General features: G+C 51.4%; 111 protein-coding genes and 1 pseudogene (1 of these 112 running past the window's edge). 5 read left to right on the top strand and 107 right to left on the bottom strand.

Annotation, left to right across the window (positions count from 1 at the left end):
* Positions 1–494 carry the start of an MDR family MFS transporter gene (locus M0651_RS16070; RefSeq protein ID WP_248552750.1) on the bottom strand. It extends 1,003 nt beyond the left edge of the window, so 494 of the gene's 1,497 nt are visible here — the first part of the coding sequence; it begins with the start codon at positions 492–494; its stop codon lies off the left edge, out of view.
* Positions 495–711: 217 nt separating this feature from the next.
* On the opposite strand from M0651_RS16070, the gene M0651_RS16065 reads away from it, so the two are divergent.
* Complete coding sequence (locus tag M0651_RS16065) at positions 712–1,317, top strand: TetR/AcrR family transcriptional regulator (protein ID WP_248552749.1); 606 nt, start codon at positions 712–714, stop codon at positions 1,315–1,317.
* 143 nt (positions 1,318–1,460) lie between these two features.
* On the opposite strand, the gene M0651_RS16060 is transcribed toward M0651_RS16065, so the two are convergent.
* The 7 genes from M0651_RS16060 to M0651_RS16030 form a co-directional block, all read right to left on the bottom strand.
* A complete protein-coding gene (locus M0651_RS16060) occupies positions 1,461–2,915 on the bottom strand; it encodes a nicotinate phosphoribosyltransferase (protein WP_248552748.1) in 1,455 nt (484 codons plus the stop codon).
* 6 nt (positions 2,916–2,921) lie between these two features.
* The gene (locus M0651_RS16055; RefSeq protein WP_248552747.1) at positions 2,922–3,470 is read right to left on the bottom strand and encodes a cysteine hydrolase family protein; all 549 of its coding nucleotides are present in this window, start codon (positions 3,468–3,470) and stop codon (positions 2,922–2,924) included.
* A 67-nt stretch (positions 3,471–3,537) separates the two neighbouring features.
* On the bottom strand, positions 3,538–4,311 hold the full coding sequence (locus tag M0651_RS16050) for an NUDIX domain-containing protein (RefSeq protein WP_248552746.1): 774 nt from the start codon (positions 4,309–4,311) through the stop codon (positions 3,538–3,540).
* Positions 4,312–4,405: 94 nt separating this feature from the next.
* Positions 4,406–4,798 carry a PaaI family thioesterase gene (locus tag M0651_RS16045; protein ID WP_248552745.1) on the bottom strand — a complete coding sequence of 131 codons (393 nt, stop codon included), beginning with the start codon at positions 4,796–4,798 and terminating at the stop codon, positions 4,406–4,408.
* 117 nt (positions 4,799–4,915) lie between these two features.
* Positions 4,916–5,368 (bottom strand): YlbF/YmcA family competence regulator, encoded by a 453-nt coding sequence (locus M0651_RS16040; RefSeq protein ID WP_248552744.1) that lies wholly within the window; start codon positions 5,366–5,368, stop codon positions 4,916–4,918.
* Between the two features lie 20 nt (positions 5,369–5,388).
* Positions 5,389–6,939, bottom strand: coding sequence for a tRNA (N6-isopentenyl adenosine(37)-C2)-methylthiotransferase MiaB (gene miaB, locus M0651_RS16035; protein WP_248552743.1), 1,551 nt, complete (start codon positions 6,937–6,939; stop codon positions 5,389–5,391).
* 186 nt (positions 6,940–7,125) lie between these two features.
* A complete protein-coding gene (locus M0651_RS16030; RefSeq protein WP_155607982.1) occupies positions 7,126–7,332 on the bottom strand; it encodes a DUF1657 domain-containing protein in 207 nt (68 codons plus the stop codon).
* A gap of 172 nt (positions 7,333–7,504) precedes the next feature.
* Here M0651_RS16030 and M0651_RS16025 point away from each other — a divergent pair, with 172 nt between their 5' ends.
* Genes M0651_RS16025 through spoVAD form a run of 3 tightly spaced genes read left to right on the top strand, consistent with a single transcriptional unit; the run spans position 7,505 to position 9,873 of the window.
* Positions 7,505–8,365, top strand: a complete 861-nt coding sequence (locus M0651_RS16025; RefSeq protein WP_248552742.1) for a DUF421 domain-containing protein — start codon at positions 7,505–7,507, stop codon at positions 8,363–8,365.
* Between the two features lie 13 nt (positions 8,366–8,378).
* Positions 8,379–8,867 carry a stage V sporulation protein AC gene (spoVAC, locus tag M0651_RS16020; RefSeq protein WP_248552741.1) on the top strand — a complete coding sequence of 163 codons (489 nt, stop codon included), beginning with the start codon at positions 8,379–8,381 and terminating at the stop codon, positions 8,865–8,867.
* A gap of 1 nt (position 8,868) precedes the next feature.
* The gene (gene spoVAD, locus M0651_RS16015; RefSeq protein ID WP_248552740.1) at positions 8,869–9,873 is read left to right on the top strand and encodes a stage V sporulation protein AD; all 1,005 of its coding nucleotides are present in this window, start codon (positions 8,869–8,871) and stop codon (positions 9,871–9,873) included.
* 82 nt (positions 9,874–9,955) lie between these two features.
* On the opposite strand, the gene pduL is transcribed toward spoVAD, so the two are convergent.
* The 96 genes from pduL to sucC all read right to left on the bottom strand — a co-directional run bounded on the left by pduL (position 9,956) and on the right by sucC (position 111,707).
* Positions 9,956–10,528, bottom strand: a complete 573-nt coding sequence (gene pduL, locus M0651_RS16010) for a phosphate propanoyltransferase (RefSeq protein ID WP_248552739.1) — start codon at positions 10,526–10,528, stop codon at positions 9,956–9,958.
* A 120-nt stretch (positions 10,529–10,648) separates the two neighbouring features.
* The gene (locus tag M0651_RS16005; protein ID WP_248552738.1) at positions 10,649–11,515 is read right to left on the bottom strand and encodes a 2-oxoacid:ferredoxin oxidoreductase subunit beta; all 867 of its coding nucleotides are present in this window, start codon (positions 11,513–11,515) and stop codon (positions 10,649–10,651) included.
* On the bottom strand, positions 11,502–13,277 hold the full coding sequence (locus M0651_RS16000) for a 2-oxoacid:acceptor oxidoreductase subunit alpha (protein WP_248552737.1): 1,776 nt from the start codon (positions 13,275–13,277) through the stop codon (positions 11,502–11,504). The genes M0651_RS16005 and M0651_RS16000 overlap by 14 nt, the downstream gene beginning before the upstream one ends.
* A 226-nt stretch (positions 13,278–13,503) precedes the next feature.
* Positions 13,504–14,457, bottom strand: a complete 954-nt coding sequence (locus M0651_RS15995) for a dipeptidase (protein WP_248552736.1) — start codon at positions 14,455–14,457, stop codon at positions 13,504–13,506.
* A 92-nt stretch (positions 14,458–14,549) separates the two neighbouring features.
* Positions 14,550–14,810: a stage V sporulation protein S gene (locus M0651_RS15990; RefSeq protein WP_006286829.1), complete on the bottom strand. Its 261-nt coding sequence runs from the start codon at positions 14,808–14,810 to the stop codon at positions 14,550–14,552.
* Positions 14,811–14,975: 165 nt separating this feature from the next.
* Positions 14,976–15,770 carry a TIGR00282 family metallophosphoesterase gene (locus M0651_RS15985; protein WP_248552765.1) on the bottom strand — a complete coding sequence of 265 codons (795 nt, stop codon included), beginning with the start codon at positions 15,768–15,770 and terminating at the stop codon, positions 14,976–14,978.
* A 102-nt stretch (positions 15,771–15,872) separates the two neighbouring features.
* Positions 15,873–17,414 carry a ribonuclease Y gene (gene rny / locus M0651_RS15980; protein ID WP_240269296.1) on the bottom strand — a complete coding sequence of 514 codons (1,542 nt, stop codon included), beginning with the start codon at positions 17,412–17,414 and terminating at the stop codon, positions 15,873–15,875.
* Positions 17,415–17,732: 318 nt separating this feature from the next.
* Positions 17,733–18,587: a regulatory protein RecX gene (locus tag M0651_RS15975; protein WP_248552735.1), complete on the bottom strand. Its 855-nt coding sequence runs from the start codon at positions 18,585–18,587 to the stop codon at positions 17,733–17,735.
* 116 nt (positions 18,588–18,703) lie between these two features.
* Positions 18,704–19,765 (bottom strand): recombinase RecA, encoded by a 1,062-nt coding sequence (gene recA / locus M0651_RS15970; RefSeq protein WP_282577940.1) that lies wholly within the window; start codon positions 19,763–19,765, stop codon positions 18,704–18,706.
* Positions 19,766–20,857: 1,092 nt separating this feature from the next.
* On the bottom strand, positions 20,858–22,111 hold the full coding sequence (locus M0651_RS15965; RefSeq protein WP_248552734.1) for a competence/damage-inducible protein A: 1,254 nt from the start codon (positions 22,109–22,111) through the stop codon (positions 20,858–20,860).
* A gap of 46 nt (positions 22,112–22,157) precedes the next feature.
* Positions 22,158–22,745 carry a CDP-diacylglycerol--glycerol-3-phosphate 3-phosphatidyltransferase gene (pgsA, locus tag M0651_RS15960; RefSeq protein WP_248552733.1) on the bottom strand — a complete coding sequence of 196 codons (588 nt, stop codon included), beginning with the start codon at positions 22,743–22,745 and terminating at the stop codon, positions 22,158–22,160.
* Positions 22,742–24,070 (bottom strand): 30S ribosomal protein S12 methylthiotransferase RimO, encoded by a 1,329-nt coding sequence (gene rimO / locus M0651_RS15955; protein WP_248552732.1) that lies wholly within the window; start codon positions 24,068–24,070, stop codon positions 22,742–22,744. The genes pgsA and rimO overlap by 4 nt, the downstream gene beginning before the upstream one ends.
* Before the next feature lie 337 nt (positions 24,071–24,407).
* Positions 24,408–24,899, bottom strand: coding sequence for a YajQ family cyclic di-GMP-binding protein (locus M0651_RS15950; RefSeq protein ID WP_248552731.1), 492 nt, complete (start codon positions 24,897–24,899; stop codon positions 24,408–24,410).
* A 184-nt stretch (positions 24,900–25,083) separates the two neighbouring features.
* Entirely contained in the window at positions 25,084–26,121 is a 1,038-nt protein-coding gene (locus tag M0651_RS15945) for a RodZ domain-containing protein (protein ID WP_248552730.1), read from the bottom strand.
* Positions 26,122–26,160: 39 nt separating this feature from the next.
* Complete coding sequence (locus M0651_RS15940) at positions 26,161–26,928, bottom strand: DUF3388 domain-containing protein (RefSeq protein WP_193415246.1); 768 nt, start codon at positions 26,926–26,928, stop codon at positions 26,161–26,163.
* A 212-nt stretch (positions 26,929–27,140) separates the two neighbouring features.
* On the bottom strand, positions 27,141–27,395 hold the full coding sequence (locus tag M0651_RS15935) for a DUF3243 domain-containing protein (protein ID WP_155607997.1): 255 nt from the start codon (positions 27,393–27,395) through the stop codon (positions 27,141–27,143).
* A gap of 121 nt (positions 27,396–27,516) precedes the next feature.
* Positions 27,517–28,284 carry an elongation factor P 5-aminopentanone reductase gene (gene ymfI / locus M0651_RS15930; RefSeq protein ID WP_372490971.1) on the bottom strand — a complete coding sequence of 256 codons (768 nt, stop codon included), beginning with the start codon at positions 28,282–28,284 and terminating at the stop codon, positions 27,517–27,519.
* The gene (gene yfmH / locus M0651_RS15925; RefSeq protein ID WP_248552729.1) at positions 28,285–29,565 is read right to left on the bottom strand and encodes an EF-P 5-aminopentanol modification-associated protein YfmH; all 1,281 of its coding nucleotides are present in this window, start codon (positions 29,563–29,565) and stop codon (positions 28,285–28,287) included. It abuts the gene before it with no gap.
* A 4-nt stretch (positions 29,566–29,569) separates the two neighbouring features.
* Positions 29,570–30,850, bottom strand: a complete 1,281-nt coding sequence (yfmF, locus tag M0651_RS15920; RefSeq protein ID WP_248552728.1) for an EF-P 5-aminopentanol modification-associated protein YfmF — start codon at positions 30,848–30,850, stop codon at positions 29,570–29,572.
* 100 nt (positions 30,851–30,950) lie between these two features.
* Complete coding sequence (sleB, locus tag M0651_RS15915) at positions 30,951–31,805, bottom strand: spore cortex-lytic enzyme (RefSeq protein WP_248552727.1); 855 nt, start codon at positions 31,803–31,805, stop codon at positions 30,951–30,953.
* Positions 31,806–31,948: 143 nt separating this feature from the next.
* Positions 31,949–34,561, bottom strand: a complete 2,613-nt coding sequence (locus tag M0651_RS15910; RefSeq protein ID WP_372490972.1) for an FtsK/SpoIIIE family DNA translocase — start codon at positions 34,559–34,561, stop codon at positions 31,949–31,951.
* A gap of 122 nt (positions 34,562–34,683) precedes the next feature.
* Positions 34,684–34,908, bottom strand: a complete 225-nt coding sequence (locus M0651_RS15905; protein ID WP_248552725.1) for a YlzJ-like family protein — start codon at positions 34,906–34,908, stop codon at positions 34,684–34,686.
* Positions 34,905–35,654, bottom strand: a complete 750-nt coding sequence (locus tag M0651_RS15900; RefSeq protein ID WP_248552724.1) for a ClpP family protease — start codon at positions 35,652–35,654, stop codon at positions 34,905–34,907. The genes M0651_RS15905 and M0651_RS15900 overlap by 4 nt, the downstream gene beginning before the upstream one ends.
* A 185-nt stretch (positions 35,655–35,839) precedes the next feature.
* Positions 35,840–37,519, bottom strand: coding sequence for a ribonuclease J (locus tag M0651_RS15895; protein ID WP_248552723.1), 1,680 nt, complete (start codon positions 37,517–37,519; stop codon positions 35,840–35,842).
* 468 nt (positions 37,520–37,987) lie between these two features.
* Positions 37,988–38,851, bottom strand: coding sequence for a 4-hydroxy-tetrahydrodipicolinate synthase (dapA, locus tag M0651_RS15890; protein ID WP_248552722.1), 864 nt, complete (start codon positions 38,849–38,851; stop codon positions 37,988–37,990).
* A 95-nt stretch (positions 38,852–38,946) separates the two neighbouring features.
* Complete coding sequence (gene dapG, locus M0651_RS15885; RefSeq protein ID WP_248552721.1) at positions 38,947–40,167, bottom strand: aspartate kinase; 1,221 nt, start codon at positions 40,165–40,167, stop codon at positions 38,947–38,949.
* Positions 40,168–40,401: 234 nt separating this feature from the next.
* Positions 40,402–40,995 carry a dipicolinate synthase subunit B gene (locus M0651_RS15880; protein ID WP_248552720.1) on the bottom strand — a complete coding sequence of 198 codons (594 nt, stop codon included), beginning with the start codon at positions 40,993–40,995 and terminating at the stop codon, positions 40,402–40,404.
* Complete coding sequence (dpsA, locus tag M0651_RS15875) at positions 40,992–41,891, bottom strand: dipicolinate synthase subunit DpsA (RefSeq protein ID WP_248552719.1); 900 nt, start codon at positions 41,889–41,891, stop codon at positions 40,992–40,994. Before dpsA ends, M0651_RS15880 begins: the two co-directional genes overlap by 4 nt.
* A gap of 343 nt (positions 41,892–42,234) precedes the next feature.
* Complete coding sequence (gene dut / locus M0651_RS15870) at positions 42,235–42,690, bottom strand: dUTP diphosphatase (RefSeq protein WP_372490969.1); 456 nt, start codon at positions 42,688–42,690, stop codon at positions 42,235–42,237.
* Positions 42,674–43,927: a M16 family metallopeptidase gene (locus tag M0651_RS15865; RefSeq protein ID WP_248552718.1), complete on the bottom strand. Its 1,254-nt coding sequence runs from the start codon at positions 43,925–43,927 to the stop codon at positions 42,674–42,676. The genes dut and M0651_RS15865 overlap by 17 nt, the downstream gene beginning before the upstream one ends.
* 84 nt (positions 43,928–44,011) lie before the next feature.
* A complete protein-coding gene (locus M0651_RS15860; RefSeq protein ID WP_248552717.1) occupies positions 44,012–45,058 on the bottom strand; it encodes a polysaccharide deacetylase family protein in 1,047 nt (348 codons plus the stop codon).
* A gap of 154 nt (positions 45,059–45,212) precedes the next feature.
* A complete protein-coding gene (gene pnp, locus M0651_RS15855) occupies positions 45,213–47,321 on the bottom strand; it encodes a polyribonucleotide nucleotidyltransferase (RefSeq protein ID WP_248552716.1) in 2,109 nt (702 codons plus the stop codon).
* A 245-nt stretch (positions 47,322–47,566) separates the two neighbouring features.
* The gene (gene rpsO / locus M0651_RS15850) at positions 47,567–47,836 is read right to left on the bottom strand and encodes a 30S ribosomal protein S15 (RefSeq protein ID WP_018752384.1); all 270 of its coding nucleotides are present in this window, start codon (positions 47,834–47,836) and stop codon (positions 47,567–47,569) included.
* A gap of 170 nt (positions 47,837–48,006) precedes the next feature.
* Complete coding sequence (locus M0651_RS15845; RefSeq protein WP_248552715.1) at positions 48,007–48,954, bottom strand: bifunctional riboflavin kinase/FAD synthetase; 948 nt, start codon at positions 48,952–48,954, stop codon at positions 48,007–48,009.
* Positions 48,955–49,005: 51 nt separating this feature from the next.
* Positions 49,006–49,923, bottom strand: coding sequence for a tRNA pseudouridine(55) synthase TruB (truB, locus tag M0651_RS15840; protein WP_248552714.1), 918 nt, complete (start codon positions 49,921–49,923; stop codon positions 49,006–49,008).
* Positions 49,920–50,900: a DHH family phosphoesterase gene (locus M0651_RS15835; RefSeq protein WP_248552713.1), complete on the bottom strand. Its 981-nt coding sequence runs from the start codon at positions 50,898–50,900 to the stop codon at positions 49,920–49,922. The genes truB and M0651_RS15835 overlap by 4 nt, the downstream gene beginning before the upstream one ends.
* A gap of 30 nt (positions 50,901–50,930) precedes the next feature.
* Positions 50,931–51,284, bottom strand: a complete 354-nt coding sequence (rbfA, locus tag M0651_RS15830) for a 30S ribosome-binding factor RbfA (RefSeq protein WP_248552712.1) — start codon at positions 51,282–51,284, stop codon at positions 50,931–50,933.
* 14 nt (positions 51,285–51,298) lie between these two features.
* On the bottom strand, positions 51,299–53,938 hold the full coding sequence (infB, locus tag M0651_RS15825; RefSeq protein ID WP_248552711.1) for a translation initiation factor IF-2: 2,640 nt from the start codon (positions 53,936–53,938) through the stop codon (positions 51,299–51,301).
* Positions 53,931–54,260, bottom strand: a complete 330-nt coding sequence (locus tag M0651_RS15820; RefSeq protein ID WP_248552710.1) for a L7Ae/L30e/S12e/Gadd45 family ribosomal protein — start codon at positions 54,258–54,260, stop codon at positions 53,931–53,933. The genes infB and M0651_RS15820 overlap by 8 nt, the downstream gene beginning before the upstream one ends.
* On the bottom strand, positions 54,253–54,573 hold the full coding sequence (rnpM, locus tag M0651_RS15815) for an RNase P modulator RnpM (protein WP_248552709.1): 321 nt from the start codon (positions 54,571–54,573) through the stop codon (positions 54,253–54,255). Before rnpM ends, M0651_RS15820 begins: the two co-directional genes overlap by 8 nt.
* 15 nt (positions 54,574–54,588) lie before the next feature.
* On the bottom strand, positions 54,589–55,686 hold the full coding sequence (nusA, locus tag M0651_RS15810) for a transcription termination factor NusA (RefSeq protein WP_248552708.1): 1,098 nt from the start codon (positions 55,684–55,686) through the stop codon (positions 54,589–54,591).
* Positions 55,687–55,910: 224 nt separating this feature from the next.
* Positions 55,911–56,372, bottom strand: coding sequence for a ribosome maturation factor RimP (rimP, locus tag M0651_RS15805; RefSeq protein WP_248552707.1), 462 nt, complete (start codon positions 56,370–56,372; stop codon positions 55,911–55,913).
* Positions 56,373–56,934: 562 nt separating this feature from the next.
* Positions 56,935–61,251: a PolC-type DNA polymerase III gene (locus M0651_RS15800; protein ID WP_248552706.1), complete on the bottom strand. Its 4,317-nt coding sequence runs from the start codon at positions 61,249–61,251 to the stop codon at positions 56,935–56,937.
* A 183-nt stretch (positions 61,252–61,434) separates the two neighbouring features.
* Positions 61,435–62,886, bottom strand: a complete 1,452-nt coding sequence (proS, locus tag M0651_RS15795; RefSeq protein ID WP_248552705.1) for a proline--tRNA ligase — start codon at positions 62,884–62,886, stop codon at positions 61,435–61,437.
* A 75-nt stretch (positions 62,887–62,961) separates the two neighbouring features.
* Positions 62,962–64,236: an RIP metalloprotease RseP gene (gene rseP, locus M0651_RS15790; RefSeq protein ID WP_248552704.1), complete on the bottom strand. Its 1,275-nt coding sequence runs from the start codon at positions 64,234–64,236 to the stop codon at positions 62,962–62,964.
* A gap of 106 nt (positions 64,237–64,342) precedes the next feature.
* The gene (locus tag M0651_RS15785) at positions 64,343–65,482 is read right to left on the bottom strand and encodes a 1-deoxy-D-xylulose-5-phosphate reductoisomerase (RefSeq protein WP_248552703.1); all 1,140 of its coding nucleotides are present in this window, start codon (positions 65,480–65,482) and stop codon (positions 64,343–64,345) included.
* A gap of 169 nt (positions 65,483–65,651) precedes the next feature.
* Positions 65,652–66,449, bottom strand: coding sequence for a phosphatidate cytidylyltransferase (locus M0651_RS15780; RefSeq protein WP_248552702.1), 798 nt, complete (start codon positions 66,447–66,449; stop codon positions 65,652–65,654).
* Positions 66,450–66,468: 19 nt separating this feature from the next.
* The gene (gene uppS / locus M0651_RS15775; RefSeq protein WP_248552701.1) at positions 66,469–67,236 is read right to left on the bottom strand and encodes an undecaprenyl pyrophosphate synthase; all 768 of its coding nucleotides are present in this window, start codon (positions 67,234–67,236) and stop codon (positions 66,469–66,471) included.
* Positions 67,237–67,307: 71 nt separating this feature from the next.
* Positions 67,308–67,862, bottom strand: coding sequence for a ribosome recycling factor (gene frr, locus M0651_RS15770; RefSeq protein WP_248552700.1), 555 nt, complete (start codon positions 67,860–67,862; stop codon positions 67,308–67,310).
* On the bottom strand, positions 67,862–68,590 hold the full coding sequence (pyrH, locus tag M0651_RS15765) for a UMP kinase (RefSeq protein WP_248552699.1): 729 nt from the start codon (positions 68,588–68,590) through the stop codon (positions 67,862–67,864). Before pyrH ends, frr begins: the two co-directional genes overlap by 1 nt.
* Positions 68,591–68,683: 93 nt before the next feature.
* Positions 68,684–69,334, bottom strand: a complete 651-nt coding sequence (tsf, locus tag M0651_RS15760; protein WP_248552698.1) for a translation elongation factor Ts — start codon at positions 69,332–69,334, stop codon at positions 68,684–68,686.
* Between the two features lie 201 nt (positions 69,335–69,535).
* A complete protein-coding gene (gene rpsB / locus M0651_RS15755) occupies positions 69,536–70,234 on the bottom strand; it encodes a 30S ribosomal protein S2 (RefSeq protein WP_248552697.1) in 699 nt (232 codons plus the stop codon).
* A gap of 225 nt (positions 70,235–70,459) precedes the next feature.
* Entirely contained in the window at positions 70,460–71,077 is a 618-nt protein-coding gene (locus M0651_RS15750) for an MltG/YceG/YrrL family protein (protein WP_248552696.1), read from the bottom strand.
* Entirely contained in the window at positions 71,074–71,694 is a 621-nt protein-coding gene (locus tag M0651_RS15745; protein ID WP_248552695.1) for a hypothetical protein, read from the bottom strand. Before M0651_RS15745 ends, M0651_RS15750 begins: the two co-directional genes overlap by 4 nt.
* A gap of 35 nt (positions 71,695–71,729) precedes the next feature.
* Entirely contained in the window at positions 71,730–72,053 is a 324-nt protein-coding gene (locus M0651_RS15740) for a hypothetical protein (protein WP_248552694.1), read from the bottom strand.
* Between the two features lie 65 nt (positions 72,054–72,118).
* On the bottom strand, positions 72,119–73,528 hold the full coding sequence (locus tag M0651_RS15735; RefSeq protein ID WP_248552693.1) for a FapA family protein: 1,410 nt from the start codon (positions 73,526–73,528) through the stop codon (positions 72,119–72,121).
* Between the two features lie 45 nt (positions 73,529–73,573).
* Positions 73,574–74,362, bottom strand: coding sequence for a FliA/WhiG family RNA polymerase sigma factor (locus tag M0651_RS15730; RefSeq protein ID WP_248552692.1), 789 nt, complete (start codon positions 74,360–74,362; stop codon positions 73,574–73,576).
* A 15-nt stretch (positions 74,363–74,377) separates the two neighbouring features.
* Positions 74,378–74,797 (bottom strand): hypothetical protein, encoded by a 420-nt coding sequence (locus tag M0651_RS15725; RefSeq protein ID WP_248552691.1) that lies wholly within the window; start codon positions 74,795–74,797, stop codon positions 74,378–74,380.
* A 2-nt stretch (positions 74,798–74,799) separates the two neighbouring features.
* Positions 74,800–75,297, bottom strand: coding sequence for a chemotaxis protein CheD (locus M0651_RS15720; protein ID WP_248552690.1), 498 nt, complete (start codon positions 75,295–75,297; stop codon positions 74,800–74,802).
* A complete protein-coding gene (locus M0651_RS15715) occupies positions 75,287–75,883 on the bottom strand; it encodes a chemotaxis protein CheC (RefSeq protein ID WP_282577943.1) in 597 nt (198 codons plus the stop codon). The genes M0651_RS15720 and M0651_RS15715 overlap by 11 nt, the downstream gene beginning before the upstream one ends.
* 36 nt (positions 75,884–75,919) lie before the next feature.
* A complete protein-coding gene (locus tag M0651_RS15710) occupies positions 75,920–76,381 on the bottom strand; it encodes a chemotaxis protein CheW (RefSeq protein ID WP_248552688.1) in 462 nt (153 codons plus the stop codon).
* A gap of 32 nt (positions 76,382–76,413) precedes the next feature.
* A complete protein-coding gene (locus M0651_RS15705; RefSeq protein WP_248552687.1) occupies positions 76,414–78,486 on the bottom strand; it encodes a chemotaxis protein CheA in 2,073 nt (690 codons plus the stop codon).
* Between the two features lie 28 nt (positions 78,487–78,514).
* Positions 78,515–79,957, bottom strand: coding sequence for a protein-glutamate methylesterase/protein-glutamine glutaminase (locus tag M0651_RS15700; protein ID WP_372490968.1), 1,443 nt, complete (start codon positions 79,955–79,957; stop codon positions 78,515–78,517).
* Positions 79,958–79,988: 31 nt separating this feature from the next.
* Positions 79,989–80,876 carry a MinD/ParA family protein gene (locus M0651_RS15695; RefSeq protein ID WP_248552685.1) on the bottom strand — a complete coding sequence of 296 codons (888 nt, stop codon included), beginning with the start codon at positions 80,874–80,876 and terminating at the stop codon, positions 79,989–79,991.
* The gene (flhF, locus tag M0651_RS15690; RefSeq protein WP_248552684.1) at positions 80,873–82,291 is read right to left on the bottom strand and encodes a flagellar biosynthesis GTPase FlhF; all 1,419 of its coding nucleotides are present in this window, start codon (positions 82,289–82,291) and stop codon (positions 80,873–80,875) included. The genes M0651_RS15695 and flhF overlap by 4 nt, the downstream gene beginning before the upstream one ends.
* Complete coding sequence (gene flhA, locus M0651_RS15685) at positions 82,288–84,324, bottom strand: flagellar biosynthesis protein FlhA (RefSeq protein ID WP_308195522.1); 2,037 nt, start codon at positions 84,322–84,324, stop codon at positions 82,288–82,290. The genes flhF and flhA overlap by 4 nt, the downstream gene beginning before the upstream one ends.
* A gap of 21 nt (positions 84,325–84,345) precedes the next feature.
* Complete coding sequence (gene flhB / locus M0651_RS15680; RefSeq protein ID WP_248552683.1) at positions 84,346–85,437, bottom strand: flagellar biosynthesis protein FlhB; 1,092 nt, start codon at positions 85,435–85,437, stop codon at positions 84,346–84,348.
* 14 nt (positions 85,438–85,451) lie between these two features.
* On the bottom strand, positions 85,452–86,240 hold the full coding sequence (gene fliR / locus M0651_RS15675) for a flagellar biosynthetic protein FliR (RefSeq protein WP_248552682.1): 789 nt from the start codon (positions 86,238–86,240) through the stop codon (positions 85,452–85,454).
* Positions 86,241–86,252: 12 nt separating this feature from the next.
* Positions 86,253–86,522, bottom strand: a complete 270-nt coding sequence (fliQ, locus tag M0651_RS15670; RefSeq protein ID WP_059045330.1) for a flagellar biosynthesis protein FliQ — start codon at positions 86,520–86,522, stop codon at positions 86,253–86,255.
* A gap of 44 nt (positions 86,523–86,566) precedes the next feature.
* Positions 86,567–87,334, bottom strand: coding sequence for a flagellar type III secretion system pore protein FliP (fliP, locus tag M0651_RS15665; protein WP_248552681.1), 768 nt, complete (start codon positions 87,332–87,334; stop codon positions 86,567–86,569).
* Positions 87,331–87,861, bottom strand: a complete 531-nt coding sequence (locus M0651_RS15660; RefSeq protein ID WP_248552680.1) for a FliO/MopB family protein — start codon at positions 87,859–87,861, stop codon at positions 87,331–87,333. The genes fliP and M0651_RS15660 overlap by 4 nt, the downstream gene beginning before the upstream one ends.
* A gap of 8 nt (positions 87,862–87,869) precedes the next feature.
* The gene (locus tag M0651_RS15655; RefSeq protein ID WP_248552679.1) at positions 87,870–88,235 is read right to left on the bottom strand and encodes a response regulator; all 366 of its coding nucleotides are present in this window, start codon (positions 88,233–88,235) and stop codon (positions 87,870–87,872) included.
* A gap of 27 nt (positions 88,236–88,262) precedes the next feature.
* Complete coding sequence (fliY, locus tag M0651_RS15650; protein ID WP_248552678.1) at positions 88,263–89,498, bottom strand: flagellar motor switch phosphatase FliY; 1,236 nt, start codon at positions 89,496–89,498, stop codon at positions 88,263–88,265.
* On the bottom strand, positions 89,485–90,486 hold the full coding sequence (fliM, locus tag M0651_RS15645) for a flagellar motor switch protein FliM (RefSeq protein WP_248552677.1): 1,002 nt from the start codon (positions 90,484–90,486) through the stop codon (positions 89,485–89,487). The genes fliY and fliM overlap by 14 nt, the downstream gene beginning before the upstream one ends.
* Positions 90,487–90,529: 43 nt before the next feature.
* Positions 90,530–91,003 (bottom strand): flagellar basal body-associated FliL family protein, encoded by a 474-nt coding sequence (locus tag M0651_RS15640; RefSeq protein WP_248552676.1) that lies wholly within the window; start codon positions 91,001–91,003, stop codon positions 90,530–90,532.
* Positions 91,000–91,224, bottom strand: a complete 225-nt coding sequence (locus M0651_RS15635) for a flagellar FlbD family protein (RefSeq protein WP_068786047.1) — start codon at positions 91,222–91,224, stop codon at positions 91,000–91,002. The genes M0651_RS15640 and M0651_RS15635 overlap by 4 nt, the downstream gene beginning before the upstream one ends.
* A gap of 76 nt (positions 91,225–91,300) precedes the next feature.
* Positions 91,301–92,125 carry a flagellar basal body rod protein FlgG gene (gene flgG, locus M0651_RS15630; protein WP_248552675.1) on the bottom strand — a complete coding sequence of 275 codons (825 nt, stop codon included), beginning with the start codon at positions 92,123–92,125 and terminating at the stop codon, positions 91,301–91,303.
* A gap of 90 nt (positions 92,126–92,215) precedes the next feature.
* On the bottom strand, positions 92,216–92,596 hold the full coding sequence (locus tag M0651_RS15625; protein WP_248552674.1) for a TIGR02530 family flagellar biosynthesis protein: 381 nt from the start codon (positions 92,594–92,596) through the stop codon (positions 92,216–92,218).
* Positions 92,593–93,096, bottom strand: a complete 504-nt coding sequence (locus tag M0651_RS15620) for a flagellar hook assembly protein FlgD (protein WP_248552673.1) — start codon at positions 93,094–93,096, stop codon at positions 92,593–92,595. The genes M0651_RS15625 and M0651_RS15620 overlap by 4 nt, the downstream gene beginning before the upstream one ends.
* 22 nt (positions 93,097–93,118) lie before the next feature.
* Positions 93,119–94,549 carry a flagellar hook-length control protein FliK gene (locus tag M0651_RS15615; protein ID WP_248552672.1) on the bottom strand — a complete coding sequence of 477 codons (1,431 nt, stop codon included), beginning with the start codon at positions 94,547–94,549 and terminating at the stop codon, positions 93,119–93,121.
* Positions 94,550–94,590: 41 nt separating this feature from the next.
* Positions 94,591–95,529: a MotE family protein gene (locus M0651_RS15610; RefSeq protein ID WP_248552671.1), complete on the bottom strand. Its 939-nt coding sequence runs from the start codon at positions 95,527–95,529 to the stop codon at positions 94,591–94,593.
* Positions 95,530–95,571: 42 nt separating this feature from the next.
* A complete protein-coding gene (fliJ, locus tag M0651_RS15605) occupies positions 95,572–96,015 on the bottom strand; it encodes a flagellar export protein FliJ (RefSeq protein WP_248552670.1) in 444 nt (147 codons plus the stop codon).
* 10 nt (positions 96,016–96,025) lie between these two features.
* Positions 96,026–97,345 carry a flagellar protein export ATPase FliI gene (gene fliI / locus M0651_RS15600; RefSeq protein WP_248552669.1) on the bottom strand — a complete coding sequence of 440 codons (1,320 nt, stop codon included), beginning with the start codon at positions 97,343–97,345 and terminating at the stop codon, positions 96,026–96,028.
* Positions 97,326–98,180: a FliH/SctL family protein gene (locus M0651_RS15595; RefSeq protein ID WP_248552668.1), complete on the bottom strand. Its 855-nt coding sequence runs from the start codon at positions 98,178–98,180 to the stop codon at positions 97,326–97,328. Before M0651_RS15595 ends, fliI begins: the two co-directional genes overlap by 20 nt.
* The gene (gene fliG / locus M0651_RS15590) at positions 98,173–99,189 is read right to left on the bottom strand and encodes a flagellar motor switch protein FliG (RefSeq protein ID WP_248552667.1); all 1,017 of its coding nucleotides are present in this window, start codon (positions 99,187–99,189) and stop codon (positions 98,173–98,175) included. The genes M0651_RS15595 and fliG overlap by 8 nt, the downstream gene beginning before the upstream one ends.
* A gap of 11 nt (positions 99,190–99,200) precedes the next feature.
* Entirely contained in the window at positions 99,201–100,784 is a 1,584-nt protein-coding gene (gene fliF, locus M0651_RS15585) for a flagellar basal-body MS-ring/collar protein FliF (protein ID WP_248552666.1), read from the bottom strand.
* Between the two features lie 30 nt (positions 100,785–100,814).
* Positions 100,815–101,123, bottom strand: a complete 309-nt coding sequence (gene fliE, locus M0651_RS15580) for a flagellar hook-basal body complex protein FliE (RefSeq protein ID WP_372490967.1) — start codon at positions 101,121–101,123, stop codon at positions 100,815–100,817.
* Between the two features lie 43 nt (positions 101,124–101,166).
* On the bottom strand, positions 101,167–101,616 hold the full coding sequence (gene flgC / locus M0651_RS15575; protein WP_248552665.1) for a flagellar basal body rod protein FlgC: 450 nt from the start codon (positions 101,614–101,616) through the stop codon (positions 101,167–101,169).
* A 6-nt stretch (positions 101,617–101,622) separates the two neighbouring features.
* A complete protein-coding gene (gene flgB, locus M0651_RS15570; RefSeq protein ID WP_248552664.1) occupies positions 101,623–102,030 on the bottom strand; it encodes a flagellar basal body rod protein FlgB in 408 nt (135 codons plus the stop codon).
* Between the two features lie 395 nt (positions 102,031–102,425).
* Positions 102,426–103,829, bottom strand: coding sequence for an ATP-dependent protease ATPase subunit HslU (hslU, locus tag M0651_RS15565; protein WP_248552663.1), 1,404 nt, complete (start codon positions 103,827–103,829; stop codon positions 102,426–102,428).
* A 38-nt stretch (positions 103,830–103,867) separates the two neighbouring features.
* Entirely contained in the window at positions 103,868–104,410 is a 543-nt protein-coding gene (hslV, locus tag M0651_RS15560; RefSeq protein WP_059045370.1) for an ATP-dependent protease subunit HslV, read from the bottom strand.
* Between the two features lie 293 nt (positions 104,411–104,703).
* Positions 104,704–106,020: a methylenetetrahydrofolate--tRNA-(uracil(54)-C(5))-methyltransferase (FADH(2)-oxidizing) TrmFO gene (gene trmFO, locus M0651_RS15555; protein ID WP_248552662.1), complete on the bottom strand. Its 1,317-nt coding sequence runs from the start codon at positions 106,018–106,020 to the stop codon at positions 104,704–104,706.
* A 73-nt stretch (positions 106,021–106,093) separates the two neighbouring features.
* Complete coding sequence (gene topA / locus M0651_RS15550) at positions 106,094–108,196, bottom strand: type I DNA topoisomerase (protein WP_248552661.1); 2,103 nt, start codon at positions 108,194–108,196, stop codon at positions 106,094–106,096.
* Positions 108,197–108,377: 181 nt separating this feature from the next.
* Entirely contained in the window at positions 108,378–109,469 is a 1,092-nt protein-coding gene (gene dprA / locus M0651_RS15545; RefSeq protein ID WP_248552660.1) for a DNA-processing protein DprA, read from the bottom strand.
* Between the two features lie 98 nt (positions 109,470–109,567).
* On the bottom strand, positions 109,568–110,497 hold the full coding sequence (sucD, locus tag M0651_RS15540; RefSeq protein WP_248552659.1) for a succinate--CoA ligase subunit alpha: 930 nt from the start codon (positions 110,495–110,497) through the stop codon (positions 109,568–109,570).
* Positions 110,498–110,546: 49 nt separating this feature from the next.
* Complete coding sequence (gene sucC, locus M0651_RS15535; protein WP_248552658.1) at positions 110,547–111,707, bottom strand: ADP-forming succinate--CoA ligase subunit beta; 1,161 nt, start codon at positions 111,705–111,707, stop codon at positions 110,547–110,549.
* Between the two features lie 570 nt (positions 111,708–112,277).
* Here sucC and M0651_RS15530 point away from each other — a divergent pair.
* Complete coding sequence (locus M0651_RS15530; protein ID WP_248552657.1) at positions 112,278–113,897, top strand: YifB family Mg chelatase-like AAA ATPase; 1,620 nt, start codon at positions 112,278–112,280, stop codon at positions 113,895–113,897.
* A gap of 27 nt (positions 113,898–113,924) precedes the next feature.
* Here M0651_RS15530 and M0651_RS15525 read toward each other — a convergent pair whose 3' ends face one another.
* From M0651_RS15525 to M0651_RS15515, 3 genes and pseudogenes are all read right to left on the bottom strand, one after another.
* The gene (locus M0651_RS15525; protein ID WP_248552656.1) at positions 113,925–114,317 is read right to left on the bottom strand and encodes a YraN family protein; all 393 of its coding nucleotides are present in this window, start codon (positions 114,315–114,317) and stop codon (positions 113,925–113,927) included.
* Positions 114,310–114,615 (bottom strand): EscU/YscU/HrcU family type III secretion system export apparatus switch protein, encoded by a 306-nt coding sequence (locus M0651_RS15520; RefSeq protein ID WP_248552655.1) that lies wholly within the window; start codon positions 114,613–114,615, stop codon positions 114,310–114,312. The genes M0651_RS15525 and M0651_RS15520 overlap by 8 nt, the downstream gene beginning before the upstream one ends.
* Positions 114,612–115,343 (bottom strand): annotated as a pseudogene (locus M0651_RS15515) (flagellar hook-length control protein FliK); the annotation flags it as partial. The pseudogene M0651_RS15515 and the gene M0651_RS15520, both read right to left, overlap by 4 nt.

Raw genomic sequence — 115,343 nt, 5'->3', positions numbered from 1 at the left:
GACAATACCGGCCCCAACGCAGGTGCCAGCAGCATCGGAACGCCCAGCGCCCCCATCACCGCGCCACGCTTCTCGGGCGGCGCCAGCTTGAACACCATCGCAAACCCAATCGGCGATACCATCCCGCCTCCTAACCCTTGGATGATGCGAAATACGATTAATTGCTCCGGCGTTTGCGCCACGGCACATAATACCGAGCCAATCGTAAACAACGCGATTGTCATTAGAAAGATTCGTTTCTCCCCAAATTTATCGGTCAACCAGCCGGCCAACGGAATCACAGCGGATAATGCCAGCGTGTACCCGGTGATCGTCCATTGCACCGTCTTCAGATCGGTAGCAAAGAAGTCGACCAGTTTCGGTACGGCCACATTAACCACCGTGCTATCCAAGATCACCATAATCATCCCGACGATTACGGCCATCAGCGGCGCGATAATCGATCGAATGGAAAATTCCTTGGTTTCGAGCGAACCTTCCACAGTTTTCGACATCCTCTCACTCAGCTTTCTCTTTGATTTAAACACCGTTTAAAACAATGTTTAAATCAAATTTAAATGGATGCCCTGCTTTTGTCAAGGCATATGTCACGGTTGCTCATCATCAGCAGGTTAAAGTTCCCATTGCCAGTCCTTGACACCTTGAGTGAAAGCGTATTATGTTATTTGTTATACTGGGTAGAAAGAATGGATGGCATAAAGGAGCGGTATTATGAGCAATTGTGCGGAGGGGCTATCAACCAAACAGAATATTATTCAAGCTACTCTGGAGCTCATTAAGACCGAAGGGGCCGATCAGGTCACCTTGCGGAAAATTACCGCAGCCGCCAAAGTGAATCTCGCCCTGGTGAATTATTACTTCGGCTCGAAAGACAATTTAATCAACGAAGCTTTAAAAATGTTGCTGACTTCCTTTCAAGCGAACTTTTCCGTTCTGGACGACACCTCGCTTGATCCCAAAGAACGATTAAAGGCGTTTCTTCTACAATATGTGGATTCGGTGCTTCTCTATCCCGGAATGCTACATGAGGTCCTGGGCAAAGGCCGGATTACTTTCGAATCCCGGCAGGATTTCACCAGTTTTATGAAAACGACCGGATTCGGCAAGATCAGCGGCACTCTGGAGGAAATTACAGGCGAAACCGATACGGAAATTCTATATATCATGATGATGCAAATCAATGCGGCCGTGTTGTTCCCTCTCGTGTTGTCGAAGCAGATTAAACACTTGGAGAACCGTCCGGACAAAGAGGCCGTTGAGCGGCAAATCGATATTTTGTTTGAGCATTATTTTGCGAAATACGAGCCCCTTCGTTAACTTGTCGAATCCGGCGGCCCACCCGCCGATTTATAGCGCTTTTTGCGCTTTCCCGAGAAATAATTTCCTAACAACTAAGAAGATCGCTCCGCCGATAACGGCGAGTAGCGATCTTCTTTGTCTAGCGGGTTGTTTATAGCGAGCTATTCCTCTTGATGCCCCAGATAATCCTCGATCATCTTTTGCTTTAATTCCCATGCTTCCTGGCTTAAACTGATGCGGTAAAACTCCGGATTCAGCTTACGCAGGTATTCCGGCCAGAACAAATCCAACTGCTCTCGGTGATACTGACGGATTTGGTCCAGTGTCGGCAGCTCATACACGAGTTGACCATCCACGAAGATCGGTTGCAGCATGGATACAACTTCGTAGTTTTTTACCGACTTCTTGATGTAAGGATGTACCGGGTCAAACAGCCGAAGGCTGCCGCCCGTCCGTGCTTGCTGCTCATGCGGAAAACAGATGTAATCCGCAATCGCCTTACCGCTGTCTTTACTGACGATACGCAGCACGTCCTTCTTACCTGGGGTCGTGACTTTCTCCGGATTGCCCGAGATTTTGATCGTTGGCTCCATCCGTCTGTCCTTCTCCCGTTCTACAAGCTTATAGACCCCGCCCAGTGCCGGTTGGTCCGCCGCCGTAATCAACTGAGTCCCCACGCCCCATATATCGATCTTCGCCCCTTGTGCCTTCAGGTTAAAAATCGTATTCTCGTCCAGGTCATTGGACGCGACGATTTTGACATAAGGCAGGCCGGCGTCATCCAGCATTTTGCGAGCCTGGATGGACAGGTAGGCTAAATCGCCGCTGTCCAGACGAATGCTGCCGAGCCGCTTACCGGCGGCTTCCAGCATTTTGCCGGTATGTATCGCATGCGGGACGCCGCTTTTCAATGTATCAAACGTATCGACCAGCAGAGAAACTTGATCCGGCAACGCCTTCGCGTACAACTCGAAGGCTTCCTGCTCCGAATCGAAAATCTGCACCCACGAATGAGCGTGCGTCCCTTTGGTTGGAATGCCGAAATTTTCACCAGCCAGCAAATTGGACGTTGCGTCAAAACCCGCAACATAAGCAGCTCGTGCGCCCCAAATGGCGGCATCTGCCTCCTGCGCCCGTCGGGTGCCAAACTCCAGCAGGACGTCGTTCTCGGCGACCCGTTTCACCCGCGACGCTTTTGTCGCGATTAAGGTTTGGAAGTTCATGAAGTTCAGCAGCGCTGTCTCGACCAGTTGAGTCTCCATGATCGTCCCTTCCACGCGAATCAACGGCTCATTCGGGAAGCAAAGCGCGCCTTCCTTCATCGACATCAACGTGCCCTTAAATTGGAATCCGCGCAGCAGATCCAAAAATTCTCGTTTATAGTTCTCTTCTTGTTTCGCTAAATACGCTAAATCTTCTTCTGTAAACTGGAGCTGCCGAATATAGTCCACGATCCGCTCCAAGCCTGCAAACACCGCATACCCGTTGCCAAACGGTAGCTTCCGGAAGTAAGCCTCAAACACCGTCTTCCGTAAATGCGTCCCATTCATCCAATGTGCGTAGATCATATTAATTTGATATTTATCAGTATGCAGCGCTAAACCCGTGGTTGGCATCCCTGTTCATCCTCTCTGGGTGTTCGTTACGGTGGCTCCCAAACTGCTGCGGAAATGCCCCAAAGCCCAGGTATGCCCTTCCGGGTTGAAGCTGGCAACCGCATCCTCGTAAACCGTGATGGCAAACCCTTTGTTATAGGCGTCAACCGCCGTATGCAGTACGCAAATGTCGGTACACACGCCGATCAGATGTACTTCCGTAATCCCGCGCTCGCGCAGCTTCAGTTCCAGGTCCGTTCCGCAAAACGCGCTATATCTTGTTTTGTCCATCCAATAGATTCGGTCTTGATTCTTCTCATATACCTCAGCCAGTCGACCGTATAACGCTCGTCCTTCGGACCCCCTCAAATTATGGGGCGGAAACAGCTTCGTTTCCGGATGCCACCTATCTTCCCGCTCATGCAGGTCCACCGCCATTACGACATAATCCCCTTGCGCCGCATAGGATTCCGTCAACCGGCAAATCACAGGTTCGATATCCATCGCGGGCTGACCAACCGGAAGGTTGCCATCCACAAAATCATTCGTATAATCAATGACGATCAGAGCTTTCATGATCTCACTCTCCCTTAGTACTATCCCATTCGCCGACAGCCGCGAGTTATGTAGTTCTTGCTTGTGTTTACGTATAGATGGACAGCTGCGGTGTGAAATCGGTAAACCGGTACAACTGGGCTGGACGCTGCGAATACTGATTGGATAACATCGGTTTGCCGTGTTCGTCATGAACTTCCTCCAGTATCCCCTGACGGCTGCGTGTCGATGTAATTTTGCGTATAAAATTGAGCTCCGCGAAGTCCGGAACGACAGTTTGGATAACCTGATACAATTCGCCCAGCGTAAAATGCGGAGGCAGAAACTGCTTGGCGATCGTCGTATGGAGCATTTGCTGCTGGATGCGTTTGTAGGCGTCCTGCAAAATTTCGCGATGGTCGAAGGCGAGCTGCAGATCCTCCAACGCTTCGTGAACCGTAAAGAGACCCACCTCCTGGGCATCATCCGCCGATTGCCGTTTCTCCAATACCCATTCCTCCACCAGTGCGAAGAAGGCATGCGAGATAATCCAACCGCGAGGATCCCGGCCGGGTTTGCTGTACACACCCAGGTATTCGAGATGGGAGCCGTCAACGCCGGTCTCTTCCTTCAGTTCGCGTCGAGCGGTTTCGTACAGAGATTCGTCCTCCTGTGAGAAACCACCCGGCAAAGCCCAAGCTCCGGCAAACGGCCAGCTCCGCCGGCGGATCAGCATGACCTTCAGATCAAAGTGCGGCAGCGATTTGGTCGATGCCTTGCGTTCCTGCCTCGTCAACGTAAACATGACGATATCGGCCGGGATTCCGTCCGGCGTACGATATTTTTTAACCTCATTAACTACCTGCTCTTGTTCTTCGTTCATCACGTATCACCACATCGTCTAGGATAACGCCGGCCGATCCGATAAGCCCGGCATTGCGATTTCATGTGTTATTAGTTGCCGACAGTTCTTTCGCTCACTTCGGCAAACGGAATGTTGCCGTCGAGATGCAGCCGAGGGTCCCCTCTTCGTTGCGAACCTCGGAGCGGAGTGTCATGGTCCGATGCGTTTCGTGCAACGGAAAAGCCGACACCACAAGTTCCCCTGTGCGCATCGGACTCAGAAAGTTGACGTTCAAATGGGTGGTCACCCCGAGTTTGCCCTTAATCGTTGCCACCAACGTGCCCATCGCTTGATCCATCATGGACGACAGTACGCCGCCATGCACGATGCCCATGGAGTTGAGATGGGACGCCTCTGCCGTCAAGCCGAGCTCTACAAGGGATTTATCGGCTGAAATGAGGCGCAGCCCCAAGAGCCCCCAGAATGATTGCTCGTCGCGACGTTGTACTTCTTCGCTCCAATTCACGTGTTGTCCCCCTATCCTTACTTCTCTCTCTATATAATATTCCGAAGAGACGGCGCTTCAATCAACCACCTTACATCAAAAAGGCGGAGGGGTTGCCTCCGCACCGACTGCTTCGCTTTACTCTCCGTAACCGGAGGAGACGGCCGGCTCGCTGCCCGACTCGACATTCACTTTGTTGGCTACTGTATCGCGAATCACAGAGACCACTAACTGGAGCAGATAGTTGATATCGCTTTGGCTCTGCTGGAATTCCGTTACGATCGGAATCCCATCCAATTCGTCCTGCAACTCCTCGATCTCGCGTTCGATTTTTTGGACCATCGCTTGATTCTGGAACGTTTCGAATGCGACGATCTCCTTCTGCTTCTTCTTGATCGTACTGATTAACGTTTGGATGCGTTCATGCTGTTGGATCAGCTTCTCCGCTTTTTGAAACTGCTGGACTTCCTCACTGGTGCCGATCAATTCGGCTAATTCCTTGGCCTTACTCATAATATCCTCGCGAATCACTAGATCCCGCGAATCGAATTTCGGTATTCCGCAATCGGTTTGATCTTTATGTTGTTCCACTTATATAACCTCCCCTGCATTTACGCCAATTTAGCGGTTTGCTCCACGAGATTGCCTTTGATATACCAAGTCATCGGATCGGTGATCTCGACATGAACCAACGTTCCGATCAAATCAGTTGCGCCCTCAAAATGAACCAGCTTGTTGCTGCGGGTACGGCCGGACAACACATTTGCGTTGTTTTTACTCTCACCCTCGACCAACACTTCAACAATCTGTCCACGCTGCTCCTCGTTGCTGACGCGGCTGAATTCGTTTATGGTATCATTCAACCGAGCAAGCCGGGCTTTCTTCTCTTCCATTGGAACATTGTCTTCCATCACAGCCGCCGGCGTGCCTTCCCGCGGTGAGTAAACGAACGTATACGCCGAATCAAATCCAACCTCGCGTACGAGGGACAACGTATCTTCGAACTGCTCCTCGGTTTCGCCCGGGAATCCCACGATGATGTCCGTCGTCAAAACGGCATTCGGAATTTTCGCCTTGATTTTGCGCACGAGTTCAAGATAATGCTCGCGAGAATATTTCCGGCTCATCTTCTTCAGCACTTCGCTGCTGCCCGATTGCACCGGTAAGTGGATATGCTCCACCAAATTACCGCCCTTGGCCAAAACGTCGATCAACGAATCGTCAAAATCGCGCGGATGCGACGTCATAAACCGAACGCGAGGAATATCGATTTGGCGGATATCATCCATCAGATGAGCGAATGTATAGTTGATGTCGGTAAAGTCCTTGCCGTAAGCATTGACATTTTGACCGAGCAATGTAATTTCTTTATAACCTTGACGCGCCAGTTCTTGCACTTCGGCGATAACGTCCTCCGGTCGACGGCTGCGTTCCTTGCCGCGGGTAAACGGCACGATGCAATATGTACAGAACTTGTCGCACCCGTACATGATGTTCACCCACGCCCGCATGCCTTCGCGTTTCTTCGGCAAGTTCTCGATGATGTCGCCTTCCTTGGACCAAACTTCGACGACCATCTCTTTACTGAACAATGCCTCCTGAATCAAATACGGCAAACGGTGAATATTATGCGTTCCAAAGATCAGATCCACGAACCCGTGCTTCTGCAGGATGCGCTTGACCACGCCTTCCTCCTGCGACATGCAACCGCAAACGCCCAGAAGCAGATCCGGCTTCTCCGTCTTCAAGCCCTTGAGATGCCCCAATTCGCCAAACACCTTATCCTCGGCATTCTCCCGAATGGCGCAAGTATTCAGCAAAATAATATCCGCTATCTTACGATCTTCAGTCGCACGGTAACCCATGAGCTCCAGCAGACCTTTAATCGTTTCGGTGTCATGTTCGTTCATCTGGCACCCAAACGTATATACGATATAATGCTTGCCGTTACCGATCCCTTTCAGTTCGTCGGGAACCGCGTTCTCGTACAGAACCTGCACGTCTTCTTTCCCGCGCTGCTTCTCCATACGGTGGTTCGGCTCGGACAAAATTTGAATATCCCGGCCACGGATTCGGATCTTCTTCCCGTTCTCATCCTCCGAAATGACCCGGGCGTCCGAGAAGTCAAAATATTTGGAATAATCTTTAGTTTCCTTAGCCATGTTGCCCGTTCACTCCTTTACCAGATCTATCTTCGTTCCTTATGGGCATCATCATAATACTTAAAAATGCATTACACTAAATTATAACATGACCGGGCCTCGATATCCAGATAAAGGCCTCCTCGCCCGCCAACGTAAAAAGGCCCGTTCGATAGAACGGACCAGGTTGATTTATTCATGGATACCTTAGAATCCCTTGTATTGAGGTTCTTCGCTTTCCAACTGGGACACGCGGCTTTCCACTTGGGTCACGATTTGTTGTGTTTGCTCCGCACATTGCGTAAACAGGTCTTTCGCTTGTTGGTTTTGCGTATTTAACGCGAATTGCTCCAGGTTCGCTTGCGCACTTTTTAAGGAAGCTAAGGTCGTCTTGACTTGTGCTGCTACTGTCATTATTTCACCACCTTTATTTTTGCATGGGACTTTGAACAAAACATAATTTCACCTTTCAAATACGGATTCATACACGTCTTCTCCCTTCCACATATTGTCTTACTAAATTTACGTACTCCCGCGCATAATTGGGTTATCTCGCCTTGGATGGTCTACGAAAGGAGTATTCTCCATGCCCATGTGGTTGGAAGTCATCGTCCGAACGCTGGTGGCCGTCGTTGTTTTGTTTATCCTCACCCGGCTGCTCGGAAAAAGGCAAATCTCTCAGCTTTCCTTCTTCGAATATATCACCGGGATTACGATCGGGAGTATCACCGCTTACATTTCCTTAGATATCAACACAGACTGGTATCTCGGGCTGATCGCCGTCACCGTTTGGTTTCTCGTATCCATCGGGATCGAATACCTGCAGATTAAGAGCAAGAAAGCCCGCGATTGGATCGACAGCAGCAGCACGGTGCTGATCAAGGACGGTAAGGTTTTGGAGGATAATCTGAAGAAGGAGAAGCTGACCAATGAGGAACTGATGGAGCAACTGCGGAAGAAAAGTATTTTCAAAGTAGCGGAAGTTGAATTTGCAGTTATCGAGCCCGACGGACAAATCAACGCGATGCTGAAGAACGAATATCAGCCCCTCACGCCATCGCAATTAGGGATCAAGGTTGCTCCGGAGCCTGAACCGCAAACGGTGATTATCGATGGAAAAATCATGGACGAGCCGCTCGCGACGTTGGGACTCAACCGGAAGTGGCTGAATACCGAGCTGGAGAAGCTTGGCGTCTCGCTGGATAACGTCAATTTGGGGCAAGTCGATGCCTATGGCCAGTTTTACGTTGACTTGTATGACGATCAAATCACCGTACCGCAACCTCAGGAGAAGGCGGTCCTGTTGGCCCAATTGAAGAAGTGCGAAGCCGATCTGGAGATGTTTGCCCTATCGACGGACGAGAAAGCCGCGAAGAAGCTCTATGGGGATTGCTCGGCCAACCTGCAGCAGGTCATCGATCAAGTCAAACCGTTATTAATCCAATAGGAGGATGGGGAGCATGGCCAAGAAAAAAAACAAGCAGTTGACCCCGACGCAGCAGCAATATCAAAGGCTGGCAAATGCTCATGAGCCGAAGCGTCCGGTGGGCGTCAATTGCCTGCGGGCCTTTATGGTCGGCGGACTGATTTGCCTGATTGGAGAATGTATCCGACAGGCCTTTATCCATTTTGCCGGCATGAGTGAGAAAGAGGCCTCAAATCCGACGGTCGCCATCCTCGTGATCCTTTCCGTCCTGCTCACGAGCTTTGGCGTGTATGACAAAATCGCGCAATGGGCCGGGGCCGGCACGGCCGTACCTGTGACGGGATTTGCAAACTCGATGGCCTCGACGGCGATCGAACATCGTCCCGAAGGATTGGTGCTTGGCGTTGGTGCGGGGATGTTCCAATTAGCCGGCTCTGTGATCGTTTTTGGGACGGTAGCCGCTTTTATTATCGGGTTAATTTATGCCGTTTTTGTCCCAGGGTATGCCGGAGGAGGACACTAAGATGCTAAAAGGCCATCAAAGCTGGGTATTTGAGAACAAACCTAAAATTATCAGTACGGCTACCGTTGTCGGACCGTTTGAAGGGCAAGGGCCGCTAGCTGAAGATTTCGACATTATCCATGCTGACCTCTATATGGGCCAAGACAGCTGGGAAAAAGCCGAAAAGACGCTGCTGGAGGAGTCCGCGCAGCTGGCTATTAGACATGCTGGCTTGACCAAGGAGGAAATCCAGTTCTATTTCGGCGGTGATCTGATGAACCAGATTATCAGCAACAGTTTTGCGGCGCGGACGCTCAGCATTCCTTACATCGGCATGTTCGGCGCCTGCTCGACTTCCATGGAGACGTTGGCGATGGCTGCTTATGTCGTCAATTCGGGCGGCGCGAAATACGTCGTCGCCGGAACGTGCAGCCATAACGCCAGTGTGGAGAAGCAGTTCCGTTACCCGACGGAATACGGTTCGCAGAAGCCGCCAACCGCCCAGTTCACGGTGACCGGTTCGGGATCGGCGGTGGTGTCTCCCGAAGGGGACGGGCCATCGATCACATCGGCCACGATTGGCAAAGTCATCGATATGGGGATCACCGACCCGTTTAATATGGGCGCGGCGATGGCTCCCGCGGCCGTGGATACGATTCAAGCCCATTTTCGCGATTTGCAAATCGAACCCTCCTACTACGACTTGATCGTCACCGGAGATTTGTCCAAGGTGGGTTATGCCATCGCCAATGATTTGTTCGTCCGACACAACATTCCGATCAAGCAAACCACCTATCAGGATTGCGGAATGATGATCTATGATTACGAGAAGCAGCAAGTCCAGGCCGGTGCCAGCGGCTGCGCCTGCTCGGCGGTCGTCACCTACGGCCATCTGCTGAACCGGATCAAGCGCGGTGAGTTAAAACGAATCCTCGTTGTGGCTACCGGAGCGTTGCTCTCTCCCCTCTCCTTCCAACAAGGGGAGAGCATCCCCTGTATCGCCCACGCGGTATCCATTGAAGCGTAGGAGACTCCATGCCAAAAAGGGCTTGACCCCGGCATCTAAAGCCGTTGGTCAAGCCCTTGGTTTATTCGATCGCTGTTACAGATTAGTCAATGATCTCAGCCGTATCGCCTGTTTTAGCGCCAGCCGCATTCGCTTCGTCCGTATCGATGTGCATATCGAGTGCAAAGTTGTCGGACACGCGGGCGATGACGTTTTCAAGCACCAAGCCGCGTTCTCCGCCCAAGCGGACTTTCAGCAGCTGCTTGTCCTTGATGCCCCATTTCTCCGCATCGGAAGTGTGAAAGTGAATATGACGTGCAGCGACGATTACGCCTTGCTCCAGTTCAATTTCACCAGCAGGACCAACGACTTTAATGCCTGGTGTGCCTTCAATGTTACCGGATTCGCGTACCGGTGCTTTGACGCCGATGGTGAAGGAATCCGTACGGGAAATTTCCAGTTGGGAAGCCGGTCGAGCCGGGCCCAAGATACGGACTTTGTCGAACTGGCCCTTCGATCCGATGACAGCCACTTGTTCATTTGCGGCAAATTGTCCCGGTTGCGACAACGGCTTGAATTCAGTTAATTGATAGCCTTGTCCAAACAAAATTTCAATATGCTCCTGCGTCAAGTGAATATGACGCGCGGATACGCCGACTGGTACAGTTTTACTCATGTCTACAAACACTCCTCGTAAATTCTCTATATCGATGACGATTCACATCGCTACTCATTATACACCTAATGACGAAAAAAAGGAAAAGACGTCCATCGGAAATGGACGCCTTTAACTGCATTATTTAAATTCTGCTACAAGATTGTCAAACTCGCTTTCGGACAACGCCAGCGATTGATAAGCCAACGGTTCTTTCTTGAAGCCGTGTACGAGATCCTCGTAGCTCTTCTTCGCTTTGTTCTGATAGATCAATCCGGTAATCATACTGTTCGTCTCCATCAGCTTCGCCATGGCCATCGCCCGGTTGCTTGGATCATAATCCGGAATCGACTCTAGATTGATGATATTCTCTTTGAACCAATCGTACGTATTCACCTTGTTAAAGGTGACGCATGGGCTGAACACGTTGATCAAGGAGAAACCTTCGTGTTGGATCCCTTGTTCGATCAAGGACGTGAGCTGCTTCAGATCGCTGGAGAACGACTGAGCCACGAAGGTGGCGCCGGACGCCAACGCGATTTCGAGCGGCGACAAGGTTGATTCCACCGAGCCTTCAGGCGTACTCTTCGTCTTGAAACCTTCGCCGCTGCGCGGAGAGGTTTGCCCTTTGGTTAATCCATAAATCTGGTTATCCATCACGATGTAGGTGATGTTAACGTTACGGCGAATCGCGTGTACCGTATGGCCCATCCCAATCGCGAAGCCGTCGCCGTCTCCGCCGGATGCGATTACCGTCAAGTCGCGGTTGGCCAACTTCACGCCTTGAGCGATTGGCAATGCGCGACCATGAATTCCGTGCAGACCGAAGGCATTAATATATCCGGAAATCCGACCGGAGCAACCGATCCCGGAAATGACGGCGAGGTTCTCGGGTTCAAGACCCACATTCGCCGCGGCGCGTTGGATGGCGGCTTGAATGGAGAAATCGCCGCAGCCCGGACACCAGTTAGGTTTAACGTTGTTACGGAACTCTTTAAACGTTGCCATTTTTCACCAACTCCTCCTGCGCTTTATTCCCGGATGCCTTCTTGCATTCTTCGTAGACTTCCGAAGGAAGGAACGGATTGCCGTTATATTTCAGCACGTTCACGATCTTGTCATGATAGCCGACGTTTTGTTTAATCAAATTCGCCAATTGGCCAGTCGCATTGTTCTCGAGAACGACCACTTTCTTCGCCTTCGCGATTTCCGGCAGCACTTGCTCCGTTGGGAATGGATGCATCAACCGTACCGTCATGTGATTCGTCTTCACGCCATCCTCGGACAAGTGCACACGAGCTTGATCAATCGTACCGCCCGTAGAGCCCATGCCGATGATCAGCAGATCCGGTTCGGCATGCGGGGCTTGCAGGTGAATCGGATTGGTTACTTCCAGTTGGGCCAGCTTCCGCATCCGCTTATCCATCATTTTCTTCCGGTTCACCGTACTTTCCGACGGCCGGCCGGATTCGTCATGCTCAACCCCGGTCACATGGTGAATGCCGTTCTTCTCACCTGGCAATACGCGAGGGGAAATGCCATTCTCCGTGAAGGCGTAACGGTTAAACATGCTCGAATCATCACGATCTGGAATATCCTTCACAAGATAACCCCGATCAATCGAAACCTTACTGTAATCCAGCATTTCGCAAGACTGCTTGCCAAGGGATAATTGCAAATCCGTGGCCACGATTACAGGCACTTGGTATTTCTCAGCCAGGTTGAAGGCCTCCACGGTATCGTAGAAACATTCTTCAATGGAGCTTGGTGCAATTACGATCTTCGGAATTTCCCCGTGTGTACCGTAGATCAACGCATTGATGTCGCTTTGCTCCTGCTTTGTTGGCAAACCTGTACTCGGACCGCCGCGTTGGGTATCGATGATAACAACCGGCGTTTCGGTCATCCCGGCCAAACCGATTGCTTCCATCATCAGAGACAAGCCGGGCCCAGCCGATGCCGTCATCGTACGAACACCTGCATAACTCGATCCGATCGCCATCGTAATCGCAGCGATTTCATCCTCGGTTTGTACGACGGTACCGCCAAATTTCGGTAATTTCTTTATCAAATATTCCATAATTTCAGAAGCCGGTGTAATCGGGTATGCACTCATAATCCGGCAACCTGCGACTACGGCACCAAGGCCAATCGCGTCGTTACCGATCATGAAGAGCTTTTGCTTGCCGTCAGCCGGTTCTAGCTTGAATTCGTCCAGAGGTCCTCCGGCGAGTTCCAGCACGAAATCCGCACCCCGCTTAACCGCTTCGATATTCTTCTCAACAATCGCTGGACCTTTACGGCCAAATTCCTCTTCCACCGCTTGATTGAACACTTCTAGCGGAAGTCCGAGCAGCGCCCAGGACGCACCGGAAGCAACCATGTTCTTCATCAGCGAAGTACCAAGCTCTTCGGCAATACTGGTAATCGGCACCGGGAACAAACGGGCATCCACGCCCTCCGGCACCGTCGGGTTAAACTTGGCATCCGCCACGATAACCCCGCCGCCGCGCAGCTCCTGCGCATTCAAATCGATACTTTCTTGGTCAAAAGCGACTAAAATGTCCAAGTCGTCGGAAATCGCGCGAATCGGCTTGGTGCTTATCCGGATTTTGTTATTCGTATGACCGCCTTTAATACGGGAGGAGAAATGCCGATACCCGTACAAGTAATATCCCAGCCGGTTCAAAGCCGTCGAAAAAATCCGGTCCGTACTTTCAACGCCCTCGCCCTGCTGACCACCGATCTTCCAAGACAATTGACTAATCAAGATCGCCCACCCCTTTAATCGTATCGCAATGGAAAAAATAGAATAATAATGAAGTTCGAATGTTAACGTGCAAGAGGTCACATTCCAGCCCGATGTTTGTGAACATTCTGTTTCAGAGTCATGTCAATTTTATGTCTCAACCTGGTAAAAAGCAAGCGTTTTCTAGCCTTTTTTCATATAGTAGTTTTCGATCAATTCGTTCTCACAATTGGATGAATTAAAGCGCTTACTTGTGAGAGGGCAACCAAGCGCGCAGGAACGCGGCTGCATTGTCGTACAACCATCCGCGTACAAGCTCTTCCGGATAATATTTCAGCAAGGATTCCTGCCAATTTGCGTAATGTCCCGAATGGCGTAAATCAGTTAAATGAGTTTCGATCCCGTCGAAGTCAGACCCGAACATCAGATTTGCCCCTCCCCCTAATGAGCAGATTCGCTCGATATGCGGCAGCAAATCTTTGCTTGATGCGCTCCGGCCCTCTTTGACGAACCACGGTACGAAGGTCACTCCAATTCGCCCTCCTAGCTTGATGATCGCCTGGATCTGATCGTCGCGAAGATTCCGGGCATGCGGGCAGACCTCATACGCGTTTGAATGTGAAGCGATAAATGGCTTACCGGCTTCTTCTGCGAGCTGTTGAAGCTCCCAAAATCCTTTAACCGATAAATGCGAGACATCCAAAATGATTCCAAGCTCGTGGCATAATCGGACCAACTCCAGCCCGGCCGGCGTAAAACCGCCGTTTCGCGGCTCCATGATCCCGTCGGCGGCCCAGTTGGCATAATTCCAGGTTAGTCCGAGAAGCCGTACGCCTTTCTCATAACATACGCGGACATAATGTAAGTTGCCCTCCAGCCCGTCCGCTCCCTCCAGCGACAATAGCCCACCAACGGCCTCCCCTTGCTCCAGGGCATCCAGATCCTCCACAGATTGCACGGGAAGCACACCTAGAGGTTGAACACGCTCTTGGTAGACATCGATTTGTCCCAGGATATGTTCCATTTTCGGGGGACCAAGCCGCTGGGACAGAAAAATCGCGAACGTTTGCAGCTTCACCCCGCCCTTCTTCAAGCGACGTAAATTTACATCCAGGCGACGATCCTTCGAAAAATCCAACTTGGGGTCTAGCAGCAGTTTGCTTAAGGCGTCGCAATGAAAGTCGATGATCGGTCTTGTCATGATCCTTCCTCCTTCTTCGTTACGCATAGTTTGCCAAGAAAAACAAAAAAGCCTGTCTACGGATGTAAACAGGCGTCATCTCTATTAAAACGTTATCTCGGTTCTACGATCAGTTTGATAGCGGTACGATCCTCACCATCGATCACGATGTCGGTAAAGGCTGGAATGCAAATCAAGTCCACGCCGCTTGGCGCGACGAATCCCCGGGCGATCGCTACGGCTTTGATGGCTTGGTTTAGAGCCCCCGCCCCAATGGCCTGAAGTTCAGCAGCGCCACGTTCTCTGAGTACGCCGGCCAACGCGCCGGCAACGGAGTTGGGGTTGGATTTTGCTGAAACCTTTAATACTTCCATGGTTAGTACCTCCCTGGGAATATTCGTTGGATTCCACTACTTAGAAGATATTCGTGAGAATCCGGGATATTCCTTCTTTTTCTCGGAGGAGAAGTTTCGAGAGGCCTTGATCCTAGGGACTTCCGGGCGTTTCGCCGCATCAGGTGCAATCGCTTTAACGGTTTCCTAATCCATCAACCATTCGTCTTCGAGCAATCGAATTTTTTGAATTTTCTGCGCTTTCCCTGTGGATTCATCGATATCGACGAGCACGGCGTGGAAATGCCATTTCCCCTCGCAGACTTGAAACCGGACGGGGAGCTGAGTTGTGAACTTGCGCAGAACCGCCGTGCGTTCCATGCCCAAGATGCCTTCACGCGAGCCGACCATGCCGGCATCGGTCAAGTAAGCCGTTCCTTGCGGCAGGATCGTGTCATCGTTGCTTTGCACATGGGTATGCGTCCCGACCACGATTGAGGCGCGTCCGTCGAGGTGCCAACCCATGGCGATTTTCTCAGAAGTCGCTTCAGCATGGAAATCCACCAGAATACACTTGTGTTTCTTGGACAACTGACCGACGATATCATCGGCTGCCCGGAAGGGATCGTCGATCGCCGGCAGGAAAGTACGGCCCATCAAATTGATTACGGCCAGCTCCTTACCGCCTGCTTTGATCACGGTAAACCCCTGACCCGGCGTTCCCGGCGGAAAGTTAGCCGGCCGGACCATCCGCGGCTCGTCATCGATGAAGTCGAAGATCTCTTTATTGTCCCACGTGTGGTTACCCATCGTTAAGCCGTGTACGCCTTGGTCGAAAAACTCTTTGGCGATGTTGACGTTAATCCCCCGCCCTGCTGCTGCGTTCTCCCCGTTGGCGATGATGATATGAGGATTGTATTTGGATTTTAAATGGGGCAACGTTGCTTTCAGTGCTCTGCGCCCCGTATTTCCGACGATGTCTCCGATAAACAGAACTTTAATGCTGGTTCCCTCCTCTGCATCTGACCCTAAGCTCCTTAAGAGCTTGGGGACGCCCAGGCAATGAAAAAGCGGCCCGCGAGGGGCCACTTTTCAGCATAACCTTTACTTGGCGTATTCAACCGCCCGCGTCTCGCGGATGACGGTAACTTTGATATGACCCGGATAATCCAGTTCACTTTCAATCGTCTTGGTAATGTCACGCGCCAAGCGGAATGCTTCCGCATCGTCGATCTTATCCGGTTGCACCATCACGCGCACCTCGCGGCCCGCCTGAATGGCGAACGATTTCTCGACGCCTTCGAACGATTCGGAAATTTCCTCGAGCTTCTCCAACCGACGAATGTAGGTTTCGAGTGTTTCCCGACGCGCGCCCGGTCTTGCCGCCGACAGAGCATCGGCTGCGCCAACCAGCATGGCAATGACAGAGGTGGCTTCGCAATCGCCGTGGTGAGAGGCAATGCTGTTAATAACCACCGGATGTTCTTTATACTTCTTCGCCAGTTCCACACCGATTTCGACATGAGACCCTTCCACTTCATGATCAAGCGCTTTACCGATATCGTGCAGCAAGCCTGCCCGTTTGGCAAGAGCGATGTCTTCGCCTAGCTCTCCAGCCATCAAACCGGCCAGATAAGCGACTTCCATCGAGTGCTTCAGTACGTTTTGTCCGTAGCTTGTCCGGAACTTGAGACGTCCCAAAATCTTGATCAAATCCGGATGCAGGGCATGCACGCCCACTTCGAACGTAGCTTGTTCGCCGTATTCGCGGATGCGTTCGTCCACTTCCCGACGAGATTTCTCGACCATTTCCTCGATTCGTGCCGGATGAATCCGTCCGTCCGCCACCAACTTCTCTAGCGCGGTCCGGGCAATTTCGCGGCGAATCGGGTCAAAGCCCGACAGAATCACCGCTTCCGGCGTATCGTCGATAATGAGATCGATCCCGGTCAAAGTTTCAAGCGCTCGGATATTCCGGCCTTCGCGGCCGATGATCCGCCCTTTCATCTCTTCGTTCGGCAGCGTTACAACGGAAACCGTCGTCTCCGCCACATGATCGGCAGCGCAACGTTGAATGGCCAGCGTAATGATCTCACGGGATTTCTTGTCCGCTTCTTCCTTCGCTTGCTGTTCAATGTCTTTAATCATCTGCGCGGTTTCATGGCGTACTTCCTGCTCCACGTTGTTCAAAATGATCGAACGAGCATCTTCCATCGTAAGGTTGGAAATTCGCTCCAGTTCCTGAACCTGACTCTTGTAAATCAAGTCGATTTGCTGTTGTGTTTCTTCGATTCGTTTCTCTTTGCTGACCACTTGCTCTTCTTTACGTTCAAGCGATTCTAATTTTTTATCCAGCGACTCTTCTTTTTGCAACAATCGTCTTTCTTGTCGTTGTATTTCATTCCGACGTTCACGAATGTCTTTATCAGCTTCGGCTCTAAGCTTATGGACTTCGTCCTTAGCTTCCAGAACCGTTTCCTTTTTCAGTGCTTCCGCGTCCTTCTTGGCATTCTCCAAGATTTGACTGGCCGCGTGCTCTGCACTGGAAATTTTAGCTTCGGCAAGAGACTTGCGAATAAAATACCCGATCACGAACCCAAAGAATAAAGCGGCTGCAACGAGAACGATCCAGATTACTGGTTCCATCTGTTCACCTCCCCGTTGTTTCCTCCAAGGCATTCCTTGGGATGTTTGCAATTGTAGTTACTTTTCGTTTCTAGGTTCATCATTCATACAAAAAATTCATGACTTGCCCATTCAGTTCAGCAGTTCATGCTGCAATGCATGACCCTACCGCTATCCAAGCGGAGGCACTTTGCCTTCATGATTGGAGAACATAAATCCTATCGCTGACCCATAATTTTGGAAGGAAAAAAAGGGCTTCTGACGATATGGATACATGTTCATTTTATTATTTGACAAAAGATATTGTCAAGCTAATGACAGGAGTTCCCTCCCGTCCTCTTATTCTTCGTCCCATTCGTCCATTCCATGCATTTGTTCCCGGTTGCCGAGTTCGCGCATGACCCTGGACACAACGCCTCCGCTAAACCCGCGGCGCTGCAGGAAAGCCCCCGTTTTGCGTTTGCGGTCGAGCGGTTCTCCCGTGGTTCCCTGCCACTTCTTTAACCCTAGCTGAAGGGCACTTTCAAACTCGTCATCTTCACTGACTTCACCGAGCGCCTCCTCGATATGCGACTTGGACACGCCTTTCTGGCGTAGTTCATGCTTGACCCACAGCTTTCCCTTTCCGCGAAGCTTCACGCGTTGAGAAGCCCATTCCTGGGCGTATGCGGCGTCATCCACGTACCCTTCCGACTGGAGGCGGACAAGAACGTCCTGAATCGTCTCCTCGCCCCAACCCTTTTCCCCTAGACGTTGCGTGATTTCATACGTCGTTCTTGGCTTCAAGCTCAAGTACTTCAATGCGTCAGCATATCCCTGCTGGCGTCCGTCAGCCGCTACGATTTCCTCTAGCTCTACTTTTGTGAATACCGCGCCTTTCATCATGCGGTATTTGATCATCACGTCCTCGTGGATCTCCAACGAATATTTGCCAAAAGAGATCCGATAACGATGCTTCGGTCGCTTCAGCATCATCACCGACGTAATCACCAGCTCGATGTCCTCAGGGAATGCGTCCAAACCAGCGGTTTCTTCTGCACCCTCCCCGTCCGAATCGCGGTCGACATCCCGAGGCCGCGGCTCCCAGAACGACTCGTCAGAGATATCTACGATTTCTTCTTCTCTACATTGGCCAGAGGAAGATCCGCCTCCTCTTCCCGCGGCTTTGCCGCGCGACTGTCCCCACGTGCTCACATCAAATCCCTCCGGTTCTGCCTAAGCTATCCATTCAATACCCCAGTACTGCAAAAGCGCCCTGCCCCGGCGATTACCGGCGGTCAGAGCGCTTGATCATTACAGCTTAAACGAGCTTATTCTTCTCCCAGCAGCGCTTGCTCTTCCTCAAGCTCCGCTTCCACTTCGCTAGCCGAAGCTGGAGCTACCGCCGTAGTCAAATTACTGGATTCGCGAATCTTCTGCTCAATCGTATTCGCGATCTCCGGATGTTCCTTCAAGAACTGCTTTGCGTTCTCACGGCCTTGTCCAAGTCGTTCGCCGGAATAGGAGTACCAGGCACCGCTCTTGTCCACGATATCCAGCTCCGTCCCGATGTCGATGAGACTTCCCTCTTTGGAAATACCTTCCCCGTACATGATATCGATCTCGGCCTGTTTGAAAGGAGGAGCCACTTTGTTCTTCACGACTTTGATCCGCGTCCGGTTCCCCACCATGTCGTTGCCCATCTTGATTGTCTCAATACGGCGCACATCCAAACGAACCGTGGAGTAGAATTTCAATGCGCGTCCGCCCGGCGTCGTCTCCGGGTTACCAAACATCACGCCGACCTTCTCGCGCAACTGGTTAATGAAGATCGCGATCGTCTTCGACTTACTGATCGCCCCCGACAGCTTCCGCAGCGCCTGCGACATCAGGCGGGCCTGCAAACCTACGTGCGAGTCCCCCATTTCGCCTTCGATCTCCGCTTTAGGGACCAGTGCCGCTACGGAGTCGATGACGATAACATCAACCGCGCCGCTGCGTACGAGCGCCTCGGCGATCTCCAACGCTTGTTCGCCTGTATCCGGCTGGGACAACAGGAGTTCGTCGATATTCACGCCCAGCTTGCTGGCGTAAGACGGATCCAACGCATGCTCGGCGTCGATGAAGGCAGCTTGTCCGCCGATCTTCTGAACCTCAGCGATCGCGTGCAGCGCTACCGTCGTTTTACCGGAAGACTCCGGCCCGTAGACTTCGATAATCCGTCCGCGCGGAAGTCCTCCGGTCCCCAGCGCAATATCCAGGGCGATCGATCCGCTTGGAACGATCTCTACCTGCATATGCGTGGATTCTCCCAACTTCATAATCGAACCTTTACCGAATTGCTTTTCTATTTGGCGAAGCGCCATCTCCAGCGCTGCTTTACGATCTGACAATCAGCTCACATCCTTAAATTAGATATAAATCATCGGATTCTTAGATTACATAAATTCATGATCATTCATGGCCATTTGTAACTTCTCACGTATATCATTGTACCTTGTTTTGGTATGTTTGCCAAGCATTTTTTCGAACATACATTCGTAATTTATTCTCAACCCTCCCAAACCCTCCCTTACCGCAAGGGAGGGCCCCCAAGGGCCCGCTGCCCTTAGGGATCCCGCAAACTGGACAAACGTCGGAGTAACTGAGAAGCTCCTTTGACGCTCTCCCCTGCAGGGATTTGCTAACTTCGGCGCATGGATCGCTTTTCCCCTTCGGGTACGTCTTACTTTGTGCGCTCCTTGGGGACCTGCCTCTCTGGAAGGGTGCCGGCCTCCTTCGGTCGTTGGATTCCATCGATGCTGGAAGAACATGGGATCGACGGAGGCGCTCCCTAGGCGCTCTACCCTGCGGGGACTCGCTGGCTTTGGCGCGTGTCTTACTTTCACAGCTCCCTACCCGCTGTTTCCTTCGGAAATGCGCTCACCACGGCGGAAGATTGATGTTACATCTGAATATGTATGAAATTTCCATATAGATTTCGTCGAAATTGGCGGTAAACGCGGATTGTATTCGATTTTTCATACATATCAGGCAAATTAGTTCTCAGGCGCACCATTATATATGATTTTTCGAACAAAATTCGTTGTCCCCTCCTATCACACTCACTCCACAACTAGTCTAGCGTTATCCCGGCTCTTACCTACTTACTTACCTACTTGCGTGCTGCCCCCATCCCCCTCCCCCTGGTTACTCCAACAACAAAAAAGAACCGCAGCACAACTGAATCAGTTTGCTACGGTTCTTCCGTGACTTGATTATAGGTCATAGACCCCGAAAGCGCAAGAACAAGCTGAAGGAAATCTACAACAACCTCCAAGCGCTGATGGGATTCATACTTTGCACAAATGGAAAGAGGATAATGAATCGGAGGGAGTTTACGTCCGCATTTGGGAGCCGCTGGTCATCCTTCTATCCAATCCACAGACAAGCGGCGGACAAGAGCGGCCCGAGATCATTATTCACTTCCCTACCATTGCAAAGGGTCAGCCTCCCTGCAGCGCCCGCCACAACCGGTACAACAGCGTCTTCGCGGCGCGCATCCGGATCGTCTCGCGGTTGCCCTTGAGGTTCAGCTCAAAGACGGCGGTGTCCGAACCCCGGCGCGAGATCGCGATGTACACCAAGCCCACGGGCTTGCGCTCGGAGTGGGCCGGACCGGCCACGCCGGTGATCGACAAGCCGATGTCGGTGCCCACGGTCAGGCGCACCTGCTCCGCCAACACCTTGGCGGTTTCGGCGCTGACCGCACCGGGGGCGCCGTCGCCTTCCAGCAGGTCATGCGGCACGTTCAGCAGCTTCTCCTTCATCTCATTGGAGTAGCAAACGATCCCGCCGGCGAAGACGGCCGAGCTACCGGGCAACGCGGTGAACATCTCCATGAGCAGCCCGCCGGTGCAGCTTTCGGCCGCGCTCAGCGTAAGTCCGCGCGAAGCCATCAAATCGAGAATGGTCTTCTCGATTGGCTCATCCACGTTGGCGTACAGATACTCCGGCAACCGCGCGGCAATCTCCCGCTCCATCGCATCCAGCTTTACCGCCGCGTCCAATTCACTTGCCGCCTTGGTGGAAACGCGAATGGTCACTTCGCCTTCTTTCGCATAAGGTGCAACCGTCGGGTCGCTTTGAGCCTCAATCAGATCAAGAAGCTTCGTCTCCAGCGCCGATTCTCCAATCCCGGCGAATTTCAGCATCCGCGAATAAATCGGCATCTCGCCGGTCAACACATGCTCCAGAATCCAAGGTTTCGCCTGGTGCTCGAACATCGGTTTCATTTCCTTCGGCGGTCCAGGCAACACAACGTAAAACTTGCCGTCTACGAAAAGCGCATTGCCCACGGCTAATCCCGTTTCATTTGGAAGAGGGGTGCCCCCTTCAATAGCCAGCGCCTGGCGACGATTGTTCTCCGTCATGGGAACCCCGCGGCCTTGGAAGAATCGGTCGACGTTCGCCATCGCTTCCGAATCGATATAAAGCGTCCGGCCCAACACCTCGGCCAGCACCTCCTTGGTCAGATCATCCTGCGTCGGACCAATCCCGCCTGTAAAGATCAGCACATCCGCCCGTCCCGAAGCCGTCCTCACGGCCTCCGCCAGACGATTCATATTATCGCCAACCACAGTTTGAAAATACACGTCAATCCCCAACGCTGCCAGTTCTTGCGATAGATATTGCGCATTGGTATTCACAATTTGGCCGAGCAGCAGCTCCGTCCCAACCGCGATAATTTCCGCTTTCACCTTCGCATGCCTCCTTCACATTTCCGGTCAACCAACCCACATCAGTTTATGCTTTGGAAAAAGAAAGCACGCTCTTATTTTTCACGAAATAATCGATGCCCGAATACAACGTGATGACAGCCGCCAACCACATTGCGATATCATCAAACGGGAACGAAATCCACTCAAATGGAAAATTGTTCAGCAGCAACGCCGAAATGGCGATGATCTGCGTAATGGTCTTCGCCTTGCCCCACTTGCTGGCTGCGATCACGGAGCCCTCCAAGAGTGCAACTTCACGAAGGCCGGTCACAGCGAACTCGCGGCTGATGATGACGACCGCGATCCAGGTGTCACACTTGCCCATCGCTACAAGACCAATCAGGACGGTCCCAACAAGCAGCTTATCGGCTAGAGGATCAAGGAGCTTACCTAAGTTGGTGACAAGATTATATTTGCGAGCGATATAGCCGTCGATCCCATCCGTGCTGGCTGCCACGATAAACAGAATCGCCGCGATCAGCTGATTGACCGGCAGCGAATAATCCCCGAACGTAAGCTCATGAGACAGCCACCCGGCGTCAACCAGTAAGAAGACCAGCATCACCGGAATCATAAATATACGGGTTAATGTGATACGGTTGGGCAAATTCACAGGACGGCCTCCCCGGATAAGTCATAATCAAAAGCATGCGTAATCCGCACCTTGGTCAATTCCCCGAGCCTGACGGGACAATTCGAAACGAATACTTCGCCGTCAATTTCCGGTGCATCGTATTGCGAGCGGCCTACGTAAACGTCGCTGCGTCCGTCGTAACGTTCAATCAAGACGTCCAGCACCTGACCGACAAACTTGCCGCTGTTCACATTAGCAACCTCCCGCTGAATCTCCATCAGCGTGTTGGCCCGCCACTCCTTCACAGCCTCGTCAACCTGATCCGGTAAACGCGACGCCGGCGTATCCTCTTCCTTGGAATAGGTAAAAACGCCAAGCCGATCGAACTTCACCTCGCGCACAAACTCACATAACCGCTCGAAATCCTCCTCGGTTTCCCCCGGGAACCCGACGATCAAGGAAGTACGGAGCGAAACGTTCGGAATCCGTGCACGAATCTTAGCAACTAGCTCACGGATATCACGGTTACGTCCAGGGCGGCGCATACGCTTCAGAATTGCATCTTCGCTGTGTTGCAACGGCATATCTACATATTTGCAAATTTTCGGATTCGTCGCCATCATCTCGATCAGCTCGTCCGTAAAAAAGCCGGGGTAAGCGTAATGCAGACGCACCCATTCAATCCCCTCCACCTGAGTCACCCGGTCCATCAGCTCAGCCAGTTTAAACTCCCCATACAAATCGGTACCATAATTGGTCGAGTCCTGCGCGATCAGGCTAATTTCCTTCACGCCTTGGGCGGCCATGCTTCGCACTTCCTCAAGGACGGATTCCATCGAGCGGCTGCGAAACTTCCCGCGCATGATCGGAATGCTGCAAAACGTACAATTGTTGTCACAGCCTTCAGCGATTTTCACGTAGGTCGTGTACCGGGCCGTGGATAGCTTACGCGGCAGCGCCTGCTCATAATTAAAGACAGGGTTACCGACCAGCGCCGGCTTCTTACCCTTAAGCGCTTCGTCGACGATCCGGTTAATATGGTGAAAATCCCCCGTACCCACGATCCCGTCGATCTCCGGCATTTCATCCATTAATGCTTGCTTATATCGCTGCGTTAAACATCCGGAAACGATCAGCGCCTTGAGCCGTCCGCTTTCCTTCAGATCGGCGAGCTCCAGAATCGTGTTGACCGACTCTTCCTTGGCTGCATCGATAAACCCGCAAGTGTTGACGATAATGACGGTTGCGTCCTCGCGATTATCCACCAAAGAATAGCCGCGCTGATCAATCAGGCCTGACATAATTTCCGAGTCAACCAGATTTTTCTCACAGCCAAGCGTCACGATTTTTACCTTTTCTGTCATGAACCATTTCCCCCATCGTTGAAAGCCAAAATTCCCGTGAGACTAACGATTAAACAACCTCTACAAGTATAATATTCCAGTACCGATGCTGTCAAAAATATGAAAATGGCCTCCGCAGCTCAAAACCGGCGCCGCAAGAGACCTTTACGAGGTTGTTCAAAAAGTCATCTTTCCATGACGAAGCAGAGCTTGTGAAGTGGCCTCGACATCGAATCTTGAATTCAGCTGGGCTCTCCGTTGCTCACGTACCAAAAACGTACGCTCCGCTACTCAACCCCTAGCTTCATCCAACCTTCTCGGTCCTGAAAACCTGAATTTTGAACTCGCACTTTACGCTCTATTTAAAGTTGGTGAACTGCAAATCCACCGTCAAATCGGCTTTGCGCAGCATCTGCATAATCTCCTGCAGATCGTCTCTGCTTTTCCCGGTGACGCGAATTTGATCGCCTTGGATCTGGCTCTTAACCTTCAGCTTGGAATCACGGATCAACACGTTGATCTTCTTAGAATTCTCCTGGTCGATTCCTTGTTTCAAATTAATCCGCTGCCGCACCGAGCCCAGTGAGGCCGGCTCAACCTTGCCATAATCCAAATTCTTGATCGGCAAACCGCGTTTGATCATCTTGGATTGCAGGATGTCGATAACGGCGCCCAGCTTATAATCATCGTCGGAAACGATCACGAGCACGTCCTTCTCCAGCTTAAGCTCGCTTTTGCTCCCTTTAAAATCAAACCGGTTTGCGATTTCACGTTCCGTTTGATCGATCGCGTTGGTCAATTCCTGCATGTCCATCTTTGAAACGATATCGAAAGAACTTTCCGAAGCCATAAGTCACATTCCTTTCTTGATTTCCAATCTTTTCATAATTAAATTATATGTAAAAAAATTCGCAAAGTCGAGTATCCCCATCACGATGGATCCCATGACAGCCCAAAAAGCGCCGTTTGACCGGACCGGTCCCACCTGCGCTCTTGGTCATAGAACAAGCAACTGGCTAGCTTGCCGCCTTTACTTATTCGCCGTTTGTCGTCGTTTCGTTGTTGGTACCCGTACCGTCGGTCCCGGTTCCCGTATTACCTGCCGTACCATCGCCAGTACCGTCATCCAAACTCAAGAAGAATCGAGAGGTCGTCTTGCCATCCTCGATTGGTTGCTCAGCCACTGTTATCGCCGTTTTCGCTGAATTCCCCGACAAAATGTACAAGCCTTCCGGTACAATATCGTAGGTCAGCACTTCGCTGTCCTTGGTTTTGCCAAAATACAGCTTTTCTCCGCTCTTGCTACCTTTACGTACCTCTACCCAGCTTTCGCCGCTCGCCGTAATGACGACCTGTACCGGCTGCGTTCCGGGATTTTGGATCTTGAATTTCGTCGTGCTGCCTTCTGTTCCATCCGCGACGACGGTAACCGCTTGATTGCCGGGTTCATTCCCCGGGGTTTCATTGCCCGTATTTCCTGTATTCCCTGTATTGGTGCCGTTATTCGTCCCTGGATCCGTAACCGTATCGGTCCCGTTTCCGGCTCCTTTGTTCCCACCAACGGCATCACCGCCAGTTCCGTTCCCCGCATTCGTGCCATTTTGATTCGCATCTGTTGGCGTTTTCCCTTGGGTCACCGGCGTAGGATCCGGCTCCTTATTCCCCTCAGCTTCATCCTTGTTGTTACCCCAGACCGAGAAATACATATAAATCACAATTAAAATCAACACGGCAAACGACCACATCAACGTGGTGGACAACCATTTCGAGTTGCGCTCGTTGTGCTGCCTGCTGCGTCGTTTCTGTATAACCGGTTCCATCGTAGGTTCCGGAGCCGAAGAAGGCACGTTTTGCCGATGTTCGGCAAGCAGTTCGTCCGCATCTAAGCCAACGGTTTCCGCATACGTCTTAATAAAAGCCCGAACATAGAAGCTTCCAGGCAGAACCTTGTAATCCCCCATTTCGATGGCTTCCAAATATCGTTTGCGTATCTTCGTCATTTCCTGTACATCATCCAGCGACAAACCTCTGGCTAGGCGGGCTTCCCTTAACTGCTGGCCCAAATCCGACACGACCATCACCTCCTGCTATGATTAATTATGCGGCAAACCCTACAGATCGTCCGTATAAATTGTCGTGAACGTATCGTAAACGATTTGCTCCTCCGGATTGTTACGCAATTCTATAATAATGTCAAAATTGTCATAACTGTATTCAGACTCTTTGACGAATACGTCCGGATGCTCTATGACTTTGGTCGAAGGCATGGACATCAACTCCTGCAGGAGTTGATGATGCTTTTCATTGGAACGTAGCGTACTGATGATACCGTCGATGATAAATACATTGTGGGGATCCATCTCGTTCTCGGACAATTGGCTTCGTACCGTTTGCCGTAAGAGCGTTGACGACACAAACGTCCATCGCTTCATCGCGCAGACGCTGCCAGCGATAATGGATTCCGTCTTACCAACGCGGGGCATTCCCCGAAGTCCAATCACTTGGTGTCCTTCCCGCTTAAACACTTCGCCGAGGAAATCAACCAGTATCCCCAGCTCATCCCGGGTAAACCGAAACGTCTTGCGATCGTCCGAATCTCGGTCAATATAGCGACCATGACGTACGGCCAGCAGATCGACAAGCCGTGGATTTCGCAAAGCGGTCACCGTAATGCTGTCCACCTTATTTAACAGCTGGCTGACCTGATCGATTTTGCCGTCATCGTCCGTTTCCAGCAGTAGTCCTCGAGTCTTCCCCTCAACGCCGTTGATCGTTAAAATATTGATCTCCAGCATCCCCAACATGGAAGCAATATCCCCCAAAAGTCCTGGACGATTCTTATGTATTTTGTATTCCAGATACCATTGTTTCTCTACCATCCCAGACACCTTCTCCATATCCTCATGCATCTTTCGACAAAATAGGTCTTAATTCCTGCTATTTTGCAAAAACAATATACAAAAACATTTCTTACCAATATTGAAATTACATGTTCATATGTGTTTTATGATATATAAAATGAAAATGAAAGGCAAGCAGGCGGAGAAAATGGGGGAAAAGCTCCCGCAACGGGAGCTTTTCCAGTGCCAAACTATGCGTTTTTCTTTGCCAACTTCACCATCAAACGGGCGATGGTTTTCCGCTCTTCTTCACTGCCGACGTCCCAAATTTCTTTGAGGGCGCGGTTAGATTCGTTTTGCGGATCGACTTTGTCGTCCAGAAAACCGCCGATTTCATAAGCAAGGTTGGCTATCGCCTCTTCGCTGAAACCGGCTTTTTCCGCATGCTCGACGCGTTCACCCAGGAATTTCTTCCATGTATCAAAATTTTTGAGTACTGTTGACATGATTAAATCCTCCTTCGCTTGGCGATTTAAGATCAACAGTCGTAATATGCGAATATCCCGTGGGTTTTATACGCGGGCCGCGGACTCAAGCGGATAGCAAAACCTGCAAATCAAGGGGCGATCAGGTAATCCAGCCGCCATTCGGGCTAATGATCTGTCCCGTGATATAACCTGATTCCGGCAACGCCAAAAAATAAACAAGTGACGAAATCTCCTGTGGTGAACCCAGCCGCCCCGCGGGAATATCCTCCTCCAGCTGGCGAAGTTCTTCCGCATCAAAACGATCCATCATCTCGGTCTTGACCGCGCCTGGAGCCACCGCATTCACGGTGACGCCGGAGGGGGCCAACTCCTTAGCCAATGCTTTGGTAAAAGCGTTCACCCCGCCTTTAGCCGCCGAATACACCGCTTCACAGGAACCGCCAGATATTCCCCAGACGGAAGAAACGTTAATGATACGTCCAAATCGTTGACTGATCATATACGGCATAAACATCTGGCTGCACAGAAACACACTTTTTAAATTGACGTTCATGACGTCGTCCCAATCCTCTTCACTTACATCGGACAGCAGCGCATAATGCGAGATACCCGCATTATTTACCAGGATGTCGGGATACAGCCCGTAATTCTCGAGCCTTTCCTTCATCCGCAGAATTTGCTCCTTGCTGCGCAGATCGGCAGAGACCGTATACGCCTTGGCTCCAAGCTCCAAGCATTTGCGAGCCACTTCATTTGCCGCCTCATGCGAGTTCATATAGTGAATGACCACGTTCATGCCGACCGAAGCAAACCGCAACGCCACCTCGGCGCCGATCCCCCGACTTGCCCCGGTGATTAATACGGTCATGTCCGCGATGTTCTTTCCTATCCCATGATCCATCGCCATTTACGGACTCACCACAATCGATACGGACAGCTGCTCCCAATCGATATGCTCGCGCAGGCGCGTATTGATGTCCTCCAGCGTCAGCGACTCGTATATCGATAATACCGCGAACAGGTCGCCGCCGCGGAAGTTGTATCGGGTGAACTCGTGGGCGATGTTCTCCGGCGAATTCAACATGCGTAAATACCCGCCGATCTTCTTCTTACGCGCCCGCTCGAAATCCTCCTGACGGAATCCGGAAGCCAGCAGCGCTTCAGATTCTTCTTTGATCACGGCCAGCATCCGGTCCGGATCCTTCGTGTCCCCGCCGATCGCCGAGAAAGCGTAATTGGGATTGCTGTTGTACTCATGGCCAAAGCTATCGGAGATCAGGTCCATGTCATACAGCTTCTGGTACAGCTTCGTGCTGGCACCAAACAGCAGATCGAGAGCAAGCTTCGTGGCGAGGTCCCGTTTCAGCAAGTCTTGACCCGTCAAGCCAAGGCGCGTCTCCTTATAGCCGAACAGGCATTTCGGCTGCGATACCGGCAAGCGGGACTCCCGCCGCTTCTCGGATACTTCCTGCGGCTCCGTCTCAAATAAACGATCAATTGTGCCTTGCGGCTTATAATCCTTTTTCGCCTGATTGTCTCGAACCAGCTTGAACACTTCCTCTGGATCGACACCCCCCACAACGAACAGCAGCATATTGCTAGGGTGATAAAAGGCATTGTAGCACGTATAAAGCGTTTCCTTCGTAATCGTTCCAATTGACTCCACCGTACCAGCGATGTCGATATGAACAGGATGTACTTTGTACATCGCTTCAATCAGACCGAAATACACCCGCCAATCCGGGTTATCCCGATACATCCCGATCTCTTGACCGATGATGCCCTTTTCCTTCTCCACATTCTGGTCGGTAAAGTAAGGGTGCTGTACGAAATTGACCAACGTTTCCAGGTTAGCTGGAATGTTCTCCGTGGCAGAGAACAGGTAAACCGTTTGGTCGAAGCTGGTAAAGGCATTGGCGGAAGCGCCTTGAGAAGCAAAGGTGGCAAAGATATCCCCCTCTGGTTCCTCGAACATTTTATGCTCCAGAAAATGGGCAATGCCGTCCGGAACCGAAATGTCCTCCTGTCCTTCTACCTTGAAATGATTATCGATCGATCCGTATTTGGTCGAGAACGTGGCGTAGGTTTTCTGGAAGCCCGGTTTGGGCAGCACGTAGACCTGCAGACCGTTCTCCATCGTTTCGCGATACAGCGTTTCCTGCAAAGCGTCGTAACGTATCGTTTCCATCCGCCTACCCCTCCTTCTGGCCTGTCAAAAAGTATATCGTATCGAGCTGGACGGTTTCTGCGGCCGCCACAACATCCTGTGGCTGAACCTGTTCGACCTGACGAAGCAACTCCTCCGCGGGCCGGTCTTTGCCAGACAAAACACGATTAAAGTCATAAGCGATCATCTCAAAAGCGGAATCCTGCATCTCCAACAAGCTGTTGCGGATCATCGCCTTTGTCTGTGACATCTCGAGCTCACTGATTTCTCCGACGCGCATACTCGCCAACTGGGCTTCGATAATGCGAAGCGCCTTCTCGTAATTGGCGATTTCGATCCCCGATTGAATACCAACGATGCCCTTATGCCCGTCGTAACGGGAGGCTGCGTAATAGGCCAAGCTTTCTTTTTCCCGGACATTGATAAACAGCTTGGAATGCGGGTAGCTACCGAGAATCCCGTTATACAGCAACAAAGATGCGTAGCGATCGTCCCCGTAAGTGATCGGGGTGCGAAGCCCCAGATTTAACTTCCCTTGATTTACGTCGAGCGCTTCCTTGATCGTCCGGACCTCGCCCCCGCGGATATTCACCTGCTCCGGCTTATATTCCGGCGAAGTCGATCGGATCAGACTGAAATGCTTCTCAACCAGCTCCTCCACTTCGGCCAGCGTCGTATCCCCAACCACATACAAATCAAGATGAGCCTGCTGCAGCCAGCTCAGGTAGGAAGCGTACAAGGACTCGGGGGTAATTCCGTCTAATTCGCTTCGCTCCCCAAGCGGGTGAAGACGGTACGGATCGTCCTTAAACATCTCTTCCGTACAGCGCTCGGCGGCATAACGAATCTTATCGTTGATAATCCCCTCCAGCTTCTTACGAACGGACTCTCTTTCCGAATTCACGTAAGCCGTGCGGAACGCGCCGTTCTCCTTAGCCGGTTTGGTGACGACTTCACCAAGGAAAGCAAAGCTTTGGCCGAGGAGTGAATCGGCGCTCTTCACGAAAGAATCGTTGATGGTGTCCATACGGAATTGGACCATTTGGTAATTACCTCGTTTATATACATCAAAGCCGAAGCCCGCCCCGTACATATGTTCCAGCTGCTCGCGGAACTGCGTGGTTTCCGGATAGGATTCCGTACCCCGACGCAACACGAACGGAGTGAGGCCCGTTGCGGTTACCGTTTGTTCTTGCAACGGCGATCCCGCATAGAGGGAAATGGCAAATGTTTTGAATCGGTTCGTCGGCAAGACGTGCAGGCGGATATGGCCTACGGTGCCGCGCTCAAATCGCGTTTTGTTCAAACCCAAAACCCCTTTACAAGAAAGTCAGTTCCATTCTATACCAATTCAAAGGAAAGAAGCAACCTGACGACCAGCGGCTGCTCCTTCGAAAATCAGCTATTTACATACAGAAAATATGCTCTCCGATCGTCTTGACCTGCGGGCGCGACCAGATCCATTTCGACGTTGCCGTGTTTGGGTTAAAGTAGTACAAGCATCCCCCGCTCGGATCCCACCCGTTTAGCGCCTGCTGCACGGCTTTGCGGGCTTGTTCGTTAGGCTCCAGCCAGATTTGACCGTCAGCGACCGCCGTAAATGCGCCTGGCTGAAAGATGACGCCGGATACGGTGTTGGGAAAACTCGGTGACTTCACCCGATTTAAGATGACCGCCGCTACGGCCACTTGGCCCTCAAACGGCTCGCCACGTGATTCTCCGTAAACAGCGTTAGCCATGATCCGTAAGTCATTCTCTGATAACCCCATAGCATTGGAGGCGGACAGATCCGCGGATTCCGCTTTTACTTTACCAGCCGCACCTCCGCCGCTCTCTCCTCCGGATTTATTCGTCGTTCCGGTTTGAGGTTTCGTATTCCCGCCGGCGTTCGCATATTCCATTCCCGGCTTCCAGTTTTTTGTGGCGTTATAAAGCTTTAACTTCGTTTTGGGACCGGCTAGGCCGTCGGCCTCCATCCCGAACTCCGATTGGAACCACTTCAGGGCATCTCGGGTCTTGGGACCAAAGTAACTGTCCAGCTTGCCGTGGTAAAAACCAAGGTAAGCGAGGCGGCCTTGCAACTCATACACGTCCTTGCCGAATGCCCCGTAATCGATAACCTGCTCACTGAATGCAGGCTGCGCTTTATAAGTATTGACTTTGCCTTCGTCAAGCGTATGCCGGAGCACATTCGCTCCATATCCGATTCCGAACAATAGCAACACTAAACCGAAGGCAAACCAGATCTTTGCTTTCTTCATACGTTTAGCTCTACCTCTCTTTTTAGAAGTTGTTCAACAAGGATGGGTGACTTTAGTATGACAAGCGCCGTCCCTTCCTATGCACCCTAAGTTATGAGTACTCCTAAAAAAGAAAGGGGAAGGATCCCCCTGATAAGACGAGATCAGGAGGAGATCCTTCCCATTTTGTATTGCTCGATCGACATTAACACTTCCCGCGGCTTACTGCCTTCATACGGCCCAACGATCCCTCGGGCTTCCATGGAATCGATCAGACGCGCAGCCCGGGTATATCCGACGCGCATGCGACGCTGCAACAGCGAGACGGAGGCCTGTTTCGCTTCCAACACGATTTGAACGGCTTGGTCATAAAGCTCGTCCAACACCTCTTCCGTCTCCTGTACTTCGTCGTCTATTTCGGGAACCAAACTTTCGTCGTATTCAGCCTGCCCTTGTCCACGCACAAAACCGACGATCGTCTCGACTTCCTGGTCGCTCATGAAAGCGCCCTGCACCCGTATCGGCTTGGAGGCACCCATCGGCATATAGAGCATATCCCCGCGACCCAACAGCTTCTCGGCCCCGGCCATGTCGAGGATCGTCCGCGAATCGACCTGAGAGGATACGCCAAACGCGATCCGTGACGGGATGTTGGCTTTGATGACGCCGGTAATGACGTCGACCGAAGGACGCTGCGTGGCAATAATCAGGTGGATGCCTGCGGCACGGGCCATCTGGGCCAGCCGCGCAATCGCATCTTCAACGTCGTTGGCCGCGACCATCATCAAATCTGCCAACTCGTCCACAATGACGACAATGTACGGCAGAATGGCATCTGGATTTTCCGCCATCATGTGGTTATACCCCTCGATGTTCCGCGCCCCCGATTTCGAAAACAGCTCATACCGTTTCTCCATCTCAACAACGATCTTCTTAAGAGCCAACGAAGCTCGCCTTGGATCCGTGACAACGGGAGTCAACAGATGTGGAATCCCGTTATAGACATTGAGTTCGACCATCTTAGGGTCAACCATCATAAACTTAACCTCATCCGGCTTCGCTTTGAACAGGATGCTGGTGATGATGCCGTTAATACACACTGATTTCCCTGAGCCCGTCGCCCCGGCAACCAGAAGGTGAGGCATTTTCGCCAGGTTACCGACGATCGTCTGTCCGGAAATATCGCGTCCGAAAGCAATGCTCAGCTTGGATTCTGCGTCCATGAACGTGGGCGTCTCCATTACCTCGCGCATCGTGACCAACGAGACCTCGTTGTTCGGCACCTCGATGCCGATCGCGGATTTGCCTGGAATCGGCGCCTCCATCCGGATATCCTTGGCAGCCAGGGCCAAGGCAATATCATCCGTCAAGTTGACGATGCGGCTAACCTTCACGCCGATATCCGGCTGAATTTCGTACCGCGTTACCGCCGGTCCGCGTACAACCTCCAGCACCCGAGCCCGAACGCCAAAGCTTTCGAGCGTGGCTTCCAGCTTGCGGGCAGTCTGCATATAATCGGCTTGGTCACCGGATTTTCCCGCTCCGGCCGGTTTTGAGAGAAGCCGGAATGAAGGCATTTTATACGGTTTAGGTGCCGGTTTGGGCGGAGGTGGAGGTACTATGTCATCACTCTGGCCAACAGATCCGTCATCGAGTCCTAACTCGCCAGAGTTCGCAGTATCCGGGATTCCAACTGAGGCGGCATCATACGCTTCATCAGCCAGCCCTCCTCCTGCGGTCATATCCTCATGGAGGACTGTGGCACCATGCTCGGCGTCGTCTCCCTCCTCATCCTGGTGCAGACCTTCCCGCTGAATATGGTCGAAGAAATCGCGGATGATCGGGCCGGTGTCACTGCTTCGATGATCATCCAAGCCACTTCTATCCGTCCCTTCCTCCTTACCCATGTAATTCAGCTCATTCCAATTGATTCCCGCTTCAGCGGCATGTTCGGCTGCCTCGACGTCTCCCGGTTCATCCGGGTGAACGGGCGCTTCTCCTTCCGGTTCATCCGGTCTTCCCTTAAAGTTTAGAAGCTGGAAGAACACCGGCTTCTTCCGAGTTGAAGCGGTTGGAGCCTCGTTAGTCTCGTAAAGCTCCTCCTCCGGATCATCGTAAGAGGATACCGCCGGGGCCGGCTTCTCCACCCGCTTGGCCTTACCGCGGACCGGTACCGGACGCAGCATGCGCATTTTCTTCCCAAGACTTTCACCTAAAACAGCCAATTTGGAACGCAAGATGCGGAAGAGATCCACGTACGATAGTCCAGTGACCAGCATAAAGCTGATGGCCAGCAGTACAATCATGATCAGCTTAGCGCCTGCCATGCCAAACAGCGAGTAAAGCAAGGCAAATTCCAGCGCGCCGACATAACCTCCGCTGATGTCCAGCCCCAGCAGGCTCATCCCGGAATCGCTCACCGCGGGCTGAAACAGCGCTCCTTGCAAATCGCGATGAATCTGGCCCAACACGTTCCCTGCGGACAAAGGTACCGCCGGAGCCAGTTTATGCTGCATGGCCGAAATCGTACTCATTAACGTCAGCGACATGACTGCCAATAACACACCGCTGCGACGGGCGTTCCAGCGATTAGGCCATTTCCGGGTAATCATGACAGCTAGTCCTATGTAAATGCCGATCACAGGGATTACAAAATAAAATTTGCCGAGGATCAACGCGGCCATTTTCGATAACGTTCTTCCAACGGCAGCCTCCCCGGACAAGGCGATAATGGATAAGGTAATCAGGATGATTCCGTATATTTCGTATTTGAGCATGCTGCCAATGGCAGCTTTCTTCTTCTTCCGTTTCCGTGGCAAACGAAAACACCCCCTAGATGAATATTATACCATAATCACCGAGGGGGGACCTAGAGAAGATACCGTCACATGCAGTTATCTCATTTTAATAAAGTTGGAAAAAAAGCGATTTGCCGCCCGGGCGCCAACTCCGGGTTCAAATAATCCTCCAGTTGGCAGCGCAGCAACCGTACGATCGTCGCCCGGTTTCCGGCTTCCATCCTCACCTGCATCAGTACGCCGTTCAGTTCAATCTCTCCGTACGCCTCTACATTCTCTGCATTTTCCCAATAGACTTCTTCCGGAAGAATGGTGTAATGGGTCATTGTGTGATCCCTCCCGCTTGTCTCCGAGATTCGATCAACGAATTCAACTGGGTCAATCCCTCGCCGATCCCTCCGATCCCATCGATGAGCCCATACTTCACGGCATCATTGCCGCCAACTGCGGTTCCGATGTCCCGGTTTAACTCTCCGGTTTTGAACATCAGCTCCTTAAACATCTCCTCTGTGATATGCGAGTGCGCCGTGACGAAGCGAACGACCCGCTCCTGCATTTTCTCGATATATTCAAAGGTCTGGGGTACCCCGATAACAAGGCCTGTCATGCGAATTGGATGAATAGTCATCGTTGCGCTTTCGGCAATCAACGAATAGTCGGAAGCTACCGCAATCGGAACCCCAATACTATGTCCCCCGCCGATGACTACGGTAACCGTTGGTTTGGATAAAGAAGCGATCATTTCCGCGATTGCAAGTCCTGCCTCCACATCGCCGCCAACGGTATTCAAAATAATTAACAGTCCTTCAATTCGCGGATTTTGTTCCGCCGCCACAAGCTGAGGGATGAGATGCTCGTATTTGGTCGTTTTATTTTGCGGCGGCAATACCAAATGGCCTTCGATCTGACCGATGATCGTCAAGCAATAGACATTGGATTCACCAGGGGTAGGTACCGCTGTTTGTCCCAACTGCTGAATCATTTCCGGTACGGTAGCTTCTTTCTTCTCCACCTCGTCTGGCGGCAGCTCGGATTCGCTGCGAACGGTCGATTGGCTCAGGTCCTTATTCATGGTTAAAGCCTTCCTTTCGTGTGTCGGCATATCCGACGAAGTCTCGTTGCTCTACGCAGCCCTTAGTATGCCGACAACCTTCTTCAATCTATACAAAGCCCCCTTTGGACATAAAAAAGCCTCCTCTCCTGCAAGGAACCGTCCAATTACCGGCAGGAAAAGAGGCGACTGTGTGCTATATCTTTTTAGACTTCCATAATGATCGGCAAAATCATCGGTCTACGGCGCGTTTGTTCATACAAGAAACGGCCGAGCGCATCCTTCACATTCGTTTTCAGTGAAGCCCATTCGTTTACGTTCTCGCTCATCAGCTTCTCGAGCGTGCTGGATACAATCCGATTCGCTTCATCCAGAAGCCCTTCCGATTCACGAACATAAACGAAGCCGCGGGAGATGATATCCGGACCGGATACAATCGTACCGTCCTGCTTGCTGAGCGTAACGACGACAACCAAGATGCCGTCTTGAGACAACAGCTTGCGGTCGCGCAAGACGATATTACCAACATCGCCAACGCCTAGTCCGTCGATCAATACGTTGCCGGCCGGTACTTTCCCAGCCTTACGAGCTACGCCGTTCTGAATCTCGATAGTATCCCCGATATCGACCAGGAAAATATTTTCCGACTCCACGCCAACCGACTCGCCGAGCAGCGCGTGTCTCCGCAGCATGCGGTATTCCCCGTGGATCGGAATGAAATATTTAGGCCGCATCAGGTTCAGCATCAGCTTCAATTCTTCTTGGCTGCCATGGCCCGATACGTGCACGCCGGAGTTCGAGCCGCTGTAAATAACTTCCGCGCCAAGGCGGAATAGCTCGTCGATCGTCCGACCCACATATTTCTCGTTGCCCGGGACTGGAGTCGCCGCAATGATGACCGTATCCCCAGGAAGGATATCGACCTTCCGGTGTGTCGAGCGGGCCATCCGTGTCAAAGCGGACATCGGTTCCCCTTGGCTGCCCGTGCACAGAATGACTACGCGGTCCGCAGCCATTTTGTTAACTTCCTCCGGCTCAATGATGATGCCGTCCGGTACGTTCAAATAACCTAGTTCTTCTGCAATCGTTACAACGTTCACCATGCTGCGTCCGATAATGGTCAATTTCCGGTTCGTTGCGTACGCCGCATCGATCACCTGCTGAATCCGGTGTACGTTAGAAGCAAAGGTAGCCACGACCACACGTTGCTTCGCTTTATGGAAAATATCGCTGAGCACGATCCCCACATTCTTCTCCGAAGGAGTGAAGCCCGGTCTCTCCGCATTGGTGCTATCCGATAAAAGTGCTAAAACGCCATTTTTCCCGATTTCGCCCATCCGATGCAAATCCGCATATTGATCATTGACTGGGGTATGATCAAATTTGAAGTCACCGGTATGAACCACGTTGCCTTCCGGGGTTTCGATGCATACGCCAACCGAATCCGGAATACTATGATTTGTCCGGAAGAACGAAGCTTTCATCGTTGTTCCGAGCTCGATTACGGAATCGGCGTTGATCAGCACGCGTTTCGTTTCGCCGAGCAGCCCCGCTTCCTTCAGCTTGTTCTCGACAAGCCCTAAAGTCAGTTTTGTCCCGTAAACCGGAACGTTTAAGTTCTTCAGTACGTAAGGCAAACCGCCGATATGGTCTTCGTGTCCGTGCGTCAGCACGATGCCTCTTACTTTATCGCGGTTCTCCGTCAAGTAAGTGATATCGGGAATGACGATGTCGATGCCAAGCATGTCCTCTTCCGGAAACTTAAGTCCGGAGTCGATGACCACGATGTCATTGGCATATTGAACGACATACATGTTCTTCCCAATCTCTGCGACGCCGCCCAATGCGAAAATCGTCAATTTTTCGTTATTCATTTTTTTAGACAAGTGAATCTAACCCTCCTAATTATTTTGGACGTTGTATCGAAAATTCCTATGGAAATGGCTCCGACCGCTGCATTTGATATCTAAAACTCATTCATTGCAGGAATAAACAACCGCCTCGATCAAGACGGTCTGGCCGTGTCTCCAAGTCATCATCCTAAAATGGTTGTTCAATTAAGTTATGGTAAGCCACAACGCTCCATCCAGCCCACAGCGATTTAGCATAACGAACTCCGCCTTCGCTTGCTGAGGTAAGCCTCTATTCTTGAACGATCCATTTCATTTAAAAATTCACCGCACCCAGTCACTTGAAATCATTATACATGATTAAATTGGCAAAAAACAAGTCAGACGCTTTACCTACGTTTAACGTTACCTTGCACCATGACAAAAAAACCGATGCCTATGATGAAGGCATCGGTTTATGGAAATACAGCACATATCTGGTTATTGAGCAAAGTGAACAACGGGTTAGAGGAAACTGCGAATCCGCAGCGCTTCTTGTTCATTCGGCGGAACCAGCGGCAGCCGCACAGAACCTACGGGATGTCCGGTCTCATTTAACGCGTACTTCACCGCTACCGGATTCGGGCATTCGAATAATACCTTGAATAACGGTAATAACTCACGATGCAGACGGCTTGCTTCATCAACCCGTCCGTTAAAGAACTGCACCACCATCTCTTTAATCGAACGGCCCGCAATATGGCTGGCCACGCTGATGACGCCATAGGCTCCCACCGCCATTGCCGGCAATGCCGAAGCATCATCCCCTGAGTAAACTCTAAAATGCTCTGGCGCTTGAGATACAATCGCGGCAATTTGATCGAGCGGCGCACATTCCTTGGTAGCCACGATGTTCGGGATCTTCGCCAGCCGCAGCGTTGTTTCGACGCTTAAGCTGACCACCGTACGGCTAGGTACGTTATACAGAATGATCGGCAGGCTTGTGACGGCCGCGATGGCTTCAAAATGGCGGAAAAGGCCTTCTTGATTCGGCTTATTGTAGTACGGGGCGACCAACAAGATTCCGTCAACGCCGCATTTTTCAGCCTCGCGCGTTAAATTTACGGAGTGAGCAGTATCATTGCTACCCGTGCCAGCGATGATTTTGCAGCGCCCGGCCACATGTTTCACCGCAAAGGCAAATAATTCAAGCTTTTCTTCATCCGTTAGCGTAGGGGACTCCCCTGTTGTTCCGCTTACGACAAGGCTGTCGGACTGTTGCTCCTCCACCAAATAGTCGATCAGGCTTGCGGTCTGGTCCCAGTCAATTTTCCCTTGATCATTAAAAGGCGTTACCATGGCTGTAATCACTCTTCCGAAATTAATCACGCCATTTCCTCCTCCCGTCTCCCGCTTCGCTTTTTTAGTACTGCCCTATCAGCATTCCCTGCCTTTTCCCTATGCGATCCAACGATTTCGAAGGGTTAACGCCCCAGTTCGAATTTGGCATGCAACGCCCGCAGCGCTTGCACCATATCGTCCTTATGCACCAACACCCAAATCGTGGTATTCGAATCTGCCGATTGCAGAATTTGAATTCCATGTTCAGTTAACGCTTCAACAATCTTGGCCATAATCCCAGGTACCCCGTTGATCCCGCCGCCAATGACCGACACCTTGGCACAACCAGTGCAGATTTGCGGAGAGAGTTCCAACGACTTCAGTACCGTTTCGGCCTTGGTCGAATCTTTGTCAAATACGGTATAAACGACGCCTGTTGGGGTCACATTAATAAAATCAACGCTGATGTCATTCTCTGCCATCGACTTAAACACTTGCAATTGCAGGTTGTCAGGACCTTTGCCAGCCGATTCCACCCGGATTTGCGTCACATTCGCCACATAAGCAATCCCAGTCACGTAACGGTCCACGATCCCGATCTGGACATCCTTAAATCCTTCGGGATTCGCTACCAACGTTCCTTCTCCCTGCGAGAAAGTCGAGCGAACGCGCACGGGAATCCCCGCTTGCATCGCAATTTCCACCGCACGGGGATGGATGACCTTCGCGCCCTGATGCGCCATGTTGCAGATTTCCGCGTAGCTAACGTATTCGAGCGGCTTCGCATCCTCGACAATCCGTGGATCCGCAGTTAATATTCCATTCACGTCCGTGTAAATATCAACCATCTCCGCATGTAGTGCAGCCCCCAGCGCCGTAGCTGAAGTATCGCTGCCTCCACGACCCAGTGTTGTGAAATCGCCGCCCTGATTTTGCCCTTGAAATCCCGTTACGATCACAACGTCTTTCTGCTGCAGCTCTTCCAGCACCCTTGTCGGGACGATATCCAGAATTCTCGCGTTGCCAAACTGGCTGTCCGTTCGAAAGCCGGCTTGAGCACCGGTTAACACGACCGAGGAGATATTGCGCTCGGCCAGCAGGCTGCACAGCTTGGCTGCAGAAATAATTTCACCGCAAGCCATCAATAAATCTTGTTCGCGGGGCGGTAAATAGCTATCCCCCTCAGCAACCAAATCCAGCAAGGTATCAGTCGCGTAAGGATCGCCTTTGCGGCCCATGGCCGAAACCACCACGACGAGCCGGAAACCGTTATCCAGTTCCCGGCGTACGTGTGAGATGACATGTTCTCTTGCTTCCATCGTCGAAAGAGACGTGCCACCGAATTTTTGCACCAAAATGCGCATGGATATTCCTCCAGTTAATAAGTGCGGAGTAAAGCGATGACTTCATTCCGTAAGATTAGTAAGATTAACGAACCCAGAGCTTCGAAAACATACCCCTTCGCCGCAATGATCTCCGCGATTGTATACGGTATTCCATGCTGCGCCTTTGAGCAAATTGTTCCGATTCTTCCTACCTTTGTTGTTGAGTCCGTCTTGTAAAGATCGCGGCGTATAACGACCTGCATCGGTTACCATTTACCCATGAAAACGTTCGATAATCAGCGGTTGCAGCTGCTTGCCTTCAAGCGCAGCATAACAAGCCTCAGGTACCAGTTCCATGTTCGCTACGAGCGAATTCGGTTTACCGGTCGGATTATCTTGGCCGAATGGAACGAAATACACATTTTTAGCCACGATTAATTTCGCAATGTTCGCCAAATTAAAACCTAAACCGTCATTAGTCGACACCGCGATGACAAGCGGGCGCCCGTTTCGCAGCTGGGCTTTCGCCGCCATCAGAACGGGACTGTCCGTTACGGCGTTGGCCAACTTGCTCGTGGTCGTTCCCGTGCAGGGAGCGATGACCAACACGTCGAGCAACTTGCTTGGACCCAGCGGTTCAGCTTCGACAATTGAAGAAATAATATCATTCCCTGTAATATCTTTCAACTGTTTGCGCCAATCTTCCGATTTACCGAAACGGGTGTCGGTCGTAAGCACCGACTGGGATATGATCGGCACAACCTTCGCCCCTCCGTCGACAAAACGCTGAATCTGAGGCATTACCTCAGCAAACGTACAATGCGAGCCCGTAATGGCGTAACCTACCGTTTTTCCCTGCCAATTCACTGTTCATCCCCCCGTAATTGAAACTCATCCAAAATCGACTGACAAATCGTGTTTGCCATAATAATTCCAGCCGTTTTGGGAGCGACGATACCGGGGATGCCAGGGGCTAAAATCGCCTTCACTCCGCGTTTCTCAGCGAAACGGAAATCCGTCCCGCCAGGCGCCGAAGCAAGGTCGATAATCACCGCCGTGCGGGGCAGCTTCGAGATGATTTGCGCTGTGACTATCATAGTCGGAATCGTATTAAAAATCAAGTCAACATCCCCTACGTTAGCGGCCAAATCCCTTGTCGCAAAAGGCTTCCAGCCCATTTGCACCGCTCTGGCCACGTCGTCTTCCCGGCGTACCCCTACCCTTACATTCGCTCCCAAACCTTGCAGCGTTGCAGCCAGTGTAAAACCTGTTCGCCCAATCCCGAGCACGATGCACGTCGAACCATGAATGGTAATGTCCGTATTCTGGATCGCCATCATCACTGCGCCCTCCGCCGTCGGAATCGAGTTATAAATGGCGACATCATCTCGGTCAAGCACCTCGATGATCTGAAATCCGTGCTCGTTGCCCATTTGCTTCAAGAAGCTTTTGGCAATCCCGGTATAAACCAGTGTGCTTTTTCGAATAGCTGCGAACCATTCCTGTTTGATGACCAGTTGTTCCGCAGAGAACGGCGCCGGGATGACACCATGATCATCGCAACCGATTACCGGAAGGATGATGACGTCGGCACCGGTAAGCAAACCTGGACTTAACGTCTCCTGCGATACTCCCTTCAGCGGGGTCTCCAACCGATCGAAGCCAACAACCCGAACCGTCGCGTCTAGTTCCAGACATTTGTTGATGACCTCCACCTGCCGGGCGTCACCACCGAGGAATACAATCGTTATTCCGGTCAGCATTCTTAGACGGCACTCCTTCCAAGCAACACAGTATAGAGCATCTTATGCCGCTGCCTACAAAGTGGTGAAAAGGGAGTAACGTCTAGGCCAATACAAAAAAGACCGTCCGACGGGGGACGGTCATTCTCGAGCGATGGTTCACGGTGTAATAAGGGACAGTTAGGGTGTTATTTCAAGCTGAACCCGTCATATCCGCCACTTTTAGGAACGATAAATGAAAGTAAGGGTAAAAAAGTCCTTTATTTCGGCCATAACCCTTGCCTAACCGAAAATAAGAACCTTTTTTACCCTTCTTCATTAGAACCTGAGTAAGATACGCAGGTTTACTCGCTCGCTCCGCACCTTACTTCGTCCCCGTATGTCCAAACCCGCCGGCGCCGCGAACGGTCTCCGACAGCTCGTCTACCTGCACGAGGTTTACTTCAGGGACGATCTGGAACACCATCTGCGCAATCCGTTCATTCCGCTGAATGACAAACGGTTCCTGCCCAAGGTTGATCAGCAGCACCTTGATTTCGCCGCGGTAATCGGCGTCGATCGTCCCGGGCGTATTCAAGCACGTGATTCCGTGCTTATAAGCCAGGCCGCTGCGCGGGCGGATCTGCGCCTCTAAGCCCCCTGGCATCGCGATAGCGATCCCGGTCGGCACGAGGGCACGTTGTCCCGGCTGGAGCGTTAGCTCCTCCGTGACGGCTGCGTAGAGGTCAAAGCCGGAGGCCAGCTCCGACATTTTGCGAGGCAGCTCAATATCTTCATTTCCTGCTAATCGATTGATTTGTACTTCAAACGACAAGTTCATCTCTCCTTACTCCCGAAATCACGCGATCTGACGAGCCTACCATAGCCAGGGAAAACGGTTGGCTAAACATAACCTTCAGCACTGTATTCACATCGTCCATCGTCACCGACTCGATCCGGGCAATCATTTCATCCAAGGTATAATGTTTGCCCAGCATCAGCTCGTTCTTGCCGAGTCGGTTCATGCGGCTACCGGTGCTCTCCAGGCTCAAAATCAAACTTCCCTTCAATTGTTCCTTCCCTTTACTCAACTCGCTGGTGGTAATCCCGTTGACCGATACGTCGTGCAGGATTTCCTTGGTCAAGTCCAGCACTTCTTTTGTCTGGCGCGGCGCAGTACCCGCGTACACCGTAAATAAGCCGCTGTCCGCATGCGAGCTATGATAGGAGTACACCGAGTACGCCAAGCCACGTTTCTCGCGAATTTCCTGGAAGAGGCGCGAGCTCATGCCACCTCCGATCGCATTGTTAAGCAGGACCATGGCATACTGTTTCTCTTCTCCAACCGGTAAACCCGGAAAGGACAAGCAGATATGATTTTGTTCTGTTTTCTTGCGATGGAATTGGAGACCGCCCAAGAAGTCAGGCGCAACTAACGGACTGGAGTTCCCCCGTTTCGAAAAATCGCCGAAATATTTCTCCAGCAGATCGATGACTTGATCGTCAATATTGCCGGCTACGCTGATGACCGTGTTCTCGATCGTGTAGTGCTCGCGCATATATTCCCGAAGATGCTCGGATTCCATGGCGCGGAGCTGCTCCTCGGTCCCTAATATCGGCAGTGCCAGCGGATGTTCCCCGTAGGCCGCCTGCGATACAAGATCATGCACCATATCATCCGGCGTGTCTTCGTACATGGAGATTTCCTCGACGATCACGTTCTTCTCTTTCCGCAGCTCTTCGGCATCGAACAAGGAACGGAAGAACATGTCTGACAATACGTCGACCGCAATCGGTAAATGCTCATCAAGCACTTTAGCATAATAACAAGTATACTCCTTGGACGTAAACGCGTTTACATTCCCGCCGATCGCATCAAATTGCTCTGCGATATCTTTGGCACTGTATCGCTCCGTACCTTTAAACAGCATGTGTTCGATAAAATGTGATATTCCGCCCCGTTCGGGGCTCTCATTGCGGGAGCCGGTTTTGACCCAAATACCAAACGAGACCGAACGGCAAGTCGGTATTTTCTCCATAACCACCCGAAGGCCGTTTTTTAATTGCGTTTTCTTCACGAAAGGCCCTCCTAAATGTTTTGCGAAGCATTTCTGCGCATTGTAATAAATGCACCCCTATCCTACCAAAAAAAGGCGGCAAGCTCAACTCTGCGGAACCTCGGCTTCGACCCGATCGGGCGACAACGTCTGCTCCACCGTACCTAACATCAATCCTTTGCTGCGGATGGCTTGTATCATCCCCTCAAGCGCATCCCGGCTGGAGGCCGTGGGGTGCATCAGAATGAGCGTGCCCGGCTCCACCTTGCTGGAAATTTTGCTGACAATACGGGATGCCGGCGGGTTTCTCCAATCCACCGTATCCAAGGTCCACAAGACCGTCTTAAGTCCTTGCTCTGCTGCCAGCTTCACGGTTTGCATATTATAATCACCCGAAGGCGGGGCAAACCAGCGATTCTCCACGCCCAACTTCTCCTTCAACAGCTCTTTCGTCTTGGAGATTTCAAGGCGTGCCCGGGTTATTTCCAGCTGGCTCATATTCGGATGCGAGTAGGCATGATTTTCAATTTGATGGCCACGACGCTTGATTTCTGCAGCCATTTCTTCATTCTTCTTTAACCAGCTGCCATCCAGGAAGAAGGTAGCTTTCACCTTCGTCTTATCCAACGTATCAAGCATAGGAGTAAGATATTCATTCCCCCAGGCAACATTAATCATCAGCGCGGCCATTGGCTTATTGGGATTCCCCCGGTAAATCGGCTGGGCACCCAAATCATCCAGGTTCACCTTCGGTTTCAGCTCGCGGTATACGTATTCGATTTCAGCACCTTCCGGTTGCTGTTTCGCCTTAGCGTAGGTGCGCTCAACATCCACTTCACGGCCGTTATAGCCGGGAATGGCTTTCCAGACCCGGTCAACAACGGCGTCCACCGGCTCGATCCGCCGCTTTACAGCTTCATCGACGATTTGGGTCAGAAGAGGATCTGTACCCTTCGTCGTCCCGCCGCTTTCAAGGTCCTGTAAGCCTATAGCGCCGGGCCCTCCTGCCAGGTCGTTAATTAGGCGGAAAGCGAAGCTGCCACCCTCTCCCTCCGAGCTTTCCACGACAAAAGCCCGAATGCCGGCAAACTGCCCCAGTATCATGACAAAGGCAATGCATATCGCGATGACCGCAAACTTGTTCCGACCCATGCTGAAGCTCATCCCCTCAAACGGTTTTTGTCCCCATCATATGTTGACAAGCCCGTAGATATGCTTCCTTTCCGGAAGCATTAAAAAAGAGCCAGAATTGATTCATTCTGTCTCTTTTCCCGCAAGGATGACCTGCGTTGTCAAACTGATTTATTTAGTTGGAAGGGGATTTTTCCGTTTCTGCGGTTAACACCGCTTTGCGGGAAAGATTGATCCGTCCTTGGTTGTCGATCTCGGTTACCTTAACGGTTACCGTATCACCGATCGCCACAACATCCTCCACTTTAGCTACACGTTCCGTGGACAACTGGGAAATATGCACCAAACCGTCTTTACCCGGCAAAATTTCGACGAAAGCGCCGAATTTCTCAATCCGTTTGACGGTACCTACATAAATTTCACCGACCACGACTTCCTTGACGATTCCTTCGATAATCGAACGCGCTTTGCTGTTCATCTCTTCGTTCGTAGAAGCGATAAATACGCGGCCGTCTTGTTCGATATCGATTTTCACGCCGGTTTCCTCGATGATCTTGTTGATGATCTTGCCACCTGCGCCAATGACATCGCGGATCTTGTCCGGATTGATGTGCATGATGACGATCTTCGGCGCGTATGGAGACAAATGCTCCTTCGGCTTTTGGATGCGCTCCATCATTTTGGACAGGATAAACATCCGGCCTTCACGGGCTTGTTTCAAAGCATCCGTTAAAATCTGCCGGTCGATCCCGTCGATCTTGATGTCCATCTGAATGGCTGTAACGCCTTCCGAGGTGCCAGCCACTTTGAAGTCCATATCTCCGAGATGATCTTCCATCCCTTGAATGTCCGTCAAGATAGACACATGCTCACCGTCTTTAATCAGTCCCATCGCCACCCCGGCAACTGGAGCTTTGATCGGAACGCCGGCATCCATCATCGCCAGCGTGCTGGCGCATATGCTCGCTTGAGACGTCGAACCGTTGGATTCCAAAACTTCCGATACAAGACGAATCGTATACGGGAATTCAGTTTCCGGCGGAATTACCTTCGACAACGCGCGTTCGCCTAGAGCACCGTGACCGATTTCGCGGCGGCCCGGAGCCCGAAGTGGACGAGCTTCACCTACGCTGAACGGCGGGAAGTTATAATGGTGCATAAAGCGCTTGGATTCTTCCAGATCGATGCCGTCAAGAATTTGAACGTCACCCAGCGCCCCCAATGTACATACACTAAGCGCCTGCGTTTGTCCACGCGTAAACAGACCGGAGCCGTGCGTACGTGGCAGCAGATTGATATCGCATTCGATCGGACGAATTTCTTCCAATTTACGACCGTCAGGGCGCACTTTATCATGGGTAATCAACCGGCGCACTTCATCCTTGACGATGTCATGCAAGACTTCCTTCACATCGGCAAGCAGTTCCGGCGATTCTATGTATTTCTCTTCGAACTGAGCCACCGTTTCGTCGTTGATAGCATCAATCGCATCCTGACGTGCATGCTTCTCGGCGATCTTCACAGCTTCAACCAGACGATCCTGGGCAAAAGCGCGAACTTCCCGGTCCACATCTTCATTTACCTTATGGAGCTTGACTTGCATTTTCTCTTTACCGGCTACTTTCACAAGCTCTTCGATGACGGCAACGATATTCTTAATTTCATCATGGCCGAACATGATTGCCTCGAGCATGACCTCTTCAGGTACTTCGTTGGCTTCCGCCTCCACCATCATAATGGCGTCTTTGGTACCGGCTACAACCACGTAAATGTCACTGGCTTCCTGTTGCGCTACGTCTGGATTAATCACGAATTGTCCGTTAACCCGCCCAACCGCTACGCCGCCGATCGGCCCGTTAAACGGAACGTCGGAAATGCTAAGCGCCGCTGAAGTCCCGATCATCGCCGCAATTTCTGGCTCGCAGTCTTGATCCACGCTCATGACCAGGTTCACGATTTGCACGTCGTTACGGAAGCCTTCCGGGAACAGCGGGCGAATCGGACGGTCGGTCAAGCGGCTAGCCAAAATAGCCTTTTCACTCGGACGACCTTCCCGTTTAATGAAGCCGCCGGGAATTTTACCGACTGCATAAAGTTTCTCTTCATAATTGACCGTCAACGGGAAAAAGTCCAAGTCCTTGGGCTCCGAAGACGCTGTAACCGTACATAACACCGCCGTATCGCCGTAGCGGACCATAACAGCCGCGTTGGCTTGCTTGGCCAATCGGCCGGTTTCCAGGATGAGAGGTCTCCCCCCCAAATCCATTTTCACTTGATTCTGCATGAAATCCCTCCTTATCACCAATACAAGTTCGGTACTGAGTTCATTATTTCCTGCTTTTCGGCAATTCATAAGATGAATGGCTGTCCCAGCTATAGAAAGATGTCCTCATAACAAAAGCTCCTGAAGGAGCTGATCGTGGAAGCTTATCGTAACAAGCCCTAAATGGGTAAAAAGCAACCCGGCCGCATACGTACGCTTCGCCAGCGTCCGCCATGCAACTAGGCTGCTTTTATCAAACATTCGAATTAACGACGCAATCCAAGTTTCTCGATCAAAGCGGAGTAACGTCTCACGTCTTTGTTCTTCAAGTAAGCCAACAACTTACGACGTTGACCAACCATCTTCAGAAGACCGCGACGGGAATGATGGTCCTTCTTGTGCGTGCGCAAGTGGTCCGTCAAATTCACGATATTCTCCGTAAGGATAGCAATTTGCACCTCAGGGGATCCGGTATCGGACTCATGAGTTTTGTGCTCTTGGATCAATTGTTGTTTACGTTCTTGAGTCAATGCCATCCTGTTCACCTCCTTTATCTCAAATCGCCGTTAGCCTCGTCGCCGGCGGTGAAACCGTGCAACCAAGCCAAGGTTCTTGCTGCCGCTTGGAAAAAACATGTTCTTCCTCATGACAACGTTACATAGTATACCATAGCCGATAGGTAAAGTAAATGCCATGTCCAGCTTGATTATGGGGAAGTTTTCAGCAACCGTTTAGCGGTGTCCGCATCCCGCCCGATTTGCGCGATCAATTCATCCAGCGAACTGAACTTACGCTCCTCGCGGATATAATGAACCAATTCCACGGACAAGCTCTCATCATAAATCTCACCGGTAAACTCAAATAAATGAGCTTCGAGCCAAAAGATCTTCCCATCCTCATGAAAGGTTGGCTTTACCCCAACATTCATCACACCGGAGTAGGTGGTGCCGTTGTGGGTCACCCGTACGGCGTATACCCCGCTGGCCGGTACGACATAGTGTTCCGCCAGTTTAAGGTTTGCTGTCGGAAAACCGAGCTGGCGCCCGCGCTTTTCACCGTGCATGACCGTCCCTTTCAACGAGTACGTCCGGCCAAACCAGCGATTGGCAAGCTCGATCTCGCCTTCCTGCAGTGCTTTACGGATACCCGAGCTGCTCACTTTTTCTCCATCGATCAGGAACGGCGGCACCGTGTTTACATCCAGGACGTTGCCGCTCAATTCGCGGAGCATTCCCGCGTCTCCTTCGCCCCGGTACCCATAACGGAAGTCAAATCCAACAACGGCTGTATGCACCTTAAGCGGCACCAGGATGCCGGATACGAAATTTTGCGGGCTCACCCGAGAGAAGGCATCGTTAAATTCAACGATATATACGAAATCCACGCCCATTTCACGTAAAATTCGCTCCTTCTCCTCGGGAGGCGTTAAATAGCCGTCATAATCGCCTTTCTTCATGACTTCCTTCGGATGCGGATGGAACGTCATGACGGAGGCGGGAAGGCCTAGTTCGCCGGCGAGCCTTACAGCAGAATCAATCACGCTGGCATGTCCCAGGTGAAGCCCGTCAAATTGACCGATCGCCAGCACTTGCGGGCAAGCATTTTGTTCAATAAATCGTTCGGTTAGTGGATATGATAATTTTATCGTTTCCATGATCATGTCACCTGCAATTTTCCTCGGAATGCGCATTTCATGAGGCCTATTCTATTCGGGTAAAAATACTTTGACTGCCTTCACAGCCATCGTCTCCTCTTCCACCCGGAAAACGCCTAAAAATTGATGTTCTGGGCTGTAAAGCCGCACGGTTTCACCGCGTTTGACCGCCGGAGATACCACGGTAGAAGACAGCCTTTGACCTTGTAATGCCGCTTTAACTTTATCGGATGAAACCATGTGAGCCGGCAAATGCTCCACCGCTCTGTCAACCGGCAATAAATGCTCTTGCAGCGTTCCGTCCGCGACGTGCCTCGCAACCTCATCCAGCGTCAGACAATGCGACTCCGTGATGCCGGCTGACATCGTTCGCTTCAGCTCGGTCATCGCCGCAGGCACGCCAAGCGCTCGCCCAATATCGACGCATAGTGTTCGGATATAAGTCCCTTTGGAGCATAACGCCCGGAAAGAGATCCGGGGATGAGGTCCTTCCGGATGGAAAGCAAGCAACTCCAATTCATAGATCGTCACTTCGCGGGGCTTACGCTCCACGGTTTTACCTTCCCGTGCCAGCTCATACAATCGCTTGCCGTCTTGCTTCAGCGCGGAATACATCGGCGGAATCTGCGAGATCGTTCCTATGAAACGGGACAATACCTGCCGAACTTCCTCTTCCGTGACCCGAACCTCTTCCACCTGTTCGATGACTTCACCCGTCATGTCCTCTGTATCCGTAGCAACTCCAAGTACTAAAGTCGCCTCGTATTCCTTCGGCAACTCTTGCAAATATTCAACCATTCGCGTTGCGCGCCCAAGACATAATGGCAACACGCCTGTGACTGCCGGGTCTAGCGTGCCCGTATGACCGATTCGCTTCATCTTCAGGATGCCTCGGCATTTGGCGACCACATCGTGTGAAGTAAACCCAGCCGGCTTGTGGATAGGCAAAATGCCTTCGAATGCATTCATAACTGCAGCCTCACTTGTTCCAGCACTCTAGGGATGATCGTTTCCAAGGTACCCTCAATTCGAGCCCCCGCTGCCCGGACATGTCCGCCGCCGCCAAAATGTTGGGCGACCCTTGCTACATCAACAGTTCCAGCGGACCGCATACTCACCTTAACGGCTTGTTCGTTAATGACTTTAAACAGCAGCCCCACTTCGACCCCTTGAATATTTCGCGGATAATTGACGATGCCTTCCATGTCCTCGTGCACCGCACCGGTCGCTTTTAAATCTTCGTCATCTACGGATACCCAGCCAATCTTCCCGTCTTCCGTGAGCTCAAGACCGTTTAAAGCCCGAGTCAGTAAGCGCAGCTGCGGCAACGTCATTTGTTCCAGCAGCAACTCGGATAAGCCGGGACCATCCACGCCGTATTCCAACAGTTTGGATGCAGCCGCCATGACCTTCGGCGATGTATTGGAATACCGGAAGCCGCCGGTATCCGTCAACAGTCCCGTATACAGCGCTGTTGCGGCCGACTCGTCCAAATCGAGCCCCATATAAGTAAGAAGGTCGAATAAGATCTCAGCGGTGGCTGCCGCACTTGGTACGACGAGATTGACCGTACCGTAGAGGTCATTGGTCGGATGATGATCGATATTGAGCAGTTGCGCGCCTTCGGCAAACCATTCGTGCGTCATGCCTACCCGTTTGAAATCAGCACAGTCCACGCAAATCACATGGTCAAACTTGCGGTCAAGCGGCGTGACCGACAAATCGAGAATTTCTTCCGCACGCCAAAGGTAACGCATCCGCTTCGGGATCGGCCCTTCGTTGACCATTACGAATTTTTTGCCCAGACATGACAGAAGCCAGCCCACCACAAGGGTGGAACTGACTGCGTCACCGTCCGGCTGAACATGCGAAACGATCAGGAAATGATTATGCTGAGTCAAAAAATCTCTGGTCTGACTCAGCTCCCGTTCATAGGTCGTCTGCATAGCCGTCTCCTTCTAATTCCATTTGAAATATCATTCTTCGTGCTCATGTGTGATTTCACCGAGAATCTTCTCAATCCGGCTGCCGTATGCGATGGATTCATCGATCTTAAAAATCAACTCCGGCGTGTGACGCAGCCGAATTCGTTTTCCGACTTCGGTACGTAAGAAGCCGGTCGCTTTCTCGATCGCTTTTAAGGATTCATTTTTCTTCTCCTCGTCGCCAAACACACTGAGATAAACTTTGGCCTGCGACAAATCGCTCGTCACATCGACCCCGGTCACCGTGACAAAACCGATGCGCGGATCTTTCAGTTCACTCTGGATGAGCACGCTAAGTTCTTTCTTAATCTGTTCGCCTACGCGGCCGGTACGATTTTTGGCCATTTTAGACACCCACCTTACTTCGGTTCAACCGTTTCCATGATGAACGCCTCAATGACGTCGCCTTCTTTAAGGTCATTGTAATTGTCCAGGGTAATCCCGCACTCGTAACCTTGGGCGACTTCCTTAGCGTCGTCCTTGAAACGTTTCAGAGAATCAATCTTGCCTTCGTATACCACGATCCCGTCGCGAACCAAACGCATTTCCGCGGAACGGGTAATTTTACCGGAAGTCACCATACAGCCCGCGATCGTTCCGACCTTGCTGATCTTGAACGTATTACGTACTTCAGCGTGGCCGATAACGGTTTCCTTGTAAACCGGATCAAGCATCCCTTTCATCGCTTGCTCGATCTCTTCGATTGCGTTGTAAATGACGCGATGTAATCGAATATCGACCTTCTCTTGCTCCGCTGTCGCTTTGGTTTGGTTGTCCGGACGAACGTTGAAGCCGATCACAATCGCGTTCGAAGCCGCAGCCAAAATAATATCGGATTCGGTAATGGCACCGGCCCCGCTGTGAATGATCTTGACGCGAACCCCTTCGACTTCGATTTTCTCAAGCGCGCCTTTGAGCGCTTCAACCGAACCCTGTACGTCCGCTTTAATGATCACGTTCAGATCTTTAATCTCGCCTTCCTTGATATGGCGGAACAGATCATCCAGTGTGACGCGCGTATTCGAGCCCAGATCGGACTGACGCTGCGTAATTGCGCGTTTATCGGCGATCGAACGAGCCTTACGTTCGTCTTCGAATACCATAAACGGATCACCGGCTTGCGGCACTTCGTTCAGACCAGTAATTTCCACCGGCGTCGATGGTCCTGCTTCCTTCAAACGGCGTCCGCGGTCATTAACCATCGCACGGACACGGCCGAAGCAATTCCCTGCGACGAAGGCGTCGCCAACCTTCAACGTCCCGTGCTGAACCAACACGCGGGCTACCGGACCGCGGGATTTATCGAGCTCAGCTTCAATGACTGCACCCCGAGCGCGTTTGTCCGGATTGGCTTTATACTCGTTGACTTCCGCTACCAGCAGAATCATTTCAAGCAAGCCTTCTAAACCGAGCTTTTGCTTCGCAGAGACGTTGACGAAAATCGTATCGCCGCCCCATTCTTCCGGTACAAGCTCATATTCTGTCAATTCTTGCTTCACTTTATCCGGATTGGCGTCAGGTTTGTCGATTTTGTTGACAGCTACGATGATTGGCAATCCTGCTGCCTTCGCATGGTTCACTGCCTCAACCGTCTGCGGCATGACACCGTCATCTGCGGCAACCACGATGATCGTAATATCTGTCAGCTGCGCTCCGCGAGCACGCATCGCCGTAAACGCTTCGTGACCCGGAGTATCCAGGAACGTGATCTTCTTGTTGTTGATCTCAACTTGGTAAGCCCCGATGTGCTGCGTGATCCCGCCGGCTTCGCCGCCGGTCACGTTCGTCGAACGAATCGCGTCAAGCAAAGTTGTTTTACCATGGTCGACGTGACCCATGATCGTTACGACAGGCGGACGATCCTTCAGATCCGCTTCGTCGTCAACCTCTTCCATCGTTTCAAAACGATCATCTTCAACCGGAATTTTCACTTCAACTTCAACGCCGAAGTCCCCTGCGAGCAGTAGGATCGTATCGATGTCGAGCTCTTGGTTGATCGTCGCCATCACACCCAGCAAGATCAGCTTCTTGATGACCTCGGAAGCGTCCTTATGCAGCAATTTGGCGGTTTCGCCAACCGTCATCGTACCGCGAACAATAATCTTCTTCGGTGTATTGTCGATCTTCTCACGTGGTGGTTGCTGTGGACCTCTTCCGCGTCCGCCCTTGCCGCCTCGGTTATTTCTAAAATTGGCGCCATTTCGGTTATCATCGAAACCTCTTTGGTTTCTGCCGCCATTATTGTTGTTATTGTTATTTCCTCTTCTCTGACCTTGCCCCTGGCCTTGACCTTGGCCTTGGCGCTGGCCTCCGCTGTTCCCGCCGCCATTATTGTTATTGCTTGGCGTAAAGCTGCGGTTTTGCTGCTGCGGTCCGCGATTTCCACCACCGCCTTGACCTTGACCTTGGCGTTGTCCGCCATCGTTGCGAGGCTGGCCGCCTTGACCCGGTCCCCGGTTACCTTGCGGGCTCCGGTTTGCGCCAGATGAGTTCCCCCCGCCTTGGCCTTGCGGACGAGAGTTTTGATGATTACCGCCGGTCGGACGGCTCGATCTTTCCTGGACAGCTGTGCTGCCGTTTGTATTGTTTTGGTTTGTTTTTGGTTTATTATTCATGCTTACCTGCTTTTCCTGTTGATTTTGGTTTTTAACGGGTGCGTTCGTGCTGCTCTGTACTTGGCGTCCATGATCTCCGCGATGACCGGAAGGTTCTCCGGATGAGGCTTTCGGTGTTTGGCTTCCTCCTGCGGAAGCCGGTGCCGGCGATTTGGCAGGAGAATCGTTACGTCCCGAGTTTTCTCGTTTCGCTGCCGCATTGCTCTTAATATCCTTGAAAAACTGTTCCACACGGCCGACGGTATCATTCTCCATCACGCTCATGTGATTGTTGACCGGGATATTAAGACGCTTAAGAATCGTAATAATTTCTTTACTGCTCATGTTGAGCGATTTGGCGTATTCGTACACCCTGAGCTTATCTTGTTTTTCTTGTTTACTCAATATACTCCACCTCCGATGTTTTCAAGATCGCTTTGCGTATCATCTCGGCAAAACCCTGATCGATGAGAGCCAGAACGACCCGTTCCGGCTTGCCGACGCTCCCCCCGAGCGTTTCCCGGTCGAAACCAATCATGAGCGGGATCTTGTAGGTCCCGCATTTGTCGCGGAATTTCTTCTGCGTATTGGCTGAAGCATCCCCTGCAACGATCACCAGCTTAGCTTCTCCCGATCGAATCGCTTTCAGGACGATTTCGTCGCCTGTCACCAGTTTACCCGCCCGCATCGCGAGGCCTAGTCCGGACAACGGCTGGGCCTTATTCATCTTCGTCCTCTTCCTCCGCCCGCGCCTGAGCGGCGAGGAATTCATCCTCCACAGCCAGGAAATCGCGAGCCAGCTGCTCATAAACCTCGGCTCCGACCGGAGCTTTCAAAGCACGGTCAAGCGCTCTCGATTTGTGGGCAAGCTTGAAACAGGCCGTTTTCCCGCAAAGATAAGCGCCTCGGCCCGACTTTTTGCCTGTCAGGTCGATGGATACTTCACCCTCCGGAGATCGCACGATGCGGATCAGCGTCTTCTTGGGCATCATTTCCTGGCATGCCACGCATTTGCGCAGCGGTAATTTTCTTTGTTTCATCCATGCCACCTCCCGTTAGTCCACGGAGATGGAATCCTGAGGCATTTCGCCTAGATCGGTTTTTTCTCTACCGAATTCCTCTTCCGCTTGGGTTTCGCTCTTAATGTCGATTTTCCAACCGGTTAATTTAGCGGCGAGGCGAGCGTTCTGTCCTTTGATCCCAATCGCTAGCGACAGCTGGTAATCCGGCACAATCACGCGAGCCATCTTTTCCGCCTCAAACACCTGAACCTCGAGCACTTTGGATGGGCTCAGCGCGTTCGCCACATACTCCTCGACGCTCTCTGAATAACGAACAATGTCAATCTTCTCTCCGCGAAGCTCATTCACAATGGTTTGCACGCGTGTGCCTTTCGGACCTACGCAAGAGCCGACAGGATCAACTTCGCTGTTGCGCGAGAATACGGCAATCTTGGAACGGAAGCCGGCTTCGCGGGCCACAGAACGAATCTCCACCACACCATCGAAAATTTCCGGAACCTCCAGCTCGAACAAACGCTTCAGTAAGCCCGGATGCGTACGGGACAGCAAGATTTGCGGTCCTTTCGTCGTGTTTTCCACTTTGGTAATGTACGCTTTAATCCGGTCGCCGTGCTTGAACTTCTCGTTCGGCATCAATTCATTCAGCGGTAAATGGGCTTCGATCTTGCCGAGATCGACGTAAATATTACGCAAATCCTGGCGTTGCACGATCCCGGTAACAATGTCCTCTTCCTTCTCTACGAACGCATTATAGATAAGTCCGCGTTCCGCTTCGCGAATGCGCTGCGTGACGACCTGTTTGGCGGTTTGCGCCGCAATTCGGCCGAAGTCGCGAGGAGTTACCTCGATTTCAGTAATGTCGTCGAGATGATAGTTCGGATTAATCTCGCGTGCCGCAGGCAGCGAAATTTCTGTGCGCGGGTCGAGGACCTCCTCAACTACGAGCTTGCGGGCGTACACTTTAATCGCGCCGGTATGGCGATTCATATCCACACGCACGTTTTGCGCTGTATTAAAGTTGCGCTTGTAGCTAGAAATCAGCGCCGCTTCGATCGCTTCGAACAAAATATCCTTGCTGATCCCTTTGTCCCTTTCCAATTCATTCAAGGCTTCGATAAAATCCATGCTCATTTGCCTCGAGTTCCCCCTTTCATAATTCCCGTAGGTCACGCTAATAGTAAAACTCAAAAAGTCAGGTTTGGAGCACCGAGAAGGTCGGATGAAGCTAGGGACTGAGTAGCGCAGCGTACGTTTGGGGTACGTGAGCAACGGAAGGCCCGCCTGAATTCAAAATTCGATGTCGAATCCGCTTCTCAACCAGCTTCGTAATCAAAAGATGACTTTTTGAACTACTTCTAGAAAATAATGGCCAATCTTGCGCTGGCGACTTTGCTATATGGAATGGCGTGACGCTTCTTCCCAACTTCGACGACCATATCGCCGTCCTCGAAGGAAAGAAGTCGGCCTTCAAATTCTTTCAGGCCGTCTACCGGTTCGTATGTAGTAACAAATACGTCTTTACCGACCGCCTTGGATACATCCTCGGCTTTCTTCAGCGGACGTTCCGCTCCCGGCGAAGACACTTCTAGAAAATAAGCCGACGGAATTGGATCATTCGCGTCGAGCTTCTCGCTAAGGTATTCGCTGATCCGGCCGCAGTCATCGATATCGATGCCGCCGTCTTTGTCGACGAATACGCGGAGGAACCAGTTGCTCCCCTCCTTGACGTATTCCACGTCAACCAGTTCAAAGCCGTTCTCCTCCAAATAAGGCGTGACCATTTGTTCAACGGTCGCTTTGATCTTTGGTGTGCTCAAGCGTACATTACCTCCAATAATTCAATCCTATATACCAAAGATTAAAGAGTGGGTTTCCCCACTCTTTAAACAACGGTTCTATCTTCATGATTGCCAAAAAAATTATAACATAGTACATACTGAGTGACAAGTAAAACACCTTTACTGTGTAAGGATGTTTAAAAAGCCATCTTCGGATCGCGACGCGGATACTAGGCGTTTATTCGGCGGCGAATCTTGAATTCACCCGGGCCTTCCGTTGCTCACGTACCCAATACGTACGTTCCGCTACTCAGTCCCTGGCTTCATCCAACCTTCTTGGCGCTCCAAACCTGTCTTTTTAAACCTTGATTGTATAGGATGTTTAAAAAGCCAAACTTCGGATCACGAAGCGGATACCAGAAGTTTATTCGGCGGCGAATCTTGAATTCACCCGGGCCTTCCGTTGCTCACGTACCCAATACGTACGTTCCGCTACTCAGTCCCTGGCTTCATCCAACCTTCTTGGCGCTCCAAACCTGTCTTTTTAAACCTTGATTGTATAGGATGTTTAAAAAGCCAAACTTCGGATCACGAAGTAAAATTAAAATAAGGACAGCTGGTTGCTTTCCGGCAAACCGCGGAAGCAACCCATCGAATTCAGAAGCTCGACGATCGTTTTGCTTGCTTTCGATTTCTGCTGGAAGTCCTCGATCGACAGAAACTCGCCTTGCTCCTTCGCGGCGGCGATATTCTTGGCCGCGTTCTCCCCGATACCGGCGAGGGCCGAGAATGGCGGAATCAACGAATCGCCATCGACGATAAACTTAGTGGCGTCCGAACGATACAGGTCGATCGGCTTGAAATGGAAGCCGCGGGCCGTCATTTCGAGTGCCATCTCCAGAATCGGCAACATGTTCTTTTCCTTAGGCAGCGCCTGGAAGCCCTTCTGCTCGATTTCTTCAATTTTCCGGTAAATCGCCTCATACCCCTGACAATACAGCTCGATATCGAAATCCTCGCCGCGTACAGAGAAGTATGTCGCATAATATTCAATCGGATAATACAACTTGAAATAAGCGGTCCGCACCGCGGAGATAACGTAAGCGGCGGCGTGGGCCTTCGGGAACATGTATTGGATCTTCAGGCAGGAGTCGATGTACCATTGCGGCACTTTGCATTTCTTCATTTCCTCGATCCATTCCGGCGTCAGCCCTTTACCCTTACGAACGCTCTCCGTAATTTTAAAGGCCAGTCCGGCATCCATCCCCGCTTTATAGATCAGGAACAACATAATATCGTCCCGACAACCAATCACGGTTTTGATGTTGCAGGTTCCGTTCTTGATCAGCTCCTGCGCGTTCCCAAGCCATACCCCTGTTCCGTGTGATAGCCCGGAGATTTGCAGCAAGTCCGCAAAAGAGGAAGGCTGCGATTCAACCAGCATCTGACGAACGAATTTCGTTCCCATTTCCGGTATGCCATAGGTCGCAACCGGTGTGCGGATTTGTTCCGACGCGACTCCGAGCGATTCCGTTGAGTTGAACATGCTCATGACTTTCGGATCGTTCATCGGGATCGTTTGCGGGTCAACTCCGGTTAAATCCTGCAGCATCCGCATCATGGTCGGATCATCGTGTCCGAGAATATCGAGCTTCAATAAGTTAGCGTCAAAGGCGTGGTAATCGAAATGTGTTGTTTTCCATTCCGCCCCTGTATCATCCGCCGGAAATTGGACCGGAGTGATGTCCTCAACTTCGATATAATCCGGAACGACAACAATCCCGCCGGGATGCTGTCCGGTGCTGCGTTTAACGCCGGTACATCCCGCCGCCAAGCGGTTCAATTCCGCTCCGCGCCAGCTCTTGTTATGCTCCTCTTCGTATTTCTTCGCGAAGCCAAACGCCGTTTTCTCTGCCACTGTACCAATCGTACCCGCGCGGAAAACATTCTTCTCCCCGAACAGCACTTTGGTGTAATTGTGAGCCACCGGCTGATATTCTCCGGAGAAGTTAAGATCGATATCGGGCACCTTATCGCCTTTAAAGCCTAGGAACGTCTCAAACGGGATGTCCTGACCTTCGCCCTTCAGCTTACCTCCGCAATTCGGGCAGTTTTTGTCGGGAAGGTCAAAGCCGCTGGGCACGCTGCCGTCCAGGAACCATTCACTGTATTTACATTCGTGGTTTAAGCAAATATAGTGGGCAGGCAACGGATTAACCTCGGAGATGCCGAGGAATAACGCGACAACCGACGAACCGACCGACCCCCGAGAGCCGACGAGATATCCGTCTTGGTTCGACTTCTTCACCAGCCGTTCAGAGATCAGATAGTTGGCCGAGAACCCATATTTGATAATCGGCTCCAGTTCCTTCTCCAACCGCTTAATGATCACTTCCGGCAAATCTTCGCCGTAAACCGATTTAGCCGTATCGTAACAGGTCCGGCGAATTTCTTCGTCCGCCCCTTCGATAATCGGGGTGAACAGCTTGTCCGGGAACAGCTCCAGTTCCTCGAACCTGTCGGCTAGCGCCGCCGTGTTAGTCACGACTACCTCGAAGGCTTTCTCTTTCCCAAGAAAAGCGAACTCCTCCAACATCTCTTCCGTTGTCCGGAAATGCGCGTCCGGCTTGCGAATATCCTTTAATGGACTGAAGCCGGTGATCCCGTGAATCGTAATGTCGCGGTACAGCTTGTCCTTCGGATCCAGGTAATGCACGTTTCCAGTAGCGACAACCGGTCTATCCAGCTTCATGCCAATCTCGACAACTTTGCGAATGGCCGTTTCCAGTTCTTCTGTACTGCCAACTAACCCTTTTTCCACTAAGTGCATGTACATCGTAAGCGGCTGGATTTCGAGCACATCGTAGAATTCAGCGACCGCTTCCGCTTCTTCAACCGACTTATTCAATACCGTTTCGAAAAATTCACCCTTCTCGCAACCGGACAGGATCAATAGACCACCGCGCATCTCCACCAGTTTGGATTTAGGAATGCAAGGCACCCGCTTGAAATATTCGGTATGCGACATCGAAATCAGCTTAAACAGGTTTTTCTTACCGACTGGATTCAGTGCATAAATCCCGCAGTGGAACGGCCGAGAATTGGACAAGTCTTTACCGACTTTGTCGTTCAAACGGTCCAGTGATTTATACCCTTCGATCTTAGCGGCGTCATCCAACAGGCCGATCAAAATCTCACCGAGGGCCAAAGTATCATCGATCGCTCGGTGATGGTTCTCCAGCGAAACTTTATATTTAGCGGCCAGCGTATTCAGTCGGTGATTTTTCATGGAAGGGAACAGCATACGAGATAACTCCAGCGTATCGAGCACCGGATTTTCCATCATCGGAAGACCCAGTTCTTTCAATTTGGCGTTCACAAAATCGTAGTCAAACCGGGCGTTATGCGCGACCAGAATTGCGTCCCCCGCGAATTCGACGAACCGTTTCAATACCGGCTCCACGTCGGGTGCGTCCTTCACCATATCGTCGTTAATGTTCGTCAGCTGTTGGATATGATAGGGTATCCGTTCATGCGGATTAACAAAGGTCGCATATCGATCGATCTCCTTGCCTTCCTGCATCTTCACGGCTGCAATTTCTATGATTTTGTTCTGCGTAACTGACAAGCCGGTGGTCTCGATGTCGAATACGATGTAGGTCGCCGTCTTCAGATCATCCCCTCGCGGGTTCAGCACAACTGCGACATTGTCGTTCACGACATTGGCTTCGACGCCATAGATCATTTTGATGCCGTTTTTCTTCGCTGCCTTCGCCGCGTCCGGGTAACTTTGCACGCCCCCGTGATCGGTGACGGCAATCGCCTTATGCCCCCACTTGGCGGCCATCTTCACGTAATCGCCTATCGGCGTTACGGCGTCCATCGTGCTCATGGACGTATGCAGATGGAACTCGACACGCTTCTCTGGAGCGTTATCCTTGCGACCCGGCGGCGCAGAAACTTCGCATAACTCCGATGGGATCATCACCAGCTCGGGAACCGGCATAAAGCGGTCCATTTCCACCTTACCCCGTGCTTTGATCCACTTGCCGTTGGCGAGTTGGCCCATGACCTTCAAATCTTCTTTATTCTTAGCGAACAATTTCAACTGCAGGGAATCGGAGAAATCGGTTAAGAAGAACACGAATAACGTGTTGCCGTTCCGCAACTCCTTGCGGTCCAGCCCAAAGATCGTTCCTTGGATCGTAATTTTCTTCTCTTCATCTTGAACTTGCTGAATTGGAACGGGCTGCTCCTTGATGTCGTTTCCGATCTGCAGCTTGATGACTTCTCCTTCAACTTCTTCCGGAGGTGCTTCGACCGTGATGCTCTCCATCATCTGCTGAATGACTTCGCGTTCTTCCTCTACAATCCGTTGTTGGAACTCTTCAAACGCTTCGACGTCAGGTTCGCCGGTTTGCAGCTTAACCCTTAGCGGCAAGGCAAAATAGGTTTCATAATAAGCGGTGATCGCCTTATCGATTTGTTTCTTACGCGCCAATTCCAGTGCCATGGAGTCCCCCAGTGTCACTGTTACCGTGTCGCCGTCTACGTCAAATCCAGCTCGGGCCATCCAACCGTTTACGGACGGAACTTGGCGTTTCACCCACTCAAGGAATAGCGACCAGTACTCGCCTACGATGTCATTGGCCGACACGCTGGAGCCGTAATGAAATTCAAAGGAAATGATGGCGATATGCTCCATTCGTTCTCTCACACGAAGGCAAAATGTACGGTACGCCTGAGCCGGCACTAATGTGTCCTTCTGAATGGTGACTCTCCATTCTCGATTGCTGCGGCTGACCTCCACCTTTTCGATATGCCCGTCAAGAAAATACGGATCGATCAGCGAAGCGGGCACGTCTGCCTGCTTCATCAACAGCTCCAGCCGGTTTCTCTTGTCTTGCGTCTCGGTCATGTCCTCTCCCCTCACCTTGCTAGCTGACTTATTCCCATGAATGAAAAAAGGGCTTACGGCGGTTTGCCAGCGGCGTGAAAAGCCTGCAGGCGCTAAACTGCCGAAAGCCCTCTTGTGGTTGTACCGTTCGCTTGCGTCCCTAGTTCCCCGGAACTCTAGCGGGACAATACGCGAAAGTTCATCTTAATAGGCTCTGGCAAATACGACGGTATGCTTCGCTTGATCCCCGCAAACGAGACAGGTGCCTTTAACCGTTTGTGGATGGAACGGGATATTCCGGCTGGTCGCTCCCGTCTCTTCTTTCACTTGACGTTCGCAAGCCTCCGAACCGCACCATCCGGCTAAAGTAAAGCCGCGTTTCTCCTCAATACTTGCCTTCATTTCATCCAAGCTATCGACACTGTAGAAATGCTCTTCACGGAACGCATTGGCCCGCTCGAACATTTCCTGATGAACCTGTTCCAGCATCGCCTGAACTTCTTCGACCAAGCGATCCTGCTGGATCACCTTCTTCTCGCCGCTGATCCGGGAGACGAGTACGCAAACGCCGTTCTCCATATCCCGAGGTCCGATCTCCAGACGAACCGGAACGCCGCGCATCTCGTATTCGTTAAACTTCCAGCCTGGACGGAAATCGGAGCGATCGTCGATACCGACGCGAATACCGGCTTTCTTCAACTCCGCGAACAATTCATCCGCTCTGCCAACGACCGCTTCCCATGTTTTCGGAGGGCCGATCGGAATGATCATGACTTGCTTCGGCGCAACCTTTGGCGGGAGCGCTAATCCGCGATCATCCCCGTGCACCATAATCAGAGAGCCGATCAACCGGGTACTGACGCCCCAGGAGGTCGTGTGTACATATTCGCGAACGTTTTCGCGGTTCAAATATTGAATATCAAATGCCGTGGCAAAATTAGTGCCGAGGTAATGGGAAGTCCCCGCTTGCACCGCACGGCCATCCTTCATCATTGCCTCGATCGAATAGGTATCTACCGCGCCGGCGAATTTCTCGGACGGCGTTTTTTGGCCGACAATCACCGGGATCGCTAAATAATTTTCCACAAAATCGCGGTAAATTTCCAGCATCCGCATCGTTTCTTCACGCGCTTCCTGTTCATTTTCATGCGCGGTATGGCCTTCCTGCCACAGGAACTCGCTCGTGCGAAGGAACGGTAATGTCCGTTTCTCCCAACGAACCACGTTCGCCCACTGGTTGATCAGCACGGGCAAGTCGCGGTAGGATTGGATCCATTTTTCGTACATATGCCCAATCATCGTCTCCGACGTCGGGCGTATCGCCAGACGCTCCTCCAGCTTCTCGCCGGCAGCTTCCGTTACCCAAGGCAGCTCCGGATTGAAGCCTTCAACATGTTCTTTCTCCTTCTGGAAGAAGCTCTCCGGAATAAACAGCGGGAAATAAGCGTTGCGATGACCTGTTTCCTTGAAACGGCGGTCCAGCTCAGCCTGGATATGTTCCCAGATTTCGTAGCCATCCGGCTTAAATACGATACAGCCGCGGACCGGCGAGTAATCCATGAGATCCGCTTTTTTGATGACGTCGATGTACCAGCGGGAAAAGTCCACTCCCTGCGGGGTAATCTCCGTGACGAATTGTTTCTCCTCGTTTGCCATAAGAACCTATGTCCTCCCGTAAAAACCACAAGTTTAATGTCCCAACGCGTTGATTAACGCCGTCCCCTAATTGGATCAGCCATGAATCAAACGCAATATATCATTGTACGTGACCGCGATCATGAGCAGGAACAACATCGCAAATCCGATGAAATGGACCATGCCTTCGCGGTTCGGATCGATTGGCTTGCCGCGCAGGGCCTCAACCCCAAGGAAGATAAGACGGCTTCCGTCCAGAGCCGGGATCGGCAACAGGTTAAAGATCCCCAGGTAGAGGCTTAAAATGGCCGCCCAATACGTCAACTGCACGATCCCTTGCTTGGCGATTTGGCCGGTAACCTCAAACGTGCGGACCGGACCTCCCAAATCGTCCATGTTAAAGCGGTTGATCAACTGCTGGAAGCCAAGGAAAATCGCCTTGGTCGTGTTGACCATATTCTCCTCTGCGACCTGGAACGTCTCCCCGAATGACGCGCTGCGCGTCGGGAACACGGTGATAATCGTACTTCCGATTTTGCCGTCTTCGTTCTCTGCCGCTTTCGGGGTGATGGTCACCTTCAGCGTTTCTTCGCCGCGTTTAACCGTCCACGTCATCGGCTGGTTCTTCGAAGCCTGTATCATTTCGATCATTTTATTCGCATCGGTCCCCACCGGAGTTCCGTTGATCGTTTCGATGATATCCCCCGTTTTCAGCCCAACTTCTTCGGCCGGCATGCCTTTCATGACTTCGCCGATTTGCAGATGGCTAGGTTGGTCCAGCGGAATTCCCGCCATTTGGGTATGAAGGGCAAACAACACGAACGCCAAAATAAAGTTCATCAGCGGACCGGCAAAAATCGATAAGGCGCGTTGTCCCACGGTTTTGCTGCCGTACTGCCGGTCTCTAGGGGCGATTTGCGTCTCTTTTCCTTTCGTCACCATCATGGCCTGCGGATGTACCTTATAGGTTAGCGTTTCGCCATCCACGTCCAGACGTACCGCCAGATCGTCTTCGAGGTCGATATGCTGCACTTCGCCGCGAATCACGTTCTTACGACTGTCTAAGCGGTCTAGATAAATTTTACGAACCAGATCATTCTCCAAACGCAAAGCGATAGTTTGTCCGTCCGAGATCTGGACCAACTCCGGATCCTCGCCCGCCATACGCGCGTAACCGCCGAAAGGTAGCAAACGCAAGGTGAACTGGGTCTCGTCCCGTTTGAAAGACAGCAGTTTGGGGCCAAACCCGATGGCAAACTCCCGTACCAAAATGCCGGCACGCTTCGCGAAAAAGTAATGTCCCCATTCATGCACCGTTACGATGACGAAAAACATGAGCACCGTCAAAAATATGATTTTCAGCAATTCCAAGCGTAAGCATCCCCCTTCTGGCCACGGATCGTCCAACGTTACTTTAGATTAATATATTCTCCGATCAGGCACAAGAGAATACCGCTGATCACGAAGTGAACATCACTTATAACGTTTCAGCCAAGGCTCGTGCCCAGCGATCGGCCTCACGAATCGTATCCAAATCCGGATGGGCTTGCACCTCATGTTTGGCTAAAGCCGTTTCAATGAGAGTCTCGATCTGCAGGAACGGAATATCCCCCTTCAAAAAACGGGCAACGGCCACTTCATTCGCGGCATTATAAACGCTGGTTGCCGTACCTCCTATTTTACCACATTCGAAGGCTAGTCTTAAACATGGGAACCGATCCATGTCCATCTCGCGAAAATTCAGCTTCCCAACCTCAGCCAGCGATAACCGTTTCGCCGCCGATGGCCAGCGGTGCGGATAAGTGAGTGCATATTGGATCGGCACCCGCATATCCGGCGTTCCAAGCTGGGCGATCACACTGCCGTCACGATATTCAACGAAAGAGTGGATGATACTTTCCGGGTGCAGCAGAACCCCTATTTGCTCAAAAGGAAGCCCAAACAGCCAATGAGCTTCGATGACTTCCAATCCTTTGTTGACCATCGTGGCAGAATCGATGGTGATCTTGGCTCCCATCGCCCAGTTGGGATGCTTCAACGCATCCTCCACCGTGACACCACGAAGTTGTTCTCGCGTCAGATCTCGGAACGAACCGCCCGAGGCAGTCAACGTAATTTGCCTTACTTCTTCATGATGTTCCCCGTTCAAACACTGAAAAATTGCGGAGTGCTCGCTGTCGACGGGAAGCAGTGAAACGCCCTTACGCCGGGCCAGTTCCGTAACCAGGTGTCCGGCCGTTACCAGCGTTTCCTTGTTCGCCAACGCGATATGCTTACCTTCCTCGATCGCCGCCAATGTCGCGGGTAACCCTGCGCTGCCGACAATGGCCGTCACAACCGTATCGGCGTCAGTCCCCGCCGCAATTTCAATCAATCCCTGATCGCCATAATAAAGCTCGATCCCCTCAGGGAGCTGCGGGCGGATCCGATCCGCTAATTCCTTGTTGGCCACAGATGCTTTGCGGGGCCGAAACTCATGAACTTGACGAGCAAACAACTCGATGTTACTGCCGGCTGCCAAACCTTCCAACCGGAATTCCTCGGGATAAGCCCTTATCACATCCAGTGTCTGTGTCCCTATGGAACCCGTCGAGCCGATCAACGCAATTTTCTTCATGTTGCACCTCGTGTTTTAAGTGATTCAAAGAGATCCTAGGAGATTCAAATCGTCTAACGGACTCTAGCGCCGTTATTCACAGAAAAAACCGACCAACTGGAGGATTCGACGCCGAATCCGCCTCATCGAATCCACCTCGTGCTGGGAAGCCGATTTTAAATCCTCCTTGTTAAGGGAGGAGGGTCAGGATATGTATGAACGGGAACACCGCGATCCAACTATCGCACCGGTCCAGAATCCCGCCATGGCCGGGCAGCAGCTTGCCCGAATCCTTGATACCGTAAACTCGTTTGTACGCCGATTGGATTAAGTCGCCAAATTGACCCACCACTGCAGCGGAGATCCCCAACAGTACAGCTCGTCCGACTGTAAGCAATCCGCCGGATGCGAACGCGAAGATCACGGCAACGATGACGGCCAGCAACACGCCGCCCAACGCCCCTTCTACGGTTTTGTTTGGGCTGATTGCAGGCCAGAGCTTATGTTTGCCGAATCGCCGACCGGCAAAATAAGCTCCCGCATCACTGCTCCATATCGCCGCCAACATGAGAAATGTCCAGAACAAGCCGTGACCGTCAGCGGTATTGCGTGTTTCCGTAATCGCCGCAAATCCGATGCCGACATAAACCATACCTATATACAACATAGCGACCTGACCGATGGACGTCTCATTTTTGCTGATCACAGTAACGGCCAAGAAGAGCAGCATGAATAACCACAACACCGCGGAGTCGCCGAGCGGTCTAGCGATATCGAACAACCGCCACGGAAACCCAAGATAAATGACGCCTAAGTAACCCAGGATAGCTGGCCCTTGGAACGCCGGGATGCGGGTCATTCGCACAAATTCGTAATATCCGATTAGAGCCATAAGCAAAATAAGTACATGATAGAGGGTTCCGCCCAACCAGCACATTCCGAGAAAAAGGCCGCCGGCGATGATGCCCGTAACCAACCGCTGTTTCACCAGTCTACACCTTCCATCGCTAGGTTAATCCGCCGTATCGCCGCGTGCGGCGCTGATACTCGGCTACCGCTTCAACCAAATGCTCCTTACCGAAATCCGGCCAGAGAATATCCGTGAACCATAACTCACTATAAGCCGTTTGCCAGAGCATAAAATTACTTAATCGCAGCTCTCCGCTTGTGCGAATCAGCAAGTCGGGTTCAGGCAAGCCGGCAGAGAGCAGCCTGGATTCAATCGTGTCCGTCGTAATCTCCTCCACCGACAGCTCACCTGTTTGAACCGCCCGAGCAATATCCTTTACGCTTTCCGTTAATTCGCGGCGGCTGCCGTAATTTAAGGCAAAATTCAAGATCAAGCCAGTGTTCTGTTTGGTTCGCTCAATTGCTTCTTCCATCGCGGCAATCGTGTGCTTGGGCAGCTCATCCGTATGTCCCATCATACGCACCTGGACGTTCTTCTCGATTAACTCTTCCAGTTCAATCGCCAAAAATTCCTGTGGAAGCGACATGAGATAGTCCACTTCATCCTTCGGCCGTTTCCAGTTTTCCGTCGAGAAAGCATACAGGGTTAATATGGAAATACCAAGTTCGTCCGCCGCGATCGTAGCCCGCTTGACGGCTTTCATCCCCGATCGATGACCGACGATACGCGGCAAACCCAGCCTGCGCGCCCATCTTCCGTTACCGTCCATAATGATAGCGACATGTTTCGGGATATTGTCCGGGGACAGGCTGACGGATGCCCCAGAATTCTTCTTTTTCCGCCAGGGTTGAAATAACTTGATCATTCCTTTTCCTCCAGCCGATGATGAAAAAGAGACAAAACCCCACCGTAATAGGAGGGGCCGCTTTTTGTCTCTTAAACTTCCATGATCTCTTTTTCTTTCGCAGCGAGGACCTTATCCACTTCCGCGATAAACTTATCCGTCGTTTTCTGAATATCCTCTTGATGTCGGCGCGATTCATCTTCGGAAATATCGGTTTTTTCCAGCTTCTTGATGTCATCGTTCGCGTCGCGGCGGATGTTGCGGATGGCAACCTTCGCCTCTTCACCGAATTTCTTCGTCATCTTCACGAGTTCTACCCGACGTTCTTCGGTCAAGGCTGGGATCGACAAGCGAATCATCGTACCATCGTTTGCCGGGGTTAATCCGAGATCCGATTTCTGAATCGCCCGTTCGATTTCCGCTAAAGATGATTTGTCCCAAGGCTGGATCATCAACGTTCGGGAATCCGGCGTGTTAATATTAGCCAGTTGATTGATCGGCGTTGGCGAACCGTAGTAATCAACCTGAACGCGATCAAGCAGCGAAGGCGTAGCTCTTCCGGCACGCAGCGTCGCCAGGTCTCTCTTCAAGGCCTGGATCGCTTTGTCCATACGGTCTTCAGCATGTTTCTTAATCGTTTGCGGCATTAATCTACACTCCCTTTGACGATCGTCCCGATTTTCTCACCGAGAACGACGCGCTTAATGTTCCCTTGTTCAGTAATGGCAAAAACGATCAACGGGATATCATTGTCCATACACAGCGAGGAAGCTGTCGAGTCCATGACACCCAGGTTTTTGTTCAACACTTCCAAATACGTGAGGGATTCATACTTCACCGCGCTCGGATCTACAAACGGATCAGCGGAATAGACGCCGTCAACCTTGTTTTTCGCCATCAGGATGACTTCCGCTTCGATCTCGGCGGCACGTAGAGCGGCCGTTGTGTCCGTGGAGAAGAACGGATTACCGGTTCCCGCCGCAAAAATCACAACCCGACCTTTCTCTAAATGGCGGATCGCCCGGCGCCGGATGTAGGGTTCGGCGATTTGTTGCATGGCAATCGAGGTTTGCACCCGGGTAGGCACCTCAATTTGCTCGAGCGCATCCTGCAGAGCCAGGGAATTCATAACCGTAGCGAGCATCCCCATATAGTCCGCAGTGGCGCGGTCGATGCCCTTAGCGCTGCCGGCGATCCCACGCCAAATGTTGCCGCCGCCGCAAACGATCGCCACCTGTACGCCGAGCTCCACCACTTCTTTCACCTGTTCGGCGATGGAAGCGATCGTCTCGGCGTCGATGCCGTAACCGTTTTGACCAGACAACGACTCTCCGCTGACCTTTAAGACAACACGTTTAAACACTGGCTGTTCCAAATGTATACCTCCACACTGAACTCATTCGCGGGTTAAAAAAGAAGGAACACGGCGTGTTCCAACTTTCCTTCACATGTATGTGAGATGGCTTGCTTATTTGTTCACTTGGGACATAACTTCTTCTACGAAGTTGTCCACCTTTTTCTCCAGACCTTCGCCAAGCTCGTAACGAGCGAAACGACGGATCGTGATATTTTCACCGATTGTGCTGATTTTTTCATTCAGCAGTTGAGCGATCGTTTTGTCTGGATCTTTAACGAAAGGTTGCTCCAACAAGCAGAACTCTTCGTAGTATTTGCCGATACGTCCTTCGACCATTTTCTCGACGATTTTTTCCGGTTTGCCTTCGTTCAGAGCTTGGGCTTTCAGGATTTCCTTCTCTTTCTCGAGTTCCTCTTGAGGAACTTCTTCCCGACGCACATAACGTGGGCTCATTGCTGCGATATGCATCGCAACGTCGCGGGCAAATTCTTTAAATTGCTCGTTCTTGGCTACGAAGTCCGTTTCACTGTTGATCTCAACCAGAACGCCAATGCGGCCCCCTGCGTGGATATAAGATTCAACTACGCCTTCTGTTGCGATACGGCCCGCTTTATTCGCGGCGGCAGCGAGTCCTTTTTCACGCAAAAACTCAATTGCTTTCGTCATATCGCCGTTTGCTTCTTCCAGCGCCTTCTTACAATCCAGCATCCCCGCGCCGGTTTTTTCACGTAGTTCTTTAACCGATTTTGCATCAACAGCCATGTTTAATTCCCTCCATATCGATATATAGGGGTGAACCCCTTCAAATCTAAAGATATAAAACCATCCGCATATGTAATAACATCCTATGGGTCGGTCGATTTTATACCGTCTTCTTCACTTTAAAAAAAGGGTAGTGAGAGGTTTGACACCTACCAACCACCCTTTTCATTTAATTTATCGTTTTAGCCTAAGCTATTGCTATTAAGCCGTCGTTTGCTCGCCTTGATGAGCTTCGATCACAGCATCTGCCATTTTACCAGTCAACAGTTTAACCGCGCGAATCGCGTCATCGTTACCTGGGATGACATAGTCGATTTCGTCCGGATCGCAGTTTGTATCCACGATACCTACGATAGGAATACCCAATTTGCGGGCTTCAGCAACCGCGATGCGTTCTTTACGAGGATCGATGACGAACAGAGCGCTAGGCAAGCCCTTCATGTTCTTAATCCCGCCAAGGAACTTCTCAAGACGATCTTTCTCTTTGCGAAGAATGATAACTTCTTTCTTCGGCAATACGGAGAACGTGCCATCTTCTTCCCAAGCTTCCAGCTTCTTCAAACGGTCGATCCGTTTTTGAATCGTTTGGAAGTTAGTCAACGTGCCGCCCAGCCAGCGTTGGTTAATATAAAATTGACCCGCGCGCTCAGCTTCTTCTTTCACGGAATCTTGAGCTTGTTTCTTCGTGCCTACGAACAGAATCGTACCATTCTCTTCTGCTACGCTCTTAACGAAGTTGTAAGCTTCTTCCACTTTCTTGACCGTCTTTTGCAGGTCAATGATGTAAATACCGTTTCTTTCAGTGAAGATATAACGATCCATTTTCGGGTTCCAACGACGAGTTTGGTGACCGAAGTGAACGCCTGCTTCAAGCAGTTGTTTCATGGAGATTACTGCCATCTTCACGCACCTCCTAAGTTTGGTTTTTTTGATGCTTCCTCCGCAGGTTTCATTTTCCACCAAGACTCCCTTATCGAAAAGGCGAGCACCCTTGGCAAAATCATCCCGCGTGCGTTATAACACCGTCAATTACTATACCATAACTAAACAGGGGAATGCAACCGATGTTTGACGTAAATCGACGGCATCATAAAAAGGCACCCTAGGTGCCTTTTTATGTGTTATTCATTTGTTCCCGGTATCCTTAAGAGAGATTTTTGAGATGATCGAATCAAAGTCCTCGCCGACTTGAAAACGATACGTTCCCGCACGAACCTTGTAGTTAATTTCCTTAGATACGGCTGTCTTTAAAAATGCGCTCTTGTCCGCGATGACCCCTGCTTGCTCCAAGCCTTCAGCTACGCCCTCCAACGTCGTGCCTCCGACGATCTTGTATTCCACCGTCGTAAGCGGAGGTGAATCCGAAGCTGCTGGTTCGTTCATTGCTCCGGACTTCGCGCCGGGCATAGCTTGTCCATCCCCAGTTCCGGGCTGTTCCGGTGTGTCGGGAGCCGCCGGTGCATTAGGCTTCGCTGGATCGACCGGGGTTACAGGATTGTTCCCCACTCCGTCCTCAGGTGTGCCCGAAGCCTGGCCGGATCGCTCCAGCCATTCCTCTTCCGTCAACAGCTCTTGGTCCACCTCTACGACCTTTAAGCCTGCAAGCACGGCAGCTCGTTCAATCTGCTCTCTCGAGTGGAGTTCTTTGTTGCTGCCTTGCCCAATCAACATCAACTGGAGAAGCAAAGCTCCTGCGATGAGTCCGCACCCCAATCCAAGCATAAACTGGCGGTTCTTCATCATCGGGACTCCTCCTTCTTGGCCAACTGCAAAATCAGTTGAACCTCACCGCGTTGAAGACCCATCGCTTTGGCGATCATATCAATCGATTTCCCTTTGCCATATAGCTCGAACAGCTCCGGATATCGATCCCGAACCTGTTCCTGCGGGGGTTCCGCTTCCTCCTTCAAGGACGGCTGGTCTAATGGCAAGCTTTCGGATGCTGCGGCAGCCGCAACATCAATCATTGGAAGATTATGGGCAATCGTGTGAATCGCCCCCCCTTGCGCCAAGTCAGCAGCGACGGTCGACTTCTCCATGGCACTTTCCAGGAGACCCAGGCGCGTTTCGGCTTGCTTTGCGGAAGCTTCTGCGTCGCCCAGTCGCCGGCGCAATTCAGCAATTTGTTCCTGCTGCACCAGCTGCTTCGAGACGAAATCCTGCTTCATCTGTCCAACCATATCGATCAATTCTTGGTTTTCATTTTCGATTTCCGCCATGTATTGCTCCAAAGTGACCTCCAAATCTCTGGCCATATCGGCTTTGGGTGACGCAGACTGACGCCCCGGAAGCAGCAAGGCATAGACAAGCGCCGCTGCCCCAAGCAATACGATGTAAAACCAAGGCTCTCCAAATGACAATGTAATCCTCACCTTTTGCGTTGATGTGATCTCTTCTATAGAGACAGGTCGATATGCCGACCCTTATAAGGATGTTCCGCTCTATGCGGCTCCTGTCCCTGCTCGTCCGACTTGTCTCCGGAGCCCCCATGTTCCTGCTCCTGCGCGAAAGAACCATTTCCTTCCCGCCTTACCGTCGTATTATGGGCGCTCTCATCCACGCCGGCGCTTCGCCGGCGCTCTATCTCGCTGTCCTTTAAGGCTTGAGCCGATAACAGACTTTGGTCGAGAAGAGGTCGATGCTGCTGATCATGCTGAACACGTCCCGCCTCACTGGTCCGAGGGACCGCGATTTGCATTTCCACGGATTTCATATTCATGGGATCACCTCATTTATAAACGAAGGGAATGGATAATTCGAATATCGTTCCTATGAGTGCCTTTACTAGATGTAAGCCGACATGGAAATATCCCCTTCGCTAAAATAAAAGGACATTCGCGAAATGGGCTCCTTAATGTACTTGGTATATCTCCCGATGACGATTTTGGATCCGCCATAAATCATTTTAAGGACGTCGACCCGGGCTTTGCCGGTATCCTCGAGTGCCTTCTCGATCGACAGCATACGTTCCTTCATCAGGTTCAGTTCCTGCATATTGGACTTTTTGGTCATATTGAGCTTCGACCGCATCTCCACCTTATCCGGGGTCAATTTCCCCATAGAAGCAAGTTGATCCAGCAAAGTAAGCGCCTTCTCCGTCTTGTCCAAGTTAGCAAGCTGATCCTTCACCTGTTGACGAAGTTCCTGTAACTCACTCCGCAACTCCGGCAAAGCCCCTACTTCGATTGAGGTCGTTGTTGACATCGGATTGCCAATGATCCGTGCGATCACCTTCTCGCCTGCCTGAATGTTCCCTCCAACGATCAAACCTTTAGCCCCGCTGCAGATCACGTCGCGTCCGGCACGGATATTGGAGTGCATAATGCTCTGCGAGACGATCACATCTTCACCCGCTTGGACGTTACCGTCCTGGATAAACGAGCTCTTTATGTTATGCCCGGCCTTGATCAGCCCTTTGTTATAGCCGATAATACCCCCGGTAATCTCGATGGACCCGTCCGCGAACAATTCAGCCCCCTCAACCCCGCCAACGACGCGAATGTCCCCGGCAGCGCTGATTCGAAAACCTGTCAGCACATTCCCGCGGACAACGACTGTTCCTACGAAATCAATATTACCGATACTGTAATCCACGTCCCCGTTAATTTCATACACCGGGAACACATTCAGCTTGCCTTTATCTGTTCGCGTCACCAAACCGTCAATCGCGGCATACATCGCGACCTGTTCAGGGTTCAACACAACGTTCTTGCCAATTTTGAACCGGGCTTCTTTGCCTTCACGGCAAGGAATCGCCTCGCCGGTCACGGCTGTGCCGGGACGACCCGGAACAGGAGGCACGAGCTCCGCAATCAATTGTCCTTTTCGGATATTGTTTAGCCGCGTGACATCCTTTAAATCCACCTTGCCGTCTTCGGATTCCACAGGTCGATGCTGATTATCATCGTCCAAAGAAAATGCATGGCGTATAAAACCGTTCTCCCCGTGAATCGGTTCCTGTCCCATGGCAATTGGCGTTTTGCTGAAAAAGTATTCCTTCGGATTCGCCGCGAAACGCTTGACGATATCCTCTTGAATCCCGAATTTCAAGCCCTCGCTTTGCAGGAAATGAAGCAGCGCATCCGCCGAACAGGCAAAATCGTCTTCCTTCTTTAGAAACTGCAAATAGGCCACCGTCTTATCATCATTCAGCGTCACACTCAGGATCTGTTTTAAATCATCCAGAAGCTCCACGAAGCCGTTCCTCCCTCCATCATACACTCGCTTAAAAATAACCCGTCAGTCTTCACGCATCAACAGATCGCGTTGCTTCTCCAAGCTGCCGCGAAGGCGTAAGATCGCCTTGGAATGCAACTGCGAAATCCGCGAGGGCGATAAAGACATAACCTCGGCGATTTCGCTCAAGGATAAATCCTCGTAATACAACAGGGAGACGACCGTGCGCTCCTTCTCGGTCAACTTCTCGATCCCTTTGGCAAGGGAATCGCGCAAATAAAACTCCCTGACTTTATAATCCGGGTTTTTTGCTTTTTCGTCAACGAGTAAAGTAAGACGAGTCTCCGATTCCTCTTCGCGTATCGGATCCTCCAGGGAACAAAGCGTCATGACGGCAACATCTTGGAGCATGCTTTGAAATTCCTTCTCGCTGATATTTAAATAGGAACTCATCTCAGAATCAGTGACAGAGCGGAGATATTGCTGTTCCAAATGCTGGTATCCCTCTTCGATTTTCTTGGCTTTCTCTCTCACGGATCGGGGAACCCAGTCCCCTTGCCGCAGGCCGTCCAAAATTGCGCCCCGAACCCGCCAAGAGGCATAGGTTTCGAATTGCAGTCCTCGTTTGTAATCAAACTTTTCGACCGCATCGATCAATCCCATGACACCGTTACTGGCGAGATCGTCCTTGGATACGTTTTTGGGCAAGCCGACAGCGAGACGTCCTGAAACGTAGTCGACAATAGACAGATACTTCTCGATAAGTTGTTTCTTAGACTCTAAATCGCCGTGCTCTTTCCAGCTTTCCCAAAGGTCGGCATGATTCAGAGTGGATGTCTTCCGCTCGTTCAATTGCCTTCACCCTCCTTATTCTTCTGTCAGGTGACGAACGACCTTAACCAGCTCTTCAGGATCTTTGTCGTCAGGTGTCTTTACTAATTTTGGCGGATTCAGTGGTGCAAATTGCTCCACTTCCGAAGCAGACGGAGCAGGCTTTAATAGATCATTCAGCTGCTCGCTTTCATCCGGCGTCAACAGATCGAGATTACCGCCCTTGCCCTCTTCGGCTGCCGGACCCGCCTCTTGAACGGGTACGTGATCTCCTGGCATTTCCTTCAAGAACCCAAGCATCCAGCTTGCCGTAAACGCAAGCAGAAACCAGACGGCAAACGAAATGAGACCCCGGATAAAGCTAGTCATGAACAAATTGTTCCCCGCCGAAACGGCAAACGTGATCAGAAATCCGATAAAACCCGACAACAAGTAATATCTCAATTTTCCTGGCATGGCTACAATTCCTTTATCCCCATTTGTACACTTCGCACATATAAGATCCCCGTCGTACTGTCCAATTCAATCGTTCGGCCATAATTGCCTCCCGTATCTTCCGAGAGCAAAGGAATACTCAGCTCGGACAGCTGCTGTTTGCAAGATTCTACATTTCGCGGACCGATCCGCATCGAGTCGCCGCTGGTGGCAAAGGTGAACATTTGTGAGCCGCCGGCCATTTTAGCGACCAGGCGGCGAGGCGCCGCACCAAGCTCCAGCAACTTCTGATACAACGCCGGAATTGCGGTGTCCGCGTATTTGGCGATATTCAGCGCCCCTTCCCGGGCGATATCCGAGGAAGGCAGCATCACATGTGCAAGACCGGCAACTTTGAGCTGCGGGTCAAACAAAGTCAGTCCTACACAGGAGCCTAGGCCGGTTGTTCGTATCAATCCCTGCTGAGTAATGACATTCAACTCGGCCATGCCTACCTTAACGATATACTGCTCATCGATCATGATCGATCGGTACCCCAAGCGCTGCAAAGATTTTAGCGAATGAATCCGGATCAGGAATGAGGAAGAACTGACCTTCCACCTCATGGTGACCTTCGATGAATGTGGTATCAATCAGCAGGGCGGAATCCCCCATTTCACCAAACTGCAGGAGTCCGTAACTTAAGATCGCGCCCGCCATATCAAGAGCCAGGGCAGGAACGGTAGGCGACATCGACAAGGAAGTGAAATCGGCCAAGGAAGACAAATACGACCCGGCCAAAATATTTCCGATCTCCGACAGCGCCGACCACTCCATCTCCGAGAAGGTTTCTTCATTCTCCACGGTGATGCCGGCCAAGCGATGAAGCAGCTTCTTCGCGGCTTCTGGGCTCAGGATGAAGAACAGATTGCCCGGCGCTTCCCCTTCGACGCGGAAGAACACCGCCAGCACCAGGTTCTCCGCGCCGCCGACGCGATCCGCAATCGCTTCAAATGGCAGCATTTGGACCTTGGGAACGGCCATATCGATCGGCTTGTCCAATAGTTTGGACAGCGCGGTGGCGGCGTTACCCGCCCCGATATTGCCCACTTCCTTTAAAATGTCCATTTTGAAGTCTTCAAACCCTTTGAACAAATCCACGGTTTAGCCCTCTAAGCTTTCCAATTGAATGATTTCTTTCCGGCTTAACACTTCCGACAGATTCAGCATGACGAGCAGGCGCTCCTCGGAAATACGGGCCACTCCGTGAAGATATTTAGCTTTAATGCCTCCAACTACGTCCGGCGGGGAGTCGATCAGATCGGAATCCAGATCGATAACATCATTGGCGGAATCCACGATGAATCCCACTTCCATCTCGTTAGCCGATACGATAATGATCCGGGTTTGATCGCTGTATTCGGCCTCTGGTAATCCGAAACGGCCGCGCAGGTCGATCACCGGAATAACCACGCCGCGCAAATTAATAACCCCTTTGACGAACGCATACGTTTTAGGGACGCGTGTAATCGGCATCATGCGCTCAATCGTTTGGACCTTGTCCACGTCGATACCGTACTCCTCATGACCCAATTTAAATACGATGACTTTCAATTCCTCTCCCATGTGGAAACCCTCCTTAGAGTGTAAAACTGGCCTTATTTAATGAAAGCATTCGGATCGATGATGAGCGCTACTTGTCCGTCACCCAAAATCGTAGCTCCGGCAACCCCTTGCACCGACGGCAGGTACTTGCCAAGATTCTTAATGACGATTTCACTTTGACCGATGAAATCCTCTACCGTTAAGGCAGCCAATCGATCTCCTTTGCGAATGACGACGATTTCTGTTTCCTCTTCGTCATTCTCGGAGAAGCCCGGAATGTCAAACAACTTGGCGAGTGACAGTAAAGGGATATGTGTATCGCGATAAGCCACCATCGTATAGCCATGAACTTCTCGAACCTGGTCGCGGCGGATTAAGCCGGTTTCGACGATCGAGGACAAAGGAATCGCATATTTCTCTGTCCCAACCTTGATGAGCATAGCCGAAATGATCGACAAGGTTAGCGGGAGTTGAACCGAAAACTTCGTGCCAGAGCCCAGTTTCGATTCGACGGCTACGACACCGCTTAAGGATTCAATTTTCGATTTGACGACATCGAGGCCAACACCGCGTCCAGAAATATCAGAGATGACCTCCGCCGTACTAAAGCCCGGTGCGAACAACAACATGAATACCTGCTCGTCTGTCATTGAAGCGGCTTCGCTTTCTTTCACGACGCCGTTTTTAAGCGCTTTTTGCAATACTTTATTCCGATCGATGCCGTGTCCGTCATCCTCGATTTCAATAAACACGTGATTGCCGCTATGGAAAGCACGAAGCTGAACCGTTCCTGTATCCGGTTTGCCTGCCGCAATCCGTTCAGCTGTAGATTCCACACCGTGATCCACTGCGTTCCGAAGTAAATGCACCAAGGGATCGCCAATCTCGTCGATGACCGTACGGTCCATTTCGGTTTCCGCACCTACGATTTGGAGATCGATTTTCTTGTCGAGCGATTTCGCCAAATCGCGAATCATCCGCGGGAAACGGTTGAACACGGTATCGACCGGTACCATCCGCAGCTTCAATACGATGTTCTGCAAATCACTGCCGACACGGCTCATATGCTCGACGGTTTCGGTCAGATCGCCGCGTTTCACTTCGTCGGCCAGTTGCTCCAGACGGGCGCGGTCGATCAACAACTCACTAAGCAGGTTCATCAGCACGTCCAGGCGATCGATATCGACCCGAATCGTCCGGGAAGGAGCGGACGCTCCCCCTGCAGGTCGGGCGTTACTCTTAGCGTCAGCAGCCGCGGTCGGTTTAGCCGGCGAAGCTGCACTTGAGGCAGGGGCAGGCGCTACAGCCTCCGCAGTTGCGGCTGTCTCCTTCGCCCCGGAAGTAAGCTGCGCCAAGGTCTCATGGTCCAGCGGCGCAACCTGAGCGGTATCAATTTCCGACAGGTTAAGGATCATATTTTGGATCTCGTCAGCCTCTTTTTGTGTTATGTAGTAAAGAGAGAAGCTGCGTTCGAATTTTTCTTGCTCGATATCTTGAACGGATGGCGAAGATTTCACGATTTCCCCGTATCTTTCCAGGAGGTCAAATACGAGATAGGCGCGAGCCGCTTTCAATTGGCAATCTTCCCGAATCGCCACATCGATGTACATCACTTTATGTCCTTCCGTAATGGACTGCTCCAATACGGAGAATTGATATTGATCCAGCTGGATGGCCGATGGACCGGAAGCAGATGTCTCTGTCGCCGCCGGTTTGCTTGCCGCCGAGCCCCCGCCGCTTGCGAAGTCCCCGCGTACGATGGATTGAAGCGATGCAACGATCTCGCTAACGTCCGCTTTCCCTTCGCCGCCTTGGGTAATGTCCTGTACCATCATCTGCAGGGCATCCAGGCTCTTGAACAGCGTGTCGAAAATAAACTCCTGCATTTTCAGCTTTTCGTTCCGGACCAGGTCAAGCACGTTTTCCATCTGGTGCGTGAGCGAAGACAAGTCCTCGAAGCCCATTGTTGCCGCCATGCCTTTCAGCGTATGGGCCGACCGGAAAATCACCTGAACGATGCTGATATCGTCAGGGTTGCTTTCCAGTTCCAGCATTTTTTCGTTTAATGATTGCAAATGATCGTTCGACTCATCGATAAACATGGATAGATACTGATTCATGTCCATGGTGAGGCACCTCCTCCAAGAGATTCCGTTATTTCACAACTTGTACAAGCTTGGGGCCAATCTCGTATAGCGGTAATACATGACTGACGCATTTCAGTTCGATCGCCGAGCGCGGCATTCCGAATACGACGCACGTCTCTTCGCTTTCGGCAATCGTGGAAGTCACGCCAGCGTCATACAGCCGCTTCATCACTTTCGCCCCGTCGCTGCCCATCCCGGTTAGCAGCACGATATGACGTTTCAGCGCTTGCAGCGGGAGCAGCGATTCATACAAGACGTCCACCGAAGGTCGATGTCCGTTGCAGGGTTCGGTTTTCGTCAAATGGACGCGGTAACCGCCTGCAGAACCAGGCACAACGTTCAAATGAAAACCTCCCGGAGCAATGTATGCCGTACCACTCTGCAATTCCTGACCTTCTTCTGCCTCAACGACGTTAAGCTCACATAAGCTGTTGAGTCGTTGAGCGAGCGACTTGGTAAAGTTCGGCGGCATATGTTGCACAATGACGATGGGGGACGGAAAGTCGCCCGGAATTTTCTCCAAGACCGCTTTCAGCGCCTTGGGGCCTCCGGTAGATGTACCGATCGCCACAAGATCGGTGAATCCCGCCGAAGAGCGGCGGAGCTCCGGCCGCCCTCTGGCCGCAGCGCCGCCCGCGGGTTCACGGGCGGCGGCCACTTCCGCCGCCGACTCCAGCGGCGGCGGTGCCGGCCGGGCCGGCGGGGCTGTCTTCGCCCCGCCGACCGGCGATTGCGCGGGCCGCGTCGCCGGCCGCGCGCGCTCTGCCGGCGCCTTCGCCGGGCGCCGGCCCGGGGCCTCCCGGCCGACGCTTGGCGCGGCCGGGTTCGCTGCGGGCAGCCTCGTCGCCGGACGAGACGAGCCCGCGAGCGGCTGGCGCGCCGCGGCCGAGTCGCCGCCGCCGGCAAGCGCCCGTCCAGCGGGCGGCGCCGGAGACGCGGCCGCCGCGCCGCCAGGGCCGGAAGCCTCCGCGCCATGCGCCGGCGGCTTACCCGCCGAAGGCTGCACCGGCGCGCTTGGCTGCGCAGCCGTCCAGGCGTCACGTCGCTGCTTGGCCTGCATCGCGGCGTGGATCTGCTCGCGCAGCTCGCGCCCCACCTGCTCGATGTCATGCGAGCTAGTGGTGGCCGACGGTTTGCGGATGAAGTCGAAGGCGCCTGATTCCAGCGCCATGATCGTCTCTCGCATGCCCTGCTCGTTGATGCCGGACAACATGATCACCGGCAGCGGATGTTCCTTCATGATGACCTTGAGTGCATCCAAGCCGTTCATTTCCGGCATTTCCACATCCATGGTCACCAGATCCGGCTGGATCCGCACGATTTGCTCAATCGCTTCGCGTCCATTCTTGGCCGTCGCCTGGACCTGAAAAGCCTCTTCCTGTTCGATAAGATCCGAAATGATCTTACGCATAAACGCCGAATCGTCTACCACCATCACTCGATAAGACATCAACGTTCCACCCCTGTTCCTTCACGAAGAATCATTTTGTTAGCTTTAACCATTTATGCATAAATCCTTTGATTCCCGATAAAGTATCCCTCGACTTGGTTTGCGGAACATCCAGATAAGCCAAAGCCAAGCGCTGAATGTCGCGCGCTGCCGAGCAACCGGGGAAAGCGATGGAGAAAGGAACCTGCTTCTTGACCGCCTGCATCACATGCGAATCGTCGCTGAGATAGCCAAGCGTGGGGATATCCATATCAAGGAAACGCCCCGCGACCAGCGAAATTTTATCGGCGACCTGTTTGGCCTCATGCTCCCCCGAGACCCGGTTAATCACTAACCGAAACGGCACTTCCGTCTCCATACCGTGTACGACCTTTATCAAAGCATACGCGTCCGTGATCGAGGTCGGCTCCGGCGTTGTGACAACCAGGCACTCATCGGCCGCGGTGATGAACTTGAGCGTTTCTTTAGACAATCCAGCTCCGGTATCAAAGAGGATAAAATCCATCTCCTCTGAGATCATCTCAATCTGTGACGTAAAATAATTCAGATCGCCTTCGGATAACGAGAAGAGATCAGCTAGTCCAGAGCCACCCGCAATAAAAGGTAAAGCATGCGAGCCCAGCTCCACGATTTCCGTTATATCCTTCTCTCCCTTTAACAAGTGATACAAATTGTATCTCGGTCTGACGCCCATCAAGACGTCGATATTCGCCATGCCAATATCAGCGTCGAAGAGCAATACTTTGCGTCCCAAAGACTTTAGAGCTAAGGCAAAATTTAAGGTAAAGTTGGATTTGCCTACACCTCCCTTGCCGCTGCTAACGGTTAGAATCCTGGCGGATCCTTTGCGGACTTTTGAATCTGTTGAGCCTACGTGTGACGATACCAGTTGTCTGAGTGCTTGGGCCTGGTCGCTCATGGCTTCCATTCTCCCAGCAGAATTTGAACCAGCAGCTCTCCGTCAGCCTGCAGCAAATCATCCGGTACATTTTGACCGTTGGTCAGGAATGACAATTTCAGAGGGTACTCATTTAACAGGTTATAAATCGAGCCTACTGTTTCCGTTTCATCCAGTTTCGTAAAAATCACCTTATCCAAGTTGTATTTGCTAAAATGCTCGGTGATCCGTTTCATATCCTGTGTTTTGGAGGTCAAGCTCAGGACGAGATACGTCTCGCTGACATCCGATGGCGCAAGCAAACTATGTAACTCCGCCACGAATAGTTCATTCAGATAGTTCCTTCCTGCGGTGTCCATCAGGATCAGGTCGCAGTGCTCCAACCGTTGCATCGCGCGGGGTACATCACCGGGAGACTGCACAATCTCAAGTGGAACATTTAAGATAGAAGCGTAGGTTCGCAGTTGCTCGATGGCCGAAATCCGGTAGGTGTCCGCTGTGATGAACCCCACCTTCTTGTGTAAGCGGAAGATTTGGTCGGCAGCGAGCTTGGCAATGGTAGTCGTTTTCCCCACACCTGTAGGTCCTGCGATGTAAACGATTCTCGTGTTATCGCCAATTCCCATTCCGATGCGGTCATTCAAAAAGTCGCTGACAATTGCGCTAAGCTTCGCTCCTATTTCTTCATCGCTTAAGGTCTTGCCAGAGCTTAGCCAGGCTTCATAGATCTCTTCGATCCACTTCTCTGCGAGCTCCAAACTCACTTCCTGGTTTATAAGCTGCTGTTGAAAGGCTTGCAAACTTGCTGGCATCTCGCGGCTGTCGCCTTGCTTCTTGGCCAGCTGGCTGATCCACATCTTCATTTGCCGGACCTCTTCAAGCAAGTGCTCTTCCTTCGTCGAATCATGTATTGGCAGAGCCGAGGTGGGTTCCTGTGCGACAGCCTTCTGAATTGCAGCCTCCAACCGGGCTGACGTCGGATTCGGCGCAGTCTCTACTGGAGTTTGGCGCATTTCCGGTACGTCAGCTTGCGGCTTCGTTACGGGAGGAATCGGGGTGATGATCGGCTCCTCCCTCTCTTGTAAACCAATTGCTGTCAATGTGGAGGATGTTGCCGCAACTTGAGAAGAAGCCGCTGGCTGTGCCAACTGCGACGTCTTCCGATAAGCCTCCGGTACGGCTTGCCGAGCGACCGGGGCGGGTGCCTGCGGCTTAACCGGGGGAACCGACATGGCGGCCGATTTTCCCTTCGGTACAGGCGCCGCGTTCCCTTCCGTAGCGGCGATCACCTCAATCTTCTTCTTCTGGAACATGCCGAGGAAACCGCCAATCTTCATCTCTTTCGTACTCAAGATGACGGCATCCGCTCCTAGTTCGCTGCGGATCTTCAACATGGCGTCAGGCATTGTGTCGACGATATACCGTTTCACTCTCATAAATTCACCACCCCGACACTTTGAATTTCAACATTCGGTTCCAGCTCGCTGTAGGATAATACGGGAATATCCTGCATGCTACGCTCGATGACCTGCCGCAAATACATCCGGATTGTCGGCGAGGTGAGCAGAATTGGCTGATGGCCCGTTTGCACCAAACGGTTGATTTGCTCCGTTAGCTTCTGGAACACCGTTTGCGTTGACGCCGGATCCAGCGCCAGATAGCTACCCTGTTCCGTCTGCTGTACGCTTTCGGCGATCTTCTTCTCTAGAGTAGGTCCTACGGTGATGACGCGCATCGTTTCACCCGGTTGGGTAAACTGCTGCGTAATTTGTCTAGAGAGCGCCTGTCTGACATATTCGGTCAGCACTTCTGGATCCTTCGTATAAGTTCCGTAATCCGCCAGCGTCTCGAAAATCGTCACCATGTCGCGAATCGAAATCTTCTCTTTCAACAATTTGGCCAGTACCTTCTGCACATCACCAATCGACAATACCGACGGAATTAACTCGTCGACAAGAACAGCGTAGTTCTCCTTAAGATTGTCGACCAGGGCCTTGGTCTCTTGACGACCAAGCAGCTCATGCGCATGTTTCTTGATCAATTCCGTCAAATGGGTGGCCACCACGGATGGCGGATCAACCACGGTATAACCGGACAATTCCGCCCGATCCTTGGTTGTTTCGTCGATCCAAAGGGCTGGCAGACCAAACGCAGGTTCGCGGGTCTCGATACCTGTTATCGTATCGTCATCCATCCCTGGACTCATGGCCAAATAGTGATTAAGTAATAATTCACCGCCGCCTACGACATTCCCTTTAATTTTGATGACATATTCATTCGGTTTTAGTTGAATATTGTCGCGAATTCGGATGACCGGAACGACCAGACCTAACTCAAGGGCACATTGGCGTCGAATCATGATGATTCGGTCCAGTAAGTCGCCGCCTTGCCCGGTATCCGCCAGCGGTATAAGTCCGTATCCGAATTCGAATTCGATAGGATCTACCTGCAGCAAATTAATAACACTCTCGGGGCTGCGTACCTCTTCGATTTGCTGCTCCTCCTCTTGTTGTTCCTGCTCAATTTGCCGGCGGTCCATATTTTTCTGCATCTTGAGGGCCGCAAAAATCATTAATCCGGCAAAGGGATAAGTTGTCCAAATCCCGATTGGCGTAAACGTCCCGAGCAGGCCAATGGTCCCGGCTACGATATAAAGCAGCTTCGGATACGTAAACAGCTGCCCCGTAATATCGTCCGCCAGATTCCCTTCCGAGGAAGCACGTGTTACGATCAAACCCGCCGCCGTAGAAATCAGCAATGCCGGAATCTGACTGACTAAACCGTCCCCGATCGTCAGAAGCGAGTAGGTCGAAAGGGCTTCCGCAAACGGCATGCCGTGGATCGTCATCCCGATAATAAAGCCCCCGATCAGGTTGATCAGGAGGATGATGATGCTCGCAATGGCATCCCCTTTTACGAATTTACTCGCACCGTCCATCGCGCCGTAGAAATCGGCTTCCCGTTCAATTTTGGTGCGGCGCTCACGCGCTTGCTGCTCGTTAATGAGTCCCGCGTTCAAATCGGCATCGATACTCATTTGTTTCCCTGGCATCGCATCGAGCGTAAACCGCGCTGCAACCTCGGCCACGCGTTCCGAGCCTTTGGTAATAACGATAAACTGAACGACTACGAGAATCAGGAAGACGACAAAACCGACAACGGGTTCCCCGTGAGAAACCCATGAACCGAAGGTGGCCACCACGTGGCCGGCTTTGGCCTGTCCCAGAATCAGCTTGGTGGTCGACACGTTTAACGCCAAACGGAATAAGGTCGTGATCAGCAGCATTGCCGGAAAGATCGAAAACTGCAGGGCTTCCTTGGTGTTCATCGAAACAAGCAAAATAATCAGTGCTAACGAAATATTGATAATCAGCAAAATATCCAGCAGCCAAGTCGGGATCGGAACGATCATCAGCAAGACGATGCCAATTATGCCAACCAGAACAAATAGGTCTTTAAATTTCTTCACGTTAGTTCCCCTCCGATCCCATTATGATTTGGCTCTGCCTTTGATCCGGTATACGTAAGCCAACACTTCGGCGACAGCTTGAAACAAATCCGCGGGAATCGTATCCCCGATTTCGGTTCGTTGAAACAACGCCCGTGCCAGCGGCTTATTTTCCATTGTAATTACGCCATGTTCCTTGGCGATTTCTCTAATGCGGAGCGCCACATAGTCTTGCCCTTTGGCGATGACCTGCGGGGCATCCATTGCGGATCCATCGTACTTCAAAGCAACCGCGAAATGCGTCGGGTTGGTGATGATCACGTCGGCTTTCGGCACTTCCTGCATCATCCGCTGCAGTGCCATTCGCCGCTGACGTTCCCGAATTTTCCCTTTAATGATCGGATCGCCTTCCATTTTCTTGTATTCATCCTTAATGTCCTGTTTGGACATTTTTAGGTTCTTCTCATGTTCATACCGTTGATACAAATAATCCAGGGCTGCGAGTACAATTAAGGCAGCTGCGATTTTGATCCCCAAATTCATCGTCAACTGGGCGGTAAAATGAAACGTATCATCCACCGACAAATGCCCCAGAGCGGATAAACTTCCACGGTATCCCCAAATCGTTGAATAGACAAGATATCCAATAATCAGCAACTTGAACAGCGTCTTGAGAAATTCGACCATTGATCGCATCGAAAAGATGTTTTTAAAGCCTTTGATCGGATCTAGCTTACTGAACTTCATTTTGAGCGGCTCTCCAATAAACAGGAAACCGATCTGTGCATAGTTCGCAACAACAGCCACTACCACAACGACCAAGAAAATTGGAGCCAGCAGCAATAGCACTTGTACCGCGTAATCCCCCATCATGGTCATCACGTTGGTTTGCGTTACGTTCATCGACAATCGGTTATAGAACACATCGACGAACAGGCTGACCAACCGTTCCTTGATATAACCGCCGAAGGCTGTCAGACATAAAAAACCAGCCATCAGAAGTAAGGCCCCGGACAGCTCCTGGCTTTTAGCCACTTGACCTTTCTTACGGGCGTCCTGACGTTTTTTCGGAGTCGCTTTTTCCGTCTTTTCACCGGCGAACAGCTGCAGATCAAGCGAATACCGATATGACATAGCGATCCTCCATCCTACTTCGGCCTTTGTCCGATCGCACCGAGCAGATCATGCAGCGCACGGAACAACACCTCGAACAAAGATTGAAACGCAACGATAAATCCAGGTACCAGTACCAACAAGACAAGTAAACCTACAATGATCTTCACCGGAATTCCGATGACAAAAATATTGAATTGCGGAGCCGTTCGAGCCAAAAACCCTAACGCTACGTCGGTAACAAATAAGGCCACCACAAGTGGAGCGGACATTTGGAATGCCAACAAAAACGCCTGGCTGAAGGTTTGAACGAGAAATTCGGGCAAATCCCCATTGTAAATTTGTTGGAACAGATCATTCGACAAGGGGATCCAGTTATAACTTCGTATGACAGCATCCAGCAAATAGTGATGTCCGTTCATGCTAAGGAACATCAACGTAGCAATGATGTACTTCAGGTTTCCTAGAACAGGCGCCGCTGCTCCGGTCATGGGGTCGATCACATTCGCAATCCCGAAGCCGATTTGAATGTCAATAAAGGACCCGGCCATTTGAATGACTGAAAAGATTAAATTCGCGACATATCCCATCAGCAGACCGACCAGCACCTCACGTAAAATGAACAACACGTACCCCAAATCGTTAGGCAACGCTTGATTCGGACCAATCGTCAACAGAATGACAACCGCAATCATTCCTGAGAAACCAACCTTAAATGTATTCGGCACCGTTCGAGATGAAAATATCGGTGAAACTACAAAAAAGGCTGTCATTCGACAAAAAATAAGCATAAAAGTAGAAATTCCGTGCAATAAAGTATCCATAAATAAGACGACCTAACCGATATAACTAGATAGGTTATTTAGAATTCCATAAGTAAAGTCCACCAGCGTTGTTAAAATCCAAGGACCAAACAACAGTAAAGCGACTAAAACCGCAACGATTTTGGGAACGAAGGCAAGCGTTTGCTCCTGAATTTGGGTCGTCGCTTGAAAAATACTCACCAAGAGCCCCACCACGAGACCGATCAACAACATCGGCGCGCTGACCTTCAACACGGTGTAAACGGCTTGTCCGGCCAAACCGATAATAAATTCCGAACTCATAAACCGCTTTCTCCTTCCCTGAATCTGAACCGATTCCCTTATTCCTAGGTGTTAAAACTGACTAACAGTGATTTGACGATCAAATACCAGCCATCCACCAGCACGAACAATAAGATCTTAAACGGCAGTGAGATCATGACGGGTGGTAGCATCATCATCCCCATCGCCATGAGCACGCTGGAAACAACGATATCGATAATCAGAAATGGGATGAAAATCATAAAGCCCATTTGAAACGCCGTTTTAAGTTCGCTGATGGCAAAAGCGGGCACCATGACCGAAAGTGGAATGTCCTCGTAGCTTTTAGGCTTTTCCATTTTGGTATAACCCATAAACAGCTGAAGGTCTTTGGTTCTCGTATGCGAGTACATGAACTTCTTCATCGGAACCGCGGCTTTATCCAAAGCTTCGGATTGGGTGATTTCCCCTTTGATATAAGGCTGAACCGCTACCTCGTTGACGGTAGAGAGCGTTGGGCTCATTACAAATAACGTTAGGAACAAAGCTAGTCCAATCAGCACCTGGTTCGGGGGCATTTGCTGTGTTCCTAAGGAGGTGCGGACAAACCCCAAAACGACGACGATTCGGGTAAAACTTGTCATTAGCACTAGAATTGCCGGCGCTATGCTCAGTACCGTGATCAGTAAGATGATCGACAACGAGCTGGTACCTGACGCTCCGCCCGAGCTTGAATTTCCGATTTGAATTCCGATGTTCGGAATCGGGTCCACCGGTTCGGCCGATGCGATGGAGACCGCAAATAGGCTCCATAACGTCAGCATCAAGCTGACAATCAACAATTTTCTCTTCATGAATCCCTCGACCGATCTGTAGATTGTTCTTCCGGATCCTGCAATAATTCCTCCATTTGCCGTTTCCGGTCCGGCATCTTCCGCAGTTGCGATTGAAACACCTCATGGAATGCGACTCCGTCAAGTCCCTCTTCCTCTCGAGGTGGTTCTTTGCGAAAACGGGAGATCAAGCCGGATAAAGTCGACGACAATCCGGCAAATTCCGCTCCTTCTTCTTCGAAGGCATTCACCAGCAAGGCTACCTCGTCCGGCCCGGATATTTTATCCACCAGGGAAATATCCTCACCGACACCGACAAGATAGATACTCCCCCCGATTTCAATCACTTGCAGGGATTTGTTCGGTCCGAGGCCAATGGCTCCCAAAGTACGAATCGCGCGGCTTTGGGACAAATACCGGTTCCTTTTGCCAAGAAAACGAACCAGTAAGACGATTAAAGCAATGATTAGGCCAAGCACCACGATGACGGTAAACAAGTTCCCCCAAAGGTTGACGTCCCCAGAATTAAACTCCTGAGAATTATTCATCGCTTACCCTACACTCCAAGCGTCTTGTTGATCGCTTCGATCACTCGGTCGGATTGGAAAGGCTTCACGATAAAGTCCTTTGCTCCGGCTTGAATCGCATCGATAACCATCGCTTGTTGTCCCATCGCGGAACACATAATCACTCTCGCGTTCGGGTCCAGCTTCTTGATCTCTTTCAACGCGGCAATGCCGTCCATTTCAGGCATCGTAATATCCATTGTGATCAGATCCGGGCGAAGCTCTTTAAATTTCTCGATCGCTTGTGCTCCGTCCTGCGCTTCACCCACGACTTCAAACCCGTTTTTCGTCAAGATGTCCCGGATCATCATTCTCATAAATGCTGCGTCGTCTACGATAAGAATTCGGTTAGCCATTGATATAAAATCCTCCCTAAACTTCTACTATTGTAATTTTTGAATGCGGTCCCACTGGCTTACGATATCCGTGACGCGTACGCCGAAGTTTTCGTCAATGACGACAACCTCGCCCTTAGCGATCAGTTTGTTATTCACCAGAATATCCACGGGCTCACCGGCGAGCTTGTCCAGCTCGATAATGGAGCCTTGGGATAACTCCAGGATATCTTTGATTTGCCGTTGGGTCCTACCTAATTCTACGGTGACTTTAAGGGGTATGTCCATCAGTAAGTTTAAATTATTTTCGTCCACATGACCAAAGGATGGATTTCCGAGATTGGCGAACTGTACAGGCTGCACATTCAAATTACGTCCTGGTGCTGTACCATAGTGATGCGGTTCGCTATAAGGCTGACCTTGAGGCGGATATCCATAAGGCGCCGGTTGCCCGTAACCATATCCCTCTTGCATTGGCGGTTGCTGCATCGGCTGAGAAGGTGCCGGAGGCTGATGGTAAACTGGCGCCTGGGGTGCAGGCTCAGCTGGCGGCGCTGGCGGCGCGGCTGCTGCAGCAGTTTCCTTCGCGCCTGTATTGGGTTCCGAAGACGAACCGCTAATCAGGCTGTCCACCATCTCTTTAGCAAACTTAACCGTGAGCAGCTGCATAATCGTGGAGTCGATCAAATCTCCGATCGTTAAACGGAAGGAAATCTTGATGAGCGGATCCGCTTCCGGCAAGCTGTTCAGTCCATGCCCGTCAGACATATTCAGGATATCGATACCTGGCGGCGAGATATTGACGAACCGGTTAAAAATCGTGGACATCGACGTCGCCGACGAGCCCATCATTTGGTTCATAGCTTCCTGTACCGCACTAATATGAATTTCGTTTAATTCTCCCTCTTCGGGATTTCCTTCGCCGCCAAGCATCAAGTCCGCAATGACTTGGGCATCTCTCGTCTTGATGACTAACGAGTTCATCCCTTCAAATCCGTCCACATATTCCACATGGATGGCCACATGCGGCTTAGGAAACTCGGCTTCAAATTGGGCCCGCGTAATGACGGAGACCTTTGGCGTTGTGATATCCACTTTTTTGTTCAAGAGAGTGGATAGCGCCGTAGCCGCACTGCCAAACGTGATGTTCCCGATTTCTCCCAAAGCGTCCTGCTCCAAAGGCGTCAGTACATCGTTAATGGTCGGCTCTTGAGCCGTATCCTGATTGGCTTGCTTTAACAAAGCGTCTATCTCTTCCTGGGACAAGTAATCATTGCTCGTCAAGTTCCTCAACTCCTTCGCTGACAATTTCATCAATCTGGATCGCAATCCGATCTTTGATCGTTCCGGGGCTTCCGATATATTTCAATCTGTCCCCTACGCGGATTTGCAGTCCTTCTTGAACGGGTTTGTTTAATGAGATCACGTCACCGGCGGACAAACCCAGGAATTCGCGGATGGTGATCTGCGATTCACCCAGCTCCGCAATGATCGGCAGCTTGGCTTTGTTCACCCGGTTACGGAGCGCATCGACCTCTTCAGGAGCACGCGACTTCTTCTGGGAGACAAACCAGTGGTGAACCGAAAGCTTAGGCATAATCGGTTCGATAACGACATGTGGAATACATAAGTTAATCATTCCTGACGTATCCCCGATTTTTGTGCTAAGCGAAATCAGTGCAATCGTTTCATTCGGCGATACGATTTGCATAAATTGAGGATTGGTTTCCAGCCCCTCCATTCGCGGGTTAATATCCACGATGGTCTTCCAGGCTTCCTGCAAGCTTTCGAAGGCTCGGCTAAATATCCGCTCCATGATGATGGTTTCGATCTCCGTTAGCGCTCCGATTTTCGAAGGTGCTGCTCCTAGGCCGCCCAATAGCCGGTCCAGCATGGCAAAAGCGACGTTGGGATGCACCTCTAGCACCATTCTTCCTTCAAGCGGTTCCGCTTCAAAAATGTTCAGAATCGTCATTTTCGGAATGGAGCGAATAAATTCGTCGTAAGGAAGCTGCTCAACCTGTACTACGTTGATTTGCACGAACGTGCGCAGCTGAGCTGAAAAATAGGTGGTGAGATAACGGGCAAAGTTCTCATGAATCCGGGTCAAACTCCGAATATGATCTTTGGAGAATCTCACCGCTCTCTTAAAATCATAAGAGCGGATCTTCTTCTGCGTCTCTTCCTTTTTCAGTTCCTCGGCGTCCATTTCGCCCGACGATAACGCAGCAAGCAGCGCATCGATCTCGTTCTGCGACAACACATCAACCAAACATCTCACCCCCTTAGAAAAATCCGTATTCGTTCGATATTAATTAGATTGTCGTCATGATGAAGTCGGTAATATCGATTTGAATCAATTTCCCTTCTGGCAGTGATTTGTTGATCAGGTTGAGCAATTTGGAGCTTAGATTGTCTTTCCCCAAAGCACCTGTCAATTCCTCCGGCTTGGTATCCGCCAACGTTTTAATGATAATGGGTTTAATTTTGTAGTCCTTGATTTTGTCGAAAGCTTCCTTGGAAACCTCATTATCCAATTGGAAAGCAAAATCGATCACCACAACGTAATCCGGCTCGGACAAATTGGTTTTGATGTCATCGATCGTTGAAGTGACCTTCACGATCTCATCCACCGATAATTTCTCCGGCTCGGCTACGCTATTTACAGCAGCATTTACCTCGGTACCAGGTGCGGGTTTGTTCATTTGATTCACCAGCAGGAAGGCGGCCAATACGATTAAAGTAATTGCAAGCAATATCGTAATGAGCCAAGGCAGCATTTTTTTCATGACCATTCCTCCGTTTGTTGCACTTTAATAGTTGCTGCGTGGATGCCGATCTCCCGATAATACGCTTGGATCATCGCAATGACCTCGGCCGCCTTCTCCAGCACGATAATACGCTTCCCTGTGATCAGGGTGACGTAAGTATCCGGTGTTTCTTCTACAGTCTCGATCATGATGGCGTTCAGCCACATCTGAGAACCGTTTAAGCGAGTTACAGAAATCATGATTTCCCTCCTAAGCGATCAAGGAAGCGGGGGGAACAGCCAGGGAAAGGGTTACCTTTCCCCGGCTACCCTTCGCTTAACGTTTCAGATTCACAACTTCCTGAAGCACTTCGTCAGAGGTGGTGATGATCCGCGAGTTGGCTTGGAAGCCCCGCTGAGCTACGATCATTTCAGTGAATTCGCCCGTTAGATCCACGTTGGACATCTCCAACTGACCGGATACGAGAGCGCCGGTCCCGGCTTCCGCATTATTCGGGGTCGTATAAGCCAATTCCCCATCTGCCACCGCATTCAGGGAGACCCGGTAAAGGTTGCCTCCAACCTTTTCCAAGCCTTCCGGGTTAGTGACTCTAGCCACCCCGATGATGGCTCCTGGCTCTGTACCACCTTCGGCGTTTTTCAACATCATCGTTCCATCAGAAGCGATCGTAAAGGCGGTTACCGCTTCAAAATCGATCGGCTCAATCACATCACCGTCGCTGTTACATACTAGCAACCCGTCAGAAGTGACCAACTGGCCTGCTGCATCCAAATGAAAGTCCCCCGCACGAGTCAGGAAAGGCACCTCTTGATCCGCCGTCAGCTTCACAAGGAAGAATCCGTCACCATCAATCCGCAAATCCAGCGGATTGTTCGTCGTCATCGCGCTGCCGCCGGTATGTAACGTATCGATGGAGCCGATGGATACCCCCAAACCGATTTGTTTGGCGTTGACGCCACCGGATTCACCGTCAGCCGGGGCGGTAACCCCAGATACTGTCTGGCTCATGATATCTTTAAACATCACGCGTCCAGATTTGAAGCCTACCGTATTTACGTTCGCAATATTATTGCCAATGACGTCCAGCTTGGTTTGAAAACCGCGCATCCCGGAAACGCCAGAATACATAGATCTTAACATGTGTTCTCATTCCTCCCAGTGATAAATTTCTTGCTTCGGCCGCTTCAGTCGATCCGCAGCCGATTGGCTCCCGTAACCGGTCCAGCCATATTAAGAGATGATAACCGCGCTGTCGATTTGAGTAAATACATTATCTTTCATGCTGCTTCCATCCATCGCGGTAACAACGGTACGATTATTCACGTTGACGATAAGGGCCATATCTTTCAGCAATATCAGGGAATCCTTCGCTCCCTTTGCTGCAGCACTATCTATTGCGGATTCGATCTTATTCAGCTGTTCTGGCTGCAGTTCAATTCCCCGTTGTTCCAACCGTTTCACCGCATGGTTGCTGAAATGGACCAGTCGATCTTCCAGCATTTCCTTGAAATTGGTTCCCGTCGTGTTCGTCGGATTGGTCTTGTTCGGCGTCAGCGCGCTAGGCCCGATTCTTCCCGTATACAGCTGCCCTACCCGGATCGGCTCGTTCATGATGGGTTCGCTCCTAGACCAGCTCCATCGGTTTCTTCGGCAGGATCACCAACTTGTTCGATATCGGAGATTTTGATTTCCTTATCTCCCACCTTGACGTAGTGAATACCGTCACGAACAACGATAGAATCCACGATGCCGCTTTCCTTCTCAACAACGACTTCGGATTGACCTGTTGAGACATCATAATTCCCTGTCTTCGTCGAGCTGACCCAAGTGACCTGTTTCCCGATTAGTCCGGAATCATTACCTAAGGACCGGCCTAAAGCGGAAAGTTGTTCGGAAATATTGGTCAACTGCTCCACCGAGGAAAACTGAGCCATTTGAGCGACCATTTGTGTGTTGTCCATCGGGGACAAGGGATCTTGATTTTGCATTTGGGCCATCATCAGTTTTAAAAAAGCATCTTTGCCCATTTCGTTCGTTTTCGTGCTTGCCTTCTGAACATTATTCTGCGAGTAATTCGGCCACATCACAGAAGGTGAATACGTATCAGCCACGGAGGTACCTCCTTTCTGCTATTTAGGCTCTGGCGACAAAGGAACTGCCGTAGTTCTGTTCCTTGGCTCTAACCTCGGCGACCCACTCATTCCATTCCTCATTTATATCGTGAATGGCCAGGGTATCGTCCTCCACCAATGGACGGCGTTTTTCACTTTGCTGTTGCCCCGCTCCACTGCCGGATTGCCGACCATCATGGTACATATGGGACGACAATGACGTGTTTTGCGTAACTTCCAATTTGTTCACCTGAAGACCCTGGGACTGAAGCGCCGTTCTCAGTTGCGCCATTTGCTGCTCCAACGATTCCTTGGCAAAAGCGTGCTCCGTCATGAATTGAGCGGTTAGCTGTCCGTTTTGCATTGTAATTCGCACGTCAACTTGTCCCAAATGCTCTGGGTAAAGCGAAATTTTCGCCTCAGACACGCCTTTCAAATTCACGATATCCAGCTTGCTAACCAGGAATCCGCTCATTTCCTTAGCGAATTGCTCAACTGGAACTGGTCTAGCTACATGTTTTGTGGTGATAATGCCGCTATCCCGAATCGCAAGTTGTCCAGCTGTCACGATTTGTCCCGTTGGTACGGAATCCTCTTGTTCACTAGGTGCGACTGTTAAGCCGTCTACGGCCGTATCGCTCTCATGCACCGAGCTAAAGGCGTGAACCGCAGCCGTGTTGATCCCTGTTTTAGTGCTGTGTTGAGCTGTTTGTGGATTCCCTTGGTTCAGCGTATCGCCGTTTTGGCCAAAGCTGCCTTGCGGATTAGCTCCATTGCCTTGATCTGCCATAAGGACTCGTGGGTGTAATCCTCCAACCGATTCGGTTCCTTTCCCGCCATTCAGCTTCGTTTCGACAGTTTCGGGCAGTGAATCCAGCACCCCTTGCAGCATATCCAGCATAGCTCCGGCTTGCTCTTGTGCACTCGCTGTTAACTTAGCGGCATCCGCATTCGATCCCGCAGCTGCCAACAATTGCACTAATGCATCCTGTACTGCAAAACGCATCGTCTCTGGTTGCTGCGCCAGCGTCGGCAGCACATTAGTTTCCTCAGCCACCGTTCCCGCCATTTGAGGTGTGTTCGTCTGCTGCAATAAGGTTTGCACATTTTGCAGCCAGCCTTGCAGTGCCGCCATCAACGAAGGGTCCGCTTGAAGCGCTTCGTCCAGTTTAGGCAACTGCTGCAGCAAGCCTTCAATCATGGCCGCCAGCGTACTGTCCGTTGCATCGGTAGGCACAGCATCTGCACCCTTCTGTACTCCAACCAAGGTCAAGAGCTGGGCAGAAGTTTGTCCTTCCTGCGGCTGGGCGTTGCCGAGAAGCATGGAGAGAAGTTTCTGATCAAAGGACAATGCCGCATTGGGGCTTGCTTCTGTTTTACCTGTCGCTCCATACCATAACGACTGAACAGATCCCGCTTTATTTCCATTTACTTGGGTTACGGTTTGATTCATCTTGTTCTCACCTCCTTTCAAGGGAACTTTCCTGTCCGCATTTACTTGCTTACCAGCTGATTCAAGATCTTCACCGATGTCTTCTCATCAGCCTTCGCCATTTCTGCCAAAATTTTCGATCGAGTGGCTCCGTTTACCGATTTCATGATCTTAAGTCCCTTTTCCGGACTCAGCTTATACGTTTGAAGGATGAGTTTAGCGGCATCTGCCGCAGCCATCGATGAGAATGTCTGACTAAGCTCCGCATCATCCAAACCTGTTCCTGTTGTAGTAGCGGCTGCATCCGCGGCCGATTCCATCTTCAGTCTGGACTGCAATGCGGCGATTGCCAAATCCTCAGACGTATTGACATCCTTTAGCTTTATCGAAATATCGGCTGCTTTCTGCGGATCCATCTTTTCCAAAATGGCCACTTTACTCTCATTCCCCATCACACTCAGCATTTGCAGCGTCTCTTCCGTAGACAGCTTATCGAAGATCGCCGCCGCTTTGCTCGGGCTCATTTCCGCATAAAGATTGGCCAGCTTCTTAACTTCCTTCAGGTAGGCTTCCGCTTCCTCCGATTGCTGTTGGTCCTTCTCCTGCTGTTGAACGCTGGTAAGCTGATCCTGCAGTTCCTTGACCTTCTCTTGCTGCTGAGCTGCTTCTTGATTCGCCGTTTGCAGTTCTGCCTGCTGCTTGGCAAGCTGATCCTTGAGCTCTTTCACGGTGGCGTCAGTACTCTCCTGCTGTTTCTGTTCTTCCTCCTCGACTTGCTTCATCTCGCCTTCGGGGGGTTCAGGATCCGGGACCAGGTTCTTCACAACGGGAATCCGGTTTCCTAAATCGAACAGCGTATTACGGAAGTCTATGTTGAATAATGTTAATAGAACGCCTAACAGCACTACTGTAAAAAGAATAGGGGTCATAAAGAATAGAAAACGCGAAAATCCGCCCCCCGATTCTTCTTCCAATTCCTCATCAAGCACTGTTTTTGCCATCTCTTTCCCTCCTTCGAACAACCGTATGGGCGCCCGCCTTCTTTATCGGGCTCTCATGGCGAACCGGACCGTGGCCATTTCATCCAGCTCGTTTTGTTCCCGAAGAAGCATATCGTGCTGAAATTTGTCCATGGCTTTCTCTTTCGCTTTAAGCCATACCTTCTCGTCCAGCATTTTTCCCTTTAATACCATCTTCTTGTGTTCTACCTTCTGTTCAGCTACGCGAATGTCGGATAACTTTCGTTCGATCGCTTTGTCGATGAAGCCCATATATCGTTGAAGTTCCTGCAGTTTGATCATGGAGGCTGTATTCTCTGCTTCGACTGCGATCACCGCAGCGATACTGGCTTTCTCCTCCAATAACTGCTCCAGCGAACGTTGTTCCGACTGCAGCTCGCCAACGGCAGCGGACAACATCCACTCGGCCTGCGTCTTTTCGTTGGATTTCAAATCTACTACTTTTTGATAGACGTAACGGAACTTCATGCTTTACGTTTCATCTCCTTGCGAATTCGGAAATTAGCCGTTCCTGAACTTCGGTGAGCTTCACTTTCTCGTTGACCTTCTGTTTCGTAAAGTTCCATATCTCTTGGATCGCGCCGATCGCTTCATCGATGTCCACGTTAGAGCCCGGTTGATACGCACCGATATTAATCAAATCCTCAGAATCCTTATAAACGGCCATCAACCGCTTCAGATTCTCGGCCGCTTCATTTTGCTCATCCGTCACGATATCCTTCATCACCCGGCTAATGCTGGCCAGAATATCAATCGCGGGAAAATGTCCTTTATTCGCGATCCCGCGATTCAGGACGATATGCCCATCCAAAATGCCTCGGACGGCGTCGGCAATCGGTTCATTCATATCATCACCGTCAACCAGCACGGTGTAGAAAGCGGTAATCGAGCCAGCTGGTCCAGTCCCTGCACGCTCCATCAGCTTCGGTAAGGCAGCGAAGACGGAAGGCGTATATCCGCGCATGGCGGGCGGTTCTCCAACCGCTAATCCCACCTCGCGCAGCGCCATTGCATAACGGGTGACGGAATCCATCATCAGCATGACGTTAAGACCACGATCGCGGAAGTACTCAGCGATTGTCGTTGCAATCAATGCCCCCTTCATCCGGATCAATGCCGGTTGATCGGAGGTGGCTACGACAACAACAGAACGTTCCAAGCCTTCGGGTCCGAGGTCCCGTTCAATGAAATCAAGCACTTCACGTCCCCGTTCTCCGACAAGCGCGATCACGTTAACGTCCGCCGAAGTGTTACGGGCGATCATGCCCATCAACGTACTCTTCCCGACCCCCGAGCCGGCGAAGATCCCGACCCGCTGGCCTTTGCCGATCGTTAACAGACCATCGATGGCTCGCACCCCGATGCCAATTGGTTCGGCAACTCGCGGACGATTCAACGGATTCATCGGCTTATTGTAGGTTGAATAATGGCCCATCCGCGAAGGCAACAATGACCCGTCCAGCGGTTGGCCCAAGCCATCCAGCACCTTGCCGAGCAACTCGGATCCTACCTGAACGGTCAGCGGCTTCCCCGTCCCGACGACATCACACCCGGGACCAATCGCTTGCAGCTCTCCAAGCGGCATGAGCAGCACCTTGTTATCACGAAACCCAACTACTTCGGCCTGAAGGGGTTGCGCGGCCTTACTGGGATAGATATAACACAGATCGCCAATACTGGCGTCCGGGCCTTCGGATTCCACCATCAACCCGATGACTTGCGTCACTTTCCCATTGATTCGGATCGGATCAAGCTGCCTTAGGTGATCGATATAACGTTCAGCATTCAACATCGTCATTCGCTTGACCCCGCTCCTCTGTTTGCAGAGAAACCCGCAATAGTTCTTTTTTAATCTCCGACAACTGGGTGTCGATTCTGGCGTCAACGCTACCGAAGGAGGAGCGAATAACGCAGCCGCGATCCTTTACAGTTGGATCCGGCAAGATCTGAAGCTCAGCCTGCGAATCGATGGCAAGGCTCAGTTCTTCCCGGGCCGCCTGAACGAAGGCAAAATCGCTAGGCGAAACGCACAACGTCAAGATTCCCTGCTCGCGTTTGCGAGCTAGGCTCTTCTTGATCAGGTCCATTGCATAATTTGGCTCCAACTCAAGCTGCTTGTCGATGATTTTCTCGGCAATTGCGCAGCTTAATTCGACCACAAACGGCTCCGCTTCCTGAATGATGCGTTCTTTCTCGACATAGGCTTGTTGCAGCACCGAACCGGCTTCGTTCATCATCTCGTCGATTCGTAACCGCATCGTTTCTTCGGCTTGTGTCTTCCCTTCCTCATAACCCTGGCTGAAGCCCTCGGCCTTCAAAGCCTCGATCATATGCTCATCCTGTTCACGACGCTCCTGCCACCAGGCTTCGATTTGCTCGCGGGCTTCGGCTAACATGCGTTCCGCTTGCTCCGCCCCCTCTCTGACCTGGCGTTCGGCAAACTCCTTGGCATCGGTCAGCATTTGCCGTCTAGTTTCCTCTGCGGCAAGATCCTCAACAGAGGGACTAGGAACGGTGGATTTCTCGATTTCAGTTGAAGATGCGTCCTCAGAAGACGTATGAACTTTGGCTAGATTCAATTGTTTTAAGATTTCGACCGGTACGTATTGAGACACCTTGATCAAATTAGACAATGATGTCATCTCCTCCGCCGCGGGCGATAATGATCTCACCAGCTTCTTCCAGTCTGCGGATCGTGGCTACGATGCGAGTTTGTGCTTCTTCCACATCACGCAGCCGCACAGGTCCCATGAATTCCATTTCTTCCTTGAATGTCTCGGACATCCGCTTCGACATGTTGCGGAAGACCGCTTCGCGAACTTCTTCGCTGGCCACTTTGAGGGCCAACTGTAAGTCGGCGTTCTCGATATCGCGGATAATCCGTTGGATCGAACGATTGTCGATGTTGACGATATCCTCGAAGACGAACATCCGTTTTTTGATTTCTTCGGCCAGTTCGGGATCCTGGATTTCCAGCGAATCGAGGATGGTTCTTTCCGTTCCCCGGTCGACCCCATTCAAGATCTGTACGATGGACTCGATACCGCCTGCGCTGGTGTAATCCTGGGTTACCGTTGCGGAGAGCTTCTGCTCCAGCACACGTTCGACCTGAGAGATGACCTCCGGCGACGTACTGTCCATGACCGCGATTCTTCTGGCAACCTCCGCTTGTTTCTCCTGCGGGAGCGAAGACAGGATCGCGGCCGCTTGATCGAATTGCAAGTAGGACAAAACCAAAGCGATCGTTTGTGCGTTTTCGTTCTGGATAAAGTTAAGAATTTGATTCGGATCCGCTTTGCGGGCGAAATCAAATGGCCGAACCTGCAACGTTGCCGTCAGGCGGTTGATGATATCCACCGCCTTCGATTGCCCCAATGCTTTCTCCAGAATTTCCTTGGCGTAATTAATACCGCCCTGGGTGATATATTCCTGCGCCAGACAGATCTGATGGAATTCAGCCATGATCATTTCTTTTTCCGTGCTATCTACTTTGCGGACGTTAGCGATCTCCAGCGTAAGTTGCTCGATTTCATCGTCGCGCAGGTGCTTGAAAATTTGCGCAGACACTTCGGGTCCTAATGTAATCAACAATATAGCGGCCTTCTGTTTCCCGCTTAACCCCGGGGTCGATGTTTTTGACAATGCGTTCACCTCTATTCATCAGCCAGCCAGGTGCGAAGCAAGTTAACGAATTCGTCAGGCTTCTTCTTGGCCAACGTTTCCAGTTGTTTGCGCACTTGGTTTTCATTCGTGACTGTATCCAAATTAATGGACGGGAACTCCGGCGTAAGAGGCAAAGCAAGTTCTTCTTCCTCTTCTGTCGTTTGCTTGCGGCGGCGGAACAAGACGATTCCGAGTCCTGCCAGTGCAAGCAGAGCCGCGCCCCCCACACCCCATACCAACGGGCTCGACAAACTCAAACCGCTGGTTTGGGTAGCGTCCGAATGGAATGGCTGAGACAACACTGAAACTTTTCTCTGCAAATCTTCGTCTGTATAAGTAGTACCCGAATCCGCCAAGTAGGAGCCTACGATGTTTTTTAAGATATTTTCAATCGCGGCTTGGGTATTCTCATCCAGAGTATCTTGACCTACAGGTGGTTCAACAGCAACATTGATGGTTAAATCCTTAATAACGTATGGACTAGCGATAATATCCTTCGTAATCCGATTAACTTCGTAGTTGATCGTCGACGAGCTTTCTTCCGAAGACGATCCCCCATTTGTTTCTGCCGAAGGATAATTGACGACATCTTCTTCACCGGTCCCAGGAACGCCGCTAGATGGACTAGCTGCTCCGGTATAGCTCTTCTGCACTTTTTGAGCGCTGATCTCGATACCTTTCATATTTTCGGTATCCACCGGAGTAACAAGATTATCCTTCTGACTGACCTGGTCGAAATTCAGCTTAGAAGCAACCAGCACCTCAATTTTGTCCGGACCGGTCAAACGGGAGAGAAATTGCTTTACGCTTTGGCGAACATCGCTTTCGAATTTCTTCTGCAGCGCCATGTTCTCCTGAACTGCGGTGGTTAAGGAACCCGTTGCTCCACCTTGTCCACTTGGTAACAATACCGTGTCGTCACTCGACGAGAGCGAGATGTTCTCCACCGGCAAATTTGGAACCGAGGTCTTTACCAAATTAAAGTATCCGTCGACGGCTTCCTGATTAGGCCGGTACCCCGGCTTAAACGAGAGGACGATCGAAGCCGACGCCTTCTCCTGATCCTCCGGGCTGGCGAACACATTCTCCGTCGGAAGGTTGAGAAGCACCTTAGCGTCGTTGATTCCCTGCATGCGCTTCAGCAATTTTTCAACTTCGCCATTGATGGCGGTCTTATACTTCACGCTAAATTCATTGTCGGTCATGCCAATCAGGGAAGAACTCTCATTAAAGGCTTCCAATCCAATGGACCCGTTCTGCACAATCCCTTGCGAGCCAACATCTACCTTGACGCGCGCGGCATCTTTGCTAGGTACCGAAATCGTTGAGCCATCCGGTCCCAGTTTGTAGGGAACCCCGCCGGATTCCAGGTAATTGATAATCCCAGCCGCATCAGTCGAATCCAAGCCCGTAAATGCCACGTCATATTCCGTTTTGGAAAATTGGATCGTTAGCAGGATGATGGCGAGCAATGCAAAAGTTACCGTTGCGATAATAAATGTTTTCTGTTTTTTGCCAAATTGGTTCCAGTACCCTAGCATTCGATCCCGGTACTGTGTAATTCTCTCATTCACAATGTCACCTCATCCGAGCATGTTCAGTCCTTAAATTTGCGTACGCATAATCTCTTGATAAGCTTCTATCACTTTATTCCGGACTTGCGTAGTCAACTGCAAACTTAACAAGGCTTGCTCCGAGGCGATCATCATCTCGTCGGCATTTACTTTTCCTAATAGAAACTGGTTATTAACCTGTTGTGCATTAGTTTCCTGTGCAGCGACCCCGTCCAGCGCATCACTCAAAAAAGAACTGAATTGCTTCATGGATTCCGCAGGCGTGAGATTCTGCGCATTGCCGGATGTTTGCATCCCTGTTACCGGCTTTAAGGAGTCAAAACTCATTCTCTCGATCAACGTGCAACACTCCTAACTACGAATTAAGTAATCTATTTCTAGTTTATTTTCCGATTTGCAAGGCTTTGGTGAACATCGCTTTGCTGGCGTTAATCGCCGTAACGTTAGCTTCATAAGAGCGGGTTGCCGAAATCATATCTACCATTTCTTTTAAAATATCGACATTCGGCATATAGACATACCCTTCACTATCTGCATCAGGGTGTGTCGGGTTGTAAACCGGTTTAAAAGGCGAGGCATCTTCTTGAATTTTCGTGATTTTTACCCCTTGGCTGCTTGAATCCTTGCCCATGGCCGAATTCAAGGCACTATCAAAATCCATTTCTTTAGGTGCCATCACAACCGTCTTGCGCCGGTATGGAACAGCTTTACCGTCTTCAATCCTGGCCCGGGTCGTCTCGGCATTGGCGATGTTGGAGGAAATCACATCCATACGAAGACGTTGTGCGGTTAATGCGGAAGAACTAATCCCAAAACTATCATTAATCTTCAATACCGATTATCTCCCTTCCACAGCAGTACGTTTCATCTTAATCAAATAGTTCATTTGTTCGATATATGCGTTATATCTAAGTTGGTTTTCGGCAAGTTTCGTCATTTCACTGTCGATATCGACGTTATTCTGGTTGTTGTTCATTGCCGTACTTTGATCGGTACTTACTGTTGGTTCAGGAACCTCGTTCGTTGGACCTATAACGAAATGCCTTGCGTTTGTTCTCTTTCCTTGGATCGCCGGCATACCGTTGTTCATTTCTGCTTGCAGCATGCCTTCGAATGACACGCTGGATCTTTTAAAATAAGGGGTGTCTACGTTCGCAATATTATTGGAGATAACCCCTTGCCGAAGATTGGCGGCCTGGATCGCGGTATCAAGCCTGTCAAATCCAACCCCATTCAACAACTGCACTTTAGTTCCCCCCTTAGGCTCATAAGATCTTAATCATTAATGATTCTACAAACAAAAGATAAATCCTCTTTTTTCGACATTTTTTTGCTAATTATTGTCTTTCTTCATGTCTTTCTTACGTCCTAGACAAGAAACCTGTTATCTAATGTCATATATCCTAAGTTTCAAGGAGATTCGACATTATTACAATAAGAAAAAAGCCCTATCTTTCAATACTTTGACATTGTTTTTGTCTAAAAATGTAAATTTTACATATTAATCGTCAAAAGCCAACAAAAATCCAATTCTATTAAAATCAATCACCTTTCTGGGAATTAAAAAGACCACCCGCCTATAATGGCGAAGTGGCCTGAATTTTGTCAGTAATGTGAAAAATGAACAAGGATCGCCTAAATTTACAAAATAAATTGACTAAGGTCTCGATCCTGGGCAATATTTCCTAGTTTTTCCTTTACGTATTCCGGAGTGATCACCATTTTCTCAAGCGTCAGCTCTGGAGCTTCGAAAGACAGATCCTCCAGCAACTTTTCAAGAATGGTATGCAGCCGTCGCGCCCCGATGTTCTCGGTATTCGTATTGACCGAAGCCGCAATACGGGCGATTTCATGAATCGCTGCATCCGAGAACTCAATTTCCAAATTCTCCGTACGCAGCAGCTCAATGTACTGTTTGGTCAGAGCGTTCTCCGGCTCCGTCAAGATCGACACAAAATCCTCCAGCGTCAAACTGCTGAGCTCAACCCGAATTGGAAAACGTCCTTGCAGCTCGGGGATCAAATCGGATGGCTTGGCAATATGGAAAGCCCCCGCGGCGATAAACAAAATGTAGTCGGTTTTAATCGGACCATATTTAGTCATGACCGTTGAACCTTCCACGATCGGCAGAATATCGCGTTGTACGCCCTCGCGGGAAACGTCCGGCCCCGAGCCCTGACCACGACTGGCAACCTTATCGATTTCGTCAATAAAGATGATCCCGGTTTGCTCCGCTCGCGTGACCGCTTCTTGAATCAAATCATCCTGATCGATCAGCTTAGCGGCTTCCTCCTGGGTTAATACCTTACGCGCTTCTTTGACCGCCAATTTTCTCTTCTTGGTCCGCTTCGGCAGCAGACTGCCGAACATTTCCTGCATACTCATGCCAAGTTGGTCGTTCCCTTGACCGGCGAACATATCCATCATCGTTGGCGCATTGTCCTCTACTTCGACTTCTACGATATCATTCTCCATTTGCCCCGCCAGCAATTTGAAACGGACTTGGCGACGACGTTCAGTCAACGTACCGTCTTCTTCTGGCTGCTCTTGGGCAGGAGTGCCGTTTCCGTTACCGCCTCCGAATAACATTTCAAAAGGATTACGTACCCCTTTGGTTTTGTTCTCGGAAGGAACCAGTATGTGAACCAGACGTTCATTCGCCAGCTCTTCCGCTTTGTCTTTCACTTTCTCGGTACGCTCCAGCTTCACCGTACGGATCGCCGTTTCAATCAGATCACGCACCATCGACTCGACGTCGCGACCTACATATCCGACTTCAGTGAACTTCGTTGCCTCCACTTTAATAAAAGGGGCGCCGACGAGTTTAGCGAGCCGGCGGGCAATTTCCGTTTTCCCTACCCCGGTCGGCCCGATCATTAGAATGTTCTTCGGGACGATTTCGTCTTGAACCTCTTCCCGGAGAAGACTACGCCGGTACCGGTTCCGCAAAGCGACAGCTACTGATTTCTTCGCTTGTTTTTGCCCTACAATGTATTTATCCAGTTCAGCCACGATTTGTCTTGGCGTTAAATTTTTATCGGTCATGATTCGTCCCCCCTGAACACGATAGTTTCAACGGAATCTTAAAGCTCCTCAACAATAATGTTATTGTTGGTATAGACGCAAATTTCCGATGCAATCTGAAGGGATTCCCGAGCGATATCTTTGGCTTCAAGACCCTGGCCATGGCGTTTAAGCGCCCTTGCCGCCGACAGCGCGAAATTACCACCTGACCCGATCGCCAGTACATCATCATCCGGTTCGATGATTTCCCCGCCGCCGGAAATCAGCAGCATCCCGGATTTGTCCATGACGATCATCAGAGCCTCCAGCTTGCGCAGCACGCGATCCTGCCGCCAATCCTTGGCCAGTTCCACGGCCGCTCTCTGCAAGTTGCCTTGGTGCTCCTCCAGTTTCCCCTCGAATTTCTCGAATAACGTGATGGCGTCAGCAACCGAACCGGCAAAACCGGCGACCACTTGCCCACGATACAACCGACGGACTTTCTTCGCCGTCTGCTTCATCACGACGTTCTGCCCAAATGTGACTTGGCCATCCCCGGCAATGGCTCCTTTGCCATTATGGCGTACGGCGCAGATCGTCGTGGCGTGAAAAGATAGATCCATGAGTGGTTTAGCACTTCCTTTCTTGAATCTCAACCCTCCCCATCCCTCCCTTACCGTAAGGGAGGGCGCCCGAGGGCCTGCTGCCCTCTGGACTCCCGCAAAGGGAAGAACGTGGGATCGACTGAGGCGCTCCTTCTCGCTGTCCCCGGCGGGGATGCGCTTAACTACGTGCGTGGAACGCTTTCCCTTCGGGAATCGCTTACGTTCTGCTTTATTGGGCTAATTCTATGTGTATGAGTATCCTTGCTTTCAGCATAACCCGTTTCCCCCCTAGATTGCAAAAAAACGGTGGTTTAACCCAACCGTTCTTCTGCCATAAAGGCTCGCAAGCTATTGAGCGCGCGATGAGCGAGCGCTTCGTTTTTCTCCGCTTTCTTGCGGTAGCGGGTGTCTAGCTTAGGGAATAAACCGAAGTTAGCGTTCATCGGCTGAAAGTGCTCGAAGTCCGCGGTAGTGATGTACCGCGCCATGCTGCCGAGCGTCGTATCCTCAGGGAAGACGATCCCTTCGGTATCGGCGGCGGCACGAGCGGCGTTAATCCCGGCGATCAAGCCGGACGCGGCAGACTCGACGTAGCCTTCAACGCCGGTCATCTGACCGGCGAAGAACAACGTCGGCCGAGCCTTCAACTGATACGTTGGCATCATCAGCTTCGGCGAGTTGATGAACGTGTTGCGGTGCATCACGCCATAGCGGACGAACTCGGCATTTTCGAGACCCGGGATCATGGAGAAGACGCGTTTTTGCTCGCCCCATTTCAGGTGGGTCTGGAAGCCTACCAGGTTGTACAAGGTGCCGGCCGCGTTATCCTGGCGCAGCTGCACGACAGCGTGCGGCAACTTACCCGTATGCGGGTTCATGAGTCCAACCGGCTTCATCGGCCCGAACAGTGCGGTCTGCTTGCCTCGGCGCATCATGATTTCGATCGGCATACAGCCTTCGAAATACACTTCCTTCTCGAAGTCTTTCAACTGCGCCACTTCCGCGTTGATTAACGCGTCATAGAAAGCGTCGAATTCCTCTTCTGTCATCGGGCAATTGAGGTAAGCCGCTTCGCCTTTGTCATACCGTGAAGCTAAGTACACTTTATTCATATCGATCGATTCTTTCTCCACAATTGGAGCAGCCGCATCGTAGAAGTAAAAATAGTCCTCACCGGTCAAACGCCGGATCTGCTCCGATAAAGCAGGAGACGTCAGTGGACCTGTCGCAATGACGACGATCCCTTCTGACGGAATCTCCTTGAGCTCCTCATTCACCACTTCGATCAGCGGGTGCTCTCTGAGCGTACGGGTAATTTCCCCGGAGAAACCGTCCCGGTCAACCGCGAGCGCCCCGCCGGCAGGTACCGCGTTACGGTCCGCCGCGCCAAGCACCAGCGAGTTTAGCATCCGCATCTCTTCCTTGAGAACACCAACCGCGTTTGTTAATCCATTGGCCCGCAACGAGTTGCTGCAGACCAGCTCGGCAAATTTATCGGTATGATGCGCCGGGGTTTTGACCACCGGACGCATCTCGTATAAGACCACGGGGATTCCTCGACTCGCGATCTGCCAAGCCGCTTCACTGCCGGCCAGTCCCGCGCCAATGACCGTTACTTTATTCGTCATTCTCTAATCCCCCCAAAATCCTTGCTGAGTTTCTAAGTTGTCGATATCCGCAAATCCTTACAAGACTTATCTCTTAATCATCCGTACCGTCATCGTTGTCCTCGATCGCTTCCACGAAGTCGCAAGCCGTACATTGCAGTTTGCCGCCTTGCTTGTTCCGTTTCTCCACAAGCAGGGAACCACACTTCGGACAAGGCTTCGGCGATGGTTTATCCCACGAAACGAAATCGCACTCCGGATAACGGTCGCAGCCATAGAAGACACGTCCCTTTTTGCTCCGGCGTTCTACGACATGGCCCTCTTTACATTTCGGGCAGGTGACGCCGATATCCTTGACGATCGGTTTGGTATTACGGCAATCTGGAAATCCGGAGCAGGCCAGGAATTTCCCGAAGCGTCCCAATTTATACACCATCGGTTTCCCGCATTTTTCGCAAATTTCATCAGAAACTTCGTCTTCGATTTCGACTTCCTTCATTTCTTCTTCAGCAACGCGAAGCCGCTTCTCGAACGATTCATAAAATTCGCCAAGCACCCGCACCCAATCCTCGGAGCCCTCCTCGACATGGTCAAGGTCCTCCTCCATATGAGCGGTAAACTCAACGTCAAGGATCTCCGGGAAGAACTGTTCGGTCTGCTCAATAAGGAGCTCGCCTAGCTCAGTAGGCATGAATTTCTTCTCTTCGATGGCCACGTAGCCGCGTTTTTGAATCGTCTCCAGGGTAGGCGCATACGTACTTGGGCGTCCGATCCCCAGCTCCTCCAGCGTTTTGACCAAACGTGCCTCGGTGTAACGCGGCGGTGGTTGGGTGAAATGCTGTTTCGGTTCAATTGATTCTTTAACCAACACTTCCCCTTTTTGCAGCGGCGGCAAGAACTTATCATCCTCATTGGCGTTCCCATCGTCGTTGCCTTCCACGTACACCTTCATGAAACCAGGGAAACGAATCTTCGAACCTACCGCGCGGAAGGTCGCTTCACCTACAGCAATATCGACCGACAACGTGTCCAGCACAGCAGATGTCATCTGGCTGGCCATAAATCGATCCCAAATTAATTTATACAACCGGTATTGGTCCCGGCTGGTAAATTCCTTAACGGATTCCGGGTCGCGCATCGCTGATGTAGGACGAATCGCTTCGTGAGCATCCTGTGCGCTGGCCGCTTTTTTGGAATACTGACGCGGCGTTTCAGGTGCAAAGGCCTCACCGAATTTACCCAGGATATATTCCTTCGCTTCCTCTTGAGCCGAGGCGGCAATTCGCGTTGAGTCCGTACGCATATAGGTAATCAGACCAACGGTTCCCTCTTTGCCGAGGTCAACCCCCTCATAGAGCTGCTGAGCGACGGACATCGTCTTCGCTGCGCGGAAATTTAACTTACGGGCAGCCTCCTGTTGCAGGGAGCTAGTCGTAAACGGCGCAGCCGGATGGCGGAGGCGTTCTTTCTCCTTCACTTCGGCCACGCTAAACTTCGCTTTCTCCATCGATTTCAGGATTTCCTGAACCTGCTGTTCGCTTTGCAGCTCCAGCTTTTGGCCTTGGAACTGGTGAAACTTCGCTTCGAACGCAGAATCTCCGGTTTTCAGCTTCGCTGTAATGCTCCAGTACTCTTCCGGAACAAATTCGGAAATTTCGTTCTCCCGATCCAAGATGATTTTCAACGCAACCGATTGTACGCGGCCAAACGACATCCCTTTTTTGATCTTCTTCCAAAGCAGCGGGCTGACCTTGTAACCAACCAACCGATCCAGAATCCGTCTGGCTTGCTGCGCGTTCACAAGATCCATGTTGATCTGACGTGGGGTCTTGAACGCATCTTTCACCGCTTGCTTCGTAATTTCATTAAATACGACGCGGCATGTTTCCGTTTGATCCACGTCCAGAACGTGGGCCAGATGCCAGGCAATCGCTTCGCCTTCGCGATCGGGGTCAGCCGCCAGATAGATTTTTTTTACTTTTTTGCTGGCATCCTTTAATTCTTTTAATACGGAACCCTTCCCACGGATCGTAATATACTTCGGACTGAAGTCGTTCTCTACTTCAACCCCAATTTGGCTCTTGGGCAAATCGCGAACATGACCCATTGAGGCTTTCACGATGTATTTGCTACCTAAGTATTTGCCAATCGTTTTCGCCTTGGCAGGCGATTCCACGATGACGAGTGAATCCGCCACAGGTTCGTCCTCCTCTCAAACAATACGAAACTTCATTTAAAAAATAAAATTGAGTTCAAAAAGTCAGCTTTTCATCACCGAGAAGGTTGGTTGAAACGATATTACTTCGTGATCAAAAGATGGCTTTGTGAACTACCTATCATATAGTCATATATTCGGGCCACTCTTGGTTAGGAATGGACTATATTAACTGGTACACGGAGCCGGGGAGTTGAACCGCCGTTTTTTTCATGATTAAAGATAACAGAACTGAATGTAAAAGTCCAAAATCCCACCCGGTCTGCAAGAGCAAATCATCAAAACTCGTGATGCCCTGCTCCAACATATGGTATATGCGTCGCTCCTCATCTGTCAACTTGTTTCCTGTTACCGCTTCCTTTTTGGATACATTAATAACAGGTAAAATGGCCTCATACTCCTCCCAAATATCCTTGGCTTCGGTGACGATTTTGGCTGCCCCCTGCTTGAGCAGCGACAACGTCCCCCGGCTTTTCGGCGAGGTAACCGGACCAGGGACGGCAAACAAGTCTCGATTGGCATCCAGCGCCCTATCCGCCGTAATCAGCGAACCGCTGCGAGCATCGGCTTCTACAACCACGGTGCCGCGGCTGATCCCTGCGATGATCCGGTTCCGCTGCGGGAACATCCCGGGATGGCCCGGCGTGCCAATCGGATATTCTGAAACGATGAGCCCCTGCTCGACGATCCGGCGATACAGCGAAAGATGCTCCGGAGGATAAGCGACGTCGATGGCGGTGCCTAACACGGCCAAGGTAGGCCCTCCCGCCAGCAAAGCCGCTTCGTGGCATACCCCGTCGATCCCTCGGGCCATCCCGCTAACGATGGTGATTCCACGAGAGGCAAGCTCTCCTGCCAAATCTGTAGCTACCTTCCGCCCATAGGCGGTTGGCAGCCGCGTACCAACCATCGCAACGGAGAGGCTGTGAAGCAATCGTGTATCTCCAAGGGTATACAAAACCCATGGCGGCCGAGCGGTCTCCTTCATTAGAATAGGATACTCCGGATCCAATCGGGTCATTACCCGGATTCCCTTGCTATGGAGCAATTCCAGTCTGTCATCAATCCATTCGGCGGTGAGCTGTGCGGCCATACGCAGCGCCAGCTCCGAGTCCAGCCCTCGCTCCATCCAATCTGCAGCTGTGAATTCTAGGGCATGCTCCCAATCCTCATTGTATTCAACAATTTGCTGCAGCGTTTTATGCCCCACCCCGGGGCATTCATGCAACCCCACCAATACCCACTTCTTCTCCACTCCCTGATCCCTCCTTGGAAATAAAAAAAGCAACCTTCCCAGCCGCTTTCGGCTTAAGAAGGTTGCTTACCTTTGCGAATGATTATATCAAATAAAGATCAATGTGTCGTGCACAAATTCAGAATGCCGCGCTCCTCCAGGACACTCACAAGCGTTGCGCCCATTTCGGACGGGGTTGGCGCCACTTTAATACCGCAGGACTCCAGCTTGGCGATTTTTTCCTTCGCCGTACCTTTCCCCCCGGAAATAATCGCGCCGGCATGACCCATCCGTTTGCCCGGAGGCGCAGTCACGCCGCCGATAAATCCAACGACAGGTTTCGTCATGTTCTTCTGGATCCATTCTGCGGCTTCTTCTTCGGCCGTACCGCCAATTTCCCCGATCATGATGACAGCATGCGTGTCGTCGTCATCATTAAAACGGCGCAAAATATCTATGAACTCCGAACCCTTCACCGGATCCCCGCCGATGCCAACCGCCGATGATTGACCGATGCCACGCGTCGTTAACTGATGCACCGCTTCGTACGTCAACGTGCCGCTGCGCGATACGACGCCGACATGGCCCGGTAAATGGATATATCCCGGCATAATACCGATCTTACATTCGCCAGGCGTGATCACACCCGGACAGTTCGGACCGATCAGGACCGTCTTTTTTCCTTCCATATAACGTTTAACTTTCACCATATCAAGAACCGGAATGCCTTCCGTAATACAAATAACCAAATCCAATTCCGCTTCCACGGCTTCCAGGATCGAATCCGCGGCAAAAGCCGGCGGTACATAAATGACGCTGGCGGTTGCGCCAGTCGCTTCCTTAGCTTCGCCAACCGTGTTGAATACCGGCAGGCTGACGGTTTCGCCGCTCTCTAAGGTGATGTCCACCTTCGTACCACCCTTGCCCGGCGACGTTCCCCCGACCATTTGCGTGCCGTAGTCGAGCGCCCCTTTGGCGTGGAACAACGCGGTTTTCCCGGTGATCCCCTGGGTGATGACCTTCGTATTCTTATCGACCAAAATACTCATATTTCGAGCCTCCCCTTATGGATAGGTGATTGCGTTCTAAATACGACTGTTAGGATACGAGCGCTACGATTTTCTGTGCGCCATCCGCCATCGAGTCCGCAGAGACGATCGCAAGTCCCGATTCGGCCAAAATCTGTTTGCCCAAATCAACGTTCGTTCCCTCCAGGCGCACGACGAGCGGGCGATCCAAACCAACCTGCTTCGCCGCTTCCACGATACCCGAAGCAATGACGTCACATTTCATGATACCGCCGAAAATGTTGACAAAAATGCCCTTCACCTTGGCGTCCGACAAAATGATTTTGAACGCTTCCGTAACCTTCTCAGCTGTAGCGCCGCCCCCAACGTCCAGGAAGTTAGCCGGGTCACCGCCGTAATATTTGATGATGTCCATTGTTGCCATCGCGAGACCCGCCCCATTGACCATACAGCCGATGTTGCCATCCAGTGCGATGTAGCTGAGATCAAACTTCGAGGCTTCAATCTCCTTCTCATCTTCTTCCTCCAAGTCGCGCAATGCCAAAATATCCTTATGGCGGAACAGTGCGTTGGAATCGAAATTGAGCTTCGCGTCGAGTGCCATCACATTTCCGTCACCCGTGACAACCAGCGGATTGATCTCCGCGATGGAGCAATCTTTGTCCACAAATGCTTCATATAAAGCCAACATAAACTGCGAGGCTTTGCCAACCAATTCATTTGGAATGTTAATAGCGTATGCCAACCGGCGCGCCTGGAACGGCGTCAAGCCGATGGCCGGATCGATCGCCTCTTTGAAAATTTTCTCCGGCGTCGCCGCCGCAACCTCTTCGATTTCCGTGCCGCCTTCCTCGGACGCCATCATCGTCACCTGGCCCGTTCCTCGGTCCACAACGACACCGACGTAGTACTCCTTCTTAATATCGCAGCCTTGCTCAATCAAGAGGCGCTTTACTTCTTTGCCCTCTGGCCCCGTCTGATGGGTGACCAATACCTTGCCGAGGATTTCCTGGGCATAGGATCTGACCTCATCCAAATTCTTCGCCACTTTGACGCCGCCGGCTTTACCGCGGCCTCCGGCATGGATTTGCGCCTTGACCACGACAACCGGGGTCTCCAGCGCTACCGCCGCTTCCACAGCTTCCTCGACCGTAAACGCCACACGTCCTTCAGGAACGGCCACGCCGTACTGCTTCAGGACTTCTTTTCCTTGATATTCATGGATATTCATGCGTAAAAATCCTCCTATCAACAGGCGGTATTTAGAGGGTGGTCCCCCTTCTCAAAAACATCAGCTGAAACCCAGAATATTGTACCACTATTTTGAAACGCTTACCTTAAAAAGTTCATGATTTATACACAACTTTTTTATATCGTTTTCATCTCACTTTGAGATGAATAAGTGACGCCGAGAGGTAGAAAGGTCGATTTTTCGTTAACCGCTTTCAAAGCTTCAAAGAGTTGGAATAAAAGGACATCATTCAACCGGATTCATCGAGGAAGACATTTCATTTCTCACTCACGTATCTCGTCATGAGATGAATTTCGATAAAATCCGGCAATTCTGATGAATGCGTAGTTTGTGAGATACACGCTTGCCATATCTCCCACCGTCAGTTAATAGAGTTAAAGAAGCTACCTCTACTGAATTCCCTTTGGTTTCGGAAAACTTGACAATCGTTGCACTTCGTCCTAGAATACGTGTAACTTCATTATCAGGGAGAATAAGGAAGCACCTTTTTCCAAACCGATCTTGCTTTAGCAAGGATCCAAACCGACATGGGAAGAGGTGTTTTTTGGTATGTACGGAAAATTGTACAGCGCTTGCTTATACGGTATCGATGGCGTCATGATCGAGGTTGAAGTCGACTTATCCAGTGGGATCCCTCAGACTAGCATCGTGGGTTTGCCGGACTCTGCGGTCCGCGAAGCGGTCGACCGGGTCCGGGCGGCGATCAAAAATTGCGGGTATCGCTTTCCGCTACAACGTGTCACGATCAATTTGGCGCCTGCCGATCTCCGCAAGGAGGGCTCCGCTTTCGATTTGGCCATTGCCCTTGCGTTACTGGCAGCAAGTGATCAGGTGAGACTACCGCCAGAGGAACGACTGCTCATCATCGGCGAGCTGTCGCTCGACGGGACGTTGCGGCCAGTTCCCGGTGTCTTGTCCATGGTTGATCGGGCGCGGCGCGACGGCTTTAGCGCAGTTCTGCTCCCGCAGGATAATGCCGGAGAAGCCCTGCTGCTAGGAGGCATCCGTGTCTATAGCCTTGGCCATCTTTCCGAGCTGGCTCCTCCCGCAACCGATGATATCCACCAGACAGCAAACGTTCTTCCCCCTCTGCGTTCTACCCAAGGGCAGGAGGGGCAAGCTCCGCTCGTCCTTGAAACATTAAACCACCTCGAGCAGAAACCTACAGCCCAGGGTTCGACGGCCGATATGCCCCCATTGCTCGATTACAGCGATGTTCTGGGCCAAAGGCATATCAAACGTGCACTGACGATTGCTGCCGCCGGATTTCACAATATCGTGCTAATCGGACCGCCGGGCACAGGTAAAACGATGCTGGTACAAAGGCTTCCTTCCATCCTGCCGCCCTTGACGTCGGAAGAATCGCTGGAAGTCACGAAAATTTATAGCTCCGCCGGCAAGCTCAACGACTCAGGGCAAGGGCTGATCCTGAGCCGCCCCTTCCGTTCGCCGCACCATACGATCTCCGCCGGAGGCCTCATTGGAGGAGGCGGAATTCCAAAGCCAGGCGAAGTCAGCCTCGCCCACCATGGGGTCCTGTTCCTTGACGAATTACCAGAGTTCTCCAGAGGTGTGCTGGAGGTGCTGCGCCAACCGCTGGAGGATCGCATCGTCACGATCAGTCGTTCCCGGGCGTCGTTCACTTTCCCGGCTCATTTTCTGCTGGCAGGGTCTTTAAATCCTTGCCCGTGCGGCTATCTTGGCGCAGAACCTCCGTTGCCGCAGTGCACCTGTACCCCCTGGCGTATCGTCCAATACCGCGAAAAAATATCCGGCCCGTTGTTGGACCGGATCGATATGCAGGTGGAAGTCCCCCGTCCTCAGCGTTGGCAGGAGGATCCCCAGCCCCTGGGCTCTGCGGCGATGCGAGACCAGGTGATGGCGGCCGAGCGCATCCAACAGGATCGCTATCACGGGAGCCGAATCAGCCGGAACAGCGAATTGTACGGCAGCCTGCTGCGCCGATTTGCCCCGTTGAACCCCGATGCCGCCAAGCTGCTGCAGGTTTCCTTCGAAACGCTGGGGCTCAGCATGCGGGCCTATGACCGGATCATCAAGTTATCCCGAACCATCGCCGATTTGGACGGGGAGACGAGTATCCGGGCCGAACATGTGGCGGAAGCCATCCAGTATCGCCAGTTGGATCGCCGGCAAGAGATTGCAGGATGAGTCTATGACCTATTGAGACAACGGGACTTAGAAAGCAGCCTGAATATGCTCCAGCGCAAGCTCCTCGTCTCTCCCAAACGTGACGGCCACCACGTCAAAGCGAATATTGGCGTCAGATAACCCTGTACGATGAAGATAAACGGCGGCCGTATCCCGAACCTGTTTGATTTTACGAGCCGTAATTGATTCAGCCGGCGTGCCAAAAGCCGCAGCCTGTTGGCTGCGGCTCCGTACTTCTACGATGACAAGCGTAATCCCTTGACGAGCGATGATATCAATTTCCCCAGTACGGCAACGCCAATTTCGCTCCACTACGGTATACCCCTGCGATAACAGGTGCTCACAAGCGGCTTGTTCCGCTTTGCGGCCGCGATCCTTCCGATCGTCCGTTCTTCGCCCATTTACACCGTGGTTACTCAAGGAACAACCCTCTTTCCGCCATTTTATCGGATCTATAAATAAAGGTTAGAATTTCAGCTACCAGGTCGTACAATTCGGTAGGAATCTGCTGGTCCAGATCCAGCTTGGACAACACCTCGACCAAGGCGGCATCCTCTTGAATCGGAATCCCGTGTTCTAAGGCCGCGTCCAAAATCTGATCCGCAACTAGTCCTTTGCCTTTGGCGACGACCACCGGAGCTTCTCCCTGGCCTGGATCGTATTTAAGAGCGACCGCTTTTTTGAAAGCCAGGTCGGAGGCATGCGGGTTCTCCTTCATACGCGGTAATCCACCCCTTTGTATACGCTAGGCGCATAAGACATAGGCAGACTGAAATCCGCCTCGGCGCCTTCCGCACCCGTTGGTTGAATCAAAGGTTCGGCCTTTAGCGACAATAACCGATACCCCGCATTCTCTAACGCCAGGCCCACTTCTTCTTGACGAGATTCGAGAAAAGCGCCGGTCGCTTCCTTCTCACTGTAAATTTTGAGCAGTACTTTCTTGTCGGCGACCTGCACGTCCACCATGATCTGACCCAGCGCCTTCATCTGCAAATCGAACCACAGCCGGCAATTGTCCGGATCCAGCTCGCCTTTGCGTCCGCGCCGCGACTCGATGTGTACTGCGGCGGTTTGTCGACCGTCCGGACCGATAAAGGGCAGGAACATCGTGACCTGCGCGAACGGCGCCGTCCGGTCCGTATTGAGCAGCAGCTGCTGTCCGGTCAACTGCTGGACGAGCTGGCGCGCCGCCTCTTGGAGCGGCGCGGGCAGATCGTCTGAGGCCATCACCTGCAGGAGAAGGCCCTTCAGCGTCTCGTGCGCAGCCGTGCCCGATGCCGGTGTGCCGCCGACGCTGCTGTTGCGAGCAGCGGCGACGGCAGCGGCTTCATCGGCGCTGCCCGGCGGCTGCGCCGGGGTTTGGCCCGCGCGCGCATCCGCCAGCGCGGCCGGGTCTTTCCCGGGCGGTGTCAACCCCTCGCCCGGGGTTGCGCCGCCCGCCGCTGC

It is taken from the genome of Paenibacillus mellifer, assembly GCF_023195895.1.
GTDB classification, from domain to species: domain Bacteria; phylum Bacillota; class Bacilli; order Paenibacillales; family Paenibacillaceae; genus Fontibacillus; species Fontibacillus mellifer.
Note: the sequence above shows the minus strand (reverse complement) of the source record. Positions and strands in the feature narration are given on the sequence as shown.

What these genes read in the sequence shown, in the direction of transcription:
- sucC (WP_248552658.1), bottom strand. Translation starts at nt 111,707, where the DNA reads ATGAATATCCATGAATATCAAGGAAAAGAAGTCCTGAAGCAGTACGGC.
- M0651_RS15640 (WP_248552676.1), bottom strand. Translation starts at nt 91,003, where the DNA reads ATGAAAAAAATGCTGCCTTGGCTCATTACGATATTGCTTGCAATTACT.
- M0651_RS15655 (WP_248552679.1), bottom strand. Translation starts at nt 88,235, where the DNA reads ATGGCTAACCGAATTCTTATCGTAGACGACGCAGCATTTATGAGAATG.
- M0651_RS15820 (WP_248552710.1), bottom strand. Translation starts at nt 54,260, where the DNA reads ATGAATAAGGCCCAGCCGTTGTCCGGACTAGGCCTCGCGATGCGGGCG.
- fliP (WP_248552681.1), bottom strand. Translation starts at nt 87,334, where the DNA reads ATGAAGAGAAAATTGTTGATTGTCAGCTTGATGCTGACGTTATGGAGC.
- rpsB (WP_248552697.1), bottom strand. Translation starts at nt 70,234, where the DNA reads ATGGCAGTAATCTCCATGAAACAACTGCTTGAAGCAGGCGTTCACTTC.
- M0651_RS15750 (WP_248552696.1), bottom strand. Translation starts at nt 71,077, where the DNA reads ATGATGAAGAACCGCCAGTTTATGCTTGGATTGGGGTGCGGACTCATC.
- hslU (WP_248552663.1), bottom strand. Translation starts at nt 103,829, where the DNA reads ATGACCGATAAAAATTTAACGCCAAGACAAATCGTGGCTGAACTGGAT.
- M0651_RS15720 (WP_248552690.1), bottom strand. Translation starts at nt 75,297, where the DNA reads ATGATCGATGAGCAGTATATCGTTAAGGTAGGCATGGCCGAGTTGAAT.
- dapG (WP_248552721.1), bottom strand. Translation starts at nt 40,167, where the DNA reads ATGCGCATTTTGGTGCAAAAATTCGGTGGCACGTCTCTTTCGACGATG.
- flhF (WP_248552684.1), bottom strand. Translation starts at nt 82,291, where the DNA reads ATGAGAGTGAAACGGTATATCGTCGACACAATGCCTGACGCCATGTTG.
- M0651_RS15740 (WP_248552694.1), bottom strand. Translation starts at nt 72,053, where the DNA reads ATGAATATGAAATCCGTGGAAATGCAAATCGCGGTCCCTCGGACCAGT.
- M0651_RS15845 (WP_248552715.1), bottom strand. Translation starts at nt 48,954, where the DNA reads ATGGAAACGATAAAATTATCATATCCACTAACCGAACGATTTATTGAA.
- frr (WP_248552700.1), bottom strand. Translation starts at nt 67,862, where the DNA reads ATGCCGCAAACGATTAAGAAACATGCTGAAGACCGTATGGACAAAGCG.
- rimO (WP_248552732.1), bottom strand. Translation starts at nt 24,070, where the DNA reads ATGACAGAAAAGGTAAAAATCGTGACGCTTGGCTGTGAGAAAAATCTG.
- M0651_RS16025 (WP_248552742.1), top strand. Translation starts at nt 7,505, where the DNA reads ATGCCCATGTGGTTGGAAGTCATCGTCCGAACGCTGGTGGCCGTCGTT.
- fliQ (WP_059045330.1), bottom strand. Translation starts at nt 86,522, where the DNA reads ATGAGTTCGGAATTTATTATCGGTTTGGCCGGACAAGCCGTTTACACC.
- M0651_RS15610 (WP_248552671.1), bottom strand. Translation starts at nt 95,529, where the DNA reads ATGGCAAAAACAGTGCTTGATGAGGAATTGGAAGAAGAATCGGGGGGC.
- M0651_RS15725 (WP_248552691.1), bottom strand. Translation starts at nt 74,797, where the DNA reads ATGCCAGGAAAATTGAGATATTACTTGTTGTCGGGTTTTATCGGATTT.
- rpsO (WP_018752384.1), bottom strand. Translation starts at nt 47,836, where the DNA reads ATGGCATTGACTCAAGAACGTAAACAACAATTGATCCAAGAGCACAAA.
- flgG (WP_248552675.1), bottom strand. Translation starts at nt 92,125, where the DNA reads ATGTTAAGATCTATGTATTCTGGCGTTTCCGGGATGCGCGGTTTTCAA.
- rnpM (WP_248552709.1), bottom strand. Translation starts at nt 54,573, where the DNA reads ATGAAACAAAGAAAATTACCGCTGCGCAAATGCGTGGCATGCCAGGAA.
- M0651_RS15715 (WP_282577943.1), bottom strand. Translation starts at nt 75,883, where the DNA reads ATGGACATTTTAAAGGAAGTGGGCAATATCGGGGCGGGTAACGCCGCC.
- M0651_RS15530 (WP_248552657.1), top strand. Translation starts at nt 112,278, where the DNA reads ATGTACGGAAAATTGTACAGCGCTTGCTTATACGGTATCGATGGCGTC.
- M0651_RS16060 (WP_248552748.1), bottom strand. Translation starts at nt 2,915, where the DNA reads ATGCCAACCACGGGTTTAGCGCTGCATACTGATAAATATCAAATTAAT.
- M0651_RS15990 (WP_006286829.1), bottom strand. Translation starts at nt 14,810, where the DNA reads ATGGAAGTATTAAAGGTTTCAGCAAAATCCAACCCCAACTCCGTTGCC.
- sucD (WP_248552659.1), bottom strand. Translation starts at nt 110,497, where the DNA reads ATGAGTATTTTGGTCGATAAGAATACGAAGGTCATCACCCAGGGGATC.
- miaB (WP_248552743.1), bottom strand. Translation starts at nt 6,939, where the DNA reads ATGGCTAAGGAAACTAAAGATTATTCCAAATATTTTGACTTCTCGGAC.
- M0651_RS15995 (WP_248552736.1), bottom strand. Translation starts at nt 14,457, where the DNA reads ATGACAAGACCGATCATCGACTTTCATTGCGACGCCTTAAGCAAACTG.
- flhB (WP_248552683.1), bottom strand. Translation starts at nt 85,437, where the DNA reads ATGTCATATCGGTATTCGCTTGATCTGCAGCTGTTCGCCGGTGAAAAG.
- tsf (WP_248552698.1), bottom strand. Translation starts at nt 69,334, where the DNA reads ATGGCTGTTGATGCAAAATCGGTTAAAGAACTACGTGAAAAAACCGGC.
- M0651_RS15615 (WP_248552672.1), bottom strand. Translation starts at nt 94,549, where the DNA reads ATGAATCAAACCGTAACCCAAGTAAATGGAAATAAAGCGGGATCTGTT.
- ymfI (WP_372490971.1), bottom strand. Translation starts at nt 28,284, where the DNA reads ATGGCGATGGATCATGGGATAGGAAAGAACATCGCGGACATGACCGTA.
- M0651_RS15700 (WP_372490968.1), bottom strand. Translation starts at nt 79,957, where the DNA reads ATGTCTTATCGAGTGATGGTGGTAGACGATTCGGCGTTTATGCGTAAG.
- M0651_RS16030 (WP_155607982.1), bottom strand. Translation starts at nt 7,332, where the DNA reads ATGACAGTAGCAGCACAAGTCAAGACGACCTTAGCTTCCTTAAAAAGT.
- M0651_RS15660 (WP_248552680.1), bottom strand. Translation starts at nt 87,861, where the DNA reads ATGAATAATTCTCAGGAGTTTAATTCTGGGGACGTCAACCTTTGGGGG.
- M0651_RS15695 (WP_248552685.1), bottom strand. Translation starts at nt 80,876, where the DNA reads ATGAGCGACCAGGCCCAAGCACTCAGACAACTGGTATCGTCACACGTA.
- hslV (WP_059045370.1), bottom strand. Translation starts at nt 104,410, where the DNA reads ATGGATCTATCTTTTCACGCCACGACGATCTGCGCCGTACGCCATAAT.
- M0651_RS15520 (WP_248552655.1), bottom strand. Translation starts at nt 114,615, where the DNA reads ATGAAGGAGAACCCGCATGCCTCCGACCTGGCTTTCAAAAAAGCGGTC.
- dpsA (WP_248552719.1), bottom strand. Translation starts at nt 41,891, where the DNA reads ATGCTGACCGGAATAACGATTGTATTCCTCGGTGGTGACGCCCGGCAG.
- pduL (WP_248552739.1), bottom strand. Translation starts at nt 10,528, where the DNA reads ATGAGTAAAACTGTACCAGTCGGCGTATCCGCGCGTCATATTCACTTG.
- pnp (WP_248552716.1), bottom strand. Translation starts at nt 47,321, where the DNA reads ATGCAGAATCAAGTGAAAATGGATTTGGGGGGGAGACCTCTCATCCTG.
- M0651_RS15705 (WP_248552687.1), bottom strand. Translation starts at nt 78,486, where the DNA reads ATGGACATGAATCAGTATCTATCCATGTTTATCGATGAGTCGAACGAT.
- M0651_RS15710 (WP_248552688.1), bottom strand. Translation starts at nt 76,381, where the DNA reads ATGGGAGAGGAATTGAAAGTCATCGTATTTAAATTGGGTCATGAGGAG.
- M0651_RS15910 (WP_372490972.1), bottom strand. Translation starts at nt 34,561, where the DNA reads ATGCTCAAATACGAAATATACGGAATCATCCTGATTACCTTATCCATT.
- M0651_RS15900 (WP_248552724.1), bottom strand. Translation starts at nt 35,654, where the DNA reads ATGAATAAGGACCTGAGCCAATCGACCGTTCGCAGCGAATCCGAGCTG.
- M0651_RS16005 (WP_248552738.1), bottom strand. Translation starts at nt 11,515, where the DNA reads ATGGCAACGTTTAAAGAGTTCCGTAACAACGTTAAACCTAACTGGTGT.
- M0651_RS15940 (WP_193415246.1), bottom strand. Translation starts at nt 26,928, where the DNA reads ATGGTAGAGAAACAATGGTATCTGGAATACAAAATACATAAGAATCGT.
- M0651_RS15905 (WP_248552725.1), bottom strand. Translation starts at nt 34,908, where the DNA reads ATGACCCATTACACCATTCTTCCGGAAGAAGTCTATTGGGAAAATGCA.
- nusA (WP_248552708.1), bottom strand. Translation starts at nt 55,686, where the DNA reads ATGAGCATGGATTTTATCGAAGCCTTGAATGAATTGGAAAGGGACAAA.
- uppS (WP_248552701.1), bottom strand. Translation starts at nt 67,236, where the DNA reads ATGATCAAGTTATTTCAACCCTGGCGGAAAAAGAAGAATTCTGGGGCA.
- M0651_RS15835 (WP_248552713.1), bottom strand. Translation starts at nt 50,900, where the DNA reads ATGCAGACGACCTATGAACGGGAGCTGAGTCAGACCAGAGATTTTTTG.
- sleB (WP_248552727.1), bottom strand. Translation starts at nt 31,805, where the DNA reads ATGAAGAAAGCAAAGATCTGGTTTGCCTTCGGTTTAGTGTTGCTATTG.
- proS (WP_248552705.1), bottom strand. Translation starts at nt 62,886, where the DNA reads ATGGCAAACGAGGAGAAACAATTCGTCACGGAGATTACCCCGCAGGGA.
- yfmH (WP_248552729.1), bottom strand. Translation starts at nt 29,565, where the DNA reads ATGGAAACGATACGTTACGACGCTTTGCAGGAAACGCTGTATCGCGAA.
- M0651_RS15800 (WP_248552706.1), bottom strand. Translation starts at nt 61,251, where the DNA reads ATGACCGAGACGCAAGACAAGAGAAACCGGCTGGAGCTGTTGATGAAG.
- fliR (WP_248552682.1), bottom strand. Translation starts at nt 86,240, where the DNA reads ATGGATACTTTATTGCACGGAATTTCTACTTTTATGCTTATTTTTTGT.
- trmFO (WP_248552662.1), bottom strand. Translation starts at nt 106,020, where the DNA reads ATGACGAATAAAGTAACGGTCATTGGCGCGGGACTGGCCGGCAGTGAA.
- spoVAD (WP_248552740.1), top strand. Translation starts at nt 8,869, where the DNA reads ATGCTAAAAGGCCATCAAAGCTGGGTATTTGAGAACAAACCTAAAATT.
- fliJ (WP_248552670.1), bottom strand. Translation starts at nt 96,015, where the DNA reads ATGAAGTTCCGTTACGTCTATCAAAAAGTAGTAGATTTGAAATCCAAC.
- spoVAC (WP_248552741.1), top strand. Translation starts at nt 8,379, where the DNA reads ATGGCCAAGAAAAAAAACAAGCAGTTGACCCCGACGCAGCAGCAATAT.
- M0651_RS15785 (WP_248552703.1), bottom strand. Translation starts at nt 65,482, where the DNA reads ATGAAGAAAATTGCGTTGATCGGCTCGACGGGTTCCATAGGGACACAG.
- rbfA (WP_248552712.1), bottom strand. Translation starts at nt 51,284, where the DNA reads ATGGCCAAAAATCGTACCGGCCGCGTAGGCGAACAGATTAAGAAAGAA.
- truB (WP_248552714.1), bottom strand. Translation starts at nt 49,923, where the DNA reads ATGAATGCATTCGAAGGCATTTTGCCTATCCACAAGCCGGCTGGGTTT.
- M0651_RS15635 (WP_068786047.1), bottom strand. Translation starts at nt 91,224, where the DNA reads ATGATTTCTGTAACTCGCTTAAACGGTTCTCAGATGTGGCTGAACGCC.
- M0651_RS15950 (WP_248552731.1), bottom strand. Translation starts at nt 24,899, where the DNA reads ATGGCTTCGGAAAGTTCTTTCGATATCGTTTCAAAGATGGACATGCAG.
- M0651_RS16050 (WP_248552746.1), bottom strand. Translation starts at nt 4,311, where the DNA reads ATGAACGAAGAACAAGAGCAGGTAGTTAATGAGGTTAAAAAATATCGT.
- M0651_RS16055 (WP_248552747.1), bottom strand. Translation starts at nt 3,470, where the DNA reads ATGAAAGCTCTGATCGTCATTGATTATACGAATGATTTTGTGGATGGC.
- rny (WP_240269296.1), bottom strand. Translation starts at nt 17,414, where the DNA reads ATGGAACCAGTAATCTGGATCGTTCTCGTTGCAGCCGCTTTATTCTTT.
- M0651_RS15625 (WP_248552674.1), bottom strand. Translation starts at nt 92,596, where the DNA reads ATGAACGAGCCGATCCGGGTAGGGCAGCTGTATACGGGAAGAATCGGG.
- M0651_RS16065 (WP_248552749.1), top strand. Translation starts at nt 712, where the DNA reads ATGAGCAATTGTGCGGAGGGGCTATCAACCAAACAGAATATTATTCAA.
- dut (WP_372490969.1), bottom strand. Translation starts at nt 42,690, where the DNA reads ATGAACTTGTCGTTTGAAGTACAAATCAATCGATTAGCAGGAAATGAA.
- M0651_RS15935 (WP_155607997.1), bottom strand. Translation starts at nt 27,395, where the DNA reads ATGTCAACAGTACTCAAAAATTTTGATACATGGAAGAAATTCCTGGGT.
- M0651_RS15860 (WP_248552717.1), bottom strand. Translation starts at nt 45,058, where the DNA reads ATGGGTCGGAACAAGTTTGCGGTCATCGCGATATGCATTGCCTTTGTC.
- fliI (WP_248552669.1), bottom strand. Translation starts at nt 97,345, where the DNA reads ATGACGATGTTGAATGCTGAACGTTATATCGATCACCTAAGGCAGCTT.